The organism is Massilia sp. NBRC 108631 (genome assembly GCF_059704565.1).
Genome location: NZ_BAAKJE010000066.1, coordinates 1 through 115343, shown reverse-complemented (window position 1 = coordinate 115343; position 115343 = coordinate 1). Strand labels below are relative to the sequence as shown.

General features: G+C 66.0%; 104 protein-coding genes and 2 tRNA genes (1 of these 106 running past the window's edge). 69 read left to right on the top strand and 37 right to left on the bottom strand.

Annotated elements, in window-relative coordinates; translation table 11 throughout:
* The 6 genes from AC6H42_RS07700 to AC6H42_RS07675 all read left to right on the top strand — a co-directional run.
* Positions 1–341, top strand: partial view of an MFS transporter gene (locus tag AC6H42_RS07700; protein ID WP_057154169.1) — the final stretch only. The gene continues 925 nt to the left of window position 1, outside the view; only the last 341 of its 1266 coding nucleotides appear in the window; its start codon lies beyond the left edge, outside the window; its stop codon occupies positions 339–341.
* A gap of 44 nt (positions 342–385) precedes the next feature.
* On the top strand, positions 386–2122 hold the full coding sequence (locus tag AC6H42_RS07695; protein WP_057154168.1) for a glycoside hydrolase family 10-like protein: 1737 nt from the start codon (positions 386–388) through the stop codon (positions 2120–2122).
* Between the two features lie 69 nt (positions 2123–2191).
* Positions 2192–3109, top strand: coding sequence for an N-acetylglucosamine kinase (locus AC6H42_RS07690; protein ID WP_057154167.1), 918 nt, complete (start codon positions 2192–2194; stop codon positions 3107–3109).
* Positions 3110–3140: 31 nt separating this feature from the next.
* Positions 3141–4052 (top strand): N-acetylmuramoyl-L-alanine amidase, encoded by a 912-nt coding sequence (locus AC6H42_RS07685; RefSeq protein ID WP_082551647.1) that lies wholly within the window; start codon positions 3141–3143, stop codon positions 4050–4052.
* A gap of 90 nt (positions 4053–4142) precedes the next feature.
* Positions 4143–5045, top strand: a complete 903-nt coding sequence (locus AC6H42_RS07680; protein WP_057154166.1) for a LysR family transcriptional regulator — start codon at positions 4143–4145, stop codon at positions 5043–5045.
* Positions 5046–5047: 2 nt separating this feature from the next.
* The gene (locus tag AC6H42_RS07675; RefSeq protein WP_057154165.1) at positions 5048–5656 is read left to right on the top strand and encodes a M15 family metallopeptidase; all 609 of its coding nucleotides are present in this window, start codon (positions 5048–5050) and stop codon (positions 5654–5656) included.
* Here the strand turns inward: AC6H42_RS07675 and AC6H42_RS07670 are convergent.
* Positions 5640–5870, bottom strand: a complete 231-nt coding sequence (locus AC6H42_RS07670; RefSeq protein WP_057154164.1) for a type II toxin-antitoxin system MqsA family antitoxin — start codon at positions 5868–5870, stop codon at positions 5640–5642. The genes AC6H42_RS07675 and AC6H42_RS07670 overlap by 17 nt on opposite strands.
* Positions 5871–6067: 197 nt before the next feature.
* Here AC6H42_RS07670 and AC6H42_RS07665 point away from each other — a divergent pair, with 197 nt between their 5' ends.
* Positions 6068–6667 carry a PEP-CTERM sorting domain-containing protein gene (locus AC6H42_RS07665; RefSeq protein ID WP_057154163.1) on the top strand — a complete coding sequence of 200 codons (600 nt, stop codon included), beginning with the start codon at positions 6068–6070 and terminating at the stop codon, positions 6665–6667.
* 53 nt (positions 6668–6720) lie between these two features.
* Here AC6H42_RS07665 and AC6H42_RS07660 read toward each other — a convergent pair whose 3' ends face one another.
* The 4 genes from AC6H42_RS07660 to AC6H42_RS07645 are packed head-to-tail and all read right to left on the bottom strand — an operon-like array spanning position 6721 to position 9698.
* The gene (locus AC6H42_RS07660) at positions 6721–7197 is read right to left on the bottom strand and encodes a cupin domain-containing protein (RefSeq protein WP_200953933.1); all 477 of its coding nucleotides are present in this window, start codon (positions 7195–7197) and stop codon (positions 6721–6723) included.
* Between the two features lie 29 nt (positions 7198–7226).
* Positions 7227–7640, bottom strand: coding sequence for a cupin domain-containing protein (locus AC6H42_RS07655; protein ID WP_229418100.1), 414 nt, complete (start codon positions 7638–7640; stop codon positions 7227–7229).
* Positions 7637–8575, bottom strand: coding sequence for an AEC family transporter (locus tag AC6H42_RS07650; protein ID WP_057154162.1), 939 nt, complete (start codon positions 8573–8575; stop codon positions 7637–7639). Before AC6H42_RS07650 ends, AC6H42_RS07655 begins: the two co-directional genes overlap by 4 nt.
* 16 nt (positions 8576–8591) lie before the next feature.
* Positions 8592–9698: a mandelate racemase/muconate lactonizing enzyme family protein gene (locus AC6H42_RS07645; protein ID WP_057154161.1), complete on the bottom strand. Its 1107-nt coding sequence runs from the start codon at positions 9696–9698 to the stop codon at positions 8592–8594.
* 187 nt (positions 9699–9885) lie between these two features.
* Here AC6H42_RS07645 and AC6H42_RS07640 point away from each other — a divergent pair, with 187 nt between their 5' ends.
* Positions 9886–10617 carry a FadR/GntR family transcriptional regulator gene (locus tag AC6H42_RS07640; protein ID WP_057154160.1) on the top strand — a complete coding sequence of 244 codons (732 nt, stop codon included), beginning with the start codon at positions 9886–9888 and terminating at the stop codon, positions 10615–10617.
* Here the strand turns inward: AC6H42_RS07640 and dacB are convergent.
* Both dacB and AC6H42_RS07630 read right to left on the bottom strand, forming a co-directional pair.
* Entirely contained in the window at positions 10611–12224 is a 1614-nt protein-coding gene (dacB, locus tag AC6H42_RS07635) for a D-alanyl-D-alanine carboxypeptidase/D-alanyl-D-alanine endopeptidase (RefSeq protein ID WP_057154159.1), read from the bottom strand. The two genes, AC6H42_RS07640 and dacB, sit on opposite strands and share 7 nt — an antisense overlap.
* Before the next feature lie 3 nt (positions 12225–12227).
* Positions 12228–13472 carry a nucleoside recognition domain-containing protein gene (locus tag AC6H42_RS07630; RefSeq protein WP_057154158.1) on the bottom strand — a complete coding sequence of 415 codons (1245 nt, stop codon included), beginning with the start codon at positions 13470–13472 and terminating at the stop codon, positions 12228–12230.
* Between the two features lie 191 nt (positions 13473–13663).
* Here AC6H42_RS07630 and AC6H42_RS07625 point away from each other — a divergent pair, with 191 nt between their 5' ends.
* The 4 genes from AC6H42_RS07625 to AC6H42_RS07610 all read left to right on the top strand — a co-directional run bounded on the left by AC6H42_RS07625 (position 13664) and on the right by AC6H42_RS07610 (position 20499).
* A complete protein-coding gene (locus AC6H42_RS07625; RefSeq protein ID WP_229418099.1) occupies positions 13664–15496 on the top strand; it encodes an ABC transporter substrate-binding protein in 1833 nt (610 codons plus the stop codon).
* Between the two features lie 218 nt (positions 15497–15714).
* Positions 15715–18417, top strand: a complete 2703-nt coding sequence (locus AC6H42_RS07620; RefSeq protein ID WP_497547762.1) for a TonB-dependent receptor domain-containing protein — start codon at positions 15715–15717, stop codon at positions 18415–18417.
* 10 nt (positions 18418–18427) lie between these two features.
* On the top strand, positions 18428–19522 hold the full coding sequence (locus AC6H42_RS07615; RefSeq protein WP_057154156.1) for a S66 peptidase family protein: 1095 nt from the start codon (positions 18428–18430) through the stop codon (positions 19520–19522).
* A gap of 59 nt (positions 19523–19581) precedes the next feature.
* Entirely contained in the window at positions 19582–20499 is a 918-nt protein-coding gene (locus AC6H42_RS07610; RefSeq protein ID WP_057154155.1) for a YihY/virulence factor BrkB family protein, read from the top strand.
* Here the strand turns inward: AC6H42_RS07610 and AC6H42_RS07605 are convergent.
* Positions 20480–21808, bottom strand: coding sequence for an ATP-binding protein (locus AC6H42_RS07605; protein ID WP_497547761.1), 1329 nt, complete (start codon positions 21806–21808; stop codon positions 20480–20482). The genes AC6H42_RS07610 and AC6H42_RS07605 overlap by 20 nt on opposite strands.
* 132 nt (positions 21809–21940) lie before the next feature.
* Here AC6H42_RS07605 and AC6H42_RS07600 point away from each other — a divergent pair, with 132 nt between their 5' ends.
* Genes AC6H42_RS07600 through AC6H42_RS07590 form a run of 3 tightly spaced genes read left to right on the top strand, consistent with a single transcriptional unit; the run spans position 21941 to position 24826 of the window.
* Positions 21941–23185 carry a hypothetical protein gene (locus AC6H42_RS07600; RefSeq protein WP_497547760.1) on the top strand — a complete coding sequence of 415 codons (1245 nt, stop codon included), beginning with the start codon at positions 21941–21943 and terminating at the stop codon, positions 23183–23185.
* 34 nt (positions 23186–23219) lie between these two features.
* Positions 23220–24104 carry a MipA/OmpV family protein gene (locus tag AC6H42_RS07595; RefSeq protein ID WP_229418097.1) on the top strand — a complete coding sequence of 295 codons (885 nt, stop codon included), beginning with the start codon at positions 23220–23222 and terminating at the stop codon, positions 24102–24104.
* 2 nt (positions 24105–24106) lie between these two features.
* Positions 24107–24826: a hypothetical protein gene (locus tag AC6H42_RS07590; protein ID WP_497547758.1), complete on the top strand. Its 720-nt coding sequence runs from the start codon at positions 24107–24109 to the stop codon at positions 24824–24826.
* 13 nt (positions 24827–24839) lie between these two features.
* On the opposite strand, the gene AC6H42_RS07585 is transcribed toward AC6H42_RS07590, so the two are convergent.
* The 7 genes from AC6H42_RS07585 to AC6H42_RS07555 all read right to left on the bottom strand — a co-directional run bounded on the left by AC6H42_RS07585 (position 24840) and on the right by AC6H42_RS07555 (position 32120).
* A complete protein-coding gene (locus AC6H42_RS07585) occupies positions 24840–25568 on the bottom strand; it encodes a response regulator (protein WP_497547757.1) in 729 nt (242 codons plus the stop codon).
* A gap of 2 nt (positions 25569–25570) precedes the next feature.
* Positions 25571–26698, bottom strand: coding sequence for an acyl-CoA dehydrogenase family protein (locus AC6H42_RS07580; protein WP_057154150.1), 1128 nt, complete (start codon positions 26696–26698; stop codon positions 25571–25573).
* Between the two features lie 20 nt (positions 26699–26718).
* The gene (locus AC6H42_RS07575) at positions 26719–27399 is read right to left on the bottom strand and encodes an SDR family oxidoreductase (protein WP_497547756.1); all 681 of its coding nucleotides are present in this window, start codon (positions 27397–27399) and stop codon (positions 26719–26721) included.
* A 2-nt stretch (positions 27400–27401) separates the two neighbouring features.
* Positions 27402–28601 carry an acetyl-CoA C-acyltransferase gene (locus AC6H42_RS07570; RefSeq protein ID WP_497547755.1) on the bottom strand — a complete coding sequence of 400 codons (1200 nt, stop codon included), beginning with the start codon at positions 28599–28601 and terminating at the stop codon, positions 27402–27404.
* Positions 28594–30426: a bifunctional isocitrate dehydrogenase kinase/phosphatase gene (aceK, locus tag AC6H42_RS07565; protein ID WP_057154317.1), complete on the bottom strand. Its 1833-nt coding sequence runs from the start codon at positions 30424–30426 to the stop codon at positions 28594–28596. The genes AC6H42_RS07570 and aceK overlap by 8 nt, the downstream gene beginning before the upstream one ends.
* A 34-nt stretch (positions 30427–30460) precedes the next feature.
* Positions 30461–31645, bottom strand: coding sequence for an isovaleryl-CoA dehydrogenase (locus tag AC6H42_RS07560; protein WP_057154147.1), 1185 nt, complete (start codon positions 31643–31645; stop codon positions 30461–30463).
* 70 nt (positions 31646–31715) lie between these two features.
* Positions 31716–32120: a MerR family transcriptional regulator gene (locus tag AC6H42_RS07555; protein WP_057154146.1), complete on the bottom strand. Its 405-nt coding sequence runs from the start codon at positions 32118–32120 to the stop codon at positions 31716–31718.
* Between the two features lie 403 nt (positions 32121–32523).
* Here AC6H42_RS07555 and AC6H42_RS07550 point away from each other — a divergent pair, with 403 nt between their 5' ends.
* On the top strand, positions 32524–32931 hold the full coding sequence (locus AC6H42_RS07550; RefSeq protein WP_056400088.1) for a hypothetical protein: 408 nt from the start codon (positions 32524–32526) through the stop codon (positions 32929–32931).
* A 189-nt stretch (positions 32932–33120) separates the two neighbouring features.
* Positions 33121–33288, top strand: a complete 168-nt coding sequence (locus AC6H42_RS07545; protein WP_165917882.1) for a hypothetical protein — start codon at positions 33121–33123, stop codon at positions 33286–33288.
* Between the two features lie 13 nt (positions 33289–33301).
* On the opposite strand, the gene AC6H42_RS07540 is transcribed toward AC6H42_RS07545, so the two are convergent.
* The 3 genes from AC6H42_RS07540 to AC6H42_RS07530 form a co-directional block, all read right to left on the bottom strand.
* The gene (locus tag AC6H42_RS07540) at positions 33302–33886 is read right to left on the bottom strand and encodes a UbiX family flavin prenyltransferase (RefSeq protein ID WP_057154145.1); all 585 of its coding nucleotides are present in this window, start codon (positions 33884–33886) and stop codon (positions 33302–33304) included.
* Positions 33879–34190 carry a Grx4 family monothiol glutaredoxin gene (gene grxD / locus AC6H42_RS07535; RefSeq protein WP_057154144.1) on the bottom strand — a complete coding sequence of 104 codons (312 nt, stop codon included), beginning with the start codon at positions 34188–34190 and terminating at the stop codon, positions 33879–33881. Before grxD ends, AC6H42_RS07540 begins: the two co-directional genes overlap by 8 nt.
* 80 nt (positions 34191–34270) lie before the next feature.
* Positions 34271–36619 carry a Tex family protein gene (locus AC6H42_RS07530; protein ID WP_497547753.1) on the bottom strand — a complete coding sequence of 783 codons (2349 nt, stop codon included), beginning with the start codon at positions 36617–36619 and terminating at the stop codon, positions 34271–34273.
* A gap of 178 nt (positions 36620–36797) precedes the next feature.
* On the opposite strand from AC6H42_RS07530, the gene AC6H42_RS07525 reads away from it, so the two are divergent.
* From AC6H42_RS07525 to tatC, 32 genes are all read left to right on the top strand, one after another.
* Positions 36798–39923: a DEAD/DEAH box helicase gene (locus AC6H42_RS07525; protein WP_057154142.1), complete on the top strand. Its 3126-nt coding sequence runs from the start codon at positions 36798–36800 to the stop codon at positions 39921–39923.
* A 3-nt stretch (positions 39924–39926) separates the two neighbouring features.
* Positions 39927–40970, top strand: coding sequence for a PAS domain-containing sensor histidine kinase (locus AC6H42_RS07520; protein ID WP_497547752.1), 1044 nt, complete (start codon positions 39927–39929; stop codon positions 40968–40970).
* Positions 40971–41060: 90 nt separating this feature from the next.
* Positions 41061–41741: a response regulator transcription factor gene (locus tag AC6H42_RS07515; RefSeq protein ID WP_057154140.1), complete on the top strand. Its 681-nt coding sequence runs from the start codon at positions 41061–41063 to the stop codon at positions 41739–41741.
* A 129-nt stretch (positions 41742–41870) separates the two neighbouring features.
* The gene (locus AC6H42_RS07510; RefSeq protein WP_057154139.1) at positions 41871–43457 is read left to right on the top strand and encodes a methyl-accepting chemotaxis protein; all 1587 of its coding nucleotides are present in this window, start codon (positions 41871–41873) and stop codon (positions 43455–43457) included.
* A gap of 106 nt (positions 43458–43563) precedes the next feature.
* Complete coding sequence (locus AC6H42_RS07505) at positions 43564–44274, top strand: transposase (RefSeq protein WP_057154138.1); 711 nt, start codon at positions 43564–43566, stop codon at positions 44272–44274.
* Between the two features lie 132 nt (positions 44275–44406).
* Positions 44407–49128: a glutamate synthase-related protein gene (locus tag AC6H42_RS07500; RefSeq protein ID WP_497547751.1), complete on the top strand. Its 4722-nt coding sequence runs from the start codon at positions 44407–44409 to the stop codon at positions 49126–49128.
* 24 nt (positions 49129–49152) lie between these two features.
* Positions 49153–50616, top strand: coding sequence for a glutamate synthase subunit beta (locus AC6H42_RS07495; protein WP_057154136.1), 1464 nt, complete (start codon positions 49153–49155; stop codon positions 50614–50616).
* Positions 50617–50744: 128 nt separating this feature from the next.
* On the top strand, positions 50745–51209 hold the full coding sequence (locus tag AC6H42_RS07490; protein WP_497547750.1) for a hypothetical protein: 465 nt from the start codon (positions 50745–50747) through the stop codon (positions 51207–51209).
* A gap of 221 nt (positions 51210–51430) precedes the next feature.
* On the top strand, positions 51431–52234 hold the full coding sequence (locus AC6H42_RS07485; protein ID WP_082551668.1) for an ABC transporter ATP-binding protein: 804 nt from the start codon (positions 51431–51433) through the stop codon (positions 52232–52234).
* The gene (gene mlaE, locus AC6H42_RS07480; RefSeq protein ID WP_057154133.1) at positions 52231–53013 is read left to right on the top strand and encodes a lipid asymmetry maintenance ABC transporter permease subunit MlaE; all 783 of its coding nucleotides are present in this window, start codon (positions 52231–52233) and stop codon (positions 53011–53013) included. Before AC6H42_RS07485 ends, mlaE begins: the two co-directional genes overlap by 4 nt.
* Before the next feature lie 44 nt (positions 53014–53057).
* Positions 53058–53528, top strand: a complete 471-nt coding sequence (gene mlaD, locus AC6H42_RS07475) for an outer membrane lipid asymmetry maintenance protein MlaD (protein ID WP_056400019.1) — start codon at positions 53058–53060, stop codon at positions 53526–53528.
* Positions 53529–53539: 11 nt separating this feature from the next.
* On the top strand, positions 53540–54376 hold the full coding sequence (locus AC6H42_RS07470; protein ID WP_229418096.1) for an MlaA family lipoprotein: 837 nt from the start codon (positions 53540–53542) through the stop codon (positions 54374–54376).
* A 32-nt stretch (positions 54377–54408) separates the two neighbouring features.
* Positions 54409–55068 (top strand): MlaC/ttg2D family ABC transporter substrate-binding protein, encoded by a 660-nt coding sequence (locus tag AC6H42_RS07465; protein WP_057154131.1) that lies wholly within the window; start codon positions 54409–54411, stop codon positions 55066–55068.
* Positions 55069–55081: 13 nt separating this feature from the next.
* Entirely contained in the window at positions 55082–55423 is a 342-nt protein-coding gene (locus AC6H42_RS07460) for an STAS domain-containing protein (RefSeq protein ID WP_497547749.1), read from the top strand.
* Positions 55424–55585: 162 nt separating this feature from the next.
* Positions 55586–56497, top strand: a complete 912-nt coding sequence (locus AC6H42_RS07455) for an ABC transporter ATP-binding protein (RefSeq protein ID WP_057154129.1) — start codon at positions 55586–55588, stop codon at positions 56495–56497.
* Entirely contained in the window at positions 56494–57255 is a 762-nt protein-coding gene (locus tag AC6H42_RS07450) for an ABC transporter permease (protein ID WP_057154128.1), read from the top strand. The genes AC6H42_RS07455 and AC6H42_RS07450 overlap by 4 nt, the downstream gene beginning before the upstream one ends.
* 16 nt (positions 57256–57271) lie before the next feature.
* The gene (locus tag AC6H42_RS07445) at positions 57272–57508 is read left to right on the top strand and encodes a BolA family protein (protein ID WP_057154127.1); all 237 of its coding nucleotides are present in this window, start codon (positions 57272–57274) and stop codon (positions 57506–57508) included.
* Between the two features lie 10 nt (positions 57509–57518).
* On the top strand, positions 57519–58769 hold the full coding sequence (gene murA, locus AC6H42_RS07440; protein WP_497547747.1) for a UDP-N-acetylglucosamine 1-carboxyvinyltransferase: 1251 nt from the start codon (positions 57519–57521) through the stop codon (positions 58767–58769).
* Positions 58770–58779: 10 nt separating this feature from the next.
* Positions 58780–59454 (top strand): ATP phosphoribosyltransferase, encoded by a 675-nt coding sequence (gene hisG / locus AC6H42_RS07435; RefSeq protein ID WP_057154125.1) that lies wholly within the window; start codon positions 58780–58782, stop codon positions 59452–59454.
* Complete coding sequence (gene hisD, locus AC6H42_RS07430) at positions 59454–60785, top strand: histidinol dehydrogenase (protein ID WP_057154124.1); 1332 nt, start codon at positions 59454–59456, stop codon at positions 60783–60785. The genes hisG and hisD overlap by 1 nt, the downstream gene beginning before the upstream one ends.
* A complete protein-coding gene (locus AC6H42_RS07425) occupies positions 60785–61810 on the top strand; it encodes a DNA-methyltransferase (protein ID WP_497547746.1) in 1026 nt (341 codons plus the stop codon). The genes hisD and AC6H42_RS07425 overlap by 1 nt, the downstream gene beginning before the upstream one ends.
* Positions 61811–61828: 18 nt before the next feature.
* Positions 61829–62920 carry a histidinol-phosphate transaminase gene (gene hisC / locus AC6H42_RS07420; protein ID WP_497547745.1) on the top strand — a complete coding sequence of 364 codons (1092 nt, stop codon included), beginning with the start codon at positions 61829–61831 and terminating at the stop codon, positions 62918–62920.
* Between the two features lie 19 nt (positions 62921–62939).
* On the top strand, positions 62940–63530 hold the full coding sequence (gene hisB, locus AC6H42_RS07415) for an imidazoleglycerol-phosphate dehydratase HisB (protein ID WP_056399982.1): 591 nt from the start codon (positions 62940–62942) through the stop codon (positions 63528–63530).
* A 58-nt stretch (positions 63531–63588) separates the two neighbouring features.
* Positions 63589–64227, top strand: a complete 639-nt coding sequence (hisH, locus tag AC6H42_RS07410; protein ID WP_082551642.1) for an imidazole glycerol phosphate synthase subunit HisH — start codon at positions 63589–63591, stop codon at positions 64225–64227.
* 52 nt (positions 64228–64279) lie between these two features.
* A complete protein-coding gene (gene hisA / locus AC6H42_RS07405) occupies positions 64280–65059 on the top strand; it encodes a 1-(5-phosphoribosyl)-5-[(5-phosphoribosylamino)methylideneamino]imidazole-4-carboxamide isomerase (protein WP_057154122.1) in 780 nt (259 codons plus the stop codon).
* Positions 65060–65066: 7 nt separating this feature from the next.
* On the top strand, positions 65067–65828 hold the full coding sequence (gene hisF / locus AC6H42_RS07400) for an imidazole glycerol phosphate synthase subunit HisF (RefSeq protein ID WP_057154121.1): 762 nt from the start codon (positions 65067–65069) through the stop codon (positions 65826–65828).
* A 36-nt stretch (positions 65829–65864) separates the two neighbouring features.
* A complete protein-coding gene (gene hisI, locus AC6H42_RS07395) occupies positions 65865–66302 on the top strand; it encodes a phosphoribosyl-AMP cyclohydrolase (protein WP_057154315.1) in 438 nt (145 codons plus the stop codon).
* Complete coding sequence (locus tag AC6H42_RS07390) at positions 66299–66637, top strand: phosphoribosyl-ATP diphosphatase (RefSeq protein WP_057154120.1); 339 nt, start codon at positions 66299–66301, stop codon at positions 66635–66637. Before hisI ends, AC6H42_RS07390 begins: the two co-directional genes overlap by 4 nt.
* Positions 66638–66652: 15 nt before the next feature.
* On the top strand, positions 66653–67024 hold the full coding sequence (locus tag AC6H42_RS07385) for a histidine triad nucleotide-binding protein (protein ID WP_056399972.1): 372 nt from the start codon (positions 66653–66655) through the stop codon (positions 67022–67024).
* 136 nt (positions 67025–67160) lie between these two features.
* Positions 67161–67403, top strand: coding sequence for a Sec-independent protein translocase subunit TatA (gene tatA / locus AC6H42_RS07380; protein ID WP_057154314.1), 243 nt, complete (start codon positions 67161–67163; stop codon positions 67401–67403).
* Positions 67404–67424: 21 nt separating this feature from the next.
* On the top strand, positions 67425–67919 hold the full coding sequence (gene tatB, locus AC6H42_RS07375; RefSeq protein ID WP_057154119.1) for a Sec-independent protein translocase protein TatB: 495 nt from the start codon (positions 67425–67427) through the stop codon (positions 67917–67919).
* A complete protein-coding gene (tatC, locus tag AC6H42_RS07370) occupies positions 67920–68675 on the top strand; it encodes a twin-arginine translocase subunit TatC (RefSeq protein WP_057154118.1) in 756 nt (251 codons plus the stop codon).
* Here tatC and AC6H42_RS07365 read toward each other — a convergent pair.
* The 5 genes from AC6H42_RS07365 to AC6H42_RS07345 form a co-directional block, all read right to left on the bottom strand.
* Positions 68672–69271: a CCDC90 family protein gene (locus AC6H42_RS07365; protein ID WP_497547744.1), complete on the bottom strand. Its 600-nt coding sequence runs from the start codon at positions 69269–69271 to the stop codon at positions 68672–68674. The genes tatC and AC6H42_RS07365 overlap by 4 nt on opposite strands.
* 108 nt (positions 69272–69379) lie before the next feature.
* A complete protein-coding gene (locus AC6H42_RS07360; RefSeq protein WP_497547743.1) occupies positions 69380–71281 on the bottom strand; it encodes a DUF885 domain-containing protein in 1902 nt (633 codons plus the stop codon).
* 159 nt (positions 71282–71440) lie between these two features.
* On the bottom strand, positions 71441–71926 hold the full coding sequence (locus tag AC6H42_RS07355; protein WP_057154115.1) for a hypothetical protein: 486 nt from the start codon (positions 71924–71926) through the stop codon (positions 71441–71443).
* A gap of 12 nt (positions 71927–71938) precedes the next feature.
* Positions 71939–76102, bottom strand: a complete 4164-nt coding sequence (locus AC6H42_RS07350) for an SNF2-related protein (RefSeq protein ID WP_497547742.1) — start codon at positions 76100–76102, stop codon at positions 71939–71941.
* A 6-nt stretch (positions 76103–76108) separates the two neighbouring features.
* Entirely contained in the window at positions 76109–78091 is a 1983-nt protein-coding gene (locus tag AC6H42_RS07345) for a dipeptidyl-peptidase 5 (RefSeq protein ID WP_497547741.1), read from the bottom strand.
* Positions 78092–78204: 113 nt separating this feature from the next.
* Between AC6H42_RS07345 and hemE the strand changes: the two genes are divergently transcribed.
* A complete protein-coding gene (hemE, locus tag AC6H42_RS07340; protein WP_497547740.1) occupies positions 78205–79281 on the top strand; it encodes a uroporphyrinogen decarboxylase in 1077 nt (358 codons plus the stop codon).
* A gap of 785 nt (positions 79282–80066) precedes the next feature.
* The gene (locus AC6H42_RS07335; RefSeq protein WP_057154111.1) at positions 80067–82103 is read left to right on the top strand and encodes a primosomal protein N'; all 2037 of its coding nucleotides are present in this window, start codon (positions 80067–80069) and stop codon (positions 82101–82103) included.
* Positions 82104–82350: 247 nt separating this feature from the next.
* On the opposite strand, the gene AC6H42_RS07330 is transcribed toward AC6H42_RS07335, so the two are convergent.
* Positions 82351–83247, bottom strand: coding sequence for an ArgP/LysG family DNA-binding transcriptional regulator (locus AC6H42_RS07330; protein WP_497547739.1), 897 nt, complete (start codon positions 83245–83247; stop codon positions 82351–82353).
* A gap of 127 nt (positions 83248–83374) precedes the next feature.
* On the opposite strand from AC6H42_RS07330, the gene AC6H42_RS07325 reads away from it, so the two are divergent.
* Positions 83375–84826, top strand: coding sequence for a dihydrolipoyl dehydrogenase (locus AC6H42_RS07325; RefSeq protein WP_497547738.1), 1452 nt, complete (start codon positions 83375–83377; stop codon positions 84824–84826).
* Between the two features lie 57 nt (positions 84827–84883).
* A complete protein-coding gene (locus AC6H42_RS07320; RefSeq protein WP_497547737.1) occupies positions 84884–86017 on the top strand; it encodes an HD-GYP domain-containing protein in 1134 nt (377 codons plus the stop codon).
* Positions 86018–86039: 22 nt separating this feature from the next.
* Here the strand turns inward: AC6H42_RS07320 and AC6H42_RS07315 are convergent, their stop codons facing one another.
* Positions 86040–86522, bottom strand: coding sequence for an SRPBCC family protein (locus tag AC6H42_RS07315; RefSeq protein ID WP_057154107.1), 483 nt, complete (start codon positions 86520–86522; stop codon positions 86040–86042).
* A 114-nt stretch (positions 86523–86636) separates the two neighbouring features.
* Here AC6H42_RS07315 and AC6H42_RS07310 point away from each other — a divergent pair, with 114 nt between their 5' ends.
* The 3 genes from AC6H42_RS07310 to AC6H42_RS07300 are packed head-to-tail and all read left to right on the top strand — an operon-like array spanning position 86637 to position 89528.
* Entirely contained in the window at positions 86637–88718 is a 2082-nt protein-coding gene (locus AC6H42_RS07310; RefSeq protein ID WP_057154313.1) for a UvrD-helicase domain-containing protein, read from the top strand.
* Positions 88708–89328 (top strand): transglutaminase-like domain-containing protein, encoded by a 621-nt coding sequence (locus AC6H42_RS07305; RefSeq protein ID WP_057154106.1) that lies wholly within the window; start codon positions 88708–88710, stop codon positions 89326–89328. Before AC6H42_RS07310 ends, AC6H42_RS07305 begins: the two co-directional genes overlap by 11 nt.
* On the top strand, positions 89325–89528 hold the full coding sequence (locus AC6H42_RS07300; protein ID WP_082551641.1) for a SlyX family protein: 204 nt from the start codon (positions 89325–89327) through the stop codon (positions 89526–89528). The genes AC6H42_RS07305 and AC6H42_RS07300 overlap by 4 nt, the downstream gene beginning before the upstream one ends.
* Here AC6H42_RS07300 and AC6H42_RS07295 read toward each other — a convergent pair.
* Positions 89503–91014, bottom strand: coding sequence for a GMC family oxidoreductase N-terminal domain-containing protein (locus tag AC6H42_RS07295; protein WP_497547736.1), 1512 nt, complete (start codon positions 91012–91014; stop codon positions 89503–89505). The genes AC6H42_RS07300 and AC6H42_RS07295 overlap by 26 nt on opposite strands.
* Before the next feature lie 124 nt (positions 91015–91138).
* Here AC6H42_RS07295 and AC6H42_RS07290 point away from each other — a divergent pair, with 124 nt between their 5' ends.
* From AC6H42_RS07290 to AC6H42_RS07280, 3 genes are all read left to right on the top strand, one after another.
* Complete coding sequence (locus tag AC6H42_RS07290) at positions 91139–91717, top strand: NnrU family protein (RefSeq protein WP_497547735.1); 579 nt, start codon at positions 91139–91141, stop codon at positions 91715–91717.
* Positions 91718–91721: 4 nt separating this feature from the next.
* Positions 91722–92414 (top strand): MOSC domain-containing protein, encoded by a 693-nt coding sequence (locus tag AC6H42_RS07285; protein WP_057154104.1) that lies wholly within the window; start codon positions 91722–91724, stop codon positions 92412–92414.
* A gap of 295 nt (positions 92415–92709) precedes the next feature.
* Positions 92710–93285 carry a TMEM175 family protein gene (locus AC6H42_RS07280; RefSeq protein ID WP_057154102.1) on the top strand — a complete coding sequence of 192 codons (576 nt, stop codon included), beginning with the start codon at positions 92710–92712 and terminating at the stop codon, positions 93283–93285.
* Positions 93286–93290: 5 nt separating this feature from the next.
* Here AC6H42_RS07280 and AC6H42_RS07275 read toward each other — a convergent pair whose 3' ends face one another.
* Positions 93291–93983, bottom strand: a complete 693-nt coding sequence (locus AC6H42_RS07275; protein WP_497547827.1) for an NADPH-dependent F420 reductase — start codon at positions 93981–93983, stop codon at positions 93291–93293.
* A 130-nt stretch (positions 93984–94113) separates the two neighbouring features.
* On the opposite strand from AC6H42_RS07275, the gene wrbA reads away from it, so the two are divergent.
* Positions 94114–94713, top strand: coding sequence for an NAD(P)H:quinone oxidoreductase (gene wrbA, locus AC6H42_RS07270; RefSeq protein WP_057154100.1), 600 nt, complete (start codon positions 94114–94116; stop codon positions 94711–94713).
* Between the two features lie 61 nt (positions 94714–94774).
* Here the strand turns inward: wrbA and AC6H42_RS07265 are convergent, their stop codons facing one another.
* Positions 94775–95203: a DoxX family protein gene (locus AC6H42_RS07265; RefSeq protein WP_057154099.1), complete on the bottom strand. Its 429-nt coding sequence runs from the start codon at positions 95201–95203 to the stop codon at positions 94775–94777.
* Between the two features lie 50 nt (positions 95204–95253).
* On the bottom strand, positions 95254–96108 hold the full coding sequence (locus AC6H42_RS07260) for a pirin family protein (RefSeq protein WP_497547734.1): 855 nt from the start codon (positions 96106–96108) through the stop codon (positions 95254–95256).
* A 103-nt stretch (positions 96109–96211) separates the two neighbouring features.
* Here AC6H42_RS07260 and AC6H42_RS07255 point away from each other — a divergent pair, with 103 nt between their 5' ends.
* On the top strand, positions 96212–97132 hold the full coding sequence (locus tag AC6H42_RS07255; RefSeq protein ID WP_057154095.1) for a LysR family transcriptional regulator: 921 nt from the start codon (positions 96212–96214) through the stop codon (positions 97130–97132).
* Here the strand turns inward: AC6H42_RS07255 and AC6H42_RS07250 are convergent.
* Positions 97129–98064 carry a LysR substrate-binding domain-containing protein gene (locus tag AC6H42_RS07250; RefSeq protein WP_057154093.1) on the bottom strand — a complete coding sequence of 312 codons (936 nt, stop codon included), beginning with the start codon at positions 98062–98064 and terminating at the stop codon, positions 97129–97131. The two genes, AC6H42_RS07255 and AC6H42_RS07250, sit on opposite strands and share 4 nt — an antisense overlap.
* Before the next feature lie 159 nt (positions 98065–98223).
* On the opposite strand from AC6H42_RS07250, the gene AC6H42_RS07245 reads away from it, so the two are divergent.
* The 3 genes from AC6H42_RS07245 to AC6H42_RS07235 are packed head-to-tail and all read left to right on the top strand — an operon-like array spanning position 98224 to position 101422.
* A complete protein-coding gene (locus AC6H42_RS07245; protein ID WP_229418094.1) occupies positions 98224–100383 on the top strand; it encodes a M3 family metallopeptidase in 2160 nt (719 codons plus the stop codon).
* A gap of 36 nt (positions 100384–100419) precedes the next feature.
* Entirely contained in the window at positions 100420–101070 is a 651-nt protein-coding gene (locus tag AC6H42_RS07240) for a hypothetical protein (RefSeq protein WP_157200848.1), read from the top strand.
* A 58-nt stretch (positions 101071–101128) separates the two neighbouring features.
* Positions 101129–101422 (top strand): DUF4404 family protein, encoded by a 294-nt coding sequence (locus AC6H42_RS07235; RefSeq protein WP_057154090.1) that lies wholly within the window; start codon positions 101129–101131, stop codon positions 101420–101422.
* A gap of 126 nt (positions 101423–101548) precedes the next feature.
* On the opposite strand, the gene AC6H42_RS07230 is transcribed toward AC6H42_RS07235, so the two are convergent.
* Complete coding sequence (locus tag AC6H42_RS07230) at positions 101549–102061, bottom strand: hypothetical protein (RefSeq protein ID WP_057154088.1); 513 nt, start codon at positions 102059–102061, stop codon at positions 101549–101551.
* Positions 102062–102252: 191 nt separating this feature from the next.
* On the opposite strand from AC6H42_RS07230, the gene AC6H42_RS07225 reads away from it, so the two are divergent.
* The 5 genes from AC6H42_RS07225 (at position 102253) to ahpF (ending at position 111484) form a co-directional block, all read left to right on the top strand.
* On the top strand, positions 102253–104622 hold the full coding sequence (locus AC6H42_RS07225; protein ID WP_497547732.1) for a YgiQ family radical SAM protein: 2370 nt from the start codon (positions 102253–102255) through the stop codon (positions 104620–104622).
* Between the two features lie 171 nt (positions 104623–104793).
* Positions 104794–106224 carry an RCC1 domain-containing protein gene (locus AC6H42_RS07220; protein WP_497547731.1) on the top strand — a complete coding sequence of 477 codons (1431 nt, stop codon included), beginning with the start codon at positions 104794–104796 and terminating at the stop codon, positions 106222–106224.
* 74 nt (positions 106225–106298) lie between these two features.
* Positions 106299–109106 carry an EAL domain-containing protein gene (locus tag AC6H42_RS07215; protein ID WP_497547730.1) on the top strand — a complete coding sequence of 936 codons (2808 nt, stop codon included), beginning with the start codon at positions 106299–106301 and terminating at the stop codon, positions 109104–109106.
* Positions 109107–109258: 152 nt separating this feature from the next.
* Positions 109259–109822 carry an alkyl hydroperoxide reductase subunit C gene (ahpC, locus tag AC6H42_RS07210; RefSeq protein WP_056399876.1) on the top strand — a complete coding sequence of 188 codons (564 nt, stop codon included), beginning with the start codon at positions 109259–109261 and terminating at the stop codon, positions 109820–109822.
* 72 nt (positions 109823–109894) lie between these two features.
* The gene (ahpF, locus tag AC6H42_RS07205) at positions 109895–111484 is read left to right on the top strand and encodes an alkyl hydroperoxide reductase subunit F (protein ID WP_057154080.1); all 1590 of its coding nucleotides are present in this window, start codon (positions 109895–109897) and stop codon (positions 111482–111484) included.
* Between the two features lie 50 nt (positions 111485–111534).
* Here the strand turns inward: ahpF and AC6H42_RS07200 are convergent, their stop codons facing one another.
* From AC6H42_RS07200 to AC6H42_RS07175, 6 genes are all read right to left on the bottom strand, one after another.
* Positions 111535–112668 (bottom strand): AI-2E family transporter, encoded by a 1134-nt coding sequence (locus AC6H42_RS07200; RefSeq protein ID WP_057154078.1) that lies wholly within the window; start codon positions 112666–112668, stop codon positions 111535–111537.
* Entirely contained in the window at positions 112668–113147 is a 480-nt protein-coding gene (locus tag AC6H42_RS07195; RefSeq protein WP_057154077.1) for a cyclic nucleotide-binding domain-containing protein, read from the bottom strand. The genes AC6H42_RS07200 and AC6H42_RS07195 overlap by 1 nt, the downstream gene beginning before the upstream one ends.
* A 105-nt stretch (positions 113148–113252) precedes the next feature.
* Positions 113253–113879: an ABC transporter ATP-binding protein gene (locus tag AC6H42_RS07190; protein ID WP_057154075.1), complete on the bottom strand. Its 627-nt coding sequence runs from the start codon at positions 113877–113879 to the stop codon at positions 113253–113255.
* A complete protein-coding gene (locus AC6H42_RS07185) occupies positions 113879–115096 on the bottom strand; it encodes a hypothetical protein (protein WP_229418093.1) in 1218 nt (405 codons plus the stop codon). Before AC6H42_RS07185 ends, AC6H42_RS07190 begins: the two co-directional genes overlap by 1 nt.
* A gap of 55 nt (positions 115097–115151) precedes the next feature.
* Positions 115152–115228, bottom strand: a tRNA-Asp gene (locus AC6H42_RS07180).
* 33 nt (positions 115229–115261) lie between these two features.
* Positions 115262–115337, bottom strand: a tRNA-Val gene (locus tag AC6H42_RS07175).
* Between the last annotated feature and the right edge of the window lie 6 nt (positions 115338–115343).

Here is a 115343-nt window from a genome sequence, read left to right as displayed (position 1 = left end):
ACGTGCCGGACCTGGTGTTCGTCTACCTGTCCAGCGCGCTGCCCGAGAACATTTACCTGATTTCCGCGCTGATGGCGGCCGAGCAGTTCGGCTACGGGTTCGGATTTACGTCCTACATGCTGTACATGATCATGGTGGCGGACGGCCCGCACAAGACCGCGCACTACGCCATCTGCACCGGTTTCATGGCGCTGGGCATGATGCTGCCGCAAATGGCCAGCGGCTGGATCCAGCAGATGCTGGGCTACCAGCACTTCTTCCTGTGGGTGTGCCTGGCGACCATACCGGGCTTCATCATGACCGCACTGGTGAAGGTGGACCCGGCGTTCGGCCGGGAATGAGGCAGGTACAATACGGCCGCTTCAATTGAATCGAGGATACGGATTTGGCTTTTGACCCGAAAAAGCGGCGCACCCTGGCCGCCGCCGCTACTACCGCCACCGCCGCCGCAGTGGCGGCTCTGCTGGGCGCCTGCAGCAGCACGCCGCTCACGCCCGCAGCGGGCGGCGGCCCGGTGATGCCGTCGGCGCCCGGCGCCGGCCCAGCGGCAGGAACGGGCGCCGGGCCCGGCCAGGTTCCGCCGCCCAGCCTGACCGGGCCGGTGCCGCCGCCCGCGCCGCGCGAATTCCGCGCCGCCTGGGTTTCCACCGTGGCCAATATCGACTGGCCGAGCCGCGCCGGCTTGCCGGTGGCGAAGCAGCAAGCGGAAGCCATCGCCATCCTGGAGCGCGCCAAGGCGCTCAACCTGAACGCCATCGTGCTGCAGGTGCGCCCCAGCGCGGACGCGATCTACCCGTCCGAGCTCGAGCCGTGGACCGAGTACCTGACCGGCCAGCAAGGCAAGGCGCCGTCGCCGATGTACGATCCGCTGAAATTCTGGATCGACCAGGCCCATGCGCGCGGCCTGGAGCTGCACGCCTGGTTCAATCCATACCGCGCGCGCCACGCCACGGCCAAGTCGCCCAACTCGCGCGACCATATTTCCGCCACCAAGCCGCAGACGGTCAAGACCTACGGCCGCTACCAGTGGATGGACCCGGGCGAGGCCGAAGCGTCGAAGCACACGCTGGACGTGATCCTGGACGTGGTGAAGCGCTACGACATCGACGGCGTGCACATCGACGACTATTTCTATCCCTACCCGATCGAAGCGCCCGGCGCCGCAGGCGAAGCGGCCGCGCTGGAAGCCGGCAACGGCGCCGCCAACGCCGCGCCGCGGCCGGAACTGGAGTTCCCCGACCAGCCAGCCTGGCAGCGGTACCAGGCCGGCGGCGGCCAGCTGGACCGCGCATCGTGGCGCCGCCAGAATGTGAACCAGCTGATCGAAGCAATGTACACCGGCATCCACCGCGAAAAATCGTGGGTACGCTTCGGCATCAGCCCGTTCGGCATCGGACGCCCGGACCGCCGTCCGCCCGGCATCCTCGGTTTCAGCCAGTACGACAAGCTGTACGCCGACGCCGAGCTGTGGCTGAAAAACGGCTGGCTGGACTACCTGGCGCCGCAGCTGTACTGGGCCATTACGCCGCCGCCGCAGGCGTTCGACGTGCTGCTGGACTACTGGCTGCGCGAAAACACGCGTGGCCGCCACGTGTGGCCGGGGCTGTACACCAGCCGCATCGACAGCACCGGGAAGTCCTTCGAGCCGGAAGAGATCGTCAAGCAGATCGGCGTCACGCGCAGCCGCGCCGGACGGGGTGTAAACAGCATCGGCCATGTGCACTTCAGCATTGCCGCGCTGATGCAGAACCGCAAGGGCATCAGCGACCAGCTCAAATCGATCAGCTACCAGAGCGCCGCGCTGATCCCGGCCACGCCATGGCTGGGTTCGGAAGCGCCGGGCGCGCCGAAAGTGGGCGCGCGGCGCGGCTCGGCCGGGCTGGACCTGAAACTGAGCGCGGGCAAGGGCGCCACCCAGTACGCCATCTGGGCCCGCTACGGCGAGGAATGGCGCTTCACCACCGCCCCGGCCGGACGCGGCGACGTTACGCTGGCCGACGAGGCGGGCGTGCCGGCCCGCGCCGTGGTGGTCAGCGTGGTGGACCGCCTCGGCAACGAGAGCGAACGGGTGTCCGTGCAATCCCCCGCGCCGCCCGCGGCGCAGCCCACGGCGCAGCTATAACCTTTGGGCATGGCGTGCGGCCAAGGTTTCATTCAATCCCGGCCGCATTTCAATTTACACTCTGGCACTATGGCTAAATCTGACACGGATACCGCGCTGGGCCTGGGCATCGATGCCGGCGGCACGCAGACGCGCTGGGCACTGGCCGACGCGGCCGGCGCCATCGTGGCCGAAGGCAGCGTGGCGGGCTTGTCGGCTTTACAGATGGGCAACGCGGCGGGTCGCGGCACGGTGCGCGCCACCTTCGCCGCCCTGGCGCAGGACGTGCTGGCCAGCGGCTGTCCGCAGCGCGTGTGCGCCGGGCTGACCGGCTTCGGCGGCGACAGCGAACTGCTGGTCGAATGGCTGGCCGAACTGCTGGGAATCGACCCGGACACCGTCATCGTTTCCAACGACATTGAAATCGCCTACCTGGACAGCTTCCAGCCGGGCGAAGGCTACCTGGTGTACGCCGGCACCGGCTCCATCGCCGCCTTCATCGACGCCCACGGCGTGTTCCACCGCGCCGGCGGCCGCGGCGTGACCCTGGACGACGGCGGCGGCGGTTTCTGGATTGCGCGCGAGGCGCTGCGCCGCATCTGGCGCCGCGAGGACGAGGAACCGGGCGCCTGGGAAGATTCGGCCATGGCGCGCAGCGTGTTCGACTATGTCGGCGGCAGCGACTGGGCATTTTCGCGCCAGTTCATCTACGGCCGCGAACGCGGCGAAGTGGGCAAGCTGGCGCTGGCGGTCGCCGCCAGCGCCGAACACGACCAGGCCGCCCGCTTGATCCTGCAGCAAGCCGGGCGCGAACTGGCGCGGCTGGCCACGGCGCTGGTCTCGCGCTTCGGCGTGCGGCCGGTGGTGCTGGCGGGCCGCGCCGCCGAATTGCACCCGCTGATCGCGGAAACCATGCGCGCCACCTTGCCGCCCGAAGTGCCGCTGCGGCGCAAGACCGCCCAGCCCCATTACGCCGCCGCCCGCATGGCCGCGCAACCCCAACACTAGCCGTACACCACCGCAACCTCTGGAGACCGTTTTGAAAAAAATCCTGCTTATCATCCTGGCCGCCGTGCTGGCCGGTTGCGCCACGCCGCCGCCACGCCTGGACAACAGCCTCAGCGCGCGCAGCCAGAGCAGCCGCGTGAAATTCATCATCATCCACTACACGGTGGCCGACCTGCCGCGCTCGATCAAGATCCTCACCGAGCAGGAAGTGAGCAGTCACTATCTGCTGACCGACGAAGCCGAGCCGAAGTTCTACACGCTGGTGGACGAGGCGCGCATGTCCAACCATGCCGGCGTGAGCAGCTGGAAGACGTACAGCAACCTCAACCCCATGTCGATCGGCATCGAGATCGTCAACTCGGGCTTCAAGGAAACACCGCAAGGCCGCGTCTGGTATCCCTTCCCGCAGTCGCAGATGGACCAGCTGATCCCGCTGCTCAAGCAGATCGTTGCCCGCCACAATATTCCGCCGCAGAACATTCTTGGCCACAGCGACATCGCCCCGCAGCGCAAGCAGGACCCGGGCCCCTTGTTCCCGTGGCAGCAGCTGGCCGCAGCCGGCCTGATCACCTGGCCGGACGCCGCCCAGGTGGCGGCCCAGCGCGCCGTGTTTGAAACCCAGCTGCCGGACGTGGCCTGGTTCCAGAAGCGCCTGGCCCAGCATGGCTACGCCGTGCCGCAAACGGGCGTGCTGGACGAAGCGACGCGCAACGTGATGTTCGCGTTCCAGTCGAAATATCGCCCGGCCCGTTTTGACGGCAACCCGGATGCCGAATCGGCCGCCATCCTGCAAGTGCTGGCGCCGACGCCCAAGAACGAGATCATCCATCCTGCCGTGCCGATGCTGCCGGGCGCGCCGGCCGCCCTGCCTGCGGCGCCGGCAACACCGGTGGCCGCGCCCGTGGCGCCGGTCCAGCCGCCCCAGCCAACCGAAACCCACTAAGCGCCATGGCATTGCGCCGCATCCTGCTTTCCCCTATCCTGCACGGATTCCGCAGGGACGGCTCTGCGGCGCTGGATCGAGGATAGAGCAATGCGGCTGCGCCATATAGAAGTGTTCCACGCCATCATGCAGGTCGGCACCATCAGCGGCGCCGCCCAGGTGCTGCACATCTCGCAGCCGGCCGTCACCAAGGTCCTGCAGCACTGCGAACTGCAGCTGGGCATGCCGCTGTTTGAGCGCGTGCGCGGCAAGCTGTATCCCAAGCCCGAAGCGCACCGCCTGTTCGCCGAAACCGAAAAACTGAACCGCGACCTGCAGGGCATCCGCCGCCTGGCCGCCAGCCTCAAGGGCCGCGCGCTGGAAACCATCCGCCTGGTGTCCACGCCCACGGTGGCCATCAGCGTGCTGCCGCAGGCCGTCACCGCCTGGCGCAAGGAATTCCCCGGCGCGCGCTGCGAGCTGGCCACCCACCACACCAGTGAAATCGTCAACACCCTGCGCCTGGGCGAAGCGGACCTGGCCCTGTCGCTGCAGGACCCGCGCCACCCCGGCATCGTCGCCGAGCCGCTGGCGCAAGGCGTGATGACCGTGATCGCCCCCGCCGGCACCTGGAACGCCGCCGACAGCGCCATGCCGCTGGCCGCGCCGGGCCTGGCGGGCGAACTGATCGGCCACGCCGACAACGACCCGCTGGGTGAAATGGTGGTGGCCGCGTGCGAAGCGCAAGGCCTGCATCCCGTATTCCACACCGTGGTGCAGACTTACCAGATCGCCCGTTCGCTGGTGGAAGCGGGCGGCGGCATGGCCGTGGTCGACCCGTTCACGGCCGCGTCCGCCTCCAGCGCGCTGGTGCAGCGCCGCCCATGGGCGCCGGCCATCCCCGTGCAACTGTATCTGCTGACGGCCGGCCACGCGCCGCTGTCGCACGGCGCGCGCCAACTGGCCGGCTGCATCGCCGCCGCCGCGCGCGCCTGCCTGGAAAAGAAAGCGTAGCAATGAACACCATCCGCAACGAAGATGTGCCGTCCAGCCCGGACTACCGGCATCTGAGCAGCATCGCCGGCATCGCCATCGAGTTGCGCTACGCCACGCCGGACAACTTCGTCGGCCGCGACCTGTACTCCCCGCACGACTGCGCCTGGCTGCACCGCGACGCGGCCGCCGCGCTGGAACAAGCCGTGGCGTGGCTGGCCCAACGCCGTCCCGGCAGCAAGCTGCTGGTGCTGGATGCGCTGCGGCCGCAGCGCGTGCAGGAGCAGCTGTGGGCCGCGCTGCAGGGCACCGAGCTGCTCGGCTACCTGGCCGAACCCACGCGCGGTTCCATCCACTCCTTCGGCATGGCGGTCGACCTCACCATCGTGGATGAACAGGGCCGCGAGCTCGACATGGGCACCGGCTTCGACGACCTGTCCGAGCTGTCCCACCCTGCGCTGGAGCAGCAAATGCTGGCCAAAGGCGCCATCTCGGTCGAACAGATCGCCAACCGCGAACTGCTGCGCGGCGCCATGTTCCAGGCCGGCTTCGTCGGCATCAACAGCGAATGGTGGCACTTCGACTGCGGCGACCGCGTGCAGGTGCGCGCCACGTTCACGCGCGTGCTGTAGCGCGCTTGTCCTCGGCCGCATCCACGTATTCCACGAACGCCGTCACCGCTTTGCCGTAGCGTTCCGCCTCCCCCGCTTCCAGGGTGACTTCTCCACAAGCATTGCAGAACTCGCCCGTCACGTCGGGAATGGTGGCGGTTTGCCCGTGATAGTTGTAGTGCAGGTTTCTCGTATCGCGGACCAGTCCAGGTCCGCCGCAAACCGGGCATTTCATGGTGGTCTCCTTGAAGGTGTGAGATAGCTTGAAGGTAGCCCACTTGCCGGTCCGTGGCAAGCACGCGCGTGTCGAAAAACTTTACAGGCCGCAGCCGGCGGACGCTAGCCGCACGCATAAGCTATTGATTTGAAAGTAAGTTGTTGTGTGGGAATATTTATTGCTTAATGATATGTTCTATTAATAAAGAGCAACTCATGAAATTGAAGACCTTTATCGCGGCAGCAGCCCTGCTGGCCGCCGGCACCGCCCAAGCCAACCTGATCAAGAACGGTACTTTCGAGAACGGCGCCACCTCCAACTGGAACCGCACTGGCAACGTGCGCGTCACCGACTACCTGGGCAACGGCGTCTATTTCAGTGGCGGCAGCGCCGCCAACGGCCACTACATGGCCGCCTTCAATGCCGGTGACAGCACCCCGAACGGCAGCTTGTCGCAGACTTTCCAGACCGTCGTGGGCCAGCGCTATGTGTGGGAATTCGACTTCGGCGTGACCGGCGGCGGCGCGCAGAGCCTGAACGCGACCATCCTGGGCAGCAACGGCGCCACCATCCTGGCATCCAACCAGGTGACCGACAATGCGCCCGGCGCCCTGTCGCACTTCAGCTATGTCTTTTTCGGTGACGGCAACAAGGCCACCTTGCGCTTCTCGGACATCGGCGCCAACGCGAGCGGCGGCGTGGACAGCCTGGTGGACAACGTCGGCGTCAACGCCGTACCGGAACCGGCCTCGCTGGCGCTGATGGGCCTGGGCCTGCTGGGCTTGCTGGCCGCGCGCCGCCGCAAGCAAGGCTGATCGGCCGCGCCGGGGCGTCAGGACCGGCGCGCAATCAGCCGGCAGGCGCAAGCTTAGTGATGACGCGGGTCGTCGCTATCGCAGATGTACTTTATGCCCAGCGGCCCCATGCCCGACACTTGCGTCATGTAATCGCCCGACTTCGCCCAGTGGAAGTGCGGCGTATTGGCGGGCAAGGTCAGCACCGTGCCCGGTGGATAAGCTTGCAGCTTGTCGGGGTCGAAGGTTTTGCCCAGGCCAATGTAGAACACGCCGGAAATCACCGTGTAGATGCGGTCTTCCGGATGGGTATGCGGCATCAGTTGTACGCCGCCGGGCAATTTGACCCGTACCACGTAGGGCCCGGCCTGGCCCGGGTTGCCCGCCACGACGGCCAGGCGCGCCTCGGGCGGAAATGCCGGGAAGGATTGCCATGTCATGTGTTCCGGCAGGACGGAGCCGAACTGGTTGACCGGCAGGCCTTGCGCGCCGGCGGCGCCGGTGAAGGCGGCTGCGGCTGCGAATGGAATGAGTTTCTTGAGGATGTGCATGTGCATGCTCCGCTGGGTAAATAATGGAATCACTGGGCACGGATGACCAGTGGCTTGCCCTTTTCGATGATGTAATGGGCAAGTGCCTTGAACGGCGCGCTGCCGGTATTGCAGACATCATGCATTTCGCCAGCGGCGAATTGCAGTGCTTGCCCGGCCTTGAGCGGCAAGGCGGGCTTGCCGTCAATTCGCGCCAGCACCTCTCCCTCCAGCACAAAGGCGCTTTCGGCGCCGGGATGCGCGTGACGGCCCGTGCATTGGCCCGGCGCGAGCTCGGCGATCACACTGAGGATCTGGTGCCCCGCCGGGTAGTCGATGGTCTGCAGCACCGTGCGCTGCTGGGCCGCTGCGCTGCCTGCGCCGGCGGCCAGCATAGCGGCGCACAGCAGTGCCGCCGGCAGTTTGGTGAAAGCCATGCCGATGCTCCTGTCAATGACGTTCATGCGGCCAGTCCGCCATCGATCAGATAGATGGCGAACGGGAACGTGACGATGGACAGTGCGGTACTGACCAGGATGGTGGTGGCCGCTTCGCTCTGGTAGGCCCCGGCCTCGTTGGCGAACATGGCCGGGATGGTGGCCGACGGCAGTGCCGCCAGCAGTATCATTTGCTGGGCGTAGATTCCCTTGGCGCCAAACAGCAGGACGGCGGCGACCATCAGCGCCGGCTGCAACAGCAGCTTCAGCCCCAGGTTGCCCCACACCTCGCCGGACAGCTTGAGCGGCACCGACGACATGATCAGGCCCAGGCACAGCAGCGACACGCCCGGCGTCGCCTTGCCCATCAGATGGAACGATTCGGCCAGCAACGGCGGCAGTTTCAGTTCCAGCACCGAACACAGGATGCCCAGCGCCGGCGCCCACATCAGCGGCCGCCTGACCGCCTGCGCGATGCTGGAGCGGAAGGCGTGCCAGCCGCTGCTGCCGCCCGCCGCCACCGTCAGCAGCATGGTCGTCATCGGTATCATCAGCAGGCTGGCAATCAGGTTCAGCACCAGCACCGTGTAGATGCTGTCGCCGCCATACATTGCCTGCAGGATGGGGATGCCCATGAACGCCGCGTCCGGATACGCCGTGACGAAGCCCTTCAACGTGGCCGCCTTCAGTTCGCGGTAGCGCAGCCAGCCGATCAGCAGCGCTATCAGGTACATGCCCATGATGCCGGCGAAGGTCGCCGAGATCAGCCTCACGTCGAACAGCTGGGAGCGCGGCGTGGCGGCCATGCTGACCAGCAGCAGGGCGGGGAAAATCCAGCCCAGCACCAGCCGGCTGATCACCAGGCTGTCGGCCCGGCTGAGGCTGCCCCGTTTGCCTGCGGCATAGCCCAGGATAATGACGAGGGCGACGGGCAGGATGGGGCCTACGATTCGGTCTAACATGGCGTTCTCCCGGAGTTCACGGTGCGAGTCGGTAATCCCGGATCACGTCCGGATTCGGTTCCAGGCCCAGGCCTGGGCCCTGCGGCACCTGCAGGCGTCCCTGCTTGGGAAGGATGGCGTCGCCGTACAGCTGCGCTTCCAGGTCGAAATAGCGCCATTCAACGATGGCTTTGGAACCGCCCAGCGCGGCGCTGGCGTGCACGCTGGCCAGCAGGCCCGGACCGTCGTAAAAGGTGTGCACCATGACGGTGGTGTTGTGCGCGTTGGCCAGCGCGTAGACTTTTTGCAGTTCGGTGATGCCGCCCATCTTGGCAGGGCTGGGCTGGATGAAGTCGACCGCGCCGGCTTCCAGCATGTGCTGGAAGTCCATCAGCGTGGAAGCGTTCTCGCCGGCCGCCACCGGTATGCCGCCTTGCTTGCGCACGGCCGCCAGGCCGGCATAGTTTTCCGGTGGCCACACCGGTTCTTCCAGCCAGCGCAGCTTGAGGGGGCGCAACTGCTCTGCCATGTCCAGCGCTTCGCGCACAGTCCACGGGCAGTTGACGTCCAGCGTGATTTCAATGTCGGGACCGGCAGCTTCGCGCGCCGCGCGCACGCAGGCGATATCGACTTCATGCAGCTTCAGGTAGCGGTAGCCCTCATCGACCGCGCGGCGCACATTGCGCCGCACCAGTTCCGGATCGGCGTAGCGGATCAGGCTGGCATAGGCGGCCAGCGAGGTCGCTTCGCCGCCGCCCAGCAGCTGGTAGATGGGCTTGCCGGCGCGCTTGCCGGCGATATCCCACAGCGCGATGTCGATCGCCGACAGGCCATAAATGAAGGCGCCGCTGCGGCCGAAGATGTGGAACTTCTTCTGCAACTCCGCCATCAGCCGCTCGCGCTGGGTAAGCTCGCGGCCAATCACGTCGGGCGCCAGGATGGTGTCGATCACCAGCTTGACCGCCGGAATCGCGGTAAAGCCGAAAGTTTCGCCCCAGCCCACGGTGCCATCCTCGGCAGTGACTTTGACGACCAGTGAATCGACCACCTGCAGATCCTTGCTTCCCCACACGCCGCCGGCGGATTGGCCGCCCGAAGTGAAGGGGATGCGCAGCGGGATGGTTTCAATGTTGGCTATTTTCATGGGGACTCCTCAGTTGGCGGGGGGGGGTGATCCAATAATAGAGGACATCCGGTTGTCCTGCAAGAGAATAACTTGTTCTTTTTTACGCGTACGCGTCACTGCGCCATGAAACTAAGGGAAAAACCAAGGGCAAGGGAGGCCGTTATCCTGATGTAGAATAAGGTGATAGCAGAGAGGAAATCCGAGCATGAATGAAATGAACGTCCGCCGGGTGGAACGCAGGCCGCATCTGGCCGAGCACATCGTCACGGCCTTGAGCGAAGAGATTGCGTCGGGCCGCTTGCGGCATGGCGACCGCCTGCCAACGGAGCAATTTTTAGCCGAGAACTTCGGTGTCAGCCGCAACGTGGTGCGCGAAGCGATCGCCAGTTTGCGCAGCCAGGGACTGGTGCAATCGCGCCAGGGCATAGGCGCGTTCGTGTCGGTCGCGCGCGAGGCGGCGCAGCCGCTCGAGCCGGTCAGCGCGCAGTTGCTGGAAGGCGACAACATGATCCGCAATATGTTCGAGGTGCGCGCTGCGCTGGAAGGGCAGGCCGCCGCACTGGCCGCCGTCAGCATGACGCCGCGCAAGCTGAAAAGCATCCGCGACGCAGTCGAGCGCATGCGGTTCGAGGGCGCGCCTACCGCCGCCACCGTGAACGCCGACCTGGATTTCCACCGCGCCGTGGCCGCCGCCTCCGGCAACGATTATCTGGAGGCGATGATACGCACGGTGCTGGAGCCGATGCGTCCGCTCATCGCCGCCAATTTCTCGCGCCATGGGCCGATGTTCGGCCACATTCCGCACGCGGCGCGGGACGAGCACGAAACGCTAGTGCAGGCCTTCATCGACAAGGATGCCGCGCTGGCGCGCAGGCTGATGGGCGAACATATCGTCAGCGCGGCGTCCCGCTTCGGCTACGAGATCGCGCACTACTGATACCGCGCCACCCAGTCCAGCAGCGCGTCGAGGGCTTTGCGGCCGTTGCCGTTGCCGGTCAGGTCGTGGTTGATCATGGCCACCACGATGCACAGTTCGCCGTTCGCGTCCGGCACATAGCCGGCGATGGCGACCACGTTCTTCAGCGTGCCGGTTTTTACGCGCGCGCGCGACGCGGCGGCGCTGTCCTTCAGGCGCCGCTTCATGGTGCCGTCCACTGCCGCGATAGGCAGGCTGGTGAGGAACTCCGGCATCCACAAGCTCTTTTGCGCCGCTTGCAGCAGGCCGGCCATTTGCGCCGGCCGCACGCGCTCCAGGCGCGACAGGCCGGAACCGTTTTCCAGCACCAGGCCGGTGTCGTCGATGCCGTGGCGCTGCAGCCAGCCGCGTATGACTTGTTCCGCGCGGGCGGCGCTCTGCGCCGGGACCGCCGCGTCGGGCGCCGCCTCGCCGCCGCCGGGGATCATGGCGCCGGCCGCCGGCGATGCTGCCGGCGCGGCGGCGTCGCTGCTCAGCGAGTCGCCGGGCAGGACGGCCGGGCTGGCCGTGCGCGCTGCAAGCTGCAGCGTGGGGAGGGGACGGCTGCCCAGCACCGGGTCCGGCGCCAGCGATCCCAAGGTCAGGAACAGCGTGCGGGCCAGGCCGTTGTCGGACGGCTTGTTGATGTCGCGCAGCACTTCGGCCAGCGGGCGCGAGACGTGCTCGGCCAGCAGGCGGGTGGCGGGGGCTGCCGTGGCGGCCGGCGCAGGCGCTGCCGAAGTCGCCTCGCGCGCGATGCCGGTGAAGCTGCCGCCCAGCCGCGCCCAGGTGCTGCGGAACAGGCGCTCGGTGTAGTCATTGCGCTCCAGCACATTGATTACCGTGGTCTTGCTGCAATTCTTCGGGAAGGTGCCGTGCAGGCGCACCACGATCTTGCTGCCCTTGCGCGTGTAATCCGGCAGCTTCCAGCCGTCCTCCCACTTGGCGCAGTCGGCCTCCACCAGCGTCATGTCCGATTCGATGGTCACGCGGTCGAGCTGCGGCAGCATGCCCAGCCTGAGCTTGCCGCCGGTCGAGTTCATGTCCACCCGCAGCAGGTTCATGTTCAGCAGCAGCGCGTCCGGGATGATGTTGTAGTAGGCCTCGGGCGACTCGTCGAACGGCGCCGCGCCCAGGTCGGTGCGGGTGGGCTGGAACAGCTGGCGGTCCAGCACCAGGTCGCCCTGGATCTTGCGGATGCCCTGGATGCGCAGCTTTTCCAGCATGTGCACCAGCACGTCCTCGCTGAAGTCGGGGTCGGCGCCGCCGCGCAAGTGGAGGTCGCCCTTCAGCACGCCGTCTTTCACTTCCGCGCTGCTGCGCAGTTCGGTGCGCGCCTTGAATACCGGCCCCAGCTGGTCAAGGCCCACCATGGTGGTGACCAGCTTCATGGTCGAGGCGGGCTGCATCGGGCGGTCCGGATGGTGCGACACCAGCGGCATGCCGCCGCGCAGCACGATGGCGCCCACCGCGTCCTCGGGAATGCCGGCCGCTTGCAGCGCGCGCGCCATGGGCTCGGGCAACTGGGCTTGGGCGCTTGGGCTGCCGGCGGCGGCCAGCAGGGATACCAGCATCAGGCGACGGAACATGGATTAGCCTTGGTGGAAGAATACATAGGAAACGGCGATGGCGGTGATCACGCCGGCCAGGTCGGCGATCAGGCCGCAGGAGATAGCATAGCGCGTCTTGCGGATGCCCACCGAGCCGAAATACAGCGCCACGATGTAGAAGGTGGTGTCGGCCGAGCCCTGGAATACGCAGGCCAGGCGGCCGACGAAGGAGTCCACGCCGTAGGTGTTCATGGCGTCGATCATCATGGCTTTCGAGCCGCTGCCGCTGAGCGGCTTCATCAGCGCGGTCGGCAGCGCCGGCACGAAGTCGGTGTTCATGCCGAGCGCGGTGAAGATCCAGTTGAAGCCGCCCACCACGAAACTGAACACGCCCGCGTTGCGGATCACGCTGATGGCCACCAGCATGCCCACCAGGTAGGGGATCACCGTCAGCGAGGTCTGGATGCCGCCCTTGGCGCCTTCGATGAAGGCTTCGTACACATTCACCTTCTTGCGCAATGCGCCGACGATGAAAATCGTGATCACCCCGATCAGTATCGCGTTGCTGACCACCTTGGACACGGTGGCGATCTCGGCCTTGGTCAGGTATTGCGTGAAGTACCAGATCAGCGCCACGATGGCCGACGTCATGCCGCCCAGCCAGGACAGCACCACGCTGTCGAACAGGTTGATGCGCTGGCGGATCGACACGGCGATGATGCCAGCCACGGTTGCCACATACGTCGCGATCATGCAGGGAATGAAAATGTCGGACGGGTCGGCCGCGCCGAGGATGGAGCGCTGCGCCATGATGGCCAGCGGAATCAGGGTCAGGCCCGAGGTGTGCAGCACCAGGAACATGATCTGCGCGTTGGTGGGTTCGTCCTTGTTCGGGTTCAGCGTCTGCAGGCTTTCCATTGCCTTCAGGCCGAACGGCGTGGCCGCGTTGTCCAGGCCCAGCAGGTTGGCCGAGAAATTCATCACCATGTGGCCGTTGGCCGGGTGGTCTTTCGGCACTTCCGGGAAGATGCGCGAGAAGAACGGTGCGATCACTTTCGCCAGCCAGCCCACCACGCCGGCCTTCTCGCCGATGTTCATGATACCCAGCCACAAGGTCATCACGCCAGCCAGCGGCAGCGCAATGTCCATCACGCCCATCTTGGCCGACTCGAAGGTGCCGTCGATCACTTTCTTGAAAATCTCGTTATCGCCCAGGAACAGCCATTGCGCAAAGGCAGCAGCAAAGCCGACCAGGAAGAAGCCAGACCAGATGTAATTGAGCGACATAGGACGAAATTTCCGATAACAGGGGTGACAGGACGATTTTGCAGGCAAAGTATAGAGCCACGGCATTATGCCGCGATGAAAGAATGCAGGCCGCGCATGCAAAAAAGTTATAAGCTGCGGGCCCGATTTCATGGTCGGTCAAGCGCGCGATGGCTTATCCTGTGGCGGTTTCTATAGAGCGAGGAAAGAAGATGGCAGGCAACATGGCATTGAAGTGGAAACGGGCGCTGGGGACGGCTGTGCTGGCGCTGGCTGCCGCACAAGCGCCCATCGTGGCAGCCGCCCCCGGCACTGCCGCCGCGCCCAAGGTGCTGCACGCCTTCCTGTCCACCGGCGAGACCGGCCTCGACCCGGCAGTCGCCTCCGACATCGCCACCCTGGCCCTGCTGGAAAACCTGTACGACCCGCTGCTGCGCTACGACTACCTGGCGCGCCCGGTCAAGCTGCAGCCCAACACGCTGCGCGCCATGCCGCAGGTGGACCAGGCCGGCCTGACCTATACCTTCCAGCTCACCCCCGGCATCCGCTTCACGCCCGATCCCGCCTTCAAGGGCAAGCCGCGCGAAGTGACCGCCGAAGACTACGTCTACAGCCTCAAGCGCCTGTATGACCCGGAACTGAAATCGCCCTGGCTGTTCCTGCTGGAAGGCAAGCTGGCGGGCGATGGTGCCTTGAAAACCAGGTTCAGCCACGCCACCGCCATCCCCGGCCTGCAGGCGGTGGACAAGTACACCCTGCGCATCCGCCTGAGCGCGCCCGATCCGAACTTCCTCTACTACCTGGCCATGCCGGCCACGGCCGTGGTGGCGCGCGAAGTGGCCGAAGCCTACGGCAGCCAGATGGGCAACCACCCGGTCGGCACCGGGCCCTTCCTGGTGGGCGAATGGAAGCGCAGCGACAAGATCACCCTGCTGGCCAATCCGGACTTCCGCGCCACCGTGTTTCACGCCGCTCCGGCCGCCGGCGTGCCGCCCGAATCGCGCGCCGCGGCCGCCGCGCTGGAGGGCAGGCGGCTGCCGCTGGTGGACCGTATCGAGGTCAAGATCATGGAGGAGTACCAGTCACGCATGCTGGGCTTCCTGAACGGCGAGTTCGACTACATCGAGCAGGTGCCCGAGTCGATGAAGGACATGGTGCTGCGCAGCGATTCCGCCGCGCCCGAGCTCAAGCCCGAGCTGGCCGGGAAAGGCATGCAGCTGTCGCCCTTCCCCGTGCTGCAGACCTACTACATGTGGATGAACATGGAAGACCCGCTGATCGGCGGCTATGGCAAGGACAAGGTGGCGCTGCGGCGCGCCATCGCGCTCAGCTACAACAGTGCGGAGGACGTGGCGCTGCTGAAGAAGGGCCTGGCGCTGCCGGCGCAGTCGCCGCTGCCGCCCAATGTGCTGGGCTACGACCCCGCCTACCGCAGTCCCATCGCCTATAACCCGGCGCTGGCGCGCGCTTTGCTGGACCGCTACGGCTACCGCATCGGCAAGCACGGCTATCGCACCCTGCCCAACGGCCAGCCACTGCTGCTGACCATGCATTCCGAACCGTCCATGGTGGGCCGCCTGCGCGACGAACTGTGGCGCAAAGGGTTGAACGCCATTGGCCTGCAGGTGCAGTTCAAGAGCGACAAGAAGACTGAAATCATCAAGGCTTCCCGGCTGGGCAAGGTGATGATGTTTGAAACCAACTGGATTGCCGATTTCCCGGATGGCGATAATTATTTGCAATTGTTGTATGGCCCCAACAGCGGCCGCGCCAATTACGCGCGCTTCAACCTGCCCGAGTACAACCGCCGCTACGAGCGCGCGCGCCAGCTGGGCGACACGCCCGAGCGCCGCGTGCTGTACCGCGAGATGAAGCAGCTGATCCACGCCTACAACCCGTGGGTGCTGCTGACCCACCCGATTTCCGCTGATATCAGGCAACCGTGGCTAAAAAACTACATCCGCCACCCGGTGGAGTTCACAAACTGGCGTTATCTCGATTTGGACGTTGCAGAGCGGAATCAGCTCACTAAAATGGCGCCCTGATTGAATTTCTTACATTCATTCCTAAAAGTTATGGTTAAGTGAGGTATTTTCATTGGATAGCGTGGAGTGCAAAGCGCTACTCTGAATTTTCCATGCGGCGCGCAAGACGCCGTGCCCGGTACCGGGCAGTCAAGAGTTCGTTCAAATCAAGGGAGAGTACGGTGAAGGTTAAAAAACTCGCGCAGATGATTGCGCTGATAGGTGTAGTGGGCCCCGTCATGGCTCAGCAAGCTGCCCCGCAGCAAATCCAGCGGGTGGAAATCACCGGCTCCAGCATCAAACGCGTGGCCAAGGAAGGCGCGCTGCCGGTGCAAGTGGTGACCTTCGACGCCATCGAGAAGGCCGGCATCACCGACACCGAACAGCTGCTGCGCACCATTTCCGCCAGCGGCACCGGCGCCGACAATATGACTTCCGGTAATAACGTGTTCGGCGCGGACGCCGACCGCGTTTCCGGCGGCGCTTCCTTCGCCTCGCTGCGCGGCCTGGGCCCGAACGCCACGCTGGTGCTGCTGAACGGCCGCCGCGTGGGCAACCACGGCGCCTCCGGCAAGGCGGTCGACCTGAATTCGATCCCGCTGGGCGCCATCCAGCGCGTGGAAATCCTGAAAGACGGCGCTTCGGCCATTTACGGCACCGACGCCATCGGCGGCGTGGTCAACTTCATCCTGAAGACCGACTACAAGGGCCTGGAACTGTCCACCACGCTGAACGGCACCGAAGCGGGCGGCGGCATGAACCGCCGCGTGTCGGCGCTGGGCGGCCTGGGCGACCTGCAAAAGGACGGCTGGAACGTCATGGCCTCCGTCACGCACGACAACAACGACAAGCTGAGCTCGAGCCAGCGCGACTTCGCCAACGGCTTCCAGCCGTCGCGCGGCCTGTCGCCGGACACCACCGGCACGCCGTTCGCCAACATCCTGACCGGCCCCGGCACCGCGCTGGGTACCGGCTTTAAAATGCCGGGCGACAGCACCACCTATCTGCAGGCCGGCCTGCTGAGCCTGCAAGGCAAGTGCGACACCATTCCCGGCATGTCGCAATACCAGAGCGACCTGTGGAAGGACGTCACCGCCGTCACGCGCTCCAAGTATTCCTGCGCCTACGATTACGGCGGCGACTACGTGATCAGCTTCCCGGTCGAGCGCACCAACGCCGTCTCGCGCGGCACGCTGAAGATCAACGACGACCACAAGGTGTTCTTCGAACTGCTCGGCTCGCGCACCGAAGCCACCGCGTCGCTGACGCCGGTGCAGATCTCCACCAGCCTGGCCAACGGCGCCGCCTACCCGGTCAACGGCCCCTACTACCAGGACCTGTCGCAATACATCCCGACCTACGACAAGACCAAGCCCATCATCTACAAGTGGCGCAGCACGCCATGGGGCGACCGCACGCAGAATAACGTGACCGAGAACTACCGCCTGCTGGTGGCCGCCGAAGGCCTGCTGCTGGGCAAATACGACTACAAGCTGGGCCTGTCGCGCGCGGAAAGCACCACCAAGACCGCGCTGGTGGACGGCTATGGCTACACCGACAAGATCTACGCGGCCCTGGGCAGCGGCAAGATCAACCCATGGCTGGCGCCGGGCCAGACCCAGACCGCCGAAGCGATGCAGCTGATCGAATCGACCAAGTACAAGGGCGCTTTCCAGCACGGCAAGACCACCATGACCCAGCTGGACGGCTCGGTCTCGGGCGAAGTGCTGCAGCTGCCGGCCGGCGCCATGTCGATGGCGGCAGGCTTCGACCTGCGCAAGGAAACCTATGACTTCGCGCAGGACGTGGACGCGACCAAGATCCTGCTGTCGCCCGGCAATGCTCCGCTGAACGGCGCGTCGCGCAATGTGCGCGCCGTCTACGCCGAGCTGCTGGTGCCGGTGCTGAAGGACCTGGAAGTGCAGCTGGCCGTGCGCCGCGACGACTACAGCCTGATCGGCGCCACCACCAACCCGAAAGTGTCGTTCCGCTACCAGCCGACCAGCAACATGGTGCTGCGCGGTTCGGCCAACAAGGGCTTCCTGGCGCCGAGCTTCACCCAGCTGTACGCGGGCCGCCTGTCGCAGGAACTGCCGAACGGCATCATCGACCAGGAAGGCTGCGCCAAGAATCCGGGCAATCCGCTGTTCTGCGCCATTCCGCGCCTGAACTACAATACCGGCGGCAACCCCAACCTGAAGCCGGAAACGTCCAAGCAGGGCACGCTGGGCATCGTGGTGGAACCGGTGCGCGGCTTCTCCGCGTCGCTGGACTTCTGGGCCATCAACATCCAGGACCGCATCCTGAACCGCACGCCGCAAGTGGTGCTGGCCAACTGGCAGTTCCTGCCCGAGTACATCATCCGCGACCAGGCCACCGGCGTCATCGACCATGTGGAAGCGGGCTGGATCAACGCGGCCGGCCTGAAAACCCGCGCCGCCGACCTGGGCCTGCAGGCCGACGGCAAATATGAAGGCTACAAATGGGTCGCCAAGCTGGACGGCACCTACATGAAGAGCTTCAAGTTCGCCGAATTCGAAGGCCAGCCGTTCAAGGAGCAAGTGGGCGTGTTCAACAGCCGCGACATCTACCTGCGCTGGAAGCACAACGCCAGCATCAGCGTGTCCAAGGGCGACTGGAGCGCGCTGTTCACGCAGAACTACTCCACCGGCTACAACGACCAGGTGCCGAACGGCGGCAAGGGCACGCCGCCGCCGGGCTTCGTGCCGCGCGTGAAGCACTACGAGAAGTATGACCTGACGGGCACCTACACCGGCTACAAGAACGCCACCATCACGGTGGGCATCCTGAACCTGTTCGACAAGACCCCGCCGTTCACCGCGCACAACGTGGATGAAGTGGTGGGGGCAGGCTGGGACCCGCGCGTGGCAGACGCGCGCGGCCGTTCGCTGTCCGTCAACCTCAAGTACAAGTTCATGTAAGCGGATCGCGGTGCCGACACATACACAACTGAGCCGGCGCCGCTTCGGCAGCCTGGTGGCTACCGCCACCGGGGCCGCGCTGGCAGCCGTCGCGCTGCCAGCCGCAGCGGCCAAGCATGTCCCTTCGCAAGGAAACAAAGCCATGACCAAGCCGCAGTTGACCAAGCCGCCGCGCCTGGAGCCCGGCGACCTGGTCGGCATCATCGCACCCGGCGGGCACACCAGTCCCAAGGCCATCGAGAAAGCCGTGCGCAACATCGAGTCGCTCGGCCTGCGCGTCAAGCTGGGCGAGCACATCCACGCGGTGCACGGCAATTACGGCGGCACGGTGGCGCAGCGCCTGGAAGACCTGCACGGCATGTTCGCCGACCCGCAAGTGAACGCCATCTGGGCCATCCGGGGCGGCTCCGGCTGCATCTCGCTGCTGCCCCATATCGACTACCGGCTGATCGGCGCCAATCCCAAGGTGCTGATCGGCTATTCCGACATCACCGCCCTGCACCTGGCCATCAACAAGCACGCCGGGCTGGTCACTTTCCACGGACCGGTGGCGTCGTCCACTTTTTCCGAATACGCGGTGGCGCAGCTGAAAAACGTGCTGATGACGCCGCACGAGCGCTACACCATCTCCATGTCGCAGGACAACGCGCACAAGGCCGTGGCCGAGCCGCAGTACACGGTGCGCACGGTGCACGGCGGCCAGTGCACCGGCCACCTCACCGGCGGCAACCTGTGCCTGGTCAGCGCGCTGGAGGGCACGCCGTACGCGGCCGACATCAAGGGCAGCATCCTGTTCCTGGAAGAGGTGAACGAAGCGCCCTACCGCATCGACCGCATGCTGATGCAGTTGCAGCTGAGCCAGGGCTTGAAGAATACCGCCGGCGTGATGCTGGGCATCTTCGAAAACTGCGAGAACCAGGATGACGACATCTCGCTCACGCTGAACGAAACCGTGGACCAGCATCTGCTGCCGCTGCAACAGACCGCCGTGGCCGGCTACTCCTTCGGCCATATCCGGCACCAGTTCACCATCCCCATGGGCGTGCAAGCCACCCTGGACGCCGAGCGGCAGACGCTGACCTTGCTGGAGCCGGCGGTCAGCTGACGCGGCGCGCTGCGGGCTGTTGCGCGCCAGCCATTGTGCGGGCTGCGTAGAATGGGCCCATGCGTATGCTCACAAGCAAGGCCGCCGCCTGGGTGGCCAGCCACCCCCTGGATTTCGCGCTGCAGTGCATTCGCGGCTTCCGCGCCAACCAGGGACTGCTGCTGGCGGGCGCCGTCGCCTATTACTCACTGCTGTCCATCGTGCCGCTGCTGATGCTGGTGGTGGTGGTGCTGTCCCATTGGCTGGACCCGGTCGAACTGCTGGGCACCATCGGCCACTACCTGGAATGGCTGGTGCCGGGCCAGTCGCGCGCCATCGTCGCCGAGGTCGGCCAGTTCCTGGCCCAGCGCAGCGTTATCGGCTGGCTGCTGGCGCTCACCATGCTGTTTTTCAGCTCGCTGGCCTTCACGGTGCTGGAAAACGCCATGTGCGTCATCTTCATGCACCGGGTGGCGATACGGCGCCGCCACTTCCTGGTCTCCGCCATCCTGCCCTACTGCTACATCCTGTCGCTGGGCCTCGGCATCCTGCTGGTGACCCTGGTGGCCGGCGGCCTGCAGGTGATCGGCGAGGAAGAGCTGCAATTTCTCGGCTACCGCTGGTCGCTGCACGGCGTGTCCGGCGTGTTGCTGTACACGCTGGGCGTGGCCGGCGAAGTGCTGATGCTGACCTCGATTTACCTGGTGATGCCGGTGGGCCGGCTGTCGTATGCGCACGCGCTGATCGGCGGCGTGACCGCCACCGTGCTGTGGGAACTGGCGCGCCATGTGCTGGTCTGGTACTTCAGCACCCTGTCGCAGGTGAACGTGGTGTACGGCTCGCTGACCACCGCCATCGTGGTCATGTTCAGCCTGGAGATCGCCGCCGCGCTGCTGCTGTTCGGCGCCCAGGTGATCTCCGAGTTCGAGCGCGTGGGACGCCACCAGCAGGACCAGGCGGCGCCGCCGCTGCGCACCGTCAGCCCGGCAGGCGAATGACGAAGCGGGCGCCGCCCAGCGCGCCGTCCTCGACATGCAGGCTGCCGCCGTGCAGCGCCACCGCCTTGTGCGCAATCGACAGGCCCAGGCCGAAGCCGCCGCTGGCGCGGTCGCGGCTGCGGTCGAGCCGGTAGAACGGCGCGAACACCCGTTCGCGCTCCGCAGCGGGAATGCCGGGGCCGTCGTCCTCGACGGCGATGACGATGGCGCCGCCTTGGCCCGGGCCTGCGCTGCCCTGGCGTTCTGCGTCCAGCAGCACCCGGCCGGCGCCGTATTTGGCCGCGTTGCCGAGCAGGTTGGCCACGGCCCGCATCAGCAGGCGGCCGTCGCCGTCCAGCTGCCCCAGGTCGCCGATGCGCGTTGCCAGCGCCGTGCCGCCGGCTTCGGCCGCTGCCGCTGCGGCGTGCAGCGCCGCCGCCAGGTCGAAGGGCTGGCGCTGCATGGCTTGGCCGCTGTCCAGCTTGGCCATGCCCAGCAATTCTGTCATCAGCCCGTTCAATTCGCGCAGATCCTGCTCCATGGCGGCGATGCGCCCTTCCAGCGCCGGCCTGGCCGCCGCGTCCGCCGCCGTGCGCAGCAGCTCCAGGCCGAACTCCAGCCGCGCGATCGGCGTGCGCACCTCGTGCGAGACCGAATGCAGCAGCGTGCGCTGCGCCTCCATCAGGCGCTCGATGCGGTCCGCCATGTTGTCCATGCGCTCGGCCAGCGGGTAGATGCTGGCGCTGGCCGGCATGCGCGCCCGCGCCGACAGCTGGCCGGCGCCGAACTCGTCGGCCACGCGCGCCAGCGCCTGCATGCCGCGCCAGTGCGCGCGCGACCACAGCGCGATCGGGATCAGCAGGGCCAGCGCCACGATGGCGTAGCGCAGCGCCTCCTGCTGCAAGGCTTGCGCGATATTGATCGGCAAGCCCTCGGCGCGCAGCACCTCGGCCTCGCTGCCGATGTAGCGCTCGCCGGCCAGGTCCACCCGCCGCAGGAAGGCCTTGTCGCCCACCTGGAACACCATGCCGCCGCGCCGCAGCACGGCCGCGTCGGCGGCGGGCAGCGCGGCCAGGCTCGGTTCCAGCGGCAGCAGCTCGTAGCGCACCGTGGAGACCTCGCGCAGCTTGTTCAGCCGCACCAGCCACTCGTCGGCCGGCGCCTGGTCGACATATTGCTCCAGCAGGAACACCTCGGCCGCCGCCTGGCGCCGGGCGATGTCCTCCAACGGATCGCCGTACAGGCGGCTGATCGCGAAATAGATGGCAAAGGTGGCCGCCGTGATGGCCAGCATGACCAGCACGAAAAAGCGGAAGAACAGGCGGTTCATGGCCTTAGTTTATAAGCAATGGCGTGGCGCCGTCGGGGCGCTTACAAATTTATGACAATTGACCGACATTTGGAGGGGGACGCCCGCCGCGCCCCTGCCTAAGATGGCATGATTACTTACCAAGGAGCTATCATGAGCAAAGTGTCAAGCAAGGCCGTTGCCGCAGTTCTGTTTCCCCTGGCCGCAGTCGTGCTGGCCGCGTGCGGCGGCAGCGGCGGTGCCGCCGCGCCCGGCGGCCAGAGCAAGCCCATCGCCGTGGGCGAGCCGTCGCCCGCCGCCCTGGTGGTGAAGGCCGATTTCGTCAGCATGGCGCGCGCCGCCACTTGCAGCGAGCTGCGCAACCGCCTGTACCTGATCGACCAGAAGCAGGTGCTGTGGGACCGCGCCGGCAATTGCCCCGACAACGCCGATAGCCGCACCCTGTTCGGCGCCCTGCCCGCGCAGCAGTTGTGCCTGTCCGGCGGCCTGCTTTCCGGCCCGCGCACCAGCTGCGCCGACGACAGCAAGCGCGCGCAGTTCGAGACCATGATCAACAACCTGGACAAGGCCGACCTGGGCCTGGGCGCCGGCCACCAGATCGAGATCGTCAACGTGCTGCCGCCGGACGGCGCCACGCTGGGCATGGAAATCCTGAGGCAGAGCCCGTACACCGGCATCGACGAGGCGCGCACCGTGGTGCTGACCGACACGGCTTCCTTCGAGGCGGTGTGGAACGACTGGCACCGCATCCTGAGCAGCATCCACCTGCCGCCGAAGATCGACTTCAGCCGCAAAATGGTGGTGGGCATACTGACCGGCAGGCAGAAGAGCGATTGCCGCTCGGTCACGGTCGGCCGCGTCGGTGTCGCCGACGGCAAACTGGCGGTGCAGTACGAGCAGGACCGCGTGGACCCGGCGGCGCAGTGCATCGCCCAGTTCACCAGCCCCGGCGTGCTGGTGGTGCTGGACCGCTACGACGCCCCGGTGGTGTTCAGCCGCATCACGCCGCAGAAGGTGGCCTTCAGCCGCGTCCAGACCAGCCTGAACCACGCGCTGACGGGGCAAGCGCCCAGCAACGCGGTGGTGAAGGACGCCGCCTCCTGGGCCGCGCTGTGGAGCCGTTACAGCACGCCCGGCGCGCCGCTGCCGGCGGTGGACTTCAGCAAGTCGATGGTGCTGTCCGCCTACTACGGCATGGCCCCCGGCTGCGACGGCACCAGGCTGGAAGAAGTGGCGCGCGTGGACGGCAAGCTGTACGTCACCAGCAGCGACACGCCGCCCGGCCCGAACGTAGCCTGCCACGCCGCCTTTACCGCGCGCGGCGCCATGGTCACGGTGGACCGCAGCGACGAGCCGGTGGTGTTCATCATCCGGCAGATGCCTGCGCCGACCATATAGAATGGCGGGCATCGCCCCCACTGAGCCATCATCCATGCGCATGCCCCACACCATTGCCCGTTGCTTTGCCGTTGCAGCGCTGCTGGCCGCCTGCGGCACGGCGGCCGCGCAGACGCCGGTCGTCAACCCGATGCCGGACGGCAGCCGTGATATGTACCTCGGGCTGGGCCTGCAAAGCGCCAACCGCTACGAGGGCGGCCGCAGCCGCCACGCGATGCTGATGCCGGTGCTGCAGGCCGAATGGAGCAACGGCGTATTCCTGTCGGGCGCCACCGCCGGCATGCACTGGTCCGACCGCGCCGGCCTGGAGTACGGGCCGCTGCTGTCGCTGCATCCCGGGCGCAGCGAGCGCGGCCGGGCACTCACCGGCGGCGGCCTGAGCGGCACGGGCAGCAACACCGCGCTGCCGCAGATCGGCATGGACGGCGGCACCCCCCTCACCCGCATGACCGGCATGCCCGACGTGCCGCGCCGGCTGGAGGCGGGCGCTTTCCTGACCTGGTACCTGACGCCCGAATGGCGCCTGGCGAACAACGTGCTGTATGGGGCAGGCCAGCAGCATGACGGCCTGCGCGCGATGCTGGACCTGCAGCGCATCGCCACCCACGTGGCGCCGCACCACACGCTGTCCTTCACCGCCGGCCTGGCGCTGGCCGACGCCCGCTACAACCGCGCGATGTTCGGCGTCAGCCCGGCCCAGGAAATGATGACGCCGGGCGTCACCCGGCGCGCCTATGCGCCCGGCGGCGGCATCAAGGACGTGCATGCCGGCGTGCGCTGGAACTGGGCCCTGGCGCCGTCCTGGATGCTGACCAGCGGCACCCATGTGGCGCGCCTGGCCGGCGACGCCAAGGCCAGCCCGCTGGTTGAACGGTCCGTCAACGTCACGGTGTGGTCGGCACTGGCCTACCGCTTCTGAGCATGAACGCCAGGCGCTCCCTGTTCGCGGTGCTGCTGCTGCCGGCCTGGCTGGCTATGCAGGGCGCCGGCGCGCAAGCGCAGGAAGGCGAGTGGCTGAGCTATCGCGACGCCTACCGCGCCATGGTGGTGTTCGAAAAATACGGCAAGCCCAAGCATTTCCTGCAAAACCACTTCCAGATCATTGCCAGGGACGGCGCCACGCTGGACGGCTTGCGCCTGACGCTGAACGCCAGGGGCAGCCAGCTCAACCTGCCGCTGGACGCGGCCGGACGCGCCGTGTTCCCGCTGCTGAAGGCGGCCTACGACGACAATGCCGTGCTGATGCTGAACCGCAAGCTGTCCGGCTACGCCTACCGGCCGCGCGTGTCCATCATGGCGCGCGCCGACGGCGTGTACGAGGCGGCCGACCTGCGCACCGCCTGCGAGCAGGCGCAGGCTTACCAGCGCGTCACGGACGCGGCGTTTCGCGGCGGGCGCTGCGTGGGTGTGCGGTTTGCTTTTGCGCGCAGGGGCGAGGCCCAGGTGCGGCTGCGGCACGGCGCGCAGGACAGCGCGCCGCTGCCGGTGGCCGAAGGCCCGGCGTTCGCGGACGGCGCCGGCGCCGACTTCAGCATCGTCAGCTACCGCTTCGACGCGCCGCCGGCGCAGGCCGCCGGCCACGCTGCCGGTCAGGTCATCAGCCTGTCGCCGCCGCTGGCGATCGCGCCGCTCTACGAGTAGCGCGGCAAGCGGCTTACTGCCAGGCCGACGGCGAGAACAGGTAGCCCTCGCCCCATACCGTCTTGATTTTTTCCGCCTCGTGGTCATCGAAGCGGCGGCGCAGCTTGGAGATGCTGTTGTCGATGCTGCGGTCCATGCCGTCGAATTCCAGGCCGCGCAGCTTCTTCAGCAGCGCATCGCGCGACAGCACGGTGCCGGCCGCCTCGGCCAGCACCAGCAGCAGCTTGTATTCGCTGCCGCTGAGTACCACCGGCGCGCCGCGCCAGCGTACCTGGCGGTCGCTGGTGGCGATGCACAGCGCGCCGAATTGCAGCGTGCCCGGCGCGGCGGCCGGCGCATTGGCTGCGCCGCCCTCTGCGGAACCCGGGCCTGCGGCCGGTCCCGCGCGCCGCAGCAGCGCGCGCAGGCGCGCCAGCAGCACGCGCGGCTGTACCGGCTTGTTGATGAAATCATCGGCGCCGTGCTCTAGCAGCGCCACCTGGTCGTAATCGTCCTCGCGCGCCGTCAGCACCAGGATGGGCGTGCCGGCCAGCGCGCGCAGCTGGCGGCACACGTCGGCGCCGTCCATCCCGGGCAGCATCAGGTCCAGCACCACCACGTCCGGCGCGAACGCCTGGAAGCGCGCCGGCGCTTCGTCGCCGCGCGCCACCACCGCCACCTCGAACTCGTAGCCGGCCAGGTACTCGGCGATCAGGGAAGACAGCCTGGCGTCATCCTCCACCAGCATCAGCCTTGTCGCCATGCCTACAGCGCCCGCGCGATCAGCAGCTTCTGGATATCGCTGGTGCCCTCGTAGATCTGGCACACGCGCACGTCGCGGTAGATGCGCTCGACCGGGAAGTCGGACACATAGCCGTAGCCACCGTGCACCTGGATCGCGTCCGAGCACACGCGCTCGGCCATCTCGGAGGCGAACAGCTTGGCCATGGCCGCCTCTTTCAGGCAGGGCTGGCCGGCGTCCTTCAGCGCGGCCGCGTGCATGATCAGCTGGCGCGCCGCTTCGATCTGCGTGGCCATGTCGGCCAGCTTGAACTGCACCGACTGGTGCTCGAAGATGGCCTTGCCGAAGGTCTCGCGCTCGCGCGCGTATTTCAGCGCGGCCTCGTAGGCCGCGCGCGCCATGCCCACCGACTGCGAAGCGATGCCGATGCGGCCGCCCTCCAGGCCGGACAGCGCGATCTTGTAGCCCATGCCCTCTTCACCGATCAGGTTCTCGGCCGGGATGCGGCAATTCTCGAACAGGATCTGCGCCGTGTCCGACGAGTGCTGGCCCATCTTCTGTTCCAGGCCCGCTACGATGTAGCCCGGCGCATTGGTCGGCACCCAGAACGCGCTGATGCCCTTCTTGCCGGCCGCCTTGTCGGTGACCGCCATGACAATGGCCACGTCGGCGTATTTGCCGCTGGTGATGAACTGCTTGACGCCGTTGATCACATATTCGTCGCCATCGCGCACGGCGGTGGTGCGCAGCGCCGCCGCGTCCGAGCCGGTGTGCGGCTCGGTCAGGCAGAACGCGCCCAGCATCTCGCCCTGGGCCAGCGGGCGCAGCCACTGCCGCTTCTGTTGCTCGCTGGCGTACATCATGGCGATGCTGCACACCGGGCAGTTGTTGACCGAGATGACGGTGGAGGTGCCGCCGTCGCCGGCCGCGATTTCCTCCAGCACCAGCGCCAGCGACACGTAGTCCATGCCGGCCCCGCCCAGTTCCTCCGGCACCGCCACGCCGAACGCGCCCAGTGCCGCCAGCTCCTTCAATTCTTCCTTGGGGAAGTGGTGTTCCTTGTCCCAGCGCGCCGCATTGGGCGCCAGGCGCTCCTGCGAAAAGGTGCGCAGGGCGTCTCGTATCATTTGGTGTTCTTCGCTCAGTATCATTCTGTGCTTTCAATGCGGGGTTACCAGGCGATGGGGGTGCCATCGTAGTTGCGGAACACGGCTTGCGTCGAGCCGGGTACGGTATCCAGCGTGTGGCGGATGCCGGCTGCGCTTTCTTCCACCGTCAGGTCGGCGCCGCCGCCGCCCATCGCGGTGCGCACCCAGCCCGGGTGCAGCGCCACGCAGGTGACGCCCTTGGCGCCGAAGGTGAGCGCGGTGTCGATCAGCACCGAGTTGAGCGCGGCCTTGCTGGCGCGGTACAGCGAGCCGCCCGCGTGGCCGCGCTCGCTGAGCGAACCCATGCGCGAGGACAGCACCGCCAGCTTGCCGCCGCTGCGCTTGCCATGCGCGGCCACCAGCGGCGCCAGCATGGGCAGCAGCCGCATCGCCGCCAGCACATTGGTGTGCATCACCTGGTCGAAGTCGGTCTGCAGCGGGAAGCCGTCGTGGCGCGGGCCGTACACGCCCGCGTTCAGGATGGCCACGTCCAGCTGTTCGCCGTCCAGCTTCCAGCCCAGGCCGGCCACCGCTTCCACGTCGGTCACATCCAGCGTGTGCGTTTCCGCACCCATGTCGGCCAGCTCGGCGATGTCGTCCGGCTTGCGCGCGGTGGCGATCACGCGCCAGCCGTCGTGCAGGTACTGGCGCGCCAGTTCGTGCCCGATGCCGCGCGAGGCGCCGATGATGAGTGCGGCCGGCATGCTTACACCAGTTCGATGGCCATGGCGGTGGCTTCGCCGCCGCCGATGCACAGCGCCGCCACGCCGCGCTTGCCGCCGGTGCGCTTGAGCGCGCCGATCAGCGTGACGATGATGCGCGCGCCGGAGGCGCCGATCGGGTGGCCCAGCGCGCAGGCGCCGCCGTGCACGTTCACTTTGCTGTGCGGGATGTCCAGGTCGCGCATGGCGGCCATCGGCACGGCGGCGAACGCCTCGTTGATCTCGAACAGGTCCACGTCCTTGGCGGCCCAGCCGGTTTTCTTGAACAGCTTCTCGATGGCGCCGATCGGCGCCACCGTGAACTGGTCCGGCGCCAGCGCGTTGGTGGCGTGGCCCAGCACCCTGGCGATCGGCGTCAGGCCCTGCGCCTTGGCGGTCGATTCGCGCATCATCACCAGCGCGGCGGCGCCGTCGTTGATGGACGAGGACGAGGCGGCGGTGATGGTGCCGTCCTTCTTGAAGGCGGTGCGCAGGGTCGGGATCTTGTCGATCTTGGCCTTCAGCGGGCCTTCGTCTTTTTCAACCACGGTGTCGCCGGCGCGGCTGGTCACCGTCACGGGCGCCACTTCCCACTTGAACCAGCCTTCGCTGGTGGCGGCCTGCGCGCGCTTGACGGATTCGATCGCGAACGCGTCCTGGTCTTCACGGGTGAACTGGTACTTGGCCGAGCACTCTTCGGCGAAGGTGCCCATGGAACGGCCTTCGCCGGTCTTCTCGTTGCGCGAGTAAGCGTCTTCCAGGCCGTCGTACATCATGTGGTCGAACATCATGCCGTGGCCGATGCGGTAGCCGCCGCGCGCCTTGGGAATGATGTAGGGCGCGTTGGTCATCGATTCCATGCCGCCGGCCACGATCACGTCGGCGCTGCCAGCCGCCAGCGCGTCGTAGGCGTAGATCGCGGCCTGCATGGCCGAGCCGCACATTTTCGACAGCGTCACCGCGCCGGTGGAGGTCGGCAGGCCGGCTTTCAGCAGCGCCTGGCGCGCCGGCGCCTGGCCCTGCCCCGCCATCAGGCAGTTGCCGAAGTAGACGTGTTCGACGGCGGCCGGCGCCACGCCGGAACGCTCGACGGCGGCCTGGATCGCCACGGCGCCCAGGTCGTGCGCGCTCTTGGCCGAGAAGTCGCCCTGGAAGGCGCCCATGGGGGTGCGGGCTGCGCCCACGATAACGATAGGATCATTCATTTTCACTGGTCTCCAAAAGAGTCGGCGCCACGTGCGCCGCCGGGGTGATGGCAGGTGTGCCCTGATACGAAAAACGGATGTGCTGCGGATACGGGAAGACGTCCTCCACGATGCCGGCTTCGATGCGCTCCTTGCGCCGCTGCCAGAATTCGCGCGTCAGCAGGTCGGCGTGGTGCTGCATGAAATACTTGCGGATCTTCGCGTTGCCCAGCAGGAAACGGCCGAACTGTTCGGGGAATACGTCGTGCTTGCCGACGTGGTACCACGGCTCGGCCGACATCTCTTCCTCCTCGGTGCGCGCCTCGGGGATGTCGCGGAACACGCAGTCGGTGATGTACTCGATTTCGTCGTAGTCGTAGAACACCACGCGTTTGTGGCGGGTGACACCGAAATTCTTGTACAGCATGTCGCCGGGGAAGATGTTGGCCGCCACCAGTTCCTTGATGGCGTTGCCGTATTCCAGCACGCCGTGCTCGAGGCGGGCATCGTCGCCCTGCTGCTCGGCGTTGGTGAGCCAGATATTCAGCGGCACCATGCGGCGTTCGATGTACAGGTGCTTGATGACGATCTTGTCGCCATCCTCTTCCAGCAGCGACGGCGCGTACTTGCGGATCTCGTCGAGCAGCTCTTCCTTCATGCGCGCGCGCGGGAAGGCCACGTTGGAATACTCCAGCGTGTCGGCCATGCGGCCCACGCGGTCGTGGTGCTTGACCAGCAGGTATTTTTCCTTCACCAGCGCGCGCGTGGTCTCCTTGGGCGGCGGGAAGAAATCCTTGATCACCTTGAACACATAGGGGAAGGACGGCAGCGCGAACACCAGCATCACCAGGCCGCGGATGCCGGGCGCCACGTCGAACTGGTCGGACGAATGCTTCAGGTGCTGCAGGTAGTCGCGGTAGAACAGCGTCTTGCCCTGCTTCTGCAGGCCGAGGATGGTGTAGATCTCGCTGCGCGGCTTGCGCGGCAGCAGCGTGCGCAGGAATTGCACGTAGGCCGAGGGCACTTCCATGTCCACCTGGAAGTAGGCGCGCGTAAACGAGAACAGGATGATGATCTGTTCCTGCTCGAACAGCACCGTGTCCAGCACCAGCTGGCCGTGGCGGTTGTGCAGGATCGGCACCACGAAGGGATACTCGCGCGCGCCGTTGATGCCCTTGCCCACGATGTAGGCGCCCTTGTTGCGGAAGAACAGGCTGGACAGCACCTGGATCTGGTGGTTGGGCTCCAGCGTTTCGCCGCCGAACAGCTGGCGCAGGCGCGACTCCACCTGCTCCACGTCGCGGTCCAGGTTGGCGAACCGGGCGTTGAGCTGGAAATTGGTGACGATGCGCCTGAGCGTGAAGCGCAGGCCGTCCGTGCCCGGGTAGTACATGCGGTAGGTGGGCGCCGGCTCTTCCGTTTCGATGTACTCGGTGGACACCACCGGCCGCACGAAGATGAACTCGTTGTGGAAATAGCTGCGGTGCAGGATGTTGCAGCACACCGAGTTGAAGAAGGTCTCGGCCAGCTCCGGCTGCTTGTGGCCGGACAGCAGGCCGATGAAGTGCAGCTTGCATTCGCGCCACACCTCGTCGCTCAGGTCCTCCGGCGCGTACTCGTCCTCCAGCAGGTGCACGCATTCCTGCACCCGCTTGTCGTAGAAGCCGATGCGCTCGCGCGCGGCCTGCTGCGCCACCTTCCAGTCGCCGCGCTCGAAATACTCGCGGGCTTGCTGGCTGGACTGGCGGAACAGGCGGTAATGCTTGTCGAAGCCGTCGCGGATGGTGAGCGCGATGTCGAACGCTATCTGGGAAGACAGCAGTTTGGGGAATGCAGCCTGGTTCATCATGGACGGGCCGGCATCATCGCGCTCTGGCGCCTTACTTGGTTTCCGCGAACAGCTCGCGGCCGATCAGCATGCGGCGGATCTCGCTGGTGCCGGCGCCGATTTCATACAGCTTGGCGTCGCGCCACAAGCGGCCCACCGGATACTCGTTGATGTAGCCGTTGCCGCCCAGGGTCTGGATCGCCTCGCCGGCCATCCACGTGGCTTTCTCCGCGCTGTACAGGATGGCGCCGGCGGCGTCCTTGCGCAGCTGGCGCACCGCTTCCGGCGTGGTGGCGCGGTCGCAGGCCTGGCCGACGGCGTAGACATAGGCCTTGCAGGCCATCATGGTCGAGTACATATCGGCCAGCTTGCCCTGCATCAGCTGGAACTCGCCGATCGGCTGGCCGAACTGCCTGCGGTCGTGGATGTAGGGCACCACCGCGTCCATGCAGGCCTGCATGATGCCCAGCGGGCCGCCGGACAGCACGGTGCGCTCGAAGTCCAGGCCGGACATCAGCACGTTGACGCCCTTGCCCAGGCCGCCCAGCACGTTCTCGGCCGGCACTTCGCAGTCCTGGAACACCAGTTCGCCGGTGTGCGAACCGCGCATGCCCAGCTTGTCCAGTTTCTGTGCCACCGAGAAGCCCTTGAAATTCTTCTCGATCAGGAAGGCGGTCATGCCGCGCGGGCCGGCTTCCAGGTCGTTCTTGGCATACACCACCAGCACGTCCGCGTCGGGGCCGTTGGTGATCCACATCTTGGTGCCGTTGAGCACCCAGCGGTCGCCCTTCCAGTCGGCGCGCAGCTTCATGCTCACCACGTCGGAACCGGCGTTCGGCTCGGACATGGCCAGCGCGCCCACGTGTTCGCCCGAGATCAGCTTGGGCAGGTATTTTTGTTTTTGCTCTTCGGTGCCGTTGCGCTTGATCTGGTTCACGCACAGGTTGGAGTGGGCGCCGTAGGACAGGCCCACCGAGGCCGAGGCGCGCGAGATTTCTTCCATCGCCACGATGTGGGCCAGGTAGCCCATATTGGCGCCGCCGTACTGCTCGCTGACGGTGATGCCCAGCAGGCCCAGGTCGCCCATCTTGCGCCACAGGTCCATCGGGAACTGGTCGCTGCGGTCGATCTCGGCGGCGCGCGGCGCGATTTCGGCGGCGGCGAATTCCTGCACGGCGGAACGGAGGGCGGCGATGTCTTCGCCGTGGTCAAAGGTCAGGCCTGGGAGATGGAGCATGTCGTCCTCATTCTTCTGGTTGGGGGTGTTGAAGCCCTCATCATACCGCGATGTGACGTTAACGTAAACGTCAAGTAGCGCTGGTCTGCGGCTCCGCGATCGCCGCCAGCATGCGCCTGCAATCTTCCTCGTGGGCGGTGATTTCGGCCAGCGTCATGTCGATGTCTTCGCGCTGCTGTTCCAGCATGTCGCGGTGCTGCTGCAGGACGCCCAGGAAGCGGTGCATCTGCGCGCTGGTGTCCTTGGGCGACTCGTACATGTCCACCAGGCCCTTGATTTCGGACAGCGACAGGCCCAGGCGCTTGCCGCGCAGGGTCAGCTTCAGGCGGGTGCGGTCGCGCGGCGTATACACGCGGTTGCGGCCGCCGGCGCCTTCGCGCGACGGGCTCAGCAGGCCCTGGTCTTCGTAGAAGCGGATCGCGCGCGCCGTGATGTCGAATTCACGGGCCAGTTCGGTGATGGTATAGGTTGGCATATTGATAAAATAGGCAGCAGCGGTGGCTTTAGGCTTCCGTTTACGTAACGTTAAAGACATTGTAGCCCATGACAGGACGGACAGTTGGTGGCAATTGATGACCACGAATGGCGTATCGTGCGACGGCCTTGCGCTGCGGGCGGCATCATATGTATTGGCATAAAGGCAGCACCATCACCGTGCATGCGCTCGCGTCTGTCCTGAACGAACGTTCAGTCTAAAAAATTGCCCTCTAAATTCAATTTGCCGTATCATGTCATATCAGAAATAAAATTTGGACGTTATGCGAGCGAAAGCACGCAGCAATGAGGGAAAAATGTTAAATCTTCCATTCTTGATTGTCACAGTTTGTCTGACACTGCGAGAGACTGACTTTCATTGCATGACATGAAATAGTGCAACTATGAATTCTTCTAACGAACGCGAAAGCTTTAGCCAGCGCTTGCAGCAGGCTCTGAAAAACGCCCACTACTCCCCCGATAGCCCGACCCGACTGGCACGCGAATTTAACATTCGTTTCGACGGACGCCCCATAACGGTGCACGCAGCGCGCAAATGGCTGGTCGGCGAAGCCATTCCCACCCAGGAAAAGCTGCGCATGATAGCCCAATGGCTGGGTGTGCCCGCCGACTGGCTCCGTTTCGGCGGTCCGGAAGCGGCAGCGCCGGCCGGCGAAAGCAGCAATGGCCTGTCCCGTTTCGAGTCGGCCGACGTCAAGCTGATCGCCGATTTGCAGCGCCTGGACGAACATCACCGCCAGATCGCGCGCGAATTTATCCGCATGCTGGTGCGGGTGAACTACCAAAAGTAACAAAACAGCACGTCCGTTCTTGATACATTGCCAAATATAAGAACGGGCGTGCCACGATTGCGCCGCAGCGCGCTTTTCCGCCGAATGTTCGGCTCCAATAGCAAATTGTCATAGTTCCGAAACGGATTTGGTGCACAATAGGGTTGCGCAATGCACGCGCTATTTCAGGAGTCCGGATTGAGCCGCTTGATGAGAAACAACTACAGCAATGTAGCGCAGCTGAAAGACCTGATGACCGCCCCGCCGATGACGGCAGCCCGCCACGCTGAATTGATGCGCAAGCGCATCGCGCAGCGCCGCATGCTGGAAGAAGCGAGGGAATTGAAGCGTGCCAGCAGCAGCTTCGAGAAAACCTAGCGCATAGCGGGTTTCAGGTCGGGCTCAGCCCGTGCCAGCGCGGCGCCAGCTGGTGTTCCAGGCCGAACAGGTCGATCACGCGGGCCACCGTGTGGTCCACCATCTCGGCGATGCTTTGGGGCTGGTGGTAGAAGCTGGGCAGGGGCGGGAAGATGATGCCGCCCATTTCAGTGACGGCGGTCATATTGCGCAGGTGCGCCAGGTTGAACGGCGTTTCGCGCACCATCAGCACCAGGCGGCGGCGCTCCTTGAGCACCACGTCGGCTGCGCGCGCGATCAGGTTGTCCGACAGGCCGTGCGCCACGGACGCCAGCGTCTTCATCGAGCACGGCGCAATCACCATCCCGTCCGACTGGAACGAACCGCTGGCGATGGACGCGCCGATATTGTGCTGCCGGTGCACCACGTCGGCCAGCGCTTCCACTTCCTTGCGCTGCAGGCCGGTTTCCTGGTGCAGGGTCAGCACGGCCGCGTCCGAGACCACCAGGTGGGTCTCGACGTCCGGCGTCTCTTTCAGCACCTGCAGCAGACGCACCCCATACACGGCGCCGGTGGCGCCGGTGATGGCAATGACGATCCGCTGCGGGCGATCAGGCATCCAGCAGGGCCTTCAGCTCGCCCGACTCAAACATCTCGTTCATGATGTCCGAACCGCCGATGAATTCGCCCTTGATGTAGAGCTGGGGGATGGTCGGCCAGTTCGAGTATTCCTTGATGCCCTGGCGGACTTCAGGATCGTCCAGCACGTTTACGGTGGCGATGTTTTCCACGCCGCACGCCTTCAGGATCTGGATGGCGCGGCCGGAAAAGCCGCACTGCGGGAACTGGGCGGTGCCCTTCATGAACAGGACCACTGGGGTGTTGGTCACGGTTTCTTTGATCCAGGTTTGTACGTCGCTCATTTGCTGCCTCGGGGGAAAAAGGGAAAGATGCCGACATTTTATAAGAAAACGCCGGCGGGGGTACTGCGGGCCTTGCCGGCTTAGCCGCGCAGCTTGGCGAAGGCGGCCGCCATGGAGCCGCCCATGGCCGGTTCGCGGGTCTGCGATTTTTGCTGTGATCCCATGGCGCGGCGGTCGTTACGGTCGGCGCGCTGCTCGGGCTTGTTGCCGGCGGCCGGCGCGCTGTCGGAGAGGCGCATGGTCAGCGCGATGCGCTTGCGCTTGGGATCGACTTCCAGCACCTTCACCTTCACCACCTGGCCGGCCTTGACCACCGTGTGCGGGTCTTTCACGAAGGTATTCGACAGCGCCGAGATGTGCACCAGGCCGTCCTGGTGCACGCCGATGTCGACGAAGGCGCCGAAAGCGGCCACGTTGGTCACCACGCCTTCCAGGATCATGTCCGGACGCAGGTCCGAAATTTCCTCCACGCCGTCCTTGAAGGTGGCGGTGGTGAACTCGGGACGCGGATCGCGGCCCGGCTTTTCCAGTTCCTTCAGGATGTCGGTCACGGTCGGCACGCCGAACTTGTCGTCGGCGTACCTGGCCGGATTCAGGGTCTTGATCAGGCCGCTTTCACCGATCACGCCCTTGATGTCCTTCTTGATGTCGGCCAGGATTTTCTCCACCAGCGGATACGATTCCGGGTGCACCGCCGAGGCGTCCAGCGGGTTGTCGCCGCCCATCACGCGCAGGAAGCCGGCCGCCTGCTCGAACGTCTTGTCGCCCAGGCGCGGCACGGCTTTCAGGCCGGCGCGCGACGTGAACGCGCCCTTGCTGTCGCGGTAGGTGACGATGCTTTGCGCCACGCTGGCCGACAGCCCGGACACGCGCGCCAGCAGCGGCGCCGAGGCGGTATTGACGTCCACGCCGACCGCGTTGACGCAATCCTCGACCACCGCGTCCAGCGTGCGCGCCAGTTGCGACTGGCTCACGTCGTGCTGGTATTGGCCCACGCCGATCGATTTCGGGTCGATCTTGACCAGTTCGGCCAGCGGGTCCTGCAGGCGGCGCGCGATCGACACGGCGCCGCGGATCGACACGTCCAGGTCGGGCAGTTCGCGCGAGGCGAATTCGGACGCCGAATACACCGAGGCGCCCGCTTCGGAAACGACGATCTTGGTCAGCTTCTGTTCCGGCAGCATCTTGATCAGGTCCTGCGCCAGCTTGTCGGTTTCGCGCGAGGCGGTGCCGTTGCCGATGGAAATCAGCGACACATGGTGCCTGGCGGCCAGCCTGGCCAGCGTGTGCAGCGCGCCGTCCCAGTCGTTGCGGGGCTGATGCGGGTAGATGGTGGCATGTTCGACCACTTTACCGGTCGGATCGACCACCGCCACTTTCACGCCGGTGCGCAGGCCGGGATCCAGGCCCATGGTGGCGCGCTGGCCGGCCGGGGCCGCCAGCAGCAGCGCTTTCAGATTGGTGGCGAACACATTGATGGCGTCCGTTTCGGCGCGTTCGCGCAGCGCGCCCATCAGTTCGCTTTCCAGGTGCATGAAACTTTTCACGCGCCAGGTCCAGCGCGCCGTGTCGGCCAGCCATTTGTCGGCCGGGCGGCCGGCGCTCTTGATCCCGAAGCGGGCGGCGATGCGGCTTTCGCACGGATTGTGCGGCGCGTCCCACTTCGGTTTTTCGGCTTCGGTATCCAGCCGCAGGGTCACGTCCAGGATGCCTTCGCGGCGCCCGCGCAGCAGCGCCAGCGCGCGGTGCGAGGGCACGGTGGCGATGGTTTCCGAGTAATCGAAATAATCGGCGAATTTTTCGCCTTCTTCCTGCTTGCCTTCCACCACTTTGGACTCAACTATACCGTGATCGGTCACGTATTCGCGCAGCGACTGCAGCAGGGTGGCGTCCTCGGCGAAGCGCTCCATCAGGATCTGGCGTGCGCCGTCCAGCGCGGCCTTGCTGTCGGCCACGCCCGGATTGTTGCCGTCCGGCGTGGTGAACGCCTCGCGCAGATAGGCCGTGGCTTCCGTTTCGGGAGTCAGTTCCGGGTTCGCCAGCAGGGCGTCGGCCAGCGGCATCAGGCCCGCCTCGATGGCGATCTGGGCCTTGGTGCGGCGCTTTTGCTTGTATGGAAGATACAAGTCTTCCAGCCGGGTCTTGTCCTCGGCGTGCAGCACGGCCTCCAGCAGTTCCGGCGTCATCTTGTTCTGTTCGGTGATCGAGGCCACGATGGCGGCGCGGCGGTCTTCCAGTTCGCGCAGGTAACGCAGGCGCTCCTCCAGCAGGCGCAGCTGGATGTCGTCCAGGCCGCCGGTCGCTTCCTTGCGGTAGCGCGCGATGAATGGCACAGTGGCGCCCTCGTCCAGCAGGGCGACGGCGGCGGCCACCTGGGCCGGTTTGGCGGCCAGTTCGATGGCAAGGCGTTGTTCGATGGTAGGCAGCATGAGCGTGATTCCTGTGGTGACCAGGCCGGAATCATACTCAAACGGCAGCGATGCGCCAACTTGCTTCGTCCTATGTTGGAAGAAACACAAACAAGAGTTACGCTAAACCGGATAATATTGCATGTTGCAGTTTTTGAACCGTCTTCAAACCGTCATCGATCAGTAACAAATGCGCACTATGGATTTGACCCGCGACGAAACCCGCGAAACGACTGCGCCGGCCCCGGCCTCCGCCCCGGCATCGGCCCCCGCTCCCCAACTGCCCTACGCCGTCGCGACGTGGCTGCAGCGGGTGGACGCTGCCGCGCACCCGAAAGCCAAGCTGCTGGCGGTCGAGCCCGACCCCAAGGCAGCCCAGCCGCAATACAAACTGATCTATGTGCTGGCGCCCACCAGCGGCGGGCGCCACGTGGCGCTGTGCCTGTACAAGGCGCGCCTGCGGCCGAACGGCGACGTGGCCGCCGCCACCCCGGTCAGCGAAGTGTTTTCGCTGCTGTCTGCCCCGCCCAGCTTCCTGGCGGGCGGCGACGATGACCTGATCCGTTTCTTCGTGGCCATGCGCAGCGGTCCGAATTCCCAGACCGGCACCGCCACCGAGCCGCGCGGCAAGATCGGCGCGGCGCTGCTGACCATGCTGGCCGAGCAGGACAAGCTGCTGTGGGCCAACTCCTGGGCCGACGTGGGCAACGGCCTGGTCTATCCGATGAAGTTCGGCCCCCTGCGCCAGGCCAACCTGGCGTGGCGCGAGGAAGGCAAGGGCCTGCGCCTGGGCTGGGCGGTGGAGCCGCCCGAGGGCGCGCGCCACCACGGCGCCGACCAGATCGACTACATGCTGCCGACCGAACCGCCGTGGTATATCGACAACCTGTCGTGCGGCGAGCTGTTCCTGAACCAGGGCGGCGCCGAGATCCCGCTGGCCGACCTGCAGGCGCTGGTGGCGCAGGCGCCGCTGCTCACCAGCAACGACAAGCTGCGCGTGTCGCAGCTGCTGCTGGCGCACGGCCTGCAGCAGCTGATGCCGCTGCCCCAGCCGCTGCCGCAGCGCCTGCGCCAGGACGTCAAGCCGCGCCCCATCCTGGTGCTGGACGCGGCCATGCTGGCCGACGGCAGCGTGCAGCGCTGGCACGACTTCGCCGTGCTGTCCTACGACTATGACGGCGAGCGCGTCTCGTTCGACCCGTCCCAGCGCGTGGTGCGCCAGCGCGGCGATGTGACCGAAGTGATACAGCGCGACGAGCAGGCCGAGGCCGATGCGCTGGCCACGCTGGCGGCGCTGGGCTTCCGCAAGCCCAGCGCGCTGCCGCTGTCGAGCGTGCGCGGCGGCCTGCTGCTGGCCGGCCAGGCCGACTGGCTGCGCTTCGCGGCCGACGGCGTGAATGAATTGATGGCGCACGGTTGGCAGGTGGAGAAATCGGCCAAGTACCGCTACGACGTGACGGCCGTGGACGGCTGGTACGCCGAAGTCGAGCCGGACGAGGCCGACGGCGGCAACGCCTGGTTCGACCTGGAGCTGGGCATCACGGTGGAAGGCGAGCGCATCCCGCTGCTGCCGGTGCTGGTGCAGATGATACGCAACGCGCCGCTGGACTTCAGCCCGAAGGCGCTGGCGTCCCACGCCGAGGAGGACCAGATGCTGGCCACGCTGGCCGACGGCACCCGCGTGGCGCTGCCGTGGAACCGCGTCAAGCCCATCCTGGCCACGCTGGGCGAGCTGTATTTCAACGACAAGATCAAGCACGCGGTGCACATGGCCACGCTGGACGCGGCGCGCCTGGACGAGCTGGCCCGCCTGGTCGATTTCGACTGGAGCGGCGGCGAGGAACTGCGCGACATGGGCCGCAAGCTGAACCAGTTCAACTCGGTCAAGCGCGTGCCCACGCCGGCCGGCCTGCGCGCCACCTTGCGCGACTACCAGGCCGACGGCCTGGCCTGGATGCAGTTCCTGCGCGAGTACGGCCTGGCCGGCATCCTGGCCGACGACATGGGCCTGGGCAAGACCGTGCAGACCCTGGCCCACATCCTGGTGGAAAAGGAAGCCGGGCGCCTGACGCACCCGGTGCTGGTGATCGCGCCGACCAGCCTGATGGGCAACTGGCAGGACGAGGCCGCGCACTTCGCGCCCGACCTGCGCGTGCTGCTGCTGCAGGGCAAGGACCGCATGCAGCAGTTCGAGCAGATCCAGCAGTCCGACCTGGTGCTGACCACCTACGCGCTGCTGCCGCGCGACGAGGAAAAGCTGCGCGAGCATGAGTTCCACATGGTGATCCTGGACGAGTCGCACTACATCAAGAACACCCGCTCCAAGGCGGCCCAGAGCGCCGGCCTGCTGAAGGCCAAGCACCGCCTGTGCCTGTCCGGCACGCCGCTGGAAAACCACCTGGGCGAGCTGTGGTCGCAGTTCCACTTCCTGCTGCCCGGCCTGCTGGGCGACGAGAAATCGTTCAACGCCCAGTTCCGCCATCCGATCGAGCGCCAGGACGACCCGCAGCGCCGCGCGCTGCTGAACCGCCGCATCAAGCCCTTCCTGCTGCGCCGGACCAAGGACAACGTGGCCAAGGAATTGCCGGCCAAGACCGAGATGGTGCGCAAGGTGGAGCTGACCGGCGCCCAGCGCGACCTGTACGAGACGGTGCGCCTGGCCATGGACCAGAAAGTGCGCGAGGAGATCGACCGCAAGGGCGTGGCGCGCAGCCAGATCGTGATCCTGGAGGCGCTGCTCAAGCTGCGCCAGGTGTGCTGCGACCCGCGCCTGGTGAAGTCGCTGCCGTCGAAAAAGCAGACCGCCGGTTCGGCCAAGCTGACCGACCTGATGCAGATGGTCGAGGATTTGCTGGAAGAAGACCGCAAGATCCTGGTGTTTTCGCAGTTCACCTCGATGCTCGAGCTGATCGAGGAGGAACTCGAGCTGCGCGACATCCCCTACGCGCTGCTGACCGGCGAAACCAAGGACCGCAGCGCGCAGGTGGCCGCCTTCCAGCAGGGCGCGGTGCCGATCTTCCTGATCAGCCTGAAAGCCGGTGGCGTCGGCCTGAACCTGACCGCGGCCGACACCGTGATCCACTACGACCCGTGGTGGAACCCGGCGGCCGAGAACCAGGCCACCGACCGCGCCTGGCGCATCGGCCAGGACAAGCCGGTGTTCGTCTACAAGCTGATCGCCAAGGGCACGCTGGAGGAGAAAATCCAGGTGCTGCAGCAGAAGAAGTCCGACCTGGCGCAGTCCATCCTGGCCGAGGGCGAATCGCAGAAGATGGCGCTGACGCAGGAAGACCTGCAGCAGATCTTCGCCCCGCTGGCGGACTAGGCCATGGACGACCCGGCCTTCAATCCCGAGCTCTACAAGCAAATCCTCGACAACAGCAGCGAGGTGCATTTCCTGCTGGACTGCGAAAGCGGCCGCATCCAGTACCTGAGCCCGGCGGCCGGGCGCCGCTTCGGCTACAACCTGGAGCGCGCGCAAGCGCTGTCGGACCTGCTGGTGGCCGACTTGCCGCTGCGGCTGGAGCGCTTCGCGGCGGGCGAGCGCAGCCGCCTCCGCGTGCGCCGCGAGCTGGAAGTGGCGCACGCCGACGGCCACTTGATCCCGGTGGAGATCGAATCGACGCTGGTGCTAAACGACATCGGCGCCGCCGTCGCGCTGTCCGGCTCGGTGCGCGACGTCAGCGAGCGCCAGCAATGGCAGAAGCAGCAGAAGAAGTTCGCCTCCATGCTGTCGCACGAGTTCCGCACCCCGCTGTCGACCATTGACGGCGCCATCCAGCGCCTGGAAATGACGGGCGCCCACCACGACGAAGCGACCCGCAAGCGCTACACCAAGATCCAGAACGCGGTCGAGCGCCTGCTGGCCATGCTGGACGAGTACCTGTCGCCCGAGCGCATGGCCAGCATCGGCCGCCGGCGCCAGCCCAACGAGGTCTCGCCGCTGGCGCTGCTGGAGCATGCCGCCGGGCAGGCCCAGGCCCGGCGCGCCGCAGTCCGCGTGGTGGAGGACGGCTTGCCGCAATGGATGCGCTGCGATCCGGCCGGCATGCGCCTCGTCCTGGACATTTTGCTGGACAATGCCATTAAGTACACAGATGATAGCGACGAGATAACGCTTGTCGGCAAAAAAGCAACAGAAGGCGGAATAGAGTTGTCGGTATCGGACCGGGGGGCTGGCATACCTGCCGATGAAGTGGGTAAGCTGTTCGACAGGGGCTTTCGCGGCCGCGCCGCCGACGGCATACCGGGCTCGGGCCTGGGCCTGTACATGGCGCGCGCGGTGGTGGAAGTGCACGGCGGCACGCTGACGGTGGAAAATTTTGCTGAAAGCGGCAAGAAATTTAGGATTTGGCTGCCTATACCGGCCTGAGCCGGGAAATACCTTGCGCCGCGCGATTGCAACCGTGATAATTCTCGCACGCAAGCTTCGGCTTGCAACTAATTTGAGATTGGCGCATCAATGACGCAAATACTGATCGTGGAAGACAATCTGGACTATGCCGAGGAAATGGCAGAGTTCCTGACTGAGCTTGAACACGAAGTCCACATCACCAACAACGCCGGCGAAATGTGGTCGGCACTCAGCCAGGGCAACGTTGGCGTGGTGGTGCTCGACCTGGGCCTGCCCGACGAGGACGGCTTCAACGTCATTCCGCGCATGCGCCAGCTGTATCCGCAGATCGGCCTGCTGGTGCTGACCGGCCGCGTGGCCTTCGACAACCGCATCCTCGGCCTGCGCCTGGGCGCCGACCATTACCTGACCAAGCCCATCAAGTTCCCGGAACTGGCCGCCCATATCGAGGCGCTGGACCGCCGCGTCGGTCCGCAGGAGCCGGTGCCGCTGCCCAATAAGTGGACCTTGAAGCTCAGCGCCCGCCTGCTGGAACTGTCCGGCCAGTCCATCACGCTGACGGAAAAAGAATGCAACTTCCTGCACCTGCTGACGATTAACACGCGTCCCGTGCCGCGCCAGGTCATCGTGGCCGGCATCGGCGGCGACGACCCGGACGCCGGCCGCCGCGTCGACATGCTGGTGTACCGCCTGCGCAAGAAGGCGCGCAGCGGCCTGGGCGAGGATCTGCCGCTGCGCAGCGCCTACGGCGAAGGCTACAGTCTGTCCGCCAGCTTCAACCTCTCCTGAAACGGATGGCGCCGCCGCGCGCGGCGTGACATTGCAATAGTTTCCAGCCATACCATTTGACTTACCATGGACTTCCAGGCGCCGCCTGTGGTCCGGTGCGGTTGCGGCGCGTCCTTGCGGGAGGGTGCTATGGTAAAGGTGCGGAATCTGGGGATAGGCGTGCGGCTGGGCGGCGGCTTCGGCGTCGTCATGCTGATGATGCTGATGATGGCGGCGGCCGGCGTCTGGCGCTTGCAGGCGGTGGGCCAGCTGAGCGAGGAGATGGTGGGCAGCGCCATGCTCAAGGAGCGCCTGACCGCCGAGTGGCATGGCCTGATCAGCATCAGCGGCGTGCGCGTGATGGCGTTCGCCCGCAATCCCGAACAAGTGGAATCGAAGGCCGAGGCCGACAAGGCGGCCGCCACGCGCGAGCGCGTCAACGCCATCCAGAAGCAGCTCGAACCGCTGCTGGCCAGCGGCGAGGAAAAGCGCCTGCTGGAGGCCGTGGGCGCGGTGCGCAAGGACTACGCCGCCACCCGCGACGCGGTGTTCGCGCTGAAGAAGGGCGGCGACGCCGACGGCGCCCGGCAATTGGTGGACGGCAAGCTGGAACGGCAGTTCGCGGGCTACCAGCGCGCCGTCGAACAGATCGGCGAGCACGAGGCCGGCGTGGGCCGGGTGCTGGCCGGCCAGGTGCAGCAGCAGTTCCGCGACGGCCGCCTGTTCCTGCTGGCCATGGCCTGCGGCGTGCTGCTGCTGGGCAGCTGGTTCGCCTACGTGCTCACGCGCTCCATCACGGCGCCGCTGGCGCAGGCGGTGCGCGTGGCGCAGACCGTTGCCGCAGGTGACTTGAGCAGCCGGATCCGGGTCGACAGCCGGGACGAGACGGGCCAGTTGCTGCAGGCGCTGAAGGAGATGAACGCCAGCCTGGTGCGCATCGTCAGCCAGGTGCGCGGCGGCACGGAGACCATCGCCAGCGCCTCCGGCGAGATCGCCAGCGGCAACCTGAACCTGTCGTCCCGCACCGAGCAGCAGGCCAGCTCGCTGCAGCAGACCGCGTCCTCGATGGAGGAGCTGACCGCCACCGTCAAGCAGAACGGCGACAATTCGCGCCAGGCGCACACGCTGGCGCTGTCGGCGTCGGACGTGGCGCAGCGCGGCGGCGCCGTGGTCAGCCAGGTGGTCGACACCATGGGCATGATCAACGCCTCGGCCCACAAGATCGTCGACATCATCGGCGTCATCGACGGCATCGCCTTCCAGACCAATATCCTGGCGCTGAACGCGGCGGTGGAGGCGGCCCGTGCCGGCGAGCAGGGGCGCGGCTTTGCCGTGGTGGCGTCCGAGGTGCGCAACCTGGCCCAGCGCAGCGCGGCGGCGGCGCGCGAAATCAAGGTGCTGATCGGCGACTCGGTGGAAAAAGTGTCCACCGGCGCCAGGCTGGTGGACCAGGCCGGCAGCACCATGGAGGAAATCGTGGTCAATGTGCGCCGGGTGAGCGACATCATCGGCGAAATCACCGCCGCCAGCGTGGAGCAGACCAGCGGCATCGAGCAGATCAACCGCGCCATTTCGCAGATGGACCAGGTAACCCAGCAGAACGCAGCCCTGGTCGAGGAAGCGGCGGCGGCCGCCGCCGCGCTGCAGGACCAGAGCCAGGCGCTGGCCCACGCGGTCAGCGTGTTCCAGCTGGCCGGCCCGCCTTCCGGACGGCGCGCGCTGGCAGCGCCGCAATAATCAGGGACGGAGTCAAGGCGATTTTCGCGCGCCGCGAAATAATTGGGGACAGAGTGGGTGGGATGCGGTAGCATGGGCGTTTTCCACCACGCTGATCCCCGCTGCCATGGCCCGTCTGCCCCGCCTCATCGTTCCTTTCCAGCCCCACCACGTGGTCCAGCGCGGCCTGAACGGCCAGGCCCTGTTCCAGGACGCCGACGACTATATCGCCTTTCTTGCCTGGCTGCGCAGCGCCGCCAAAAACTGGAAGGTGGCCGTGCATGCCTACGTATTGACGCCCGCCGAGCTGCATTTCCTGGTCACCCCCAGCGACGAAGACGGGCTGGGCTTGATGATGCAGTGGATAGGGCGCTACTACGTGCCCTACTTCAACCAGAAATACGGCCGCGCCGGCACCCTGTGGCAGGGCCGCTACAAGACCTCGCTCATCGACGCCGAGTCATACCTGATGAGCAATAGCCGTTATATCGAGTTCCTGCCGGTGCGCAAGGGCCTAGCGGGCCAGCCGGAGCAGTACGCCTGGTCCAGCTATGCCCACCATGCGGGCTTGCGCTCCGATCCGGCGGTGACCGACCACGCGCTGTACTGGGCGCTGGGCAACACGCCGTTCCAGCGCGAAGTGGCGTACAAGGAACTGGCCGGCAGCGACCTGTCCCCGGAGGAGATCGCCACGGTGGAACAGGCCGTGCTCAAGGGCTGGCCGCTGGGTTCGGAGCGCTTCAAGACGGAGCTGCAAAACCGCGTCAAGCGCCAGGTGTTGCCGGCCAAGCGCGGCCGTCCCTTCAAGAAAAGTGCGCCGGCCGAACAAGGCGAATGACTGTGTCCCTAATTAAATTTCAAACCGACGCGTAAAAAATTAATTCGACTCCGACCCTAATTATTCTTGTTGAGTTTTTTTGTGCATTGCACTACTCTGACTTTTCGATAGTTATCAGCAGTGGAGAAACGCATGATTGCGCAAGGTTTGTACGACCCAGCTAATGAACATGACGCCTGCGGCGTCGGTTTCGTCGCCCACATCAAGGGCAACAAGAGCCATTCCATCGTGGAGCAGGGTCTGCTGATCCTGAAGAACCTGGATCACCGGGGCGCCGTGGGCGCCGATGCGCTGATGGGCGATGGCGCCGGCATCCTGATCCAGATCCCGGACCAGTACTACCGCGACGAAATGGCCAAGCAGGGCGTGGAACTGCCGCCGCCAGGCGAATACGGCGTGGGCATGGTGTTCCTGCCGAAGGAAAACGCGTCGCGCATCGCCTGCGAACAGGAAATCGAGCGCGCCGTGCGCATCGAAGGCCAGGTCGTGCTGGGCTGGCGCAATGTGCCGGTCGACTACGACATGCCGATGTCGCCCACCGTGCGCGCCAAAGAACCGATCATCCGCCAGATCTTCATCGGCCGCGGCCCGGACATCATGGTGACCGACGCGCTCGAGCGCAAACTGTATGTGATCCGCAAATCGTCCGGCCACGCCATCCAGGCGCTCAAACTGCTGCACGGCAAGGAATTCTTCGTGCCGTCGATGTCGGCCCGCACCGTGGTCTACAAAGGCCTGCTGCTGGCCGACCAGGTCGGCGTCTACTATAAAGACTTGCAGGATCCGCGCTGCATCTCGGCGCTGGCGCTGGTGCACCAGCGGTTCTCCACCAACACCTTCCCTGAGTGGCCGCTGGCCCACCCGTACCGCCTGATCGCCCACAACGGCGAAATCAACACGGTGAAAGGCAACTTCAACTGGATGCGCGCCCGCGAAGGCGTGATGAAGTCGGCCGTGCTGGGCGACGACCTGCAGAAGCTGTTCCCGCTGATCTACGAAGGCCAGTCGGACACCGCCTGCTTCGACAACGCGCTGGAACTGTTGCTGATGGCGGGCTATCCGCTGGCGCAGGCCATGATGATGATGATCCCCGAGGCGTGGGAAAACCACACCCTGATGGACGACAACCGCAAGGCCTTCTACGAATACCATGCGGCCATGATGGAACCATGGGACGGCCCGGCCGCCATGGCCTTCACCGACGGCCGCTACATCGGCGGCACGCTGGACCGCAACGGCTTGCGTCCCGCGCGCTACATCATCACCGACGACGACCTGGTGGTGATGGCGTCCGAATCGGGCGTGCTGCCGATCCCGGAATCGAAGATCATCCAGAAGTGGCGTCTGCAGCCGGGCAAGATGTTCCTGATCGACCTGGAAGCGGGCCGCATCATCGACGACAAGGAACTGAAGGACACCTACGCCAACGCCAAGCCCTACAAGGCCTGGATCAACGCGGTGCGCATCAAGCTCAACGAGATCAAGCTGTCCGAGAGCCAGCAGGCGCACAACCGCATCAAGTACAGCGCCGCGCCGGGCGAAAAAGCCGTCGCGTCCGTGCTGGACCGCCAGCAAGCCTTCGGCTACACCCAGGAAGACCTGCGTTTCCTGATGGCGCCGATGGCCGCCGCCGGCGAGGAAGCCACCGGCTCCATGGGCAACGACTCGCCGCTGGCCGTCATGTCCAACAAGCTCAAGCCGCTGTACAACTACTTCAAGCAGCTGTTCGCCCAGGTGACCAATCCGCCGATCGACCCGATCCGCGAAGCGATGGTGATGTCGCTGGTGTCCTTCATCGGCCCGAAACCGAACCTGCTCGACACCAACAACGTGAACCCGCCGATGCGCCTGGAAGTGTCGCAGCCGGTGCTGGGCTTCGACGACATGGCGCGCCTGCGCGGCATCTCGCTGCACACCGGCGGCAAGTTCAAGTCGTACGAGCTGAACATCTGCTACCCGCTGGCCTGGGGCAAGGAAGGCGTGGAAGCCTGCCTGGCCTCGCTGTGCGCGGAAGCCGTTGACGCGGTCAAGTCCGGCCACAACATCCTGATCGTGTCGGACCGTTCGATCGGCCCGGACCGCGTGGCAATCCCGGCGCTGCTGGCCACCTCCACCATCCACCAGCACCTGGTGTCGAAAGGCCTGCGCGCCTCGACCGGCCTGGTGGTGGAAACCGGCTCGGCCCGCGAAACCCACCACTTCGCCCTGCTGGCGGGCTACGGCGCGGAAGCCGTGCACCCCTATCTGGCGATGGAAACGCTGATGGAGCTGGCCCACGAAATGTCGGGCGAGCTGAGCGGCGAGCAAGCCATCTACAACTATACCAAGGCCATCGGCAAGGGCTTGATGAAGGTCATGTCCAAGATGGGCATCTCGACCTATATGTCGTACTGCGGCGCGCAGATCTTCGAAGCGATCGGCCTGAACAAGTCGCTGGTGGACAAGTACTTCAAGGGCACCGCCTCCAACGTGGAAGGCATCGGCGTGTTCGAAGTGGCGGAAGAAGCGCTGCGCCTGCACAACCTGGCCTTCGGCAACGATCCGCTGCTGAAGGAAGCGCTGGACGCGGGCGGCGAGTACGCCTTCCGCATCCGCGGCGAGGACCACCTGTGGACGCCGGACGCGATCGCCAAGCTGCAGCACTCGACCCGCGCCAACAACTACTCGACCTATAAAGAGTACGCGCAGATCATCAACGACCAGAGCAAGCGCCACCTGACCCTGCGCGGCCTGTTCGAGTTCAAGCTCGACCCGGCCAAGGCCATCGCGCTGGACGAAGTCGAGCCGGCCAAGGAAATCGTCAAGCGCTTCGCCACCGGCGCCATGTCGCTCGGCTCGATCTCGACCGAGGCGCACGCCACCCTGGCCGTGGCCATGAACCGCATCGGCGGCAAGTCCAACACCGGCGAAGGCGGCGAAGATCCGGCCCGCTACAGCATGGAACTGAAGGGCATCCCGATCAAGCAGGGCGACACCATGGCCTCCGTGGTGGGCAAGGAACAAGTGGTGGTCGACATTCCGCTGCAGGCGGGCGACTCCATGCGTTCGCGCATCAAGCAGGTGGCCTCGGGCCGCTTCGGCGTCACCGCCGAGTACCTGAACTCGGCCGACCAGATCCAGATCAAGATGGCGCAGGGCGCCAAGCCCGGCGAAGGCGGCCAGCTGCCGGGCCATAAAGTGTCCGAATACATTGCCCAGCTGCGCTTCTCGGTGCCGGGCGTGGGCCTGATTTCGCCGCCGCCGCACCACGACATCTACTCGATCGAAGATCTGGCCCAGCTGATCCACGACCTGAAGAACGTCAACCCGCGCGCCTCGATCTCGGTCAAGCTGGTGTCCGAAGTCGGTATCGGCACCGTGGCCGCCGGCGTCACCAAGGCCAAGGCCGACCACGTGGTGGTGGCCGGCCATGACGGCGGCACCGGCGCCTCGCCGCTGTCCTCGGTCAAGCATGCCGGCACCCCTTGGGAGCTGGGCCTGGCCGAGACCCAGCAGACGCTGGTGCTCAACGGCCTGCGCAGCCGCATCCGCGTCCAGGCCGACGGCCAGATGCGCACCGGCCGCGACGTGGTGATCGCCGCCATGCTGGGCGCCGACGAGATCGGCTTCGCCACCGCGCCGCTGGTGGTGGAAGGCTGCATCATGATGCGCAAATGCCACCTGAACACCTGCCCGGTGGGCGTGGCCACCCAGGATCCGGTGCTGCGCGCCAAGTTCCAGGGCAAGCCGGAATACGTGGTGAACTACTTCTTCTTCGTAGCCGAAGAAGCGCGCCAGCTGATGGCCCAGCTGGGCATCCGCACTTACGACGAGCTGATCGGCCGCGTGGACCTGCTGGACAAGTCCAAAGCCATCACCCACTGGAAGGCGCAGGGCCTGGACTTCAGCAACATCTTCTTCCAGCCGCAGGTGCAGGGCGAGCAAGCCATCCGCCACGTGGAAGACCAGGACCACGGCCTGGACAAGGCGCTGGACCACAAGCTGATCGCGCAAGCCAAGGCCGCGCTGGAGAAGGGCGAACGGGTGTCCTTCATCTCGCCGGTGAAGAACCTGAACCGCACCGTGGGCACCATGCTGTCGGGCGAAGTGGCCAAGCGCTACGGCCACGCCGGCCTGCCGGACGACACCATCCACATCCAGCTGCAGGGCACGGCCGGCCAGTCCGCCGCCGCTTTCCTGGCGCACGGCATCACGCTGGACCTGGTGGGCGAGGGCAACGACTACGTCGGCAAGGGCTTGTCGGGCGGCCGCATCATCGTGCGTCCGAACACCGAGTTCCGCGGCTGGGCCGTCAACAACATCATCATCGGCAACACCGTGCTGTACGGCGCGATTGCCGGCGAAGCCTTCTTCAACGGCGTGGCCGGTGAACGCTTCGCGGTGCGCAACTCGGGCGCCACGGCCATTGTCGAAGGCGTGGGCGACCACGGCTGCGAATACATGACCGGCGGCACCGTGGTGGTGCTGGGCGCCACTGGCCGCAACTTCGCGGCGGGCATGTCGGGCGGCATCGCCTACGTGTACGACCCGGACGGCGATTTCGCGCAGAAGTGCAACCCCGCCATGGTCAGCCTGGAGTCCGTGCTGCCTGCCGCCGAGCAGAAGCTGGACCGGAACACCTGGCACGCGCAGCACCGCGACGGCGAACCGGAGGCCGACGAGGTGATCCTGAAGCGCCTGATCGAGCGCCACTTCAAGCACACCGGCAGCACCCGCGCCCGCCTGTTGCTCGACAACTGGGCCGAAGGCCGCGCCAAGTTCGTGAAAGTATTCCCGAACGAGTACAAGCGCGCCCTGATCGAGATGGCGGACAACGCCGCGCTGGAAATGGAAACCCAGGCCATCGCCGCCTGAACTGGACAAGAATAAGGAATTATCGTGGGTAAAATCACCGGCTTCATGGAATTCAAGCGTCAGGAAGAGAGCTATCTGGCTCCCGAGTCGCGCCTCAAGAACTACAAGGAATTCGTCCTGCACCTGAGCAACGACCAGGCCAAGGTGCAAGGCGCGCGCTGCATGGACTGCGGCATCCCGTTCTGCAACAACGGCTGCCCGGTCAACAACATCATCCCGGACTGGAACGACCTGGTCTATCGCGGCAACTACCGCGACGCGCTGGACGTGCTGCACTCGACCAACAACTTCCCCGAGTTCACCGGCCGCATCTGCCCGGCGCCGTGCGAAACGGCCTGTACCCTGGGCATCAGCGACGACCCGGTGGGCATCAAGTCGATCGAGCACAAGATCATCGACGAAGGCTGGGCGCACGGCTGGGTGGTACCCCAGCCGGCCGAAAGCAAGACCGGCAAGAAGGTCGCTGTCGTGGGCTCCGGCCCGGCCGGCCTGGCGGCGGCCCAGCAGCTGGCCCGTGTCGGCCACGACGTGACCGTGTTCGAGAAGAGCGACCGCATCGGCGGCCTGCTGCGCTACGGCATTCCCGACTTCAAGATGGAAAAGTCGCACATCGACCGCCGCGTCGAGCAGATGCAGGCCGAAGGCGTGACTTTCCGCACCAGTGTGCTGATCGGCAAGGATTTCCCGGCCAATGTCAACAACTGGGCCAAGGAAACCATCTTCCCGGAAGACCTGGAGAAGGAATTCGACGCCGTGATCCTGGCCGGCGGCGCCGAGCAGCCGCGCGACCTGCCGGTACCGGGCCGCGAGCTGAAGGGCGTGCACTTCGCCATGGACTTCCTGCCGCAGCAGAACAAGATCAACGCCGGCGACAAGGTGAAAGACCAGATCAAGGCCACCGGCAAGCACGTGGTGGTGATCGGCGGCGGCGACACCGGTTCCGACTGCGTCGGCACCTCGAACCGCCAGGGCGCAGCCTCGGTGACCCAGTTCGAACTGATGCCGATGCCGCCGGAACAAGAAAACAAGCCGCTGGTGTGGCCATACTGGCCGACCAAGCTGCGCACCTCCTCGTCGCACGAGGAAGGCTGCGAGCGCGACTGGGCGGTGGCCACCAAGCGCCTGGAAGGCAAGGGCGGCAAGGTCGAGAAGCTGATCGCCTGCCGCGTGGAGTGGAAGGACGGCAAGATGCAGGAAGTGCCGAACTCCGAATTTGAAATGAAGGCCGACCTGGTGTTCCTGGCCATGGGCTTCGTGTCGCCGGTGCAAAACATCCTGGATGCCTTCAGCGTCGACAAGGATGGCCGCGGCAACGCCAAGGCCAGCACCGAGGGCGAGCAGAGCTACAAGACCTCGGTCGCCAAAGTATTTGCCGCCGGCGACATGCGCCGTGGCCAGTCCCTCGTGGTCTGGGCCATCCGCGAAGGCCGCCAGTGCGCCCGCGCAGTCGATGAATTCCTGATGGGTTCGTCGGTCCTGCCGCGCTGATTCCCAAGTAGTAGTTTCACTCCCACCGGAGCACGACGGGCGATCCTCGACGGCTCCGGTTTTTTTATTGACAATGCGGCAATCATTTGCGATATTGAACGACTTAACGCACGGAGAGGGATGACGTTGTGGCGACCATTAGCGGCCTGACGCAAAAGTACGATTCGATTGAAAAGAGCGGCTACGTCATGTGGCAGCTGAGTCCTGCGCCCGGCGGCTACCGCCAGGCCCATGTCACCATCTCCGACGACACCCACGCCGTGATGGTGCGTTCCTGGCCGCATCTGACCTGGAAAAACGCGAAGGGCACGCCGACCCATCTGTACTTCTGCCTGAAGGGCGGCGAATACGTCTACCTGAAGTCCAACCGTGGCAAATATGAAACGCCGGGGGCCGCCGACCTGGCGCTGGCCCAGCGCTGCGTCTACGACATGGTGTTCAACAAACAATTGCCCGCCAGCGAGCAGCATAAGGTGGATATCGCCGCTGAAATGGAGCGCCGCCGCCTCGAGCAGCTCGCCGCGGTGGCCAGCCATGACGCCCGCATCAAATCCGACAAGGCGGCCGGCCTGGTGTGGGGCAAGCGCGTCTAGCCGCGTTCGCCGGCGGCGCGGCATCAGGCCCTGAGGGGCCTTTTCTTTGGCTGCGCTTTGCTGCAATGCAGCAATTAACAAACCTTTCCAGATGTAAATTACTGACTTTCTAGTTATTAATGTTGTATTATTTGCCTCTTGCCTCCCCCTCCCGAGGGGGCTCTCAGCAGAGGTTGGCGTTTCTGCACTACAATACGGGATTCAAAAAAGTGAGCGTGGTCGTGCCGAATCTAGTCGAAATCCGTGATTTACACTTCTCCTATGGAAAAAGGTCGATATTGTCGGGCCTCCAGATGGACTTCCCGCGCGGGAAGGTGGTGGCGGTCATGGGTGGCTCGGGCAGCGGCAAGACCACGGTGCTGCGCCTGATCGGCGGCCAGATCCGCCCGTCCAAGGGCCACGTGTCGGTGGACGGCCAGATCGTTCACAAATTGAAGACCGACGACCTGTATCTGCTGCGCCGCAAAATGGGCATGCTGTTCCAGCACGGCGCGCTGTTTACCGACCTGTCGGTGTTCGAGAACGTGGCCTTCCCGCTGCGCGAGCACACCGACCTGGCCGAAGAGCTGATCCGCGACCTGGTGCTGATGAAACTGCACGCCGTGGGCCTGCGCAACGCCGCCAGGATGAAGCCGGGCGAGATTTCCGGCGGCATGGCGCGCCGCGTGGCGCTGGCGCGCTCCATCGCGCTCGACCCGCAACTGATTATGTACGATGAACCGTTCGCCGGCCTGGACCCGATATCGATGGGCGTGACCGCCAACCTGATCCGCAACCTGAACGACGCGCTCGGCTCGACCACCATCCTGGTGTCGCACGACGTGAAGGAATCGTTCCACATCGCCGACTACGTCTACTTCCTGTCGCAGGGCAAGGTGGTGGCGCACGGCACGCCGGACGAAATGATGGTGTCGGCCGACCCTTACGTGAAGCAGTTCGTGCACGCCGAGGCCGACGGCCCGGTGCCCTTCCACTACCCGGGCAAGTCGCTGGCGGCCGACCTGGGCCTGAAGGAGCGCGCATGATCGGCCGCCTGCTGGAGCGCCTCGGCAACTGGGTGCGCGAACACATCGAAGGCGTCGGCTACAGTACCCGCACCTTCTTCTACATGCTGGGCGTATCGCCCGGCCTGCTGCGCCGTCCGCGCCTGATCGTCGAGCAACTGCACTTCATCGGCAATTATTCGATGCTCATCATTACGCTGTCCGGCCTGTTCGTCGGCATGGTGCTGGGCCTGCAGGGCTATTACACGCTGAACAAATACGGCGCCGAGCAGTCGCTCGGCCTGCTGGTGGCGCTGGGGCTGACGCGCGAACTGGGGCCGGTGATCACCGCGTTGCTGTTCGCCGGCCGCGCCGGCACCTCGCTGACGGCGGAAATCGGCCTGATGAAGGCGGGCGAACAGCTGTCGGCCATGGAAATGATGGCGGTCAACCCGGTGCAGCGCGTGCTGGCGCCGCGTTTCTGGGCCGGTGTGATTGCCGTGCCGGTGCTGGCCTCGATTTTCAGCGCGGTCGGCATCTTCGGCGGCTACCTGGTCGGCGTGCAGCTGATCGGCGTGGACGAGGGCGCTTTCTGGTCGCAGATGCAGGGCGGCGTGGACCTCTGGAAAGATGTGTTCAACGGTTTCGCCAAGAGTATCGTGTTTGGCATCGCCATCACCTTCATCGCGCTGTACCAGGGCTACGAAGCCCGCCCCACGCCGGAAGACGTGGCCGGCGCCACCACGCGCACCGTGGTGATCTCGTCGCTGATGATCTGGTGGCTGGACTTCATGTTGACGGCGCTGATGTTCAGCAAATAACGGCATTGTGCGCCGCAGAAATAAAAACAAGTTAGGATAGTGTCATGCAACGTAAATCTCTGGATCTGTGGGTCGGTTTGTTTGTCGTGCTGGGCGTGGCCGCGCTGGCCTTCCTGGCGCTGAAGGCGGGCAATGCCAGTTCGCTGTCGTTCGCCCCGACCTACGAAGTGACCGCCAAGTTCGACAATATCGGCAGCCTGCGCGAGCAGGCCGCAGTCAAGGCGTCCGGCGTGGTGGTGGGCCGCGTGGCCAAGATCCGCTTCGACGACAAGTCATATAAGGCGCTGGTGACCCTGAATATGGAAACCAGCTACGCATTCCCGAAAGACAGCTCGGCTAAAATCCTGACCGCTGGCTTGCTGGGCGAGCAATACATCGGCATCGAAGCCGGCGGCGACACCAACAACCTGGTGGCGGGCGACAAGATCGCGCGTACCCAGTCCGCTGCCGTGCTGGAAGACCTGATCAACCAATTTATCTACAGCAAAGCAGCTGAAGGAAAGGATAGCAACTAATGAGTGCATCGATGAAATTCCGTCACCTGGCCTTGCTTGTAGCGGCGGCCGCCACATTGACCGGCTGCGCCGGCCCCAACCCGCGCGACCCGTACGAGGGTTTTAACCGCAGCATGTTCAAGTTCAACGACGCGGTCGACCAGGCGGCACTGAAGCCTGCCGCCACCGCCTACAAGAACGTGCTGCCGACGTTTGTGCAGACCGGCGTGAACAATTTCTTCGGCAACCTGTCGGACGTGTGGAGCGCCGCCAACGGCTTCATGCAGGGCAAGGGCGAGCAGGGCATGTCGGACGTGATGCGCGTGGCGCTGAACTCCACCTTCGGCCTGCTGGGCGTGCTCGACATCGCCTCCGAAGCCGGCTTGCAGAAGCACAACGAGGACTTCGGCCAGACGCTGGGCTACTGGGGCGTGCAATCGGGCCCCTACCTGATGCTGCCGCTGCTGGGCCCGTCCACCGTGCGCGACACCGTGGCGCTGCCGCTGGACATCAAGGCCGACCCATGGGGTTATAAAGATCCTGTCAACGTGCGCAACATCGGCAGCGTTACCCGCGTGATCGACAAGCGTGCCGGCCTGCTGGACGCCACCAGCCTGATGGAAGAGGCGGCACTGGACCGTTACGAGTTCGTGCGCGACAGTTTCCTGCAAGCACGCGAGAGCAAGGTCTTCAATGGCGAATCCGGTCCGCGCGGCGGCAAGGGCGCCGACAAGAAGGAAGACAAGCAAGAAGACAAACCGGCAGCCAAGCCGGCCGCCGCCGATGCCGGCCATGGCAACGATGCGGCCCCGGTCACGGGCGAGGCTATAATGGCGGCACCGGCTGCGGAAAAGAACGCCAGCCTGTAACCCTGAAGCAACTAAAATAAGGTTCAACAGAGATGAAATTGATTAAACAGCTTTTCGCTTTCGCGACGGTCGCTTTCGCCTCCGCCGCCATGGCCGCCACCGCAGCCCCGGCCCCGGCCGGCAATGAAGCGCCGGACGTGCTGGTCAAGCGCATCAGCCAGGACGTGCTGGACACCGCCAAGGCCGACAAGGAAATCCAGGCCGGCAACCAGAAGCGCGTGATGGACCTGGTGGAAACCAAGATCCTGCCCTATGTCGACTTCCAGCGCATGACCTCGCTGGCCGCCGGCCGCTACTGGCGCGAAGCGAGCCCGGAACAGCAAAAGCAGCTGTCCACCGAGTTCCGTTCGCTGCTGATCTTCACCTACTCGGGCGCGCTGTCCCAGGTGAAGAACGAGACCATTGAATTCAAGCCGCTGCGCGCCGACCCGTCTGACACCGAAGTGGAAGTGCGTTCCCAGGTCAACGTGGCCCGTGGCGAGCCGATCCCGCTGAACTACCGCGTGGCCAAGTCGCCAAGCGGCTGGAAGATCTACGACATCAACGTGCTGGGCGCGTGGCTGGTCGAGACCTACAAGGGCACGTTCGCCTCGGAAATCAGCAAGGGCGGCATCGACGGCCTGATCAAGACCTTGTCCGAAAAGAACAAGAAGCTGGCCAGCCGTCCCATCAAAGCCGCTTCGGCCAAATAAAGACTTCAAGACCATGTCCGCATCCACCGACAACATGCAGTCCCTCACGTCCCTGACCGTGTCCAACGCCACTGCGGCGCTGGAGCAGGGCGTGGCGGCGATCGCCGGCGGCCAGTCCGTGTTCGACCTGTGCAATGTGCAGGCGGTGGATTCGGCCGCGGTGTCGGTCATGCTGGCATGGCAGCGCGCCGCGCAGGAAGCGGGCTTGCAGCTCGAGCTGAAGAACCTGCCGGCCAACCTGAAAAGCCTCACCAAGCTGTACGGCGTTTGCGCGCTGGTTTCACCCTCGCTGGCCGAATGCGGCGAAGCAAGCTCCCCGGCGGCCGCAGCGCCGCAGCATCACCGCCATCATTGACCCCCGCCCCACCCCCCCAGCAGTTTCCGGTCCGGCGTAGCCGAACCAAATTTCCAATATAATTGACCGTTGCCGTTGCCTGAGTGCCACGGCATATCGCACCTCCGGGTCCTGTGCCCTTCCCGCGACGGTCATGGTGCCGTAGCCAACTTAAAGCCAAGCATGACAGCAATCCAAATCAGCAATGTCGAGAAGCGCTACAAGTCGCTCCAGGCACTGGGCGGCGTCTCCCTCACCATCGAGGAGGGCGAATTCTTCGGCCTGCTCGGTCCCAATGGTGCCGGAAAAACCACACTCATTTCCATTATCGCCGGCCTGATCCGGCCCGACGCGGGCAAGGTCAGCATCCACGGCCACGACGTCACGGGCGACTTCCGCGCCGCGCGCCGCAAGCTCGGCGTGGTGCCGCAGGAACTGGTGTTCGACCCCTTTTTCACGGTGCGCGAAACCTTGCGCCTGCAGTCCGGCTACTTCGGCCTGCCCAACAACGACAAGTGGATCGACGAGGTGATGGAAAACCTCGACCTGACCAACAAGGCCGACGTCAACATGCGCGCGCTGTCGGGCGGCATGAAGCGCCGCGTGCTGGTGGCCCAGGCGCTGGTGCACAAGCCGCCCGTCATTGTGCTCGACGAGCCGACCGCCGGGGTGGACGTGGAACTGCGCCAGACGCTGTGGAAGTTCATCTCGCGCCTGAACCGCGAAGGCCACACCGTGGTGCTCACCACCCACTACCTGGAAGAGGCGCAGGCCATGTGCAAGCGCGTTGCCATGCTCAAGCTGGGCCAGGTGGTGGCGCTGGACACCATGTCCCAGCTGATCCGCCGCATCTCCGGCTCCTCGCTGATCCTGCACCTGAAGCAGGGCGCGCTGCCGGAAGACCTGCACCACCTGGTCACCCACCCGGAAGAGGCGGCCCAGGGCAAGTACAGCCTGCGCATCAATGAATACTCGGAAGTGGAGCAGATCCTGGCGCGGGTGCGCGCGAGCGGCGCCGTCATCGACGAGATGCAGCTGCAGCAGGCCGACCTGGAAGACATCTTCCTGCAAATCATGGACAAGGGGGCAGTATGATTTCCACCGGCTTCCGCACCCTGGTCTACAAGGAGACGTTGCGCTTCTACAAGGTCGCCACGCAAACCGTGGCCGCGCCCATCCTCACCGCCATGCTGTACCTGCTGATCTTCGGCCACGTGCTGGAAGGCCGCGTGCAGGTGTATCCGGGCGTGAGCTACACCGCCTTCCTGATTCCCGGCCTGGTGATGATGAGCGTGTTGCAGAACGCCTTCGCCAACTCCTCGTCCTCGCTGATCCAGTCCAAGATCACCGGCAACCTGGTGTTCGTGCTGCTCACGCCGCTGTCGCACTGGGAGATCTTCTCGGCCTACGTGATCGCCGCCATGGTGCGCGGCCTGGTGGTGGGCGCCGGCGTGTTCGTCGTCACCGCCTGGTTCGCCAACATGAGCTTCGTGGCGCCGCTGTGGATTTTGGTGTTCGCGCTGCTGGGCGCGGCCATCCTTGGCACCATGGGCCTGATTGCCGGCATCTGGGCCGAGAAATTCGACCAGCTGGCCGCGTTCCAGAACTTCCTGATCATGCCGCTGACCTTCCTGTCCGGCGTGTTCTACTCGATCCACTCGCTGCCGCCGTTCTGGCTCACCGTGTCGCACCTGAACCCGTTCTTTTACATGATAGACGGCTTCCGCCACGGCTTTTTCGGCCAGAGCGATGTCAACCCATTCATCAGCCTCGGCATCGTCGGCGCCTTCCTGGCCGTGCTGTCCTTGCTGGCCATACGTTTATTGAGCAGCGGTTACCGCCTGCGCCACTAAGAAGGAAAACAACACCATGACCACCACTCCAGAAGCGATCCACGGCTATATCGCGGCCGGCCTCGAATGCACCCACCTTGAAGTGGAGGGCGACGGCCAGCACTTCCAGGCCGTGATCGTCTCGCCGGCGTTTGCCGGCAAGCGTCCGATCCAGCGCCACCAGCTGGTGTACGCCGCACTGGGCGACCGCATGCGCGAGGAAATCCACGCGCTGTCGATGAAAACGCTGACCCCAGAAGAATACCAAGGCTAAGGACGACACCATGGACAAACTCCTCATCACCGGCGGCAAGCGCCTGGTCGGCGACGTCACCATCTCCGGCGCCAAGAACGCGGCGCTGCCCATCCTGTGCGCCGGCCTGCTGACGGCGGGCGACGTGGTGCTGGACAATGTGCCGCACCTGCACGACGTGGCCACCATGCTCAAGCTGCTGGGCCAGACCGGCCTGGCAGTGCAGCAGGACGGCGAGCGGGTAGTGCTGAACGGCAGCGCCATCGACAAGCTGGAAGCGCCGTACGAGCTGGTGAAAACCATGCGCGCCTCGATCCTGGTGCTGGGCCCGCTGCTGGCGCGTTTCGGCGAAGCGAAGGTCTCGCTGCCGGGCGGCTGCGCCATCGGCTCGCGCCCGGTGGACCAGCACATCAAGGGCCTGCAGGCGCTGGGCGCCGAGATCACCATCGACGCCGGCTACATCTACGCCAAGTGCAAGAAACTCAAGGGCGCCCGCATCGTCACCGACATGATCACGGTGACCGGCACCGAGAACCTGCTGATGGCGGCCACCCTGGCCGAGGGCGAAACCATCCTGGAAAACGCCGCGCGCGAGCCGGAGGTGACCGACCTGGCCAACTTGCTGGTGGCCATGGGCGCGCAGATCTCCGGCATCGGCACCGACCGCCTGGTGATCCAGGGCGTGCCTGAACTGCACGGCGCCTCGCATTCCGTGATCTCGGACCGCATCGAAGCGGCCACCTTCCTGTGCGCCGTGGCGGCCACCGGCGGCGACATCACCCTGCACAACACCCGCACCGACATCATGGACGCCGCGCTCGACAAGCTGCGCGAGATCGGCCTGCAAATGACCATCGGCAAAGACACCATCCGCGCGCAAATGGATGCGCGCCCGAACCCGGTGACTTTCCGTACCACCGAATACCCTGGCTTCCCGACCGATATGCAGGCCCAGTTCATGGCGGTGAACACCATCGCCAATGGCGCCAGCCGCGTGACCGAAACCATTTTCGAGAACCGCTTCATGCACGTCCAGGAGATGAACCGCCTGGGCGCCGCAATTGAAACCGACGGCAACACGGCCTTTATCAAAGGCGTGGATCAGCTGGTGGGCGCGCCCGTGATGGCGACCGACCTGCGCGCTTCGGCTTCGCTGGTGATCGCAGGCCTGGCCGCCAAGGGCGAAACGCTGATCGACCGCATCTACCACCTCGACCGCGGCTACGACCGCATGGAAGTGAAGCTGCAGGCGATCGGCGCCAACATCAGCCGAATCAAGTAAAGAGACCATCATGAGCGGATTTAACAGCGACGCCAATTCCCAGCTGATCCTTGCGCTGTCGAAGGGCCGTATTTTCGAAGACACCTTGCCGCTGCTGGAAGCGGCCGGCATCACCGTCACCGAGAATCCGGAAACTTCGCGCAAGCTGATCCTGGCCACCAACGACCCCAATGTGCGCGTGCTGATTGTGCGCGCCACCGATGTGCCGACCTATGTGCAGCACGGCGCGGCGGACTTCGGCGTGGCCGGCAAGGACGTGCTGATCGAGCACGGCGGCGAGGGCCTGTACCAGCCGGTGGATCTGAACATCGCGCAGTGCCGCATGTCGGTCGCTGTGAAATCCGGCTTCGACTACGAAGCGGCGGTGCGCCAGGGCGCGCGCCTGCGCGTGGCCACCAAGTTTACCACCACCGCGCGCGAGCACTTCGCCGCCAAGGGCGTGCACGTGGACCTGATCAAGCTGTACGGCTCGATGGAGCTGGCGCCGCTGGTCGGCCTGTCGGACGCCATCGTCGACCTGGTGTCGACCGGCAGCACGCTGCGCGCCAACAACCTGGTGGAAGTCGAAGAGATCATGGACATCTCCTCGCGCCTGGTGGTGAACCAGGCGGCGCTCAAGCTCAAGCGCCAGCGTCTGCAACCGATTATCGAAGCGTTCGAGCGTGCTTCGAAAAAGGTGAAGTAATGGCTATCCAGATCCGCAAACTCGATTCCTCGGCCGCCGATTTCAAGCCGACCCTGGACGCGCTGCTGGCCTTCGAAGCGTCCACCGACGACGCCATCGAAACCGCCGTTGCCAAGATCCTGGCCGACGTGAAAGCGCGCGGCAATGCCGCCGTGCTGGAATACACCAACCGCTTCGACCGCCTGCCCAACGGCGGCGCCGCCTCGGTGGACACGCTGGACTTGCCGCAGGCCGAACTGCAAGCCGCGCTGGCGGCGCTGCCGGCAACCCAGCGCGCTGCGCTGCAAGTGGCGGCCGACCGTATCCGCGTGTTCCACGAGCGCCAGAAGCAGGAGCTGCAAGGCTTCAGCTACACCGAGCCTGACGGCACCGTGTTGGGCCAGCGCATCACGCCGCTGGACCGCGTCGGCATCTACGTCCCGGGCGGCAAGGCCGCCTATCCCTCGTCGGTGCTGATGAACGCGATTCCCGCGCAAGTGGCGGGCGTGAGCGAAATCATCATGGTGGTGCCGACCCCGGACGGCGTGAAGAACCAGATGGTGCTGGCCGCCGCCGCGCTGGCCGGCGTCACCCGCGTCATCACGATCGGCGGCGCGCAGGCGGTCGGCGCGCTGGCCTACGGCACCGAGAGCATCGCCGCCGTCGACAAGATCGTCGGCCCCGGCAACGCCTACGTGGCCGCGGCCAAGCGCCGCGTGTTCGGCACCGTCGGCATCGACATGATCGCCGGCCCGTCCGAGATCCTGATCGTTTGCGACGGCAGCACCGACCCGGACTGGGTGGCCATGGACCTGTTCTCGCAGGCCGAGCACGACGAGCTGGCGCAGGCCATCCTGTTGTGCCCGGACGCTGGCTACATCGCGCAGGTGGAGGCCAGCATCAACAAGCTGCTGCCCACGATGCCGCGCCAGGACGTGATCCGCACCTCGCTGAACGACCGCGGCGCGCTGGTCAAGGTGCGCGACATGGACCAGGCCTGCGCCATCGCCAACAGCATCGCCGCCGAGCACCTGGAAATCTCGGCGCTGGAACCGCAGCAGTGGGCCGACAAGATCCGCCACGCCGGCGCCATGTTCCTGGGCCGCTTCTCGTCCGAGTCGCTGGGCGACTATTGCTGCGGCCCGAACCACGTGCTGCCGACGTCGCGCACCGCGCGCTTCTCGTCGCCGCTGGGCGTGTACGACTTCCAGAAGCGCTCGTCCATCATCTTCGTGTCCGAGGCCGGCGCGCAAACGCTGGGCAAAGTGGCGGCCGAACTGGCTTACGGCGAAGGCCTGCAGGCGCACGCCCGCAGCGCCGAGTTGCGCATCAAGGCCGGCGGAAGCAACTGATGAGCGACTGGCTGAACCAGGTCTTCTGCGAGGATGCGCTGGCCGGACTGGCGCGCATCCCGGACGGCGCCGTCGACCTGATCCTGACCGATCCGCCCTACAACCTGGGCAAGGACTACGGCAATGCGTCGGACCAGCAAACGGTGGAGGAATACCTGCGCTGGACCGAGCAGTGGATCGACGCGGCGCTGCCCAAGCTCAAGCCGAACGGCAGCCTGTACATCTTTTTGACCTGGCGCTTTTCGCCGGAGATCTTCGTCATGCTGAAACAGCGCATGACGATGATGAATGAAATCATCTGGGACCGCCGCGTGCCGTCCATGGGCGGCAGCGTGCGCAGCTATTCGTCGGTGCACGACACGGTGGGCTTTTTCGTCGGCCGCAAGGACTACTACTTCGACCTGGACGCCGTGCGCATTCCCTACGACGCCGAGACCAAGAAGGCGCGCTCGCGTTCCATCTTCATCGGCGCCAAGTGGCTGGAGGTGGGCTACAACCCGAAGGACGTGTGGAGCGTGTCGCGCCTGCACCGCGAGCACCCGGAGCGGGCCGACCACCCGACCCAGAAGCCGCTGGAGATCATCGAGCGCATGGTCAAGGCCTCGTGCCCGCCGGGCGGCGTGGTGCTGGACCTGTTCATGGGCAGCGGCACCACCGCGCTGGCCGCGCGCCGCTGCGGGCGCCAGTTCGTCGGTTTCGAACTGAACCCGCAATACTGCGCCATCATCAACCAGCGCCTGGCCGCGCTGGAAACGCTCGAGGCGCTGGCGCTGGCGGCGGCGCCGGATGCGCCGGCCAAGCCGAAGTCCGAGGCCCGGCCGAAGGCCAAAGCCGCAGCAACGGCCAAGGCGGCCGCGCCGGCAAAGAACGCCGCAATAAAGAAAGCCGCAACAAAGAAAGCCGCAACAAAGAAAGCCGCAATCAAGAAAGCCGCAACCAAGAAAGCCGCCGCCGCCCCCACGGCAGCCGCGCCCAAGCGATCACGGGCCGTGAAAAAGGCGCCCCCCGAAGAAGTTACCATTTAAGTTAAGGAGTGCAGCAAGATGTCCATCGACAGTCTCATCCGCAACACCATCCGTTCCGACGTACTGGCCGTTCCAGGCTACCACGTGGCAGATGCAAGCGGTTTTATCAAACTGGACGCGATGGAAAATCCTTATCCGCTGCCCGCGCATCTGGCCGCCGAGCTGGCCGGCCGCCTGGCCGCCGTGGCGCTGAACCGCTACCCGGTGGCCTCCTACGCCAGCGTCAAGGAACGCATCTGCAAGCAGCTCGGCGTGCCGGCCGGCTACGACGTCCTGCTGGGCAACGGCTCCGACGAGCTGATCTCCATCCTGGACATGGCCTGCGCCCGCCAGGACCGCCGCGCCGTGGTGCTGGCGCCGGTGCCCACCTTCGTCATGTACGCCCGCTCGGCGCAATTTGCCGGCATGGACTTTGTCGGCGTGCCGCTGAAGGACGACCTGACCCTGGACCTGCCCGCCATGCTGGCCGCCATCGCCCGGCACCAGCCGGCCCTGGTCTACCTGTCGTATCCGAACAACCCGACCGGCAACCTGTTCGGTGCGGATGACATCGTCGCCATCATCGAGGCGCTGGGCGACACCGGCCTGGCCGTGGTGGACGAGGCCTACGAGCCGTTCGCCCAGCAGAGCTTCATGCACCGCCTGCCGGAATTCGACAATCTGGTGGTGATGCGCACCGTGTCCAAACTGGGCCTGGCCGGCATCCGCCTCGGCTACATGTCGGCGGCCCCGAAATTGCTGGAACAGTTCGACAAGGTCCGTCCGCCGTATAATGTGAACGTGCTGACGCAAGTCGCCGCCGAATTCGCACTCGACAACCTCGACGTGCTCAACCAGCAAGCCGCCATTCTGCGCGAACAACGCGCACTGCTGGCAGAGGCCTTGGCCGCCGTACCCGGCGTGCAAGTGTTCCCCTCCGCCGCCAATTTCATCCTCGCCCGGGTGCCCGACGCCGACGCCGCTAATACCTATCTGTTGTCCCGTAAGGTACTGGTCAAAAATGTGGGTAAAATGCACAGTGTACTGGCCAATTGTCTGCGTATCACGGTCAGCACCCCGGAAGAGAACGCCGCTTTCCTCGAAGCATTTAAAGCATCGCAGGCAGCCTAAGACCAACGTAGAGCTTTCCATGAACCGCACCGCAGAAATCACCCGCAACACCAACGAGACCCAGATCCGTGTCGCCATCAACCTGGATGGCACCGGCGTGCAGAAGCTGAACACGGGCGTCCCCTTCCTGGACCACATGCTGGACCAGATCGCCCGCCACGGCCTGTTCGACCTGGAAGTGGAAGCCACCGGCGACATCCATATCGACAACCACCACACTGTGGAAGACGTGGGCATCACGCTGGGCATGGCGTTCGCCAAGGCCATCGGCGACAAGAAGGGCATCGTGCGCTACGGCCACTCCTACGTGCCGCTGGATGAGGCGCTGTCGCGCGTGGTGATCGATTTTTCCGGCCGCCCAGGCATCGAATACCACATCCCGTTTACCCGCGCCATGATAGGCGGCTTCGACGTCGACCTGACGCTGGAATTTTTCCGCGGTTTCGTCAACCATGCGCTGGTGACATTGCATATCGACAACTTGCGCGGCACCAATGCGCACCACCAGTGCGAAACCGTGTTCAAGGCTTTCGGCCGCGCGCTGCGCATGGCCACCACGCTGGACGAACGCGCAGCGGGCACCATACCGTCGACCAAAGGTAGCTTGTAATCAATCGCAGCGCGGTTCGCCCTTGCGCGGGCCGCGCTGTCTCTGCTTGAATGGCACTATGAAGAAAATTGTTGTTGTGGATTACGGCATGGGCAACCTGCGCTCGGTGGCGCAAGCGCTGCGCGCCGTGGCGCCGGAAGCCGATATCGTTATTTCGGGGCAAGTGGCCGACATTGAAAATGCCGACCGCATCGTGCTGCCCGGCCAGGGCGCCATGCCGGACTGCATGCGCAGCCTGCGCGAGTCCGGCGTGCAGGACGCGCTGCTGCGCGCGGCCGAGAGCAAGCCGCTGATGGGCGTGTGCATCGGCGAACAAATGCTGTTCGACTCGTCGGAAGAGGGCGGTGCGCTGGGCCTGGGTTTGTTGCCGGGCAAGGTGGTGCGCTTCCAGCTGGACGGCCAGCTGCAGCAGGACGGTTCGCGCTTCAAGGTGCCGCAGATGGGCTGGAACCAAGTGCGCCAGCGCGCGTCTCACCCCATGTGGGCCGGGATCCCGGACAACAGCTATTTTTATTTTGTGCACAGCTACTACGTGCAGCCGGGTGACGACGCGCACAGCGTGGGCGAGACCGTGTACGGCGCGCCGTTCTGCTCTGCCGTGGCGCGCGACAACGTGTTCGCCACGCAGTTCCACCCGGAGAAGAGCGCCGCCGTGGGCCTGCAGCTGTACAAGAATTTCGTGCATTGGCAACCGTAAGAAACTTATCAGTCACCTTCGGCAACCCTAAACTTTTCAACTCACACATACTATGCTGCTCATTCCTGCCATCGACCTCAAAGACGGTCACTGCGTACGCCTGAAACAGGGCGATATGGAACTTGCTACCGTATTTTCCGAAGACCCGGCCGACATGGCGCTGCACTGGCTCAAGCAGGGCGCGCGCCGCCTGCACCTGGTGGACCTGAACGGCGCCTTCGCCGGCAAGCCGAAAAACGAAGGCGCCATCAAGGCCATCCTGAAGGCGGTGCAGGACTTCGCCGAGGAAAACGACATCGACGAGATCCCCGTGCAGCTGGGCGGCGGCATCCGCGACCTCGACACCATCGAGCGCTACCTGGACGCCGGCATCACCTACGTCATCATCGGCACCGCCGCCGTGAAAAGCCCGGGCTTCCTGCACGATGCCTGCGGCGCCTTCCCGGGCCACATCATCGTCGGCCTGGACGCCAAGGACGGCAAGGTGGCCACCGACGGCTGGAGCAAGATGTCCGGCCACGAGGTGATCGACCTGGCGCAGAAATTCGAAGCTTACGGCGTGGAATCCATCATCTACACCGACATCGGCCGCGACGGCATGATGGGCGGGGTGAACATCGAAGCGACCGTGAAACTGGCGCAGGCGGTGAAGATACCCGTGATCGCCTCCGGCGGCCTGCACAACATTTCCGACGTGGAAGCGCTGTGCGCGGTGCAGGACGAAGGCATCGAAGGCGTGATCTGCGGCCGTTCGATCTACGAAGGCACGCTCGACTTGAACACGGCGCAGCTGCGCGCCGACGAACTGACGGAAGGCAGTCTGGAAGACTGATCCCACCATGCTTGCAAAACGCATCATCCCCTGCCTGGACGTGACCGACGGCCGCGTCGTCAAAGGCGTCAACTTCACCGAGCTGCGCGACGCCGGCGACCCGGTGGAAATCGCGCGCCGCTACGACCAGCAGGGCGCCGACGAACTGACCTTCCTCGACATTACCGCCTCCTCGGACAACCGCGGCCTGATCCTCGACATCATCGAAGCGGTGGCGTCGCAGGTCTTCATTCCGCTGACCGTGGGCGGCGGCGTGCGCGAGGTGGCCGATGTGCGCCGCCTGCTCAACGCCGGCGCCGACAAGGTCAGCATGAATACCTCGGCCGTGACCAATCCGCAACTGGTGTTCGACGCCTCGCAAAAGCACGGTTCGCAGTGCATCGTGGTGGCGATCGACGCCAAGCAGGTGCAGCCCGGCCGCTGGGAAGTGTTTACCCACGGCGGACGCAAGGCCACCGGCCTGGACGCGGTCGCCTGGGCGCAGAAAATGGAATCGCTGGGCGCCGGCGAATTGCTGCTCACCAGCATGGACCGCGACGGCACCAAGTCCGGCTTCGACCTGGGCCTGACGCGCGCCGTGTCGGACGCGGTGGGCATCCCGGTGATCGCCTCGGGCGGCGTGGGCGGCTTGCAGGATCTGGCCGACGGCGTCAAGCTGGGCCGCGCGGACGCCGTGCTGGCGGCCAGCATTTTCCACTATGGCCAGCACACCGTGCAGGAAGCCAAGCGCTTCATGGCGCAGCAGGGCATTCCGATGCGCCTGAGCTGATGCTTAGTGGCTAGACATAAGGAAAACCGTATCATGATGCCGACACAGACGCCCAGCGTGGCCAAGGCCAAGTGGCTGAACAAGATCAAGTGGGACGAACACGGCCTGGTGCCGGTGATCGCGCAGGAGGCGGGCAGTAACGACGTGCTGATGTTCGCCTGGATGAACCGCGACGCGCTGTATAAAACGGTGGAGCTGGGCGAGGCGGTGTACTGGAGCCGCTCGCGCAAGAAGCTGTGGCACAAGGGCGAGGAATCGGGCCACGTGCAGAAGGTGCTGGAGATCCGGCTGGACTGCGACGAGGACGTGGTGCTGCTGAAGATCGAGCAGGCCGGCGGCATCGCCTGCCACACCGGCCGCCACTCCTGTTTCTTCAACAAGTTCGACGGCGACGCCAAAGAGGGCGACTGGCAGGCCAGGGAGCCGGTGCTGAAAGACCCGGACACGATTTACACGGAAGCGAAAAGCAAATGAGCACCATCCTGGACCGCGTAGCGGCCACCATCGAGTCGCGCAAGCCGGCCAACGGCGGCGACCCGGCCACGTCCTACGTGGCCAAGCTGTTCGCCAAGGGCGACGACGCCATCCTGAAAAAGGTCGGCGAGGAGGCCACCGAGTTCGTGATGGCCTCGAAAGACGCGCGCCACGGCGGCGATACTTCCAAAGTACTGTACGAATGCGCCGACTTGTGGTTCCATTCGATGGTGATGCTGGCCCAGTTCGGTTTAACGCCGCAACAGGTGCTCGACGAGCTGGCGCGCCGCGAAGGCGTGTCCGGCATCGAGGAAAAAGCGTCCCGCAAAGAATAACTTACTGGAGTTGTTGTGGAAAACTGCCTGTTTTGCAAGATTGCCGAGAAAAAGATTCCCTCCACCATCGTGTATGAAGACGAAGACTTGCTCGCCTTCAAGGACATCCACCCGCACGCGCCGGTGCACCTGCTGGTGATCCCCAAGACCCACATCGGCACCCTGTCGGACTGCAGCGCCGGCCATGCGCCGCTGCTGGGCAAGATGCTGGCGCTGGCGCCGCGCCTGGCCGAAGAGCACGGCGTGGCCGTGGCTTACGACGAGGACGGCGCGCCGCAGCGCGGTTACAAGACGGTGATTAACAGCGGACCGGACGGCGGCCAGGAAATCTACCACCTGCACCTGCACGTGATCGGCGGCCCGCACCCGTGGCGCCACGAGCGCTGAGGCCCTGACGAACTAGTACGGTAGCAATAAATATTGCTACTACTTCATGACAAGCACATGACAGGCGCGCTTCGCGTATACTGTCCGCACTAACCGCAATTTTTTGGGGCGCGTTGCGTTCCGCAAGGGGAATATGATGGGTTCGATGAGCATCTGGCACTGGCTGGTGGTACTGGTAATTATCATGCTGGTCTTCGGCACCAAAAAACTGGGCAATATCGGCTCGGACGTGGGCAAGGCAGTGAAGGGCTTCAAGGATGGCGTGAAGGGCGGCGAAGAGGAAAACAAGGCCGCTGCACCCGGCACGCCAGGCAGCACCCAGCAAGTGGCGGACAAGTCCACCATCGACGTGGAAGCCAAAGAGAAAAACAAGCTGTAATGCGTTGCAGCTAAGGCGTTTATGATCGATCTCGGTCTCTCCAAACTTGCCATCATCGGCGTGGTCGCGCTGATCGTCATCGGTCCGGAAAAGCTGCCCAAGGTGGCGCGCATGGTCGGGACGCTGTACGGCCGCGCCCAGCGTTACCTGCACGACGTGAAATCCGAAGTCAGCCGCGAAATCGAGCTGGAGGAGCTGCGCAACTTGCAAAAAGAAGTGCAGGAAACCGCGCAGTCGATCAAGCAGGGCGTGGAGCAATCGATCTCGGAAAGCGTGGCCGAGGTACAGAACGCCTGGCAGGACAGCAGTCCGGGCCACGATTACGGGCAAGTGCCGCCCAGCCCCGAGCACCTGGCCCGCAAGGCCAAGGAGTTCCGCCGCAAGCGCCTGGTGCGCACCTCGGCGCTGCCGGCCTGGTACAAGCAGCAGCACGGCACGCGCATGCATGTCACGTCCGGCGCCGCGCGGGTCGCGCGCTTCCGCCCCAGCAGCAAACCTCCTGCATCGTTTTACTAAATGAGTGAACAAACCCCGGTCGAGGAGACATTCATCTCCCACCTGATCGAGCTGCGCGACCGCCTGGTCAAAGCCTCGATCGGTATCGCCATCGTGTGCGCCGCGCTGATGTTCTGGCCGGGCCCGGCGGCCATCTACGACATCATCGCCGCGCCCATGCTCGCTTCGCTGCCCACCGGCTCGAAGATGATCGCCACCGGCGTCATTTCCCCCTTCCTGGTGCCGATGAAGGTGACCCTGCTGCTGGCCTTCATCCTGGCCTTGCCGTGGGTGCTGTACCAGTTGTGGGCCTTCATAGCGCCCGGCCTGTACGCGCACGAGAAGCGCCTGATCGCGCCGCTGGTGATCTCGTCCTCGCTGCTGTTCGCGGCCGGGGTGGCGTTCTGCTACTTCTTCGTATTCGGCCGCGTGTTCCACTTCATTTCGGATTTTTCACCTTCGTCGATCGCGGTCACGCCGGACATTGAAAACTACCTCGATTTCGTCATGTCGATGTGCCTGGCCTTCGGCGCCACTTTCGAGGTGCCGGTGGTGGTGGTGGTGCTGGTACGCATGGGTATCGTGTCGGTGTCCAAGCTGAAGGAAGTGCGGCCGTACGTGATTGTGGGCGCCTTCGTGATTGCCGCCATCGTCACGCCGCCGGACGTGGTGAGCCAGTTCTCGCTGGCGATTCCGATGTGGGTGCTGTTCGAGCTGGGATTGCTGGTGGCGCCGATTTTCGTCAAGGCGACGCAGGCGCCGGAAGAGCCGGTTTAAGCATAGAGCTTGAACAGGATCACGGCATCTACCGCAAACTGGATGCCGAACAGCAGATAAAATCGGGTTTCGAGGCCGGCTATCCTGCGTTCCAAGCCATCGATCCTTAGCTCCAAGGCATCAATCCTGCTGTAGACTTCCTGCTTGAGCAGATCCATCCGGTCGTAGACTTCCTGCTTGAGCAGATCCATCCGGTCGTAGACTTCCTGCTTGAGCAGATCCACCCGGTCGTAGACTTCCTGCTTGAGCAGATCCACCCGGTCGTAGACTTCCTGCTTGAGCAGATCCATCCGGTCGTAGACTTCCTGCTTGAGCAGATCCACCCGGTCGTAGACTTCCTGCTTGAGCAGATCCATCCGGTCGTAGACTTCCTGCTTGAGCAGATCAACCCGGTCATAGACTTCCTGCTTGAGCAGATCCACCCGGGCCAGCAGGTCGCTGCGCTGGATCACCAGATCGGACTCGACGGCTACCTGGCATTCGTTGAGCACGGTGCCCAGCGCTTCCGCTTGCAGCTCAGCCTGCTCTGCGGACAAACCACTTTCCTTCAGCAGCTGCGCATACTTCAGCGTGTCAATCCGGATGGGCATGGTCATGATCGCTCCCGAGTTCATATTAGCAGAACGGGGGCCTCGCCCCCGCCCCCATCGTACCCGGTCGCGCGCGCGGCCCCTTGAGGCCGCGCAACGAGCTTGCTGCCTTGCCTATTGCGTCATCAGCTCACGGATCACGCGCACCGGCGCGCTGCCGTAGCTGAGGAACTGCTCGTTGAACTCCTTGAGCACGAACTTGTTGCCCAGCGCCTGCCTGCGCTCTTCGCGCAGCTCCATGATCTCGCTGTAGCCGCTGAAATAGCTGGCCAGCTGCACCGACGACAGCTGCGCGCGGCGCCATTTCTCGGCCGCTTCGCGCTGGGTCTGGAAAGCCTGGCGCGTCAGCAGGTCCATTGCTTCGGCCTGCTGCATGCCCAGCACGTGCACGCTGTAGTCGAGGATGGTGTTGGTCACGCTGCGCAGATTCCACTTGGAGTACATCAGCCACATCTCCGGCGCGTTGTCGCCGTAGCCGGATTCGAGCATCATGCGCTCGCCGTACACCGCCCAGCCCTCCACCATGGCGCCGTTGCCGAAGATCGATTTCACGATCGACGGCGACTTGTTGGCGTACACCAGCTGCGCATAGTGACCCGGAATCGCTTCGTGGATGTTGAGGATCTGCAGGATCCAGTGGTTGTACTCGCGCAAGCTGCTCTCGGCCTGCTCGGCCGATACGCCATCCAGCGGCGTCACGTTGTAGTAGGTGCGGTCCTGCGGACGGTAGGGGCCCGGCGCCTCGATGCTGGCGCCGGCCACGCCGCGCTGGTAGGCCGGCGTTTCGCGCACTTGCAGCGGCTTGTTCGGGTCCAGCGTCAGCAGGTTCTTCTGGATCACCCAGTCCTGCAGAATCGGGATCTGGCGGCGGATCTCGGGGAAGAAATCCTCGCGCTTGACGTGGTTGGCCGACAGCGTATCGATCATCAAGCCGATCTTCGCGGTGCGGTCGGCCGGCTTGGCGGTGCCGCCCATGTATTTCGGCCACAGTTCGTCGGACAGCCGGTCCATATTCGCCAGCAGCTGCTCGCGCGCCGCCAGCGCCTTGTGGTAGGTCTGCTCGCCGCTGCTGCCGGCCTGGATGTCGAAGGCGAACTTGGCCTCGTACAGGTCCTTGCCGATGCGGAAGGAGCGCCCGCCGCCGGTCTGCGCCATGGTCTTGTCCAGCTCACCCAGCCAGGCGGCATAGCCGTCCACCGCCATTTTCGCCTGGTTCACGCGCTGCGCGAACAGCTGCTTTTCCATCGGCGACAGGATGGATGCCTGCGCCTCCTTGTCCAGGTCCGCCAGCAGCGCGAGCACGCCCGGCGCCTGTGCAATGGCCAGTTGCGTGTGTTCGCGCGTGGGGTTGCTGATGTTGGCGCGCGCCGCGTCGTAATAGGCCGGCACGCCGGCGATGCGCTTGAGCAGCGTGCGCAGGCGCTGCGGCTTGGCCGCATATTCGGTGTTGAGGATGAAGTCGATCGGGCTGGCGATGTTGTACAGCGCCGGGTTCCACTCGAATTCGCGGAACGTGGTCAGGTACCAGCGGTCCGAATTGAGCTTGTTGACCAGCAGCGCCAGGTCGGTGCGCTGCTTGGCCGACAGCTGGCGCGCGTCGGTCTTGGCGAAGCGGCCCAGCCAGTCGTCGATGAAGGCCAGCTGGCTGGCGCGGGTGGCCGCGTCCGGGATGGTCATGCTGGCGGCGGTGTCGTATTTGCCCACCGAGATCGCGGTCTCGGGATCGACTTTCCACAGCGCGCCCAGGAACTGGGTGGACAACGCATCCATGCGGCGGTCCTGGCTGCGCTCGGACGGCGCCTGCTTGATCATCGGCGTCGCTGCTGCTGCTGCTGCTGCTGCTGCGCCCTTGGTGGCCTTGCCGGCGGTGCTTTTACCGCCTTTGCCGGTGGACTTGGACTTGGACGACTTGACGGTCTTGCCGGACTTGGCTTTCTGCGGCGCCTTGGCGGCGCTGGCCGGCGTCAGCGCGAGACAGGCCAGTACTGCTGCCAGCGCGATTTTGGTTTTGATCATGTGAATTTCAGCCCTCAGAGTAATGCGGGGCGCCCGGCCCGACAGGCCCGGCGCGCAGATGCAGCGTGGGAGATTATCATTATTCAGGCCGCTTGCGCAGCCTGTTACACGCCGCTACATGCGAGCGCAGGCCATGGCGCGCAACTGCGCCGCCTGACATCAGTTGATCGCATTGCTGCGGATCAGCTCCTGGTGGCGGGCGTTCAGCCTGGCGACCGCATCCTTGCCGTTCGCCATGCGCGTCAGCAGGATCTCGCTGCCCTTGGTGTAGCGGTGGCCGATGCGGATCGAATAGGAGCGGAACAGCCAGCTGAAGAAGGATTGCACAAACGTGGCTTCGTCCATGTCGCGCCATTTCACGCCCTGCACGCCCTTGGACCACGGCAGGATGCCCGAATACAGCCACACGCCCACATCGTCGTAGTACAGCTGCACGCTGCGCAGCACCAGGATGCGGTAGCCCACCACCAGCACCGCGAACAGCATCACGGCGCCCGCCGCCAGCTCGCTGTAGCGGAACGCGAACGGCAGCGCAAAGCCGAACAGCAGCAGCGCCAGCAGCAGGGTGTTCAGGTAGGCGGTCCAGGACTTCACGCACAGCAGCGTGCCGTGGCCTTCGGGGCGGGATGCATTGTCTTCTTCCATGCTCTGGTTTCCTTAAAGTTTGAAGCCTTCTTGCAGCATCGTCAGCATCTCGCTGGCCGACATGCGGGCCGCCATGTCGCTGCCGTCGAGCAGGCTGTCGGCCAGGTCGCGCTTGCGCTGGTGCAGGTCGACGATGCCTTCCTCGATGGTATGCCGGGCCACCAGGCGGTAGATGGTGACCGGGCGCAGCTGGCCCATGCGGTGCGCGCGGTCCGAGGCCTGGTCTTCCACCGCCGGGTTCCACCACGGGTCCATGTGGATCACGTAGTCGGCCGCTGTCAGGTTGATGCCCATGCCGCCCGCCTTCAGGCTGATCAGGAAGACATCGCCCTCGCCGGCCTGGAAGGCATCGACGCGCTGTTTGCGCGCCGCCATGGGCGTGCTGCCGTCCAGGTACTGGTAGGCCACGCCTTGGCGGTCCAGGTGCTCGCGGATCAGGCTCAGGTGGTCCACGAACTGGCTGAACACCAGCACCTTGTGGCGGTTCTCCAGCAGGCCGGAAAGCAGGTGGGCGAAAGCGGCCAGCTTGCTGCTGGCGAGCTTCAGTCCCGGCGCCACCAGGTTCGGGTTGCAGCACGCGCGGCGCAGCTTCATGATCTCGGCCAGGATCTGGATCGATTTCTTCTCGGCCGGGCCCTCCACCGTGGCCAGGTTCTCCAGCGCCTCGCGCCGCAGCGACTCGTACAGCGCCGTCTCTTGCGGCGACAGGTCCACCTCCAACACGATTTCGGTGCGCGGCGGCAGTTCGGTCAGCACCTGCGTCTTGGTGCGGCGCAGGATGAAAGGACCGATCAGGCGCCGCAGGCGGTTGCGCGCGCCCACCTCGGCGCGGTGGTCTTGCGGCTTTTCTATCGGTCCCGCGAAACGCAGGCTGAACTGCTCGATGCTGCCCAGCAGGCCCGGATTGATAAAGCGGAACAGGTTCCACAGCTCGCCCAGGTGGTTCTCCAGCGGCGTGCCGGTGGCCACCATGCGGAAGCCGCCCTTCAGCGCCATGACGGCCTGCGAGCGCTTGGTGGCGCCGTTCTTGACGGCCTGCGCCTCGTCCAGCACGATGGTGTGCCACTGCCTGGCGGCGAAGCGTTCGGCCTCCTGCTGCAGCAGGCCGTAGCTGCACACCACCAGGTCGAAGGCCTCGGCGCCGTCCACCATGGCGGCGCGGTCGCCGCTGCCGAACACCTTCACATTCAGCGTGGGCGCGAAGCGCGCCGCCTCGCTCACCCAGTTCAGGCACACCGAGGTCGGCGCGATCACCAGGGCCGGGCCCTGCGGCGCACGCGACAGGATCAGCGCCAGCGCCTGCAGCGTCTTGCCCAGGCCCATATCGTCGGCCAGGCAGGCGCCCACGCCCCAGTGGGCCAGGCGCGCCAGCCAGTCGTAGCCCTCGCGCTGGTAGTCGCGCAGCTCGGCCTGCAGGGTGCTCGGCACCTGCGGCGTGAAGGCGGTGTTCGCTTCCATGCGTTTCAGATGGTCGCGCCAGGCCGGATCGGCATCGACCTGGCCAGCCTCCGCCGCCAGGTCCTCCAGCGCGAACGCGGCCAGCGGATGGATATGGATGCCGTCGGCGCTGATGTCGCCATAGGCCTGCAGCTCGTGCAGGCGGCGGTGCAGCTCCTCGGTCAGCGCCAGGTACTGGTTGTTCCCCAGTTCCACGAAGCGGCTCTTATTTGCCTGCATCAGCTCCAGCAGCGCGCGCAGGTCCATTACCTGGTTCTCGTCCACCTGCAGCTGGCCGCTGGCGGCGAACCAATCCTTCTCGGTCTTGATGTTAAGACGGAACTGCTTGCCGCCGATGCGCTGGCTGACGCGGAATTTCTCCCCCTCCGGCCATGCCACCACCACGAATTCCGCCGGCAGCTCCTGCAATTCCGACAGCAGCTGCAGGCACAGCGCGGGCTGTCCCAGCAGCCATTCGCCGTGTTCCTGCTCGGCCTGTTCCAGCACCAGGCACTTGCCGACCAGGCGCCGCTCCGCATCGCGCTCGCCGCTCAGGCTGCGGCGCGTCTGCACCGGCTTGCCGTCCAGCTCCGCGCTCATGCTCTCGGCGCCGCTGCCCGGCGTGTAATAAGCGCCGCCCGCCAGCGGGCGCACCATGATCTGCATCTTCAAGCCGTGCTGGTAGGGCAGCAGGTGCACATGCAAGCGCGTGTCCGCCTCCACCTGTTCCGCGTTGCCGGTGCTGCCGCCGATGTCCGACTGCACCGTCACCAGCGAGGACACCGCGCCGATGGCCTGCAGCACCTGCTCCTCCGCGCTGGCGGGCACGTCCAGCCCGTCGCCGACAATGGCGGCGATGCGGCGGTGTTCCTCCTCCACGCTGACCACGCGCAGGCGCGTCGGCGTTTCGCGCACCACCATCACGCTGGCGTTGAGGTCGGCCAGCGCCGGCTGCAGGGTCAGGCGCAGGTCGCCACGCTGTTTGCGTATCAGCAGCTCCGGCGTGCCGGCCAGCAGTTCCACGCGCGTGTCCGGCGCTTCCAGCCAGTAGGCGTGCGGGTGGCCCACCAGCGCGAGCGCGGCCTGTTCATGGTCGATGTCGTAGCGCAAACCGGATGAATAGGCCTGGCGCGACGGCGAGATGGTGCTGCTGATGCGGATGTCCTGCGGCGTCAGGAACTCCATCTGCGCCGCGTCCTCGCGCAGGCGCTTCAGCGCCAGCGGGCGTCCCTTGCCCCAGGCGCCCTTGGCGTCGCGCTTCTGCTCGCGCGGTTCGATCTCGGTGATGCCGTGGCGCGGATCGAAAGCGATCATCCACACCAGCCGCGCTTCGCCGCTCACAGGTTCGGGCACGCCCTGCTGCAGGTTGATCAGGGCCGAGAGCTGGCGCTGCCAGGCTTCCTGCCGCTCGAACCAGCCGCTCATGTCGGCGAAGCCGCCGCGCTCGCGCAGCGCCGCCGCATGGGTGGCCATGTCGGCGTCGCCGTGGTGGCCCAGCAGGCTGGCGGCCTGCGCGGCGATGAATTTGTAGCCCAGCGTTTCAGCCTGCTGCGCCAGCGCGTGCAGCTGTTCGCGCTTGCCCTCCAGCTGCGGCAGCGCCAGCCAGAACCACAGCAGCGCCTGGAACATCTGCGGCTGCATCGCCGTTTCCCAGGTGCGCGACAGCACCACGTCGGTCTGCATGGTGCCGGCGCGGATCTGGCGCAGCATGCTCAGTTGCGCGTACACCGCGCTGTCCGGATTGGCCTGCGCGTGGATGGCCAGCTCCAGGTAGCTCTCGGCTGCCTTCTGCATTTTCGGGTCCGCGCTGCGCAGCATGGCCAGCACGTACAGATGGCCGCCCATGCCCTGGAACAGCAGCTTGCGCTTGCCCGATTCGCGCCGCAGCGCTTTGAGCGCCGCCTCGAAGCCCTGCAGCGATTTGTCCAGTTCGCCGCGCAGCAGCAGGATCACGCTCAGCAGGAATTGCGGCAGCGCGCCGTCCAGGCCCTCCAGGTAGACCACGGCCTGCTTCAGCTCCCCGCACAGGATGGCGTCTTCGGCCAGCGCCATGCGGAACGTTTCGGTGATGTACTCGTTCTTGGCAAGGCGGCGCTGCACATGGCGCCCGGTCAGGCCGCGCACGGTGGGCGCCAGCGACGGGTCGCGCTGGCAGTGCTGCAGCAGCAGGGTAAACACGTCGTCCACCAGCAGCGGATGCACCAGGATCAGCATGCCCGCTTCCAGCGGCCTGGTGAAGATGTCGACCACCGGGTGCAGCTGCGCCGCCTCGTAGCACACCATGCAGGCCTGCAGCAGCGGCAGCACCTGCTGCGGGGCCTGGCCGCGCAGCAGCGCCATGCGCAGGCGCGCCACGGCCTGGCGGTAGCTGCGCGCTTCCAGTGCGCCGTTCCAGCCCTGGCGCATCGGGTTCAGCGCTTCGTAGGCGGTGCACAGGTCGCCCAGCAAGTGCGCGCCGATGGCGGCGCGGATCGCCGGCCAGCGCAGCTTGGCGTTGCAGGTGTAGCCGCGCGCGGTGACCACGGTGGTGAAGGCCAGCCGCTCCAGCTTGCGCAGCGGCTCGTCCAGCGTGTCCACATTGAACATGAAGCCGCGCGGATCGCGCACGCCGGCCTTGTTCATCAGGTCCAGGATGGCCGTGCGGCCGGTGGCGTCGCCGATCAGGGCGAGCAGCGCCAGTATCATCTTTTCGTCGAGGCTGAGCGCCTCGAATTCCGCGAGCAGTTGCTGGTCCGTCATCGTGCTTTACAGGTTGTGGATCTCGACCGCGGCGTGCGCCCCGGCCGTCGGCAAGCCGAACATGCGCTGGTAAAAATACAGCTCCGCCTCCAGCGTGCGGATGATGTTCTCGGCCTTGCGGAAGCCGTGGCCCTCGCCCTCCAGCGCCACATAGGCCACCGGCACGCCGCGCCGCTTCAGCGCCTGCACCATCGATTCGGACTGCTGCGGCGGCACCACCTTGTCGTCCAGGCCCTGGAAGAAGATCATGGGGCGCGCCAGGCGGTCCGTGTGGTTGATCGGCGAGCGCGCCTGGTACAAGGCGTCCGCGTGCGGCGCCGGCGCGATCAGGTATTCGTTGTAATGCGATTCGAATTTGTGCGAGTCCTGGTCCAGTCCCTTCAGGTCGGACACGCCGTAGTAGCTGGCGCCGAGCTTGAACACGTCGTGGAAGGTAAGGGCGCACAAGGTCGTCAGGCCGCCGGCGCTGCCGCCGCGGATGATCAGGCGTTCGCCGTCGGCCATGCCATGCTGGACCAGGTACTGCGCGCCGGCGATGCAATCCTCAACGTCGACGATGGCCCACTGGCCTTGGAGCGCGTCGCGGTAGGCGCGGCCGAAACCGGTGCTGCCGCCGTAGTTCACGTCCAGCACGCCGAAGCCGCGGCTGGTCCAGAATTGCGTGGCCAGCTTGAGCGTGTTGACCGTCATGCTGGTGGGGCCGCCGTGGCTGATCACGATCACCGGCGGCTTGCTGTCCTCCGGCGCCTGCATGTCCTGGTTGGCCGGCGGGTAGAAGAAGGCATGCGAGGTGCGGCCGCTCGCGCTGGGGTAGCTGATGCTCTGCGGGACCGACAGGTAGCCCAGGTCCGGCGTGTCGGCGATCGAGTGCGCCAGCACTTCCAGTTCACCGCTGGACAGGTCGATGCGCGCCAGCTCCAGCGGAATGGTGGGGCTGCCGCCCAGCAGCGCAAGGAAGCCTGCGCCTCGGCCCCGGCCCACGCGCAGTTCGCGGATTTCCTCGTAAGGGGTGGCGATGGCGGCCAGCCTGCCGCCGGCGATATCCAGGCGCGCCAGGCGGCTGACCCCCTTGTCGATATAGGTGCAGACGATTTCTTGGGCGCTGGCAAAGCCGTACATCGCATTGCCGAAGGTCCAGTGCGGCGAGCCGAACTCGGCCTCCATCGGGCAGATCGCGTCGGCCGGTCCGCCGGCATCGCGGTGGCGGTACAGGTTCCAGAAGCCGCTGCGGTCGGACACGAAGTACAGCCGGCCGTCCGGCGCCCACTCGGGCTGGCAGATCGATTCCTGCGGGCCGCCCGCGATGCACAGCGGCGTGCCCAGCGTGCCGCCTTCCAGCACGGCCGCCAGCCACAGTTCGGTGCCCTGCCACGGCATGCGTGGATGGTCCCAGGTCAGCCAGGCCAGCATGCGGCCATCCGGCGACAGGCGCGGCGACGAATAGAAGTCGTGGCCCGAGGCCAGAACGGTCTCGGCGCCCGCCGCAGCGCTGCCCGGCAGGCCCACCGCGCACAGCGCGTTCGCCGGCTGCGCGTGGGAAGCCGGATCGTCAGGATGCCGTTCGCGCACCGCGATCAGGCGCTGGCGCGCCGCGTCCACCACGAAATCGGCGAACCGCTGGCGTCCCGGCGCCGTGAAGGGGGTTGCCTCGGCGTCGCCGCCGCGGCAGTACAGCCGGTTGTCGGCGAAATGCGAAAAATACACGGTATCGCCGTGCACCGCGTAGGCGCCGCCGCCGTATTCGTGTACCCGGGTGCGCACGTTCAGCGGCAAGGGCGTGACCTCGTCCGTGCGCGCGCCGTGGCGGCGCTGCAAAGTCTGGCGGCCGGCCTCGCTGGCGCGGCCCGCCAGCCAATACAGGTCGCCGTCCGGGCCCAGGGCCAGGGAAGACAGCGGCGTGGCGCCGGCCGCCACCAGGGCGGCACTGATCGGGGACGCCCACGCGCCGTACGGCGCCGGGCTGGCAGGGGACTGCGGCGTGATGGACATGGCTTCGCTCCGTAAATATCTGCCGAATGATACAGACAGCCGCAGTCGATGCGCAAAAAAGGCGGCAGGGGATGCGATAATAGCCCCTTTCCTTCGCTTTTTGATTGCATTCCATGCCACAATTTGCCCCGCTGAAGAACGACACCTTCCTGCGCGCGCTGCTGCGCCAGCCCACCGAGTACACCCCCGTGTGGCTGATGCGCCAGGCCGGACGCTACCTGCCGGAATACCGCGCCACGCGCGCCAAGGGCGGCTCCTTCATGGGCCTGGCCACCAATCCCGACCTGGCCACCGAGGTCACGCTGCAGCCGATCGAGCGCTACCCGCTGGACGCGGCCATCCTGTTCTCGGACATCCTGACCATACCGGACGCCATGGGCCTGGGCCTGCATTTCGTGGAAAACGAAGGCCCGAAATTCGAGCGTCCGCTGAAAACCGAAGCGGACGTGCTGGCGCTGCGCGCTCCGGAAGCCGGTTCGCTGGACTACGTGTTCAAGGCCGTGACCCAGATCCGTACCGAACTGAACGGCCGCGTGCCGTTGATCGGCTTCTCCGGCAGCCCATGGACGCTGGCCTGCTACATGGTGGAAGGCCAGGGTTCGCGCGAGTTCCACACCATTAAGAAGATGCTGTACGGCCGCCCCGACCTGATGCACCGCATTCTGAGCATCAACGCCCAGTCGGTGGCCGACTACCTGAACGCCCAGATCGACGCCGGCGCGCAAGCGGTGATGGTGTTCGACTCCTGGGGCGGCGCGCTGGCCGACGGCGCCTTCCAGGAATTCTCGCTGCAGTACATGCAGAAAGTGGTATCCCTGCTCAAGCGTGAAAAAGACGGCGTGAAGATACCCGCCATCGTCTTCACCAAGGGCGGCGGCCACTGGGCCGAGGAAATCGCCGCCATCGGCGCCGACGCCATCGGCCTGGACTGGACCGCCAACCTGAGCAAGATCCGCGCCCTGGTGGGCGATAAAGTGGCTTTGCAGGGCAACCTGGACCCGGCCATCCTGTTTGCCAGCCCGGAGCAGATCCGCGCCGAGGTGGTCAAGGTGCTCAACGCCTACGGCAAGCACGACACCGGCCATGTGTTCAACCTGGGCCACGGCATCTCGCAATTCACGCCGCCGGAGTCTGTCGCCGCCATGGTCGATGCTGTACATGCGCATAGCCGTACGCTGCGCAGCGCCTGATGTAGTTTCATGACAAAGGGCGCGTTTCCTCGGGAGCGCGCCCTTTTTTCATGCCTGCACGCACCAATGCAGAGCGACTTATGCACAATTTTTTTTGCTGCGGAAATAACAGGCAGTGAAAATCCATCCGCCCGGAGCGGCGATCCAAGTGACTGATTTCAAAAGGCTTATTTTTTCGTTGCCGGGCAGGGGAGGGGGCGAAGTAAACTTTATCCCAAGGCAAAAGTGGTCTTATGGGCGCATTCTCCACAAAGTTATCCACAAAAACTGTGGATAAAAACGAAAAGTACTTAGTAAACCGTGACTTAGTCACATTGCTAAGATTTCTGATGAAGAAATGTTGCGGTGCATGATATTTAGATAAGTTTTTCTTGCCTCAATTACATTGCGTTTGCACAAACCCAGGCATAGCAGAATGTGTAGAATGCGCCGGGCCCTGTATGCGGCTTGCATGCTGTACCGCACAAGCGAGCGGGCGGCCTGACCGATCCGCAAAAAGTACTTGATTTCAGTAAAAAAGTCGGCCCTAAATACTTCACTTATGCACAGCAAGGGGAAAAGTGGTATGGTTTTTGAGCCCTCTGGGAGGGATTTTGCAAGCCATTGATTTTAAAGAATAAAAAAGAGCGGTTTGGGAGCCGGTTATGTGAATTTCCCACTCCCGGTTATCGGTTTCCTGAAATTAAGTATCCGTTGTTCACAAAGTTATCCACAATCAATTGGATGGAGATGCCGGCCCGAAAAGCACCGCATCTTCAGGCCGGATTCGACCAAGTTAGGACCAGATGGCGCAGTGCATACTGAGAATCGCGCTCGACACCCCGTTGAACGCTGTCTTCGACTACCGCTGGCAGTACGAGGCGGGCGTGGGCGGGGACGGCGCGCGTCCCCAGGTTGGCCAACTGGCGCTGGTGCCGTTCGCGCGCCGGGAAGTGATGGGCCTGATCGTCGGCCTGGCCGAGCACAGCGAGGTGCCGGCTGACAAGCTCAAGGACGCGCTGGCGGTGCGCCACCAGCTGGCGCCGCTGTCCGCGCAATGGCTGGCGCTGGCCGGCTTCGCGGCCGACTACTACCAGCGCCCGCTGGGCGAGGTGGCGCTGCCCGGCCTGCCGAAGAATCTGCGGGTGCTGACCACGGTGGCGCTCGATCGTGCCATCAAGAAACTGGGCAAGCTGGAAGACAGCCACGATCACACGCCGCTGAACATGCCCCAGCTCAATCCCGAGCAGCAGGCGGCGGCCGACTACATCGGCGGCGCGCAGGGCTACCAGCCGGCGCTGCTGTACGGCGTCACCGGCAGCGGCAAGACCGAAGTCTATCTGCAGGCGTGCGCCCAGGTGCTGGAGCGCGAACCGCAGGGCCAGATCCTGATCATGGTGCCGGAGATCAACCTCACGCCCCAGCTGGAAGGCAATATCCGCGCCCGTTTCCCGGGCGTCATGCTGGCCACGCTGCACAGCAGCCTGTCCGAAGGCGAGCGCATGCTGCACTGGCTGGCCGCGCACCAGGGGCAGGCGCGCATCGTGCTCGGCACGCGGCTGGCCATCCTGTCCTCGCTGCCGAAGCTGAAGCTGATCGTCATCGACGAAGAGCACGACCCGTCCTACAAGCAGCAGGAAGGGCTGCGCTACTCCGCGCGCGACCTGGCGGTGTGGCGCGCCTGGCAGCTGAAAATCCCCATCGTGCTCGGTTCGGCCACGCCGTCGCTGGAAAGCTGGCACCACGCGCAGGGCGGGCGCTACAGGCTGCTGGCGCTGCGCGAACGGGCCGTGAAGGCCGCCGTGCTGCCGGCGGTCAAGCTGATCGACATGGAGCGCGACAAGCCGCGCGACGGCCTCACGGGGGCGCTGGTGGCGGCGTTGAAGCTGCGCATGGCGCGCGGCGAGCAGTCGCTGCTGTTTTTGAACCGGCGCGGCTATGCGCCGGTGATCTGCTGCGAATCGTGTGGCTGGATCAGCGACTGCACGCGCTGCACCTCCTTCATGGTGCTGCACAAGCCGGAGCACCGGCTGCGCTGCCACCACTGCAGCCTGGAGATGCGCATCCCGCACCACTGCCCGACTTGCGGCAACGTCGACCTGCAGCCGGTCGGGCGCGGCACGCAGCGGGTGGAAGAGGGCCTGCAGGCGCTGTTCCCGGAAGCGCGCATCCTGCGGATTGACGCCGACAGCACGCGCAAGAAGGGCAGCGCGCAGGAAGCGTTCGACACCGTGCACCGGGGCGAGGTGGACATCCTGATTGGCACGCAGATGGTCGCCAAGGGGCACGATTTCAAGAAGCTCACGCTGGTCGGCATCATGAATCCGGACACGGCACTGTTCTCGCAGGACTACCGCGCCAGCGAGCGCCTGTTCGCGCAGCTGATGCAGGTGGCCGGCCGGGCCGGTCGGGCCGCGCAGACCGAAGGCGGCAGTGCGGCCGAAGTGCTGATCCAGACCCGCTACACGCAGCACCCCTTGTACTCGGCGGTGGTGCACCACGACTACGACCACTTCGCCTCCGCGCTGCTGGACGAGCGCAAGCAGGCCGGGTTGCCGCCGTATCTGTTCCAGGCATTGTTGCGGGCCGAAGCGCCGGAGCTGGCCACGGCGATCGAATTCCTCGAGATCGCGCGTGACTGCGTGCTCCATCCCGGCATCACCATCAACGACCCGATACCGATGACGATGACGCGCATCCACAATGTCGACCGCGCCCAGTTGCTGGTCGAGTGCGCCTCGCGTCCCAATCTGCAAGTGTTCCTGAAGGAATGGATGGACACCCTGCGCAGCCTCAAAACCCGCGTCAAATGGTCGCTCGAAGTCGACCCCCTCGACATCTAGCCCAAGCAGCCTGTGCCGCATAACCCCTACCTCGGGGTCAGACCCCGAAGTAGGGGTTATGCGGCTGAGTTCGTTTGTCGGGAAAGGACTATGGTGGTAGGCGGTCGCCGCGGGCCGCTGGTGATGATTTCCTCGACTGGCGGGTGCCTGGTGGGGATGTCGCATGGCCAGGCGCGCCTTTGCCCCACCTGCGGGGTCTGACCCCGAAGTTGGGGAAATGCGGCTTAGCTCGCTTGTCGGGGAAGGCCTATGGTTGTAGGAGGTAGCGGCGGGCGCTGGTGATGATTTGCTCGGACAGGGCACGCGTGAAGGGGGTGTCGAGGTTCCAGGCGTGCCAGTCGAGCGGGACGTCGAGCACGTAACCGGGGGCGACGTCGACCAGGCGTTCGCTGTCGATGGCGCCGGCCGCGTGCAGCTGGGGCAGCAGGCCGTAGGCCAGGCCGCCGTAAATGCATTCGTACAGCGCGGGCGAGACCGGCAAGGTGTGGTGCGGGAAGCTGCCCTGCTGGCCAACGGCGCCGGCCAGGAAGCGGGCCATGGCGGCCCGCTCGCTGACTACCGCCGGTGCCAGCTGTACCGCTTCGGCCGAGAAGCCGTCGCCGAACCAGTGGCCGGCGAACACCGGCGTGGCCACGCAGAGGTAGCGCATGACGCCCAGCGGCGTGCTGGCCGGGCCGTTCAGACCGCCCGCGCCGGCCTCGGCCCGGGCCGCGACGGCGCCAAATACGCTGCCTTCCTGCACCATGTGCAGTGCCTGCTCGCGCCCGGCCTGCTGCACGTCGAGCTGGCAACGCGGCGGCGTCAGCAGCGGCGGCAGGGCCAGCGGGAACCAGGTGGCGAGACTGGCGGCGTCCACCGCGAGCGAAATTTCCGGCATGCTGACCCGGTTGCCCAGGTCGATGTCCAGCGACGCTTCCATCAGCCGCACGTTGCGGTGGTGCGAAATCAGGCGCTGGCCCAGGCCGGTGGGAACGCACGGGACGCCGCGCACAATCAGCAGGCGGCCGCTGCTGTCTTCCAGCGCCTTGATGCGCTGGGACACGGCGGACTGGCTGATGCCCAGCGCGCTTGCCGCTTTTTCAAAGCTGCCGTGGCTGGCCACGGCATCCAGCACCGCCAGCGCCTTGTAGTCCAGATTTGCCATAAGTGGTTTATTAGCCGCGCTTATATGAATCGAAAATGATAAGCAATACTAATGCCTTTCCAGCATTCATGCTTAAAATTTCGCAACAGAGTAGTATTTCTGAACGAAAAAAATAAACGGAGTGCGCATGAAGCAACTACATACCGATGTGGCCATCATCGGCGCCGGCAGTGCCGGGCTGACGGCTTATCGCGCGGCCCGGGCCGGCGGCAAGCGGGCGGTGCTGATCGAGAGCGGCCCCTACGGCACCACCTGCGCCCGGGTCGGCTGCATGCCCAGCAAGCTGCTGATCGCGGCGGCCGAGGCCGCCCACGCGCTGGCCGCCGCGCCCGCGTTCGGCGTGCACCCGGGGCAGGTCCGCATTGACGGCCAGGCCGTCATGGCGCGCGTGCGCAGCGAACGCGACCGCTTTGTCGGCTTCGTGTTGGAAGGCATGGAACACATTCCCGAGGCAGACAAGCTGCGCGGCCACGCCCGTTTCACCGGCCCGCGCGCGCTGCAGCTGGACGAGCACACGCTGGTGCAGGCCGAGCGCATCGTCATCGCCACCGGCTCCAGCCCCGTGGTGCCCGAGGAGTGGCAGCAGGCCGGCGCGCGCGTCATCACCAGCGACGCGGTGTTCGACTGGACCGACCTGCCGGCCTCGGTGGCGGTGGTGGGCACCGGCGTGATCGGCCTGGAACTGGGCCAGGCGCTGCACCGGCTGGGCGTGCGGGTGGCAATTTACGCGCGCGGCGGCAGCGTGGCGCAGCTGGGCGATCCGCAGGTGCTGGCCGAGGCCGCCCGCGTGCTCAGCGCCGAGCTGGACATCCGCTTCCAGACCCAGGTGGCGGCGGTGGAACGCGCGCAGGACGGCAGCGAGCAACTGGTGCTGACCAGCCGCGACGCCACCGGCCAGCAGCGCCAGGAGCGCTACGACTATGTGCTGTCGGCCATAGGCCGCAATCCGAATGTGCACGCGCTGAACCTGGAGCTGGCGCAGATCGCGCTGGACCGGCGCGGCATCCCGCTGTACGACCGCCACACCATGCAGTGCGGCAGCAGCGCCATCTTCATCGCCGGCGACGCCGACGACGAGCTGCCGCTGCTGGGCGAGGCGGCCGACCAGGGCAAGATCGCCGGCGCCAACGCGGCGCGCTTTCCGGCCGTGCAGCCGGGCCTGCGCCGCACGCCGCTCACGGTGGCCTTCTGCGAGCCGCAGATCGCCACCCTGGGCGCGGGCTACCAGGCCTTGTGCGCCAGCCACAACCGCCGCTTCGCGGTCGGCATGGTGTCGTTCAGCAACCAGGGCCGCAGCCGGGTGATGCTGCAAAATCACGGCATGCTGCGGGTCTACGGCGAGTTCGGCAGCGGCCGCTTCCTGGGCGCCGAGATGATAGGGCCGCGCGCCGAGCATATCGGCCACCTGCTGTCCTGGGCCTGCCAGGCCGGGCTGACGGTGGACGCCATGCTGGACATGCCTTTCTACCATCCGGTCGTGGAGGAGGGCGTGCGCACCGCGCTGCGCGACCTGGCCCAGCAGCTGGCCAAGGAGCCGCCCGCGCCGCAGCCTTGTCCCGATTGCACGCCGGGAACTTGATGTAGAGCAACACTGTAGAATAGGCGCCACGTAGTCAACCGCAGGCGGAGACCGGTAGTGAAGATTCGGAAGATCGGCCCTGACGAGCTGCACGTCGGCCAGCTGTTGCCCTGGGATGTGTACGGGGACGGCGGCGGCCTGCTGGCGCGCAAAGGGCATCTGATTGCCGACCGCTGCCAGCTCGACAGCCTGACCGAGCGCGGCGTGTATGAGGACTGGAGCGAAGCGTTGCCGCAGTCGCGCGCGCCGCAGTCGGTGCTGCGCCTGCTCAACGGCGCGCAGCTGGACTTGCAGCGGGCGCTGCAGCAGATCGCCACCGGCGTGCCCTGTGGCAATACGCAAGGCATGCTGGAGCAGATTGCCGCGCTGGTGACGTCGGCGCTGCGGCTCAATGCGGACGTGGCCGTGGCGAGCTTGCTGCACAGCCGCTCCAGCGTGCCGTACTCGGTGCGTCACAGCGTGGACACGGCGGTGGTGGCGCAGCTCATGGCGCTGGCGCTGAAGAAGCCGGATGACGATGTCCAGACCATCACGCTGGCGGCGCTGACCATGAACGTGGGCATGCTGGGAGTGCACGACCGGCTGCAGGCGTCCGGCGCGCCGCTTGGCGAAGCCGACCGGCACGTGGTGCGGTTCCATCCGCAGGCGGGTGTGGTGCTGCTGCGCCAGGCCGGCATCGAGCACCCGGGCTGGCTGGCCTGCGTGCTGGCGCACCACGAGAATGAGGACGGCACGGGCTATCCGGGCGGCAAGACCGGGCCATACGTGCCGGAATCGGCCAAGCTGGTGGCGCTGGCGGACCGCTATTGCGCCCGGCTGGCGCCGCGCCGCTACCGCAACAGCATGACGCCCAACGCCGCGCTGCGCGACCTGCTGCTCGATGCCCGCAACACGCTGGACAGCCTGCTGCCCGCCGTGCTGATACGCGAGCTGGGGATTTATCCCATCGGCACTTGCGTACGCCTGCTGAACGGGGAAGTGGGGGTGGTGTCGCGCAAGGGGCTGAATGCCACCACGCCGTGGGTGACGTCGCTGCTGGGCCCGTCCGGCGCACCGCTGCCGCAGCCGCTGCAGCGCGACACGCGCAGTGCACCCGGTGCCATCCGCGAGGTGCTGGAGGTGGGGGCGCTTGGGCAGGCCGGCCTGCAGTTGCACATGGAACAGGTGTGGGGCCGCGCAGCGGCCCTGTAAGCTCGGCTCAAACCAGCCCGGCTCAGTTCAGCATCGAATCGAGCCGCCCCTGCTCGGCCAGATCGCGCAGCACGCGGATGGTGTCGATGTCCGACTCCTGGTAGGCCGACTTGCGGAACTCGTCGTACATGGCGTTGGCCTGGTCGGTGGCCGCGTCGTGGCCGTCGTCGTACTCGAAGCGCACCCACAAGGTGCCCGGCTGCGGCGTCTCGATGGTCATGGTCAGGCTGGACGCGCTGATATCCTGCTGCGGAGCAACTTCGTAGCGCACGCGGCGCATCGGCTCCAGCAACACCTGGTCGGCGATCACCAGTTCGCCGTAGCGCAGCTTGCGGCTGAAGCTGTTTTCCTGGCGGTCGGCGATCTGGCAGTCATCCAGGTGCGGCACGAACAGTTTGGGCGATTCGGCGCGCAGCACCAGGCCGCGCCACAGCTGTTCGTGGCTGAGTTCGTCGATCAGCGGATTCAGCGGATCGTTGATTTCGATGAGGTGTTCAAATTTCATGATGCTGCCCGATTATGTATGAGTCCAATGACACTATATTCTGCCGCAGCCTGAATTATCAATGCTTGCGCTGCTACAATGACCGGCTTGTTTCGCCCCTCCCGCCTGGAAATCATGTCTAACGCACCACAGTTCGGTCTCAATGCTCCGCAAAGCGAAGCCGTGCTCTACCTGGACGGCCCCTGCCTGGTGCTGGCCGGCGCGGGCTCGGGCAAAACGCGCGTCATCACCCAGAAAATCACCCACCTGGTCGAGGACCGGGGCTACGATCCGCGCACCATCGCCGCGCTGACCTTCACCAACAAGGCCGCGCTGGAGATGCAGGAGCGGGTCGCCAAGCTGCTCAAGCAGCCGCGCCAGGCCAAGCTGCTCACAGTATCCACCTTTCACTCGCTGGGCGTGAAAATCCTGCGCCAGGAAGCGAACCACCTGGGCCTGAAGGACCGCTTCTCCATCATGGACAGCGACGACTGCTATTCGCTGGTGCAGGACCTGGCCATCACCACCGACAAGCAGATCATCCGCGGCATCCAGAACGATATTTCGCTGTGGAAAAACGGCCTGGTGGAGCCGGCCGACGCGCTGCGCGACGCCAAGGACGAGGACGAGGCGCAATCGGCCCGCATCTATGGCAGCTATGTGTCGACGCTGGCGGCCTACCAGGCGGTCGACTTCGACGATCTGATCCGCCTGCCGGTGGAGCTGTTCCGCGAGAACGGCGCGGTGCGCGACAAGTGGCAGCGCCGCCTGCGCTACCTGCTGGTGGACGAATACCAGGACACCAACACCTGCCAGTACGAGCTGGTCAAGCTGATGGTCACCGGCATCGGCAAGAAGCCCATGTTTACCGCCGTGGGCGACGACGACCAGGCCATCTACGCGTGGCGCGGCGCCACGGTGGAAAACCTGGCCAACCTGAAGGTGGACTTCCCGGACCTGAAGCTGATCAAGCTGGAGCAGAACTACCGCTCCACCACGCGCATCCTGCAGGCGGCCAACGCGGTCATCGGCAACAACCCGAAACTGTTCGAGAAGTCGCTGTGGTCCGAACACGGCCTGGGCGAGCCGATCAAGGTGCACGCCATGCCGAACGACGAGCAGGAGGCCGAGCAGGTGGCCATCATGATCTCGGCCGACCATTTCGAGCGCAAGAACCAGTGGACCGATTACGCCATCCTGTACCGTGGCAACCACCAGGCCCGCATCATCGAGCAGGCGCTGCGCAACCAGCGCATCCCGTACACGATCTCCGGCGGCCAGAGTTTCTTCGACAAGGCCGAGATCAAGGACATCATCGCCTACCTGCGCCTGCTGGCCAACCAGGACGACGACCCGGCCTTCATCCGCGCCGTCACCACGCCGCGCCGGGGCATCGGCCAGTCCACGCTGGAAGTGCTGGGCGCGTTCTCGGGCCAGTGGCAGTGCTCGCTGTTCGAGGCCGTGTTCAAGGGCGGCATCGAAGCCAAGCTGCCGGACCGCCAGCTGCTGCCGCTGCGCGAGTTCTGCAACTTCATCAACAACCTGGAGGCGCGCGCCAGCCGCCCCGGCGCGGCCGGGTCCGGCGACAACGCCGCGCAGGTGCTGGACGACCTGATGGAAGCCATCCACTACGAGTCCTACCTGTACGACAGTTTCGAGGAGCGCGCCGCGCAGGGCAAGTTCCAGAACGTGATGGAATTCGTCAACTGGCTGAAGGACCGCGGCCGTGGCGGCAAGGACCGCGACGGCGAGGAAAAGAACGTGCTGGAGCTGACCCAGATGGTGGCCCTGATGACCATGCTGGAGGGCAAGGACGAAGAGCCGGACGCGATCCGCATGTCCACCCTGCACGCGTCGAAGGGGCTGGAGTATCCGCATGTGTTCCTGGTCGGCTGCGAGGAAGGCATCCTGCCGCACAAGGGCGACCCGGACGCGCCGGTCGAAACGATGGCGCAGCGCATCGAGGAAGAGCGGCGCCTGATGTACGTGGGCATCACGCGCGCCAAGCGTACCCTGCAGATCACCTGGTGCAAGAAGCGCAAGCGCGCCGGCGAGCAAGTGCATTGCGACCAGTCGCGCTTCATCAAGGAGATGCAGCTGGACGTGGGCGACGCGGTGCCGAAGGAATCCGAAATCATCAGTCCGCGCGAACGCCTGGCGCGCATGAAAGAACTGCTGGCTACCCCGAAAGCGGTGCCCAATCCCAATGCCAACTGATCACTACCTCGCCTCCGGCAACTGGATCGACGGCGGTCATCCGGATGTCGCCCGCAAGGCGGCCGAACTGGCGGCCGGCGCCGCCACGCACGCCGAGGTGGCGCGCCGCTGCTTCGAGTTCGTGCGCGACCACATCAAGCACAGCTGGGACTACCGCATGGACCCGGTGACCTGCCGCGCCTCCGACGTGCTGCGCCACGGCACCGGCTACTGCTATGCCAAGAGCCACTTGCTGGCGGCGCTGCTGCGCGCCAACCGCATTCCCGCCGGCCTGTGCTACCAGCGCCTGGCGGTGGGCACGGAAGGTCCGCCGTTCTGCCTGCACGGCCTGAACGCCGTGTACCTGGAAGGCCATGGCTGGTACCGCATCGACGCGCGCGGCAACAAGCCCGGCGTGGACGCGCAATTCACGCCGCCGCGCGAGCAGCTGGCTTTCCCGGTGCTGGCGCCGGACGAACGCGACCTGCCCGAGATCTGGGCCGAGCCGCTGCCGGTGGTGGTGCATGCCCTGCAGCGCCACGCCACCGTGGCGCAGGTGGCGGCCGACCTGCCCGATGTCGAGCTGCTGGCGCCGGTACAATACGGCTTTACCGCGGAGAGCAAGCAGTGAGCACCGAAGACCGATTCGTCGACATTGAAATCAAGATCGCCCACCAGGAAGACATGGTGGAGTCGCTGAACCAGCGCATCTACGAGCAGCAAAAGCAGATCGACAAGCTGGAGCAGATGCTGCACGCCTTGGCCCAGCACCTGCGCGACAATCCGCAGGGCGGGCAGGGGCCGCTCAACGAGCGTCCGCCCCACTACTGACACCGCCGGCGCCAGCGGCGCCGGGGGCCCCCCCTGCACCAGCTGCGCCAGGGTCGCCACCACCACCGGGGGCGCCGGCCTCGCCGGCCGCGACCGCCGGCCCGGACGCGGCGATCAGCATCGGCATGCCTTGCTGGCGCTGGCCGGCAGCCGCACCTGCGGCGCCGCGTCCAGTGCCGCCGGCCTCAACGCCGTCCGCGATGTGCTCGCCCAGCCGCTGGCCCAGGCACAGCAGCGTGAGCGTGGGCGGCAAGCCCCACGGTCCCGGTATCACCGACGCGTCGCACACATACAAGCCCGGTGTGGCCGTTCGCAGGTCGCTGTCCACGCCGTCGCCGATGCGCACGCTGCCGCCGGGGTGCGCGGCAAAGTGCCAGCTCCTGAACACATGCTTGGCCCCCGCCGCCGCCAGGACGCCGCGCGCAATGTCCTCGCCCTGTTTCAGCTTGTTCCTGTCCGCCGCCTGCAACCGCTTGTCCACCCAGTGCGGGCCGATGCCGCCGCCGATCTCGTCGCGTATCTTCACCATGATGCTCAGCGTGCGCGCATGCGCCGCCACGCGGCCGAAGCGCCCCACCTGCAGGGCGAACGCCTGGTACATGGGCTTGGGCAGCGTGAGGTCGGCCAGCGCTATGCCGTCGTGCTGCAGCTGCATGCCAGCGGCCATCGGCACTTCGGCGCCGGCGTCGTGCGCATCCAGGTCGTCCACGCTGCCCATCACCGCCACCACCGGGTCGCTGAAGAAAGGCACGCTGCGCGGCGCCAGGCCTGAGCTGTGCAGCAGGCGCGGGCTGCCGATGCCGCCGCCGGCCAGTACCACCGTGTCAGCCAGCAGCGCGCGCAGCTCGCCGCCCACTACTGCTTCCACGCCGATCGCGCGGCCGCCGCGCAGCAGCACCCGCGTCACGCGCGCCTCATCGGCCAGCACCGCGCCGTGGGCGCAAGCCTGCTCCAGGAAATCGCGCGCCGTCCATTTGGCGCCGTAGGGGCAGCCGTACACGCAGCGCCAGCAGCCCCTGCGGCAGATCTGCGGCCGTATCATCTTGTCGAGCTTGTGCCAGTCCAGGTTCAGCGAGCGCGCCGCCTGCAGGAGGCGCGCCGCCATCGGGCCGACCAGGCTGTCCGGCAGCGGCGCCATCGGCAACTCGGCGCGCAGCGCTGCCAGTTGCGGCGCTAGGTCGATGCCGTGCGCGGCAAACATGGCCTGCGGCGGCGCCGCCGCGGTGGCGAAATTGATGGCCGAGCTGCCGCCCGCCACCAGCCCCCGCACCAGCAGCGACGCGTCGCTGTGCAGGAACGCGCCTTGGCCCGGAACGGCCGCGATGGCGGCCATCTGGCCCAGCGTGCCCGCCAGCGGCGCCGCGCTGCCCTGTTCCAGCACCAGCACGCGCATGCCCCGCAACGCCATGGCGCGCGCCACGCTGGCGCCGCCGGGGCCGCTGCCTGCCACGATGGCGTCGTACCGGATGGGGGAAGAGTTGGCCATGCGACGATGGTAGCACGCTGATTGCTTCGGTTTTGCGCCACTTTCACGCGCTTTCGTCGCACGCAGGTTGCCGCTCCGACCATTTTGAATTATCGTCAAGCCATCTTCAACATGGAGCGACGCGATGACTGTGCTGGTACTGGGTTTGCTGATTTTCCTTGGGGTCCACTCGGTGCGCATCGTGGCCGACCCATGGCGCACCGCCATGCGCGCACGGTTGGGCGAGAACGGCTGGAAGGGTGTCTATTCGCTGCTGGCGCTGGCCGGCTTCGCGCTGCTGATCTGGGGCTACGGCCAGGCGCGCCAGGCGCCGCTCGTGCTGTGGACGCCGCCGGTGGGCATGCGCCACCTGGCGGCGCTGCTGACCGTTTTCGCCTTCATCTTCCTCGCCGCCGCCTATGTGCCGCGCAATCGCATCAAGGCCAGGCTGCATCATCCGATGCTGCTGGGCGTGAAAGCGTGGGCGCTGGCGCACCTGCTGGCCAACGGCACGGTGGCGGACGTGCTGTTGTTCGGCAGCTTCCTGGCGTGGGCCGTTGTTTGCTTTGCTTCCTCGCGCCGCCGCGACCGCGCCGCCGGCACCGTCTACCCGCCCGGCACCGCATCTGGCACCGTCATCACGGTGGTGGTGGGCTTGGCGGCGTGGGCGGCTTTCGCCATCTGGCTGCACGGCCCGCTGATCGGCGTGCGTCCGTTCGGCTAAGCCCATGGTTCAGCAAGCAGGGCCGGATCGGGGCCGCGTTCTCGCGGTCGCGCAGCGATGCACCGGACAGGCGCCATTGCAGGACGCCGGCCAGCTGCTGGCGCTGGGCGGGCAGGGCCTGTTCGATGACGTGCACGCGGATCCGCTCTCGCCGCGCCAGCTCCTGCTGGCCGGTGCGCCCGCCTATGCCCGCCATGGCTTGGCGGCGCACGCGCTGCGGGAAAACCTTCTGCTCGACATGGATACGGCCGGCTTGCGCTCCGGTATGGTGCTGCAGGTAGGGACCGATGCGCTGCTGTGGCTGACATTCCAGTGCGAAGCCTGCGGCCAGCTTGACGCCATCGCGCCTGGCCTGGCGCGCCGGATCGGCCCGCAGCGCGGCATGCTGGCGCGCGTCCTGCGCGGCGGCATCATCCGGCCTGGCGACGCGGTATCCATGCTGCCGGGCGGTCTGCCGCCATGGTCCGACGACTGGCGCCAGCGCGCCGTCGCTGTCCTGGCTGCCGTGCCGGACGGGATGGTGCTCGAATACCGCCAGCTGGCCAGGCTGATCGGCGTACAGAGCAGCTATTGCCGCGCGTTGCCCAGGCTGGCCCGCGCTGCCGGGCTGGGCGGCAAGGCGGTGACCCTCCAGGACCGCTCATCCGCACCCCGGTGGCAAGGCCGCGAGCTGTTCGGCGCCAGCGCCGGCGCATAGCGCATGCGGCTGCTTGCTCTCCGCCGCTTCTCCCGAATGGCAGGCTGTGATGGACGCGCCATGTTTGCTACTATGAGATGATTATCTGGACAGTCATGAGGCTGCCATGTACACATTGACGCTGGCCCAAACCAAAGCGCAGCTGGGCCGCCTGGTTGCCATGGTTGAAGCGGGCCAAGAGGCGACGCCTACGAAACGCAGCCAGGCCGTGGCACGGCTGGTGTGCAGTGCGCCGCCGCGCCAGCAAATGCCCAGCGTGGCCGAGCCGGCAACTTCGAATCAGACAGGATAGCAAATGGGTAAAGGCAGGCTGGAAGCATTTAGCGATGGCGTGATCGCCATCATCATCACCATCATGGTGCTGGAACTGAAGGTGCCGCATGGCGCGACGTGGGACACGCTGCTGCCGCTGGCGCCGGTGATGCTGAGCTACGTGCTGAGCTTTGTCTATGTGGGCATCTACTGGAACAACCATCACCACATGATGCACGCGGTGAGCAGGGTCAACGGCAGCGTGCTGTGGGCCAACCTGCACCTGCTGTTCTGGCTGTCGCTGATACCCTTCGTCACCGGCTGGATGGGCGAGAACCACTTCGGCGCCATTCCCGCCGCCATCTACGGCGTGGTGCTGACCATGTGCGCGCTGGCCTATCTGCTGTTGGAAAAGGTGCTGATCAGGCTGCACGGCGCGAACTCCGCGCTGGCGCTGGCGGTCGGCAAGGAGCGCAAACTGTGGCTATCCATCGCGCTGTACCTCGCCGGCATCGCCACGGCGGTGCTGCATCCGTGGGTGAGCGTCGGACTGTATGTGCTCGTGGCGGTCTGGTGGTTCATTCCGGACCGCCGCATTGAAACCAGGCTGGCTGGCTAAGCGCCTCAGCCCAGCTGCACCAGATTGATGGCCGGCAGTACGCCGCCGGGGAATTGCTGCAGCGCGCCGCCCACGTCAAGGCCGCCCAGGTCGATGCCGGCAAAGCGGATGCGCTCGGTGAGCTGCAGCACCACGGCCTTGGCCTCGGCGTCGTTGCCGGACACCCATACCACGCGGCGGCCGCCGCCTTCCTCCGGATCGCTGGCCAGCACCTGCGACAGCAGCGTGTTGTACGCTTTGACCACGCGCGCCCCTTTTGCCCAGCCGCTCAGTACGTGCGTCGAGGTACGGCCGCCCAGCTCGGCCTTGCGCAAGCCGGGCATCAACACCGGATTGGTGGCGTCGATCAGGATGCGGCCGTCCAGGTTCAAGCCGCGCAGGACGCTCTCGGCCGCGCCCCAGCCTACGCTCAGGAACACCACATCGGCTTCGGCGGCCTGCTGCACCGTGCCGGCGCGGGCCAGCCCGCCCAGCTGCTTGACGGTGTCCGCCAGCGATGCCGGACCACGGCTGTTGCTGAGGATGACGTTGATGCCGGCGCGCACCAGTTGCTTGGCGAAGGCCTGGCCGATGGCGCCAGCGCCGATGATGCCGATGGTGGTTGGGGTGCTCATGGTGGTGTCCTTTTCAGTTGGTTGGGCTGCTGTTCTCAGCAGGTGATACCAGTATATTGGCGGCCAGTCGCATGATAAATACACGATCAGGCACTCCACTATTCCCAATCCGATGACAATCGGCAGGCTGCGCACGCGTTTTTGTAAATGGCTTTATGCTAAGAATGCACGCTCGCTGGCGCGTGCCCGATTAGTCATCCACATGGAGAAAGTTATGTCGAAGGTACTTGTTCTGTATTACTCGTCGTACGGCCATATCGAGTCGATGGCCGAGGCCATGGCCGACGGCGCACGCGCGGCAGGGGCAACGGTGGACCTCAAGCGGGTGCCGGAAACGGTGCCGCAGGAAGTGGCCGAGAAGGGCCATTTCAAGCTGCAGCAGAGCGCGCCCGTGGCCACTGTGGCCGAACTGGCAAACTATGACGCCATCATCATCGGTGCGCCGACCCGCTTTGGCCGCATGCCGTCGCAAATGGCCGCATTCCTGGACCAGGCCGGCGGCCTGTGGGCCAGCGGCGCGCTGAACGGCAAGGTGGGCGGCGCGTTTACCTCCAGCGCCACGCAGCACGGCGGCCAGGAAGTGACGCTGTTCTCCATCATTACCAACCTGATGCACTTCGGCATGACGATTGTCGGCCTGCCTTACAGCTATCAGGCGCAGATGACGCTGGATGAGATCGTGGGCGGCAGCCCGTACGGCGCCACCACCATAGCCGGCGGGCAGGGACAGCGGCAGCCGAGCCAGCTTGAACTGGACGGCGCGCGTTTCCAGGGGGGATTGATCGCCAAGACAGCCAACAAGCTGTTCGGCTGAGCAGGACAGGCGTAAAAAAGCCAGCTCCACGGAGCTGGCTTTTTTCATGCTGCGGCTGGATTCATGCCGCTGCGCGGCGGCCGCCGGTAGCGGCCAGTGCTTTGGCATCCAGGCTGTAGGCGCCGGCGCCGAAGGCCACCACCTGCAGCAGGCCGCCGGCCATGGCCAGGTTTTTCATCAAGTGGATCATCTGGTTCTGGTCGCCGATGGCGCCATGGAAGAGCAGGCCGGTCAGCACCGAGAACGCGGCCAGTACCAGCGCCACCAGGCGGGTCTTGTAGCCCAGGGCCAGCAGCAGGCCGCCGCCCAGTTCCACCACGATGGCAAGCACCAGCCCGGCGCCGGCCAGCGGCAGGCCCATGGCTTGGATGTAGCCGATGGTGGCGGCGGGTGCCATCAGCTTGCCGACGCCGCTCATGACGAAAATGGCAGCCATCAGGACGCGGCCGGTCAGGGGCAGGGCGGTAGTGTGGATGTTGTTGGTGTTCATGGCAAATCCTTTCAAGTTTAGGTAAGTTGCAGTGCGTTGCTGGCGCACTCTTAAATCAATTTCGCGGCACGCAGCTGGCTGCCGATGCGGCCGATTTCGTGTTCTCCCTGGATCAGGGCCGCGGCGCTGGTGTGCACCGAATACATGCCCGTCACCAGCGGGTAGGGATGCCTGGCCGCCGAGCCGAGCACGAACTCGGTGTCGCCGCGCGCCGTGAACAGCAGCCCGCCGCCGCCCTCGTCGAACACTGCCACTTCGCCTTCCAGCACGGCCTCGCCGACTGCCAGGGCGCCGCTGCCCACCGCTGCCCAGGCCACGCCGTGGCCGGCCGGCGGCGTGTACAGCCACTGCTCGCCGTCGCGCAGCTTCACGTGCAGATACGTCAGCGCTGCGCGCGGCTGGATCAGGCTGGCAACGCCTTCGTAGTTGCCGAGAATGACGCGGGCCGGGCCGCTGGACGGCACTTGGCCGGGCGCCAGGTACTGGCTGTGCGCCGGGCCGTTCTCGTCTTGCGCCGGCAGCGCCAGCCACAGCTGGAAACCGGCCACGCCGGCGTCGCCGTGCGGGCTGCCGCCGTGCCACACGCCGCCGCCGGCATGCATGAACTCCACCCCGCCTGCGCGCAGCACGCCTTGCTGGCCGGTGGTCTCGCGGTATTCGATCGCCCCTTCCATCACCACGGTCACCGTCGCAATGCCCGAGTGCGGGTGCATGCCCATGCCGCCGGCGCCGGCATTGCCGCCCATGCGGAACAGATCGAGGAAGACAAACGGTTTGATCAGTCCGCCCAGGTCGCCGGGGCTGACGAGGCGGGTAATGCCGCGCTGGCCGTGGCCCTGGGTGCGGGCCACGATGCCTCGCTGGACGGCTGGGGCCAGTTGCGCTGGCTGGATTGCCTGGTTCATCTGCTGCTCCTTCAATGTGCGGTTGGTATGAGGCATGTTAGGCCCCGGCCATCCATCGTGGAAGCCTATATAATTGGATGGATACTATCTAAGGAGTAGATGGATGCTGGATGCCATGTCGCTGGACCAGCTGCGCACGTTTATCGCCGCAGCCGACGAAGGCAGCTTCTCGGCTGCCGGCCGCAAGCTGCGCCGCGCGCAGTCGGTGGTCAGCACCACCCTGGCCAACCTGGAGCTGCAGGTGGGGTTCGCGCTGTTCGACCGCGGCGGCCGCTACCCGAAGCTGACCGAGGAAGGCAGGGCGCTGCTGGACCAGGCCCGTTCGGCCGTGCTCGGCATGGACGCGTTCAAGGCCAAGGCGCGCACGCTGGCCGAAGGACTGGAGCCGGAACTGGCGGTGGCGGTGGACGTGATGTATCCGATCGCCACGCTGACGGCGGCGGTGCAGGCTTTCCACCGGCAATTCCCCGGCACGCCGCTGCGCCTGTTCGTGGAAGCGCTGGGCGCCGTGGTGCAGCCGCTGTTGACGGGGCAGTGCCGCATCGCCGTGATTGGCTCGCTGCCCGAAATACCGCCGGGCTGCGCCTCGCAATACCTGCTCAGCGTGCCTGCCGTGACGGTGGTGGCGCCGGACCATCCGCTGGCGGCCATCGAGGGCATGGTGCTGCGCGCGCTCGCCGCGCGCCACGTGCAGCTGGTGCTCACCGACCGTTCGCCGCTGACCGAGGGCCGCAACTTCGGGGTGCTGGCGGCACAGGCCTGGCGCCTGGCGGACATGGGCGCCAAGCACGCCTTCCTGAAAGCCGGGCTCGGCTGGGGCCACATGCCGCTGCACATGGTGCAGGAGGACCTGGACGCGGGCCGCCTGGTGGCGATTGCGCTGGAAGGCATCACCGGGCTGGGCGCGGGTTTTTCCATGCACGCCATCCACCGCCGCGATCACCCGCCGGGCCCGGCCGGGCGCTGGTTTGTCGAGCGCCTCAAGCATGGCGCGGTGGCGCAGGCCGCGGTGCCGCCGGCTTAGCCCGGCGGGCCGGGACGGACGGCGTACGGGCTGTTGCCGAACACCTCCGCCATCCAGGCCACGAAAGCGCGGGTGCGCGCGCTCAGGTGGCGGTTGGCCGGGTACACCACGTGGATCGGCACCATGGGCGCGCTCCAGTCCTGCAGCAGCGGCTGCAGTGTCCCGGCGTCGATCTGCGCGCCGACGATGAACAGCGGGCAGTGCACCACGCCCAGCCCCGCCAATGCGGCGGCCAGCAGCGCATTGCTATCGTTGACGGAAAGGAAGTGGCGTCCGGCCAGCGTGGCCGGGCTGGCCGGGTCGGTGGCGTGGGTCAGCACCCATGGCGCCTGGCGGTTCGAGCCGGCGAAAAAATGGCGCACCAGTGTGTGGCCGCCGGCCAGGCTGGACGGGTGCAGCGGCACGCCGTGCCGCGCCAGGTAGGCCGGCGACGCGCAGGTCACCACCGGCAGGTTGCCGATGTGGCGCGCGATCAGCGACGGATCGCTGATGGCGCCGGCGCGCACCACGCAGTCGATGCCTTCGCCCACCATGTCGGCCTGGCGGTCGCTGGCGCCGATGTCGAGCTGCATCGCCGGGTAGCGTTCCTGGAAGGCGCCCAGCGTGGGGATGACCAGCAGCGCGGCAAGCGCGGTGCTCATGTCCACCCGCAGCCGGCCGCGCGGCGCGTTGCGCGCCTGCGCCACGTCGGCTTCGGCCTCCTGCCATTCGTCCAGCAGGCGTGACATGCGCTGGAAATAAGCCGCGCCGTCGTTGGTGGGAGACACCCTGCGCGTGGTCCGGTGCAGCAGCTTGACTTGCAGGTGCGCTTCCAGCGATTGCACCAGCTTGGTGACCGTGTTGCGCGGACAATGCAGCGTGTCGGCCGCCCTGGCGAAGCTGCCTGCCTCCACGACCCGCACGAATGCCCGCACTGCGGTGAAATAGTCCACGCTTACCCTTTCGTTCAGTTTTGCAGATTGTAGCGTGTGCATTGCAGCATCAATAGCGAGTGACGTTGTATAGACTGCCTGCTATCATCAGCGGCTTCCGTCCTGCCGCCGGTTGACAGCTTGTTGCAGGGTAGTCCTTGGCCCACTTAGAAAGATGCTATGTCCCGTCCTCAGATGCTCGTCCTCGCAGCCAGCCTCGGCCTGGCGCTGACCCCGTTCGCGTACGCCGCGCAAAGCGCCGCCGCTCCTGCTGCCGCGACTGCGGCCGCCGCCCAGGCGGGCAATCCCTTCTTCAGGCTCAGCCCACTGCCTTTGCACTACCCGCAGTTCGACCTGATCAAGGACGAGCACTTCGCGCCCGCGTTTGCCGAAGGCATGGCGCAGCAGCTGAAGGAGATCGAGGCCATCGCCCATAGCGCCAAGCCGGCCAGCTTCGACAACACCATCGTCGCCATGGAGCGTTCCGGCCAGCTGCTGACCCGCGTGGCCACCACCTTCAGCAACCTGCAGGGCGCCAACACCAACGCCCAGCTGGACGCGATCGACACCGAGATGTCGCCCAAGCTGGCCGCGCACAACGACGCCATCTACCTGAACGCCAAGCTGTACGCGCGCGTGAAATCGCTGTACGACAAGCGTGCCAAGCTGGGCCTGGACGCCGAATCGAAGCACCTGCTGGAGCGCTACCACACCGACTTCGTGCGCGCCGGCGCCAAACTGTCCGCCGCCGACAAGGAAAAGCTGAAAGTGCTGAACGGCGAGCTGGCCACGCTGCAGACCGCCTTCCAGCAGAACGTGCTGAAGGAAATCAACGCCAGCGCGCTGGTGGTCGACACCCGCGCCGAGCTGGCCGGCATGTCCGAAGCGGCCATCGACGCGGCAGCGGCCGCCGCCAAGGCGCGCGGCCAGGACGGCAAGTTCGCCGTCGCCCTGATCAACACCACCGGCCAGGCGCCGCTGGCCGTGCTGACCAATCCGGCCACCCGCAAGCGCATGATGGACCTGTCGCTGGCGCGCGGCAGCCACGGCGGCGAGTTCGACAACCGCGCCAACGTGCTGAAGATCGCCAAGCTGCGCGCCGACAAGGCCGTGCTGCTGGGCTACCCGAACTACGCGGCCTATTCGCTGGAAGACCAGACCGCCAAGTCCACCGGCGCCGTCAACACGCTGCTGGCCGAGCTGGCCAAGCCGGCCGTCACCAATGCGCGCAAGGAAGCGGCCGACCTGCAAGCGGTGGCCGACGCGGAAAAAGCCGGGCTGCAGATCGGCGCGGCCGACTGGTCCTACTACACCGACAAGGTGCGCGCCCAGCGCTTCAGCTTCGACGGCAACCAGCTCAAGCCCTACTTCGAGCTGACCAATGTGCTGGAGAAAGGCGTGTTCTTCGCCGCCAACAAGCTGTACGGCCTGTCGTTCAAGGAGCGCAAGGACTTGCCGCTCTACCATCCGGACGTCAAGGTGTACGACGTGTTCGACGCCGACGGCAAGCAGCTGGCCATCTTCCTGGCCGACATGTACGCGCGCCCGTCCAAGCAGGGCGGCGCCTGGATGAATGAGTACGTGTCGCAATCGGCGCTGATGGGCACCAGGTCGGTGGTGGCCAACCACCTGAACATTCCCAAGCCGCCGGCCGGCGAGCCCACGCTGCTGACCGTGGACGAAGTGAAGACCACCTTCCACGAATTCGGCCACGCGCTGCACGGCATGTTCTCCAATGTGAAGTACCCGCGCTTCTCCGGCACCAGCGTGCCGCGCGACTTCGTCGAATACCCGTCGCAAGTGAACGAAATGTGGATGGTGCAGCCCGAAGTGCTGGCCAACTACGCGCGCCACTACAAGACCGGCGAGCCGATGCCGAAAGAATTGCTGGAAAAAGTGGCCGCGTCGAAGAAATTCAACCAGGGCTTCGCCACCACCGAATACCTGGCGTCGTCGCTGGTGGACCAGCGCTGGCACCAGCTGACAGCCGCCCAGATCCCGAGCGACGTGCTGGCCTTCGAAGCGGCCGCGCTGAAGGATGCCGGCATCGATTACGCGCCGGTGCCGCCGCGCTACCGCACCACCTACTTCTCGCACACCTTCTCGGGCGGCTACGCGGCCGGCTACTACGCCTACCTGTGGAGCGAAAAGCTGGACGCCGACACCGTGGAATGGTTCAAGGAAAACGGCGGCCTGCAGCGCAAGAACGGCGACTGGTTCCGCAAGACGCTGCTGTCGCGCGGCGGCACGGCGGACGCGCTCGACCTGTTCCGCAACTTCCGCGGCCGCGATGCCAGGATCGAGCCGCTGCTGGACCGCCGCGGCCTGAGCGGCAAGTAAGCCCGGCCGGCGCCCGCTTGTTGCTATGATGTCGCCATGAGCACCGCCGCGTGCATAGGGGGAGACATGATGGAGCAATTGCTGAACAAGCTGGCGCAGGCGATGGGCCAGCTGGACCACCTGGACCAGGAGGGCTTCGTCGGCCTGGTCAGCGAGGCGCTGGCGCCCTACCCGGACCTGGGCTGGGTGCTGGCGCCGGACCCGGCCAACAGCGCGCTGCTGCGCCTGAGCTTGTCGGTGCGCAACGCGCCCGAGTTCCGCGAGCGTGCCGCCGCGTCGGGGCTGCTGCCGCTGGCCGGCGAGGGCTGGGAAATCGGCCTCGGCGTGCCGCCGCGCGACGGGCCGATCTACCTGGAAGCGCAGGCCGGCGACGAGGTGCTGGCCATCGACGGCGAACTGATGGGCTGGCAGATGCGGGCCGCCGACGGCATGGTGGACCTGGTGCTCGGCATCGCGCCGGGACCGCTGCGCGCGCTGGGCCAGGCCGAACTGGAAGAGCTGGCCGACATCTTCACGCTCGGCGAGTTGGGCGAACTGAACATGATGGACCACGTCAATTCCGTCAGCGTCGAGCAGATCGACGGCCTGTCGCGCGACTGGCCGTCGCTCGCTACGCTGCGCGCCGGCTTTGCCGACGCGTTTCCCGCCTGCGCGTATGCCGAATGGCTGCGTAGCGCCAGGTCATAGCTGGCTGCGGCAATTGGGTGTATAAATTCACTATGGCGATTACAAAGGGGGCGGGACTATGGACAGCAATCTGAAGGCATCGTTGAAGACCCTGCACACCGAACTGGCCAGCGCGCCCGGTCCGGTGGATGAGGAGCTGCTGGACTTGCTGGCGCAGCTGGACGGCGATATCAAGCAATTGCTGGAGCGCCGCGTGGCGCAGCAGGAGGCGGGCATGGGCGGCGAGGACACCACCACCTACGGGCTGGCCGAGCGCACGCAGGAAATCTCGGCGAAATTCGCTGTCAAGCATCCCACGCTGGAGCCGGCCCTGCGCGAGCTGGGCCGCATCCTGGGCAATATGGGCATTTAAGTGGAGCGGCGCAGTCATGGCGGCGGAAAACGCTGACGGCGCCGAAGCGCCGCCACCGCCCTGCTACCTGCCAAACCGGACCCGGGGCCGCCGGCCTCGCTAGGGCCGGCTCCCGGGCAGCCAGCGTTACGGAAACGCCAGCATAGGCGGTTCAATACCGCCAAAGCTGATTTCGGGATGCCGCTTGGCGATCATCTCCTCGATCTCCTGCACGCGCCGGGGCGGCACGTCCACGATCATCAATACCTGCCCGCGCTCGATGGCGGGGGCAAACTTTTCCAGTTTCTTGTTCGGCACGGCCGCCGCATTCATGCCGGAAGCCCAGGCGCCGAACAGGGCCCCGCCCAGCGCCACCAGCAGGATGGCCGCAGTGCGCAGGGTCAGGCCGTCGAACGAGACCATGGTCAGGAATATGCCCGCAGCCAGGCCCACGATGCCGCCGATGATGGTGCCCAGCTGTGCGCCGTGGACCAGGTCGGTGCGCTGCAGGAAGCTGCAGTCCGGCATGTCGTCGGGCAAAGCGCCTTCCTTGGCCATGAATTTCATGTGGCGTTCTTCTATCCGGGCCAGCAGCATTTCGTCCAGCATGGCGCGGGCGCTGGGTACATCGGGAAGCATGAAGTAGAGGCGGCGTCGCATGGTGTTCTCCTGGAGGGTTGTTCTTCTCGTTATAGCAAAAATGACAGCAAAGGCAATGCAAATCGCCGCATTCTTGTCCCGGCGGCATACTTGATCATCCTTCACAAGTTATTGAAAATTAAAAGAATTTCCAATTGATTGTGCCTATCGCTTGAGCAGAGGGCGCGCATTTCCGGTACAATCCCGTCCCTATGACCCCCACCAATTTATTTGCGACCGTCCCCAAGCGGTCTGCCCGCGCTGCCACTGCGCCTTTCCTGCCCATGTCCCGCGCCGAAATGGACGCCCTGGGCTGGGACCAGTGCGACGTCATCCTCGTCACGGGCGACGCCTATATCGACCATCCGAGCTTCGGCATGGCCCTGGTCGGCCGCCTGCTGGAAGCGCAGGGCTACAAGGTCGGCATCATCAGCCAGCCGGACTGGCACTCGGCCGACGCCTTCCGCGCGCTGGGCAAGCCGCGCCTGTACTGGGGCATCACGGCCGGCAATATGGATTCCATGGTCAACCGCTACACCTCGGACCGCAAGATCCGTTCGGACGACGCCTACACCGCGCACGCCGAGCCGAACAAGCGCCCGGACCGCGCCGTCACCGTCTACTCGCAGCGCGCCCGCGAAGCCTATCCGGACGTGCCGGTGGTGATCGGCAGCATCGAGGCGTCGCTGCGCCGCATCGCCCATTACGACTACTGGTCGGACAAGGTGCGCCGCTCGGTGTTGCCGGACTCCAAGGCCGACCTGCTGATCTTCGGCAATGCCGAGCGCGCGCTGGTGGACCTGACGCACCGCCTCAACGCGGGCGAGCCCATCAAGGACATCAAGGACTTGCGCGGCACCGCCTTCATGGTGCCGCAGGGCTGGCTGCCGGGCGACGACTGGGGCGTGCAAAACAGCAGCCGCGTGGACGTGCCCGGCAAGGTGGACGCCCACCCGGACCCGTACGCCATGGCCAAGGAAGACAAGGCCGCCTGCGCCACGGAGAATGCCGCCAGCGCGCCGGAAGTGGTCAAGCCGATCCGCATCATGACGCGCGAAGAGCGCCAGCAGATGCTGCGCGAGCAGCACATGCGCACCGTGGTGCGCCTGCCGGCCTATGAAGTGGTGAAGGACGACCCGGTGATGTACGCGCACGCCTCGCGCGTGTTCCACCTGGAATCGAACCCCGGCAACGCGCGCGCGCTGGTGCAGGCGCACGGCGAGCGCGACGTGTGGATCAATCCCCCGCCGCTGCCGCTGGCCATGGACGAGATGGACGGCGTGTACGACATGAACTACGCGCGCGCGCCGCACCCGAGCTACGGCAAGGCCCACATCCCGGCCTGGGAAATGATACGTTTCTCGGTCAACATCATGCGCGGCTGCTTCGGCGGCTGCACCTTCTGCTCGATCACCGAGCATGAGGGCCGCATCATCCAGAGCCGCTCCGAGCCGTCGATCCTGCGCGAGATCGAACACATCCGCGACAAGACCAAGGGCTTCACCGGCACCATCTCGGACCTGGGCGGCCCCACGGCGAATATGTACCGCCTGGCCTGCAAGGACAAGAAGATCGAGGAATCGTGCCGCCGCCTGTCCTGCGTGTACCCGTCGATCTGCGTCAACCTGGGCACCGACCACAGCAAGCTGATCCAGCTGTACCGCAAGGCGCGCGCCATACCCGGCGTGAAGAAGATCCTGATCGGCTCCGGCCTGCGCTACGACCTGGCGGTGCGCTCGCCCGAGTACGTCAAGGAACTGGTGACCCACCACGTGGGCGGCCTGCTCAAGATCGCCCCCGAGCACACCGAATCGAACGTGCTGAGCAAGATGATGAAGCCGGGCATCGGCGCCTATGACGAGTTCAAGGCCATGTTCGAGAAGTTCTCGCTGGAGGCGGGCAAGAAGCAGTACCTGATTCCCTACTTCATCGCGGCGCACCCCGGCACCACCGACGAGGACATGCTGAACCTGGCGCTGTGGCTGAAAAAGAACAACTTCAAGCTGGACCAGGTGCAGACCTTCATGCCGACCCCGATGGCCATGGCGACCACCATGTACCACTCGCGCAAGAACCCGCTGAAGAAGGTTACCGAGGATTCGGAAGTGGTGGAGACCGCGCGCAGCGGCAAGGTGCGCAAGGCACACAAGGCCTTCCTGCGCTATTACGACCCGGAAAACTGGCCCATCCTGCGCGAAGCGCTGGTGAAGATGGGACGCGGCGACCTGATCGGCAACGGCGAGAAGCACCTGATCCCGCCGTGGAGCGCCGGCGAGGAAAACCTGAAGGCGGCGCCGGAAGGCAAGCGCGCCATGCCGATGGCCGCGCCGGGCGCCAAGCCGCGCGCCGCGGCCGGCGTACCCGGCGTGCCGGGCACGCGCGGCGGCCGGGCCGCCGTGGCGGCGCCGGCGGGCCGCGGCGGCCGCGCCAATGCGCTGACCGGTTCGCTCACCGCGCGCGACACCGTGGAAACCAAGGTGCGCGCCTCCATCCTCGACACCATCAAGGTGAAAGCCAAGCCGGCCGCCGCTCCCGCCAAGGGTGCGCGTGCGGCCGGCGGCGCCCCGCGCGGCCGCAAATAGGCCAGCCTTCCCGCCATCTCGACACCGCCCACGGGCGGTGTTGTTGTTTTCTTTGCCCATCTTTCTTAAAAGCACGATAATTCACGCCAGTTCCCTGGATCGCAGAGCGCAGGATGCGGCTACACTAGTGGTTGACTCGCGCCCTGCGTTCGCGACATCGACTGGATGAAAATGAAAATGACCCTCAAGCTGAAATCCCTGTTCCTGGTGCCCGTGCTGGCGCTGCTGGCCGCCTGCGGCGGCGGCGACGACGCCCCCGCCACCCCCACCACGCCTGCGGCGCCGACCGTGGTGTCGATCGCGGTCACGCCGGCCAATCCCACCCTGTCCATCGGCGCCACCCAGAAAATGGTGGCCACCGGCACCTACTCGGACGGCAAGGTGAGCGCCCTCACCACCGGCGTCACCTGGACCGTCAAAGGCCCCGCGCTGAGCGTGGCGGCGGACGGCACGGTTACTGCGAAGACGCTGGGCACCGACACCGTGACCGCCGCGGTGGGCGCCGTCAGCGGCGCCACCAGCGTCACGGTCAAGGGCCAGTGGGCGGCGGTGGCCGCCGGCGGCCGCCACAATGTGGCGCGCCACCTGGATGGCAACCTGCACGCCTGGGGCAGCAACCTGCAAGGCCAGCTGGGCGACAACACCACCATCGGCCGCAACAAGCCCGCCGTGGTGGCCGGCGCCAACACCACCTGGCGCCAGATCGCCGCCGGCGAATTCCATACCCTGGCGCTGCGCGCCGACGGTACGCTGTGGGCCTGGGGCTTCAACCAGAACGGCCAGCTGGGCGACGGCACCTCGGTCGACAAGCTGGTGCCGACCAAGATCGGCACCGGCAAGTGGCTCTACGTGGCGGCCGGCAAGGCGCACAGCCTGGGCATCGACGACAAGGGCGCGCTGTGGGCCTGGGGCCGCAACTTCAACGGCCAGCTGGGCGACGCCACCGTGCTGCCGCGCCTGGCGCCGGTGAAGATCACCGTGGCCGGCACCGCCACCTGGACCGCCGTGGCGGCCGGCGACACCCATTCGCTGGGCCGCCGCAGCGACGGCACGCTGTGGGCCTGGGGCGGCAACGCCAGCGGCCAGCTCGGCAACGGCGACGCCACCGGCGCCGACGTCAACGCGCCGGTGCAGGTCGGCACCCAGAGCTGGGCCAGCATCTCGGCCGGCGGCAGCCATTCGGCCGCCATCCGCACCGAGGGCACGCTGTGGACCTGGGGCGACAACCTCAGCGGCCAGCTGGGCTTGAGCAGCACCACCAAGTCGGCCGTGCCGGTGCAGGTGGTCTTGGCGGGCAACGCCAACAACTGGTCCGCCGTGTCGGCCGGCCTGAAGCACACCGTGGCCATCCGCACCGACGGCACGCTGTGGACCTGGGGCTCCAACAGCAACGGCCAGATCGGCAACAACACCCTGCTCGACCAGACCGCGCCGGTGCAGATCGGCACTTCCACCGGCTGGACCTCGGTGGCGGCCGGCGGCCAGCACAGTATCGGCATGATGCTCGACAACACGCTGTGGACCTGGGGCCTGAACGCCGACGGCCAGCTGGGCAACGGCCAGAACACCGACCAGCGCGTGCCCGTGCTGGTGGTGCAGTAACGTAGCGGCGCCACAGGACCGGAGCCGCCTTGCCGCGCTTGCAGCCCCGCCCGCCGCGCTGTTGGCCGCTGCCTTTGCCGTTTTTGCCGCCGGCGCGCGCGCCGGCCGGCCTGCGGCGGCTGGCGCTGCTGGCCGGGCTGGCGCTGGTGCTGGCCTGGCCGGCGCAGGCCCAGGAGAAGGTGGTGCTGCAGCTCAAGCATAGCCACCAGTTCCAGTTCGCCGGCTATTACGCGGCGCTGGAGCAGGGCTACTACCGCGAGGCCGGACTGGACGTGCGCATCCTGGAAGGGGCCGACGGCAACGAGCCGGAGCGCGCCGTGCTGGCCGGCAAGGCCCAGTACGGCGTGGGCGACAGCAGCCTGCTGCTGGCGCGCCTGAAGGGCAAGCCGGTGGTGGTGCTGGGCGTGGTGTTCCAGCATTCGCCCTATGCGCTGGTGATGGCGCAAGGCACGGCCGCGCCGGACGTGCACCGCGTGGCCGGCAAGCGCGTGATGATAGGCACGCTGTCGAACGACCTGAGCCAGGGCGACGAGCTGATGGCCTACCTGCGCAAGGAAGGCATACAGCCGTCCGGCCTGCGGCGCCTGGAACACAGCTACAATCCGGACGACCTGATTACCGGCAAGGTGGACGCCATGTCCATCTTCACCACCAATGAGCCGGACCTGCTGGACCGCGCCGGTTTTCCCTACGACATCTACAGCCCGCGCAACGCCGGCATCGACTTTTACGGCGACAACCTGTTTACCAGCGAGCAGGAAATCAGGGACCACCCGGAGCGGGTCAAGGCTTTCCGCGCCGCCAGCATGCGCGGCTGGCAGTACGCGATGAGCCGGCACGACGAAATCGCCGACCTGATCTTGAACAAGTATTCGCGCCGCAACGACCGCCGCCACCTGCTGTACGAGGCGCGCGCCATGGTGCCGCTGGTGCAGCCGGTGCTGGTGGAAGTGGGCTATATGAACCCGGACCGCTGGCAGCACATCGCCGACGTGTACACCGACCTGGGCATGCTGCCGCGCGGCGCCAGCTTCGACGGCTTCCTGTACCAGGCCGACAGCGGCCGCGCGCTGGCCTGGCTGTACCGCGTGCTGGCGGCCGGCGGCGCGCTGCTGGTGCTGGGCGCCGGCGTGCACGTGGCCTTGCTGGCGCGCGAGCGGCGGCGCGCGCAGGAGGCCATCCGCAAGGGCGAGGCGCGCTTCCGCACCATGTTCGAGGCCGCTCCCATGGGCATCGCGCTGATCGACACCGCCAGCGGCCAGTTCCGCGACATCAACCCGCGCTACCTGGAAATCGCCGGCCGCACGCTGGCCGAGATGAAAGCCAGCAGCTGGCGCGACATCAGCCACCCGGACGACGTGGCGCCCGAGCAGGAGCAGGTGGCGCGGCTGCAGGCGCAGCAGATCGCCGGCTTCAAGCTGGCCAAGCGCCTGCTGCGCCCGAACGGCTCGGTGGTGTGGGTGGACGCCTCCATCACCACGCTGGACGCGGGCAGCAAGGCGCACCACCTGTGCATGATCGAAGACATCACCGACAAGAAGCAGACCGAGGCGCTGGTGTGGCAGCAGGCCAATTTCGACACCCTGACCCAGCTGCCGAACCGGCGCATGTTCCAGAACCGGCTCGAGCAGGCCATCGTCAAGAGCCGGCGCGACGGCAGCCGGGTGGCCATCCTGTTCATCGACCTGGACCATTTCAAGGAAGTCAACGACACCCTGGGCCATCACCAGGGCGACGTGCTGCTGGTGGACGCGGCGCACCGCATCGGCGCCTGCGTGCGCGAGTGCGACACCGTGGCGCGCCTGGGCGGCGACGAGTTTACCGTCATCCTCAGCGAGCTCGATGCTGCCGGCCTGGGCCGGGTGGAAACCATCGCCCAGACCATACTCGACAGCCTGCGCGCGCCCTTCCCGCTGGGCGCGGAGCAGGCCTTCGTGTCGGCCAGCATCGGCATCACCCTGTTCCCGGACGACGCCGCCTCGATCGAGGATCTGCTCAAGCACGCCGACCAGGCCATGTACGCCGCCAAGGACGCCGGCCGTAACCGCTTCAGCTATTTCACGCCGGCGCTGCAGGTGGCCGCGCTGAACCGCATGCGGCTGACCAACGATCTGCGCGGCGCCGTCAAGGGCCAGCAGCTGGAACTGTATTTCCAGCCCATCGTGCACCTGCGGAGCGGCCGCATCCACAAGGCCGAGGCGCTGGTGCGCTGGCGCCACCCGGTGCGCGGCCTGGTCAGCCCGATGGAATTCATCCCGCTGGCCGAAGCGAGCGGGCTGATCATTGAAATCGGCGCCTGGGTGTTCCGCGAAGCAGTGCGCTGGCTGCGGCGCTGGCGCAGCGAGATCGATCCCGCCTTCCAGCTCAGCGTGAACCAGTCGCCGCTGGAGTTCCAGCGCGACGGCGGCTACCAGGCCTGGCTGGCGCTGCTGGGCGAGCTCGGCCTGCCGGGGCAGGCGGTGGTCATCGAGATCACCGAAGGGCTGCTGCTGGACGCCAGCAGCAGCGTGGCCGACCAGCTGCTGCAACTGCGCGACGGCGGCATCCAGGTGGCGCTGGACGACTTCGGCACCGGCTACTGCTCGCTGTCCTACCTGAAGAAGTTCGACATCGACTACCTGAAGATCGACCGCAGCTTCACCCGCAACCTGGCGCCGGACTCGAGCGACATGGCGCTGTCGGACGCCATCATCGTCATGGCCCACAAGCTCGGCCTGCACGTCATCGCCGAAGGCGTGGAAACCCCCGAGCAGCGCGACCTGCTGGCCGCCGCCGGCTGCGACTACGGCCAGGGCTACCTGTTCGCCCGCCCCATGCCGGCCACCGAATTCGACGCGCTGCTGCGCAGCAGTGCCGATACGGCAATCGTGACCAGTCAATAACGCTGCGGCCCCGGAACGGGGATAATAGGGCTTCGGCCTTGTTCGCCGATAGTTAAAGCCAATTGAAACAATTGGAACAATCAATTTTTCAAATGGTTGCAAAAGCCCTAAACTGGCATCTCATTGATACACAACCTCACGAGGAAACCACAATGTCTCTCATTAACACCCAAGTAAAACCATTCAAGGCAACCGCTTACCACAATGGCAAGTTCATTGACCTGAGCGAAGAATCGCTGAAGGGCAAGTGGTCCGTCTTCATGTTCTACCCAGCCGACTTCACCTTCGTGTGCCCAACCGAACTGGAAGACCTGGCCGATTTCCAGCCTGAATTCGCCAAACTGGGCGTGGACGTGTACGGCATCTCGACCGACACCCACTTCGCCCACAAAGCATGGCACGACACCTCGGACGCGATCAAGAAAGTGAACTACCCGCTGATCGGCGACCCAACCGGCACCCTGTCGCGCAATTTCGAAGTGATGATCGAAGAAGAAGGCCTGGCACTGCGCGGCACCTTCGTCATCAATCCTGAAGGCCAGATCAAAGTGATGGAAGTGCACGACAACGGCATCGGCCGCGACGCGTCCGAACTGCTGCGCAAAGTCAAGGCCGCCAAATACGTGGCCGAGCACCCAGGCCAGGTTTGCCCGGCCAAGTGGACCGAAGGCGCTGCCACCCTGACCCCGTCGCTGGACCTGGTCGGCAAGATCTAAGCATTAGCTTGTATTGAGTAGTAAGGCGCCGGCGCATTTGCCCGGCGCCAACCGAAAAAAAAGGAAAACACCATGTTGGACGCAACCCTCAAAACCCAGTTGAAAACCTATTTGGAAAAGGTCGTGCAGCCGATTGAGATCGTTGCGACGCTGGATGATTCCGCCAAAGCCCGCGAAATGCAGGCCCTGCTCGCCGACATCGTCGTGCTGAGCGACAAGATTACCCTGGTCGAAAAGACCGATGGCGACGTGCGCAAACCGTCGTTCGCCATTACCCGCCCCGGGACCGATATCGCCGTGACCTTCGCCGGCATCCCGATGGGCCATGAATTCACCTCGCTGGTGCTGGCGCTGCTGCAAGTGGGCGGCCACACCATCAAGTTCGACGAGGCGGTGATCGAACAGATCCGCAACCTGGACGGCGATTTCCACTTCGAAACCTTCATCTCGCTGACCTGCCACAACTGCCCCGAGGTGGTGCAGGCGCTGAACGCGATGTCGGTCATCAACCCGCGCATCAAGGTCACCACCATCGACGGCGGCGTGTTCCCGAAAGAAGTCGAGGAACGCCAGATCATGGCCGTGCCGATGATGTTCCTGAACGGCCAGCACTTCGGCCAGGGCCGCAGCAGCGTGGAAGAGATCCTCGCCAAGCTGGACACCAATGCCGGCGCGCGCCAGGCGGCCGAACTGAGCAAGAAAGACGTGTTCGACGTGCTGATCGTCGGCGGCGGCCCCGCCGGCGCGGCAGCGGCCATCTACGCGGCCCGCAAAGGCATCAAGACCGGCGTGGTGTCGGAACGCTTCGGCGGCCAGGTGCTGGACACGCTGGCGATCGAGAACTTCATCTCGGTCACCGAAACGGACGGCCCGAAATTCGCCGTGGCGCTGGAGCAGCACGTGAAAGCCTACGACGTCGACATCATGAACACCCAGCGCGCCGCCCAGCTGACGCCGGGCAAGCTGGTGGAAGTGACCACCGCCAGCGGCGCCGTGCTGAAGAGCAAAACCGTGATCTTGGCCACCGGCGCCCGCTGGCGCGAGATCAACGTGCCGGGCGAGAAGGAATACCGCAACCACGGCGTGGCCTACTGCCCGCACTGCGACGGCCCGCTGTTCAAGGGCAAGCGCGTGGCGGTGATCGGCGGCGGCAACTCCGGCGTGGAGGCGGCGATCGACCTGGCCGGCCTGGTCAAGCACGTGACCCTGATCGAGTTCGGCGCCGAACTGCGGGCCGACGCGGTGCTGCAGCGCAAGCTGCGCAGCCTGCCGAACGTGACCGTGATCGTCTCGGCGCACACCACCGAGATCCACGGCGACGGCAAGATCGTCAACGGCCTGAGCTACAACGACCGCGTCAGCGGCGAAGCGAAGAAAGTGGAGCTGGAAGGCGTGTTCGTGCAGATCGGCCTGGTGCCCAACACCGAGTGGCTGAAAGGCACGGTCAGCCTGTCCAAGCACGGCGAGATCGAAGTGGACGCGCGCGGCCAGACCTCGATCCCCGGCGTGTTCGCCGCCGGCGACGTGACCACGGTGCCGTACAAGCAGATCATCATCGCCACCGGCGAAGGTGCGAAGGCGGCCCTGTCGGCCTTCGACCACCTGATCCGCTCCGGCGACGAGGAAGAAGTCGTGGCGGCGCCGGTCGCGGTTGCAGCCTGAGTCCAGCGCTCAACCCTGGGGCCGTGCCGCCGGGACCGGCCCGGCCTTCGCTACACCGCCAGGTCCGCGCTGGCCTGTTTTTCCCGCAGCGCCTTGGCGTTGCGGTGGCGGGCGCGCAAACGCGGGTTGGTGATCAGCCTGCCCAGCGTTTCGCCCACCACCATCACCACGCCCAGCAAGGGCAGCACCAGCATCAGCCCCGCCACCCCGGCCACCGAGCCGCCGATAAAAATCATCAGCACCGTGATCAGGGGATGCATGTGCAGGCTGCGCCCCAGGGTCAGCGGCATGAACACGAAATCGTCCAGCAGCCGCACCAGGATGAACACGCCGATCGCGCTGTAGGCCACCAGCGGCGCCCCCGGCGCGTCGGTCGACGCCACCATCACCACCATGCAGCAGCCGACGATGGAGCCCACGTAGGGCACCCACGCCAGCACCGCGGCGATCAGCCCCAGCATCACCGGCGAGGACACGCCGATGGCCCACAGGCCGAAGGCCAGCACCGCCGTGTCCAGCACGGTGAGCTTGAGCATGCCCTGGAAGTAGGCATGCGCGGTCTGGTCCACCTCGTGCAGCAGGCACAGCGTCCGCTCGAAGAAGGCGTTCGGCACCGCGCGCGCCAGGAATTTCTTGAACAGGTGGCCGTCGCGCAGGAAGAAGAAGGTCAGGAAGGGCGCCAGCAGCAGCGCCGGCAGCCAGCCCGCCACCGACACCACGATGGCCGTCAGGTGGCTTTGCATGAAGTCTTCCATGTAGGCGGCGAACTGGGCGTCGACCACCTGGCTCAGGTGCATGTCGCGCAGCAGCGGGAACTTGTCCTCCAGCGCGCGCAGCAGGCCGCGCACGAAATCGAGCCCGCCGCCCACGTAGCGCGCCAGCATGTCCTGCCACGATACGGACGGCGCCGGCAGCCACAGGTTCAGCGCCAGCGCGCCCAGCGCCACCGCCACCGTGAAACAGCCGCCCACCAGCAGCGCGGCCGCGCCCTGGCTCATGCCCAGGCGCAGCAGGCGCTGCATGGGCGGCAGCAGCAGGTAGTACAGGATGATGGCCAGCAGAAAGGGGATTGCCAGCCACAGCATGTGCTGCAGCACCAGCAGCAGGGCGCAGGTGGCCGCGATGATGCCGCTCCAGACCACCGGCCCGGACGCCTGCTGGGCACTGCCCGCGTAGTCGTGCATCACAGCGCCTCGATCTGCGGCCGGCCCGACATCCATTCGCGCAGCCGGTGCGCGATATGGCGCGCCAGCGCGAGCGAGATCTTGTAGCCGATCACGGCGTCGGTTTCCATCAGCCCCATGAAGTCGGCGCGGAAGAACACCGCCACCTCACAGTTGTCGAGCGCGCGCGCCTGGGCGTTGCGCGGCGAGTTGTCGAGCAGGGCCAGGTCGCCGAAGAAGGAGCCGGGACCCACCTCGGCCACCACTTCCGCGCTGTGGTCCAGCGCGCGCGTGATGATCACGCGGCCGGCCGTCACCAGGTACAGCGCCTGGCCTTCCTCGCCCTGGTCGAAAATGATTTCGCCGGACAGGTAGCGCCGCTCGTGCAGCATGTCGTCGACGATTTTCAGCTCCAGCGGAGTGAGCGAGGCGAACAGCGCCGACTGCTTCAGGCGGTGCAGGCGCGGGGACAGGGTTTGGGTCTTGAGGAAGCCGAACATCGGGGTGCTCCGTGGAGGTTTTGTGCAAAGCAACATCATTGTCGCCGGTTTCCCGGCCGGCCGCGCATTCCGCGGCTTGGGGCGCCCGCTCTTGTTGCTAAGGAATCACAACTCGACCGTTTGCGCCAGCGGCACGCCCGGTTCCACATGGCTGGTCAGCACGATGCACTGGCGCGCCAGGCGGGCCGGATCGGCCAGCTGGGCGCGCAGGTAGTCGACGGCGGCCGCGTCCAGTCCGTTGAAGGGCTCGTCGATCAGCAGCAGCGCCACCGGCAGCGCCAGGGCCAGGCTCAGCTGCATCTTCCTGTGCTGGCCCAGCGACAGCGTGGTGACCGGCTGGTCCAGCGCGATGAGCAGGCGGAAGGCGCGCAGTTCGGCCTCCAGCAGGGCCGCGTCGGTGGCCGGATACAGCGCCACGTGCAGGTCCAGCAGTTCGCGCACGGTAAGCCAGGGCAGCTCGGGCGTGTCGCCGCCGCAGTAGTAGCTTTGCAGGCGGTAGGCCAGCGGCTGGGCGGCGCTGCCGATGGCGGGGCCAGCGCCGCTGCCGGGCGGCGCCAGGGCTATCGTGCCCGCGTGCGGCTGCAGCGCGCCTGCTGCCAGTTTCAGCAGCGTGGTCTTGCCGGTGCCGTTTTCGCCGCGCAGCCAGGTGATGCCGGCGCCGAGACGCAGGCTCAGCTGGCGGAACAGGGGCCGGGCGGCGTATTCGAAGTCCAGGCTTTCGATGTGCAGCATCAGAATTCGCTTCCTATGGCGGTCAGGATCAGGATGGACAGCACCACCAGCACCACGCGGCCGCGCGGTCCCGGATTGAGCGCCACGATGGCGCCGCAGGCCGTGCCGGCCGTGGCCAGCCACACCAGCGCCGCCCGGGAGCCAGGGCCGGCTGCCGCTGCGGGCGTTGCTGCGTCTGGTGCGGCTGTCATTGCTGCGGGGGCGCCCGGCGCGCCGAAGGCCAGCGCGGCAAAGGCGGCCAGCACAGCGGCGGCGGGCAGCAGGGTGAACAGGCGGGCGCACAGCAGCAGCGCTGCGGCGTCCAGCGGCCACGGCGCCAGTATCGGACGCAGCCGGGCGGCCTGTTCGCGCACTGCCTTGTCGCCACGGTCGGTCAGCAGGATCAGCATGGCGGAGGCCAGGCCACCCATGGCCGCGCCGGGCAACGGCAGGCCCAGGCCGGGCCCGAGCAGCCACGCGGCGGTGCAGCCCAGCGCGCTGGCCAGCAGCAGGCATTGCTGCACGCCGACGCGGTTCTCGGCACGCCAGAACGGCAGCCAGAACAGCCGATGCCATAGCGCGGGCAGCAGCGGCCGCAAGGGGCGCGGCGCGTAGCCCGGCGCAGCCGTTCCCGCGCCGGCAGGCCCCGTCCCGGCGCTGCCTGCGGCGGCAAGTGTTACTGCGTGGTGCCTCTTGCGGGCGCGGCGTGGGAAAAGCGGCGCGGCGAGGGCAGGGCGCAGGCGGCGCCGGGCCAGCGCCAGCGTGGCCAGCGCCCAGCCCAGCAGCAGCGACAGCGCGGTGGCGGCGATGGCTTGCGGCGCCACCGGGCGCAGCCAGTCCGGCCACTGGAACAGCCAAATACTGGCAGACACCGCGTACAGTCCGGTCAGCGGTCCAGCGATCAGGCCTGCGGCCAGCGCGTCGGCGCTCCAGCCCAGTGCCGGCGGCACGGGCAGCGGACGGGCCCAGGCCACGGCGTCGGCCGGGTGCAGGCGCTGGCGCAGCAGCACCGCCGGCAGCGCGGCGAACAGCGCTTGAGCGGCCAGGATGGCCAGCATGGCGGGCCAGCGCAGGGTGACGGCCAGCATGCCGGGCAGGGCGATGGCGGCGGCCAGGCCGAGCAGCACCGGGCCGAAGCCGAGCAGCGTGATTTCAAGGGAATTGGCCAGGCTGGCAAGAAATTGCCGCAAGCCGTGGCGCGCCATGCGCAGGCGGAATTGCAAATAGGGATGAACCATGTTTTGCTTCCGAAATAGAAAAAGGCCTGACGAATCAGGCCTTTCTCAGTATAGCTGGCGGAGCGGACGGGACTCGAACCCGCGACCCCCGGCGTGACAGGCCGGTATTCTAACCAACTGAACTACCGCTCCGTTGCTTGCGCAACTGGTGGTGCATGTCCGGGATGGTGGGCGCTGAGAGGCTCGAACTCCCGACCTAAGCCTTGTAAGGGCTCCGCTCTACCAACTGAGCTAAGCGCCCATCTGG

Coding starts and splice junctions, on each gene's coding strand:
- AC6H42_RS07690 (WP_057154167.1), top strand. CDS start 2,192: ATGGCTAAATCTGACACGGATACCGCGCTGGGCCTGGGCATCGATGCC.
- AC6H42_RS07680 (WP_057154166.1), top strand. CDS start 4,143: ATGCGGCTGCGCCATATAGAAGTGTTCCACGCCATCATGCAGGTCGGC.
- AC6H42_RS07675 (WP_057154165.1), top strand. CDS start 5,048: ATGAACACCATCCGCAACGAAGATGTGCCGTCCAGCCCGGACTACCGG.
- AC6H42_RS07670 (WP_057154164.1), bottom strand. CDS start 5,870: ATGAAATGCCCGGTTTGCGGCGGACCTGGACTGGTCCGCGATACGAGA.
- AC6H42_RS07665 (WP_057154163.1), top strand. CDS start 6,068: ATGAAATTGAAGACCTTTATCGCGGCAGCAGCCCTGCTGGCCGCCGGC.
- AC6H42_RS07660 (WP_200953933.1), bottom strand. CDS start 7,197: ATGCACATCCTCAAGAAACTCATTCCATTCGCAGCCGCAGCCGCCTTC.
- AC6H42_RS07655 (WP_229418100.1), bottom strand. CDS start 7,640: ATGAACGTCATTGACAGGAGCATCGGCATGGCTTTCACCAAACTGCCG.
- AC6H42_RS07650 (WP_057154162.1), bottom strand. CDS start 8,575: ATGTTAGACCGAATCGTAGGCCCCATCCTGCCCGTCGCCCTCGTCATT.
- AC6H42_RS07645 (WP_057154161.1), bottom strand. CDS start 9,698: ATGAAAATAGCCAACATTGAAACCATCCCGCTGCGCATCCCCTTCACT.
- AC6H42_RS07640 (WP_057154160.1), top strand. CDS start 9,886: ATGAATGAAATGAACGTCCGCCGGGTGGAACGCAGGCCGCATCTGGCC.
- dacB (WP_057154159.1), bottom strand. CDS start 12,224: ATGTTCCGTCGCCTGATGCTGGTATCCCTGCTGGCCGCCGCCGGCAGC.
- AC6H42_RS07630 (WP_057154158.1), bottom strand. CDS start 13,472: ATGTCGCTCAATTACATCTGGTCTGGCTTCTTCCTGGTCGGCTTTGCT.
- AC6H42_RS07625 (WP_229418099.1), top strand. CDS start 13,664: ATGGCAGGCAACATGGCATTGAAGTGGAAACGGGCGCTGGGGACGGCT.
- AC6H42_RS07620 (WP_497547762.1), top strand. CDS start 15,715: ATGGCTCAGCAAGCTGCCCCGCAGCAAATCCAGCGGGTGGAAATCACC.
- AC6H42_RS07610 (WP_057154155.1), top strand. CDS start 19,582: ATGCGTATGCTCACAAGCAAGGCCGCCGCCTGGGTGGCCAGCCACCCC.
- AC6H42_RS07605 (WP_497547761.1), bottom strand. CDS start 21,808: ATGAACCGCCTGTTCTTCCGCTTTTTCGTGCTGGTCATGCTGGCCATC.
- AC6H42_RS07600 (WP_497547760.1), top strand. CDS start 21,941: ATGAGCAAAGTGTCAAGCAAGGCCGTTGCCGCAGTTCTGTTTCCCCTG.
- AC6H42_RS07595 (WP_229418097.1), top strand. CDS start 23,220: ATGCGCATGCCCCACACCATTGCCCGTTGCTTTGCCGTTGCAGCGCTG.
- AC6H42_RS07590 (WP_497547758.1), top strand. CDS start 24,107: ATGAACGCCAGGCGCTCCCTGTTCGCGGTGCTGCTGCTGCCGGCCTGG.
- AC6H42_RS07585 (WP_497547757.1), bottom strand. CDS start 25,568: ATGGCGACAAGGCTGATGCTGGTGGAGGATGACGCCAGGCTGTCTTCC.
- AC6H42_RS07580 (WP_057154150.1), bottom strand. CDS start 26,698: ATGATACTGAGCGAAGAACACCAAATGATACGAGACGCCCTGCGCACC.
- AC6H42_RS07575 (WP_497547756.1), bottom strand. CDS start 27,399: ATGCCGGCCGCACTCATCATCGGCGCCTCGCGCGGCATCGGGCACGAA.
- AC6H42_RS07570 (WP_497547755.1), bottom strand. CDS start 28,601: ATGAATGATCCTATCGTTATCGTGGGCGCAGCCCGCACCCCCATGGGC.
- aceK (WP_057154317.1), bottom strand. CDS start 30,426: ATGAACCAGGCTGCATTCCCCAAACTGCTGTCTTCCCAGATAGCGTTC.
- AC6H42_RS07560 (WP_057154147.1), bottom strand. CDS start 31,645: ATGCTCCATCTCCCAGGCCTGACCTTTGACCACGGCGAAGACATCGCC.
- AC6H42_RS07555 (WP_057154146.1), bottom strand. CDS start 32,120: ATGCCAACCTATACCATCACCGAACTGGCCCGTGAATTCGACATCACG.
- AC6H42_RS07550 (WP_056400088.1), top strand. CDS start 32,524: ATGAATTCTTCTAACGAACGCGAAAGCTTTAGCCAGCGCTTGCAGCAG.
- AC6H42_RS07545 (WP_165917882.1), top strand. CDS start 33,121: ATGAGAAACAACTACAGCAATGTAGCGCAGCTGAAAGACCTGATGACC.
- AC6H42_RS07540 (WP_057154145.1), bottom strand. CDS start 33,886: ATGCCTGATCGCCCGCAGCGGATCGTCATTGCCATCACCGGCGCCACC.
- grxD (WP_057154144.1), bottom strand. CDS start 34,190: ATGAGCGACGTACAAACCTGGATCAAAGAAACCGTGACCAACACCCCA.
- AC6H42_RS07530 (WP_497547753.1), bottom strand. CDS start 36,619: ATGCTGCCTACCATCGAACAACGCCTTGCCATCGAACTGGCCGCCAAA.
- AC6H42_RS07525 (WP_057154142.1), top strand. CDS start 36,798: ATGGATTTGACCCGCGACGAAACCCGCGAAACGACTGCGCCGGCCCCG.
- AC6H42_RS07520 (WP_497547752.1), top strand. CDS start 39,927: ATGGACGACCCGGCCTTCAATCCCGAGCTCTACAAGCAAATCCTCGAC.
- AC6H42_RS07515 (WP_057154140.1), top strand. CDS start 41,061: ATGACGCAAATACTGATCGTGGAAGACAATCTGGACTATGCCGAGGAA.
- AC6H42_RS07510 (WP_057154139.1), top strand. CDS start 41,871: ATGGTAAAGGTGCGGAATCTGGGGATAGGCGTGCGGCTGGGCGGCGGC.
- AC6H42_RS07505 (WP_057154138.1), top strand. CDS start 43,564: ATGGCCCGTCTGCCCCGCCTCATCGTTCCTTTCCAGCCCCACCACGTG.
- AC6H42_RS07500 (WP_497547751.1), top strand. CDS start 44,407: ATGATTGCGCAAGGTTTGTACGACCCAGCTAATGAACATGACGCCTGC.
- mlaE (WP_057154133.1), top strand. CDS start 52,231: ATGATCGGCCGCCTGCTGGAGCGCCTCGGCAACTGGGTGCGCGAACAC.
- mlaD (WP_056400019.1), top strand. CDS start 53,058: ATGCAACGTAAATCTCTGGATCTGTGGGTCGGTTTGTTTGTCGTGCTG.
- AC6H42_RS07470 (WP_229418096.1), top strand. CDS start 53,540: ATGAAATTCCGTCACCTGGCCTTGCTTGTAGCGGCGGCCGCCACATTG.
- AC6H42_RS07465 (WP_057154131.1), top strand. CDS start 54,409: ATGAAATTGATTAAACAGCTTTTCGCTTTCGCGACGGTCGCTTTCGCC.
- AC6H42_RS07460 (WP_497547749.1), top strand. CDS start 55,082: ATGTCCGCATCCACCGACAACATGCAGTCCCTCACGTCCCTGACCGTG.
- AC6H42_RS07455 (WP_057154129.1), top strand. CDS start 55,586: ATGACAGCAATCCAAATCAGCAATGTCGAGAAGCGCTACAAGTCGCTC.
- AC6H42_RS07450 (WP_057154128.1), top strand. CDS start 56,494: ATGATTTCCACCGGCTTCCGCACCCTGGTCTACAAGGAGACGTTGCGC.
- AC6H42_RS07445 (WP_057154127.1), top strand. CDS start 57,272: ATGACCACCACTCCAGAAGCGATCCACGGCTATATCGCGGCCGGCCTC.
- murA (WP_497547747.1), top strand. CDS start 57,519: ATGGACAAACTCCTCATCACCGGCGGCAAGCGCCTGGTCGGCGACGTC.
- hisG (WP_057154125.1), top strand. CDS start 58,780: ATGAGCGGATTTAACAGCGACGCCAATTCCCAGCTGATCCTTGCGCTG.
- hisD (WP_057154124.1), top strand. CDS start 59,454: ATGGCTATCCAGATCCGCAAACTCGATTCCTCGGCCGCCGATTTCAAG.
- AC6H42_RS07425 (WP_497547746.1), top strand. CDS start 60,785: ATGAGCGACTGGCTGAACCAGGTCTTCTGCGAGGATGCGCTGGCCGGA.
- hisC (WP_497547745.1), top strand. CDS start 61,829: ATGTCCATCGACAGTCTCATCCGCAACACCATCCGTTCCGACGTACTG.
- hisB (WP_056399982.1), top strand. CDS start 62,940: ATGAACCGCACCGCAGAAATCACCCGCAACACCAACGAGACCCAGATC.
- hisH (WP_082551642.1), top strand. CDS start 63,589: ATGAAGAAAATTGTTGTTGTGGATTACGGCATGGGCAACCTGCGCTCG.
- hisA (WP_057154122.1), top strand. CDS start 64,280: ATGCTGCTCATTCCTGCCATCGACCTCAAAGACGGTCACTGCGTACGC.
- hisF (WP_057154121.1), top strand. CDS start 65,067: ATGCTTGCAAAACGCATCATCCCCTGCCTGGACGTGACCGACGGCCGC.
- hisI (WP_057154315.1), top strand. CDS start 65,865: ATGCCGACACAGACGCCCAGCGTGGCCAAGGCCAAGTGGCTGAACAAG.
- AC6H42_RS07390 (WP_057154120.1), top strand. CDS start 66,299: ATGAGCACCATCCTGGACCGCGTAGCGGCCACCATCGAGTCGCGCAAG.
- tatA (WP_057154314.1), top strand. CDS start 67,161: ATGGGTTCGATGAGCATCTGGCACTGGCTGGTGGTACTGGTAATTATC.
- tatB (WP_057154119.1), top strand. CDS start 67,425: ATGATCGATCTCGGTCTCTCCAAACTTGCCATCATCGGCGTGGTCGCG.
- tatC (WP_057154118.1), top strand. CDS start 67,920: ATGAGTGAACAAACCCCGGTCGAGGAGACATTCATCTCCCACCTGATC.
- AC6H42_RS07365 (WP_497547744.1), bottom strand. CDS start 69,271: ATGACCATGCCCATCCGGATTGACACGCTGAAGTATGCGCAGCTGCTG.
- AC6H42_RS07360 (WP_497547743.1), bottom strand. CDS start 71,281: ATGATCAAAACCAAAATCGCGCTGGCAGCAGTACTGGCCTGTCTCGCG.
- AC6H42_RS07355 (WP_057154115.1), bottom strand. CDS start 71,926: ATGGAAGAAGACAATGCATCCCGCCCCGAAGGCCACGGCACGCTGCTG.
- AC6H42_RS07350 (WP_497547742.1), bottom strand. CDS start 76,102: ATGACGGACCAGCAACTGCTCGCGGAATTCGAGGCGCTCAGCCTCGAC.
- AC6H42_RS07345 (WP_497547741.1), bottom strand. CDS start 78,091: ATGTCCATCACGCCGCAGTCCCCTGCCAGCCCGGCGCCGTACGGCGCG.
- hemE (WP_497547740.1), top strand. CDS start 78,205: ATGCCACAATTTGCCCCGCTGAAGAACGACACCTTCCTGCGCGCGCTG.
- AC6H42_RS07335 (WP_057154111.1), top strand. CDS start 80,067: ATGGCGCAGTGCATACTGAGAATCGCGCTCGACACCCCGTTGAACGCT.
- AC6H42_RS07330 (WP_497547739.1), bottom strand. CDS start 83,247: ATGGCAAATCTGGACTACAAGGCGCTGGCGGTGCTGGATGCCGTGGCC.
- AC6H42_RS07325 (WP_497547738.1), top strand. CDS start 83,375: ATGAAGCAACTACATACCGATGTGGCCATCATCGGCGCCGGCAGTGCC.
- AC6H42_RS07315 (WP_057154107.1), bottom strand. CDS start 86,522: ATGAAATTTGAACACCTCATCGAAATCAACGATCCGCTGAATCCGCTG.
- AC6H42_RS07310 (WP_057154313.1), top strand. CDS start 86,637: ATGTCTAACGCACCACAGTTCGGTCTCAATGCTCCGCAAAGCGAAGCC.
- AC6H42_RS07305 (WP_057154106.1), top strand. CDS start 88,708: ATGCCAACTGATCACTACCTCGCCTCCGGCAACTGGATCGACGGCGGT.
- AC6H42_RS07295 (WP_497547736.1), bottom strand. CDS start 91,014: ATGGCCAACTCTTCCCCCATCCGGTACGACGCCATCGTGGCAGGCAGC.
- AC6H42_RS07290 (WP_497547735.1), top strand. CDS start 91,139: ATGACTGTGCTGGTACTGGGTTTGCTGATTTTCCTTGGGGTCCACTCG.
- AC6H42_RS07285 (WP_057154104.1), top strand. CDS start 91,722: ATGGTTCAGCAAGCAGGGCCGGATCGGGGCCGCGTTCTCGCGGTCGCG.
- AC6H42_RS07280 (WP_057154102.1), top strand. CDS start 92,710: ATGGGTAAAGGCAGGCTGGAAGCATTTAGCGATGGCGTGATCGCCATC.
- wrbA (WP_057154100.1), top strand. CDS start 94,114: ATGTCGAAGGTACTTGTTCTGTATTACTCGTCGTACGGCCATATCGAG.
- AC6H42_RS07265 (WP_057154099.1), bottom strand. CDS start 95,203: ATGAACACCAACAACATCCACACTACCGCCCTGCCCCTGACCGGCCGC.
- AC6H42_RS07260 (WP_497547734.1), bottom strand. CDS start 96,108: ATGAACCAGGCAATCCAGCCAGCGCAACTGGCCCCAGCCGTCCAGCGA.
- AC6H42_RS07255 (WP_057154095.1), top strand. CDS start 96,212: ATGCTGGATGCCATGTCGCTGGACCAGCTGCGCACGTTTATCGCCGCA.
- AC6H42_RS07245 (WP_229418094.1), top strand. CDS start 98,224: ATGTCCCGTCCTCAGATGCTCGTCCTCGCAGCCAGCCTCGGCCTGGCG.
- AC6H42_RS07240 (WP_157200848.1), top strand. CDS start 100,420: ATGAGCACCGCCGCGTGCATAGGGGGAGACATGATGGAGCAATTGCTG.
- AC6H42_RS07235 (WP_057154090.1), top strand. CDS start 101,129: ATGGACAGCAATCTGAAGGCATCGTTGAAGACCCTGCACACCGAACTG.
- AC6H42_RS07230 (WP_057154088.1), bottom strand. CDS start 102,061: ATGCGACGCCGCCTCTACTTCATGCTTCCCGATGTACCCAGCGCCCGC.
- AC6H42_RS07225 (WP_497547732.1), top strand. CDS start 102,253: ATGACCCCCACCAATTTATTTGCGACCGTCCCCAAGCGGTCTGCCCGC.
- AC6H42_RS07220 (WP_497547731.1), top strand. CDS start 104,794: ATGAAAATGACCCTCAAGCTGAAATCCCTGTTCCTGGTGCCCGTGCTG.
- ahpC (WP_056399876.1), top strand. CDS start 109,259: ATGTCTCTCATTAACACCCAAGTAAAACCATTCAAGGCAACCGCTTAC.
- ahpF (WP_057154080.1), top strand. CDS start 109,895: ATGTTGGACGCAACCCTCAAAACCCAGTTGAAAACCTATTTGGAAAAG.
- AC6H42_RS07200 (WP_057154078.1), bottom strand. CDS start 112,668: ATGCACGACTACGCGGGCAGTGCCCAGCAGGCGTCCGGGCCGGTGGTC.
- AC6H42_RS07195 (WP_057154077.1), bottom strand. CDS start 113,147: ATGTTCGGCTTCCTCAAGACCCAAACCCTGTCCCCGCGCCTGCACCGC.
- AC6H42_RS07190 (WP_057154075.1), bottom strand. CDS start 113,879: ATGCTGCACATCGAAAGCCTGGACTTCGAATACGCCGCCCGGCCCCTG.
- AC6H42_RS07185 (WP_229418093.1), bottom strand. CDS start 115,096: ATGGTTCATCCCTATTTGCAATTCCGCCTGCGCATGGCGCGCCACGGC.